At 37.1% G+C, this 115,343-nt stretch carries 104 protein-coding genes (1 of these 104 only partly in view); 54 read left to right on the top strand and 50 right to left on the bottom strand.

The window, feature by feature from the left end; translation table 11 throughout:
- Positions 1–224: 224 nt before the first annotated feature.
- The 6 genes from JN11_RS16010 to JN11_RS15985 all read left to right on the top strand — a co-directional run bounded on the left by JN11_RS16010 (position 225) and on the right by JN11_RS15985 (position 7,578).
- Positions 225–2,318, top strand: coding sequence for a HEPN domain-containing protein (locus JN11_RS16010; RefSeq protein WP_144914157.1), 2,094 nt, complete (start codon positions 225–227; stop codon positions 2,316–2,318).
- Entirely contained in the window at positions 2,315–3,106 is a 792-nt protein-coding gene (gene cobA, locus JN11_RS16005) for a uroporphyrinogen-III C-methyltransferase (RefSeq protein ID WP_144914156.1), read from the top strand. The genes JN11_RS16010 and cobA overlap by 4 nt, the downstream gene beginning before the upstream one ends.
- Positions 3,084–4,592, top strand: a complete 1,509-nt coding sequence (locus JN11_RS16000; RefSeq protein ID WP_144914154.1) for a TSUP family transporter — start codon at positions 3,084–3,086, stop codon at positions 4,590–4,592. The genes cobA and JN11_RS16000 overlap by 23 nt, the downstream gene beginning before the upstream one ends.
- Position 4,593: 1 nt before the next feature.
- Positions 4,594–5,304 carry a phosphoadenylyl-sulfate reductase gene (locus JN11_RS15995; protein ID WP_144914152.1) on the top strand — a complete coding sequence of 237 codons (711 nt, stop codon included), beginning with the start codon at positions 4,594–4,596 and terminating at the stop codon, positions 5,302–5,304.
- Between the two features lie 66 nt (positions 5,305–5,370).
- Positions 5,371–6,276, top strand: coding sequence for a sulfate adenylyltransferase subunit CysD (gene cysD / locus JN11_RS15990; protein ID WP_211360798.1), 906 nt, complete (start codon positions 5,371–5,373; stop codon positions 6,274–6,276).
- Between the two features lie 51 nt (positions 6,277–6,327).
- Complete coding sequence (locus tag JN11_RS15985) at positions 6,328–7,578, top strand: sulfate adenylyltransferase subunit 1 (protein WP_144914151.1); 1,251 nt, start codon at positions 6,328–6,330, stop codon at positions 7,576–7,578.
- A 93-nt stretch (positions 7,579–7,671) separates the two neighbouring features.
- Here the strand turns inward: JN11_RS15985 and msrA are convergent, their stop codons facing one another.
- Both msrA and JN11_RS15975 read right to left on the bottom strand, forming a co-directional pair.
- Entirely contained in the window at positions 7,672–8,319 is a 648-nt protein-coding gene (msrA, locus tag JN11_RS15980; protein ID WP_144914149.1) for a peptide-methionine (S)-S-oxide reductase MsrA, read from the bottom strand.
- 142 nt (positions 8,320–8,461) lie between these two features.
- A complete protein-coding gene (locus JN11_RS15975; RefSeq protein ID WP_262713287.1) occupies positions 8,462–8,695 on the bottom strand; it encodes a DUF3820 family protein in 234 nt (77 codons plus the stop codon).
- A 128-nt stretch (positions 8,696–8,823) separates the two neighbouring features.
- Here JN11_RS15975 and JN11_RS15970 point away from each other — a divergent pair, with 128 nt between their 5' ends.
- Together JN11_RS15970 and JN11_RS15965 are read left to right on the top strand one after the other, a co-directional pair.
- Positions 8,824–9,051 carry a hypothetical protein gene (locus tag JN11_RS15970; RefSeq protein WP_144914147.1) on the top strand — a complete coding sequence of 76 codons (228 nt, stop codon included), beginning with the start codon at positions 8,824–8,826 and terminating at the stop codon, positions 9,049–9,051.
- 12 nt (positions 9,052–9,063) lie between these two features.
- Positions 9,064–10,014 carry an aldo/keto reductase gene (locus JN11_RS15965; RefSeq protein WP_144914146.1) on the top strand — a complete coding sequence of 317 codons (951 nt, stop codon included), beginning with the start codon at positions 9,064–9,066 and terminating at the stop codon, positions 10,012–10,014.
- Between the two features lie 73 nt (positions 10,015–10,087).
- Here JN11_RS15965 and JN11_RS15960 read toward each other — a convergent pair whose 3' ends face one another.
- From JN11_RS15960 to JN11_RS15950, 3 genes are all read right to left on the bottom strand, one after another.
- Positions 10,088–10,783 carry a hypothetical protein gene (locus tag JN11_RS15960; RefSeq protein WP_144914144.1) on the bottom strand — a complete coding sequence of 232 codons (696 nt, stop codon included), beginning with the start codon at positions 10,781–10,783 and terminating at the stop codon, positions 10,088–10,090.
- 170 nt (positions 10,784–10,953) lie between these two features.
- Positions 10,954–11,550, bottom strand: a complete 597-nt coding sequence (locus JN11_RS15955; RefSeq protein ID WP_144914142.1) for an NAD(P)H-dependent oxidoreductase — start codon at positions 11,548–11,550, stop codon at positions 10,954–10,956.
- A gap of 175 nt (positions 11,551–11,725) precedes the next feature.
- On the bottom strand, positions 11,726–12,292 hold the full coding sequence (locus tag JN11_RS15950; RefSeq protein ID WP_246139026.1) for a Crp/Fnr family transcriptional regulator: 567 nt from the start codon (positions 12,290–12,292) through the stop codon (positions 11,726–11,728).
- Between the two features lie 122 nt (positions 12,293–12,414).
- Between JN11_RS15950 and JN11_RS15945 the strand changes: the two genes are divergently transcribed.
- Both JN11_RS15945 and JN11_RS15940 read left to right on the top strand, forming a co-directional pair.
- On the top strand, positions 12,415–13,671 hold the full coding sequence (locus tag JN11_RS15945; protein ID WP_246139025.1) for a PQQ-dependent sugar dehydrogenase: 1,257 nt from the start codon (positions 12,415–12,417) through the stop codon (positions 13,669–13,671).
- A 2-nt stretch (positions 13,672–13,673) separates the two neighbouring features.
- Positions 13,674–14,120 carry a c-type cytochrome gene (locus JN11_RS15940; protein ID WP_144914139.1) on the top strand — a complete coding sequence of 149 codons (447 nt, stop codon included), beginning with the start codon at positions 13,674–13,676 and terminating at the stop codon, positions 14,118–14,120.
- Between the two features lie 46 nt (positions 14,121–14,166).
- Here JN11_RS15940 and JN11_RS15935 read toward each other — a convergent pair whose 3' ends face one another.
- The 4 genes from JN11_RS15935 to JN11_RS15920 all read right to left on the bottom strand — a co-directional run bounded on the left by JN11_RS15935 (position 14,167) and on the right by JN11_RS15920 (position 17,527).
- Positions 14,167–14,688 (bottom strand): tetratricopeptide repeat protein, encoded by a 522-nt coding sequence (locus tag JN11_RS15935; protein WP_144914137.1) that lies wholly within the window; start codon positions 14,686–14,688, stop codon positions 14,167–14,169.
- Positions 14,689–14,932: 244 nt separating this feature from the next.
- Positions 14,933–15,682, bottom strand: a complete 750-nt coding sequence (locus tag JN11_RS15930; protein ID WP_144914136.1) for an ABC transporter ATP-binding protein — start codon at positions 15,680–15,682, stop codon at positions 14,933–14,935.
- A 2-nt stretch (positions 15,683–15,684) separates the two neighbouring features.
- Positions 15,685–16,551, bottom strand: a complete 867-nt coding sequence (locus tag JN11_RS15925; protein ID WP_144914134.1) for an ABC transporter permease — start codon at positions 16,549–16,551, stop codon at positions 15,685–15,687.
- Positions 16,552–16,555: 4 nt separating this feature from the next.
- Positions 16,556–17,527 (bottom strand): ABC transporter substrate-binding protein, encoded by a 972-nt coding sequence (locus JN11_RS15920; RefSeq protein ID WP_144914132.1) that lies wholly within the window; start codon positions 17,525–17,527, stop codon positions 16,556–16,558.
- Between the two features lie 199 nt (positions 17,528–17,726).
- Between JN11_RS15920 and JN11_RS15915 the strand changes: the two genes are divergently transcribed.
- The 4 genes from JN11_RS15915 (at position 17,727) to JN11_RS15900 (ending at position 23,939) form a co-directional block, all read left to right on the top strand.
- The gene (locus JN11_RS15915) at positions 17,727–18,872 is read left to right on the top strand and encodes a methionine aminotransferase (RefSeq protein WP_144914130.1); all 1,146 of its coding nucleotides are present in this window, start codon (positions 17,727–17,729) and stop codon (positions 18,870–18,872) included.
- A gap of 153 nt (positions 18,873–19,025) precedes the next feature.
- The gene (locus JN11_RS15910) at positions 19,026–19,802 is read left to right on the top strand and encodes an amidohydrolase (RefSeq protein ID WP_144914128.1); all 777 of its coding nucleotides are present in this window, start codon (positions 19,026–19,028) and stop codon (positions 19,800–19,802) included.
- 111 nt (positions 19,803–19,913) lie between these two features.
- Complete coding sequence (locus JN11_RS15905) at positions 19,914–22,934, top strand: GH92 family glycosyl hydrolase (RefSeq protein ID WP_144914127.1); 3,021 nt, start codon at positions 19,914–19,916, stop codon at positions 22,932–22,934.
- 57 nt (positions 22,935–22,991) lie between these two features.
- The gene (locus JN11_RS15900; RefSeq protein ID WP_144914125.1) at positions 22,992–23,939 is read left to right on the top strand and encodes an MBL fold metallo-hydrolase; all 948 of its coding nucleotides are present in this window, start codon (positions 22,992–22,994) and stop codon (positions 23,937–23,939) included.
- Positions 23,940–23,998: 59 nt separating this feature from the next.
- On the opposite strand, the gene JN11_RS15895 is transcribed toward JN11_RS15900, so the two are convergent.
- Together JN11_RS15895 and JN11_RS15890 are read right to left on the bottom strand one after the other, a co-directional pair.
- Positions 23,999–25,243 carry a vanadium-dependent haloperoxidase gene (locus tag JN11_RS15895; RefSeq protein WP_170227768.1) on the bottom strand — a complete coding sequence of 415 codons (1,245 nt, stop codon included), beginning with the start codon at positions 25,241–25,243 and terminating at the stop codon, positions 23,999–24,001.
- Positions 25,244–25,348: 105 nt separating this feature from the next.
- Entirely contained in the window at positions 25,349–26,227 is an 879-nt protein-coding gene (locus JN11_RS15890) for a polyphosphate kinase 2 family protein (RefSeq protein ID WP_144914122.1), read from the bottom strand.
- Between the two features lie 110 nt (positions 26,228–26,337).
- Between JN11_RS15890 and JN11_RS15885 the strand changes: the two genes are divergently transcribed.
- The 4 genes from JN11_RS15885 to msrB all read left to right on the top strand — a co-directional run bounded on the left by JN11_RS15885 (position 26,338) and on the right by msrB (position 33,292).
- The gene (locus tag JN11_RS15885) at positions 26,338–28,662 is read left to right on the top strand and encodes a transglycosylase domain-containing protein (protein ID WP_144914120.1); all 2,325 of its coding nucleotides are present in this window, start codon (positions 26,338–26,340) and stop codon (positions 28,660–28,662) included.
- A gap of 114 nt (positions 28,663–28,776) precedes the next feature.
- Positions 28,777–31,962 (top strand): DPP IV N-terminal domain-containing protein, encoded by a 3,186-nt coding sequence (locus tag JN11_RS15880; RefSeq protein WP_144914118.1) that lies wholly within the window; start codon positions 28,777–28,779, stop codon positions 31,960–31,962.
- A gap of 133 nt (positions 31,963–32,095) precedes the next feature.
- Positions 32,096–32,704 carry a fasciclin domain-containing protein gene (locus JN11_RS15875; protein WP_144914117.1) on the top strand — a complete coding sequence of 203 codons (609 nt, stop codon included), beginning with the start codon at positions 32,096–32,098 and terminating at the stop codon, positions 32,702–32,704.
- 96 nt (positions 32,705–32,800) lie between these two features.
- Positions 32,801–33,292: a peptide-methionine (R)-S-oxide reductase MsrB gene (gene msrB / locus JN11_RS15870; RefSeq protein ID WP_211360793.1), complete on the top strand. Its 492-nt coding sequence runs from the start codon at positions 32,801–32,803 to the stop codon at positions 33,290–33,292.
- Here msrB and JN11_RS15865 read toward each other — a convergent pair.
- Positions 33,282–33,638, bottom strand: coding sequence for a GIY-YIG nuclease family protein (locus JN11_RS15865; protein WP_144914115.1), 357 nt, complete (start codon positions 33,636–33,638; stop codon positions 33,282–33,284). The genes msrB and JN11_RS15865 overlap by 11 nt on opposite strands.
- 85 nt (positions 33,639–33,723) lie before the next feature.
- Here JN11_RS15865 and JN11_RS15860 point away from each other — a divergent pair, with 85 nt between their 5' ends.
- A complete protein-coding gene (locus tag JN11_RS15860) occupies positions 33,724–34,497 on the top strand; it encodes an XRE family transcriptional regulator (RefSeq protein ID WP_144914113.1) in 774 nt (257 codons plus the stop codon).
- Between the two features lie 31 nt (positions 34,498–34,528).
- Here the strand turns inward: JN11_RS15860 and JN11_RS15855 are convergent, their stop codons facing one another.
- Complete coding sequence (locus JN11_RS15855; protein WP_144914111.1) at positions 34,529–35,716, bottom strand: hypothetical protein; 1,188 nt, start codon at positions 35,714–35,716, stop codon at positions 34,529–34,531.
- Positions 35,717–35,917: 201 nt separating this feature from the next.
- Between JN11_RS15855 and JN11_RS15850 the strand changes: the two genes are divergently transcribed.
- The 5 genes from JN11_RS15850 (at position 35,918) to JN11_RS15830 (ending at position 39,362) form a co-directional block, all read left to right on the top strand.
- Entirely contained in the window at positions 35,918–36,283 is a 366-nt protein-coding gene (locus tag JN11_RS15850) for a hypothetical protein (protein WP_144914110.1), read from the top strand.
- 76 nt (positions 36,284–36,359) lie between these two features.
- Complete coding sequence (locus JN11_RS15845; protein ID WP_246139024.1) at positions 36,360–37,484, top strand: aminotransferase class I/II-fold pyridoxal phosphate-dependent enzyme; 1,125 nt, start codon at positions 36,360–36,362, stop codon at positions 37,482–37,484.
- Complete coding sequence (gene bioD / locus JN11_RS15840; RefSeq protein WP_144914108.1) at positions 37,477–38,097, top strand: dethiobiotin synthase; 621 nt, start codon at positions 37,477–37,479, stop codon at positions 38,095–38,097. The genes JN11_RS15845 and bioD overlap by 8 nt, the downstream gene beginning before the upstream one ends.
- Complete coding sequence (locus JN11_RS15835; protein WP_317131276.1) at positions 38,094–38,993, top strand: 3-hydroxybutyryl-CoA dehydrogenase; 900 nt, start codon at positions 38,094–38,096, stop codon at positions 38,991–38,993. The genes bioD and JN11_RS15835 overlap by 4 nt, the downstream gene beginning before the upstream one ends.
- A gap of 75 nt (positions 38,994–39,068) precedes the next feature.
- Positions 39,069–39,362: a YXWGXW repeat-containing protein gene (locus JN11_RS15830; protein WP_144914107.1), complete on the top strand. Its 294-nt coding sequence runs from the start codon at positions 39,069–39,071 to the stop codon at positions 39,360–39,362.
- 73 nt (positions 39,363–39,435) lie between these two features.
- Here the strand turns inward: JN11_RS15830 and argS are convergent, their stop codons facing one another.
- Positions 39,436–41,199 (bottom strand): arginine--tRNA ligase, encoded by a 1,764-nt coding sequence (gene argS, locus JN11_RS15825; RefSeq protein ID WP_144914105.1) that lies wholly within the window; start codon positions 41,197–41,199, stop codon positions 39,436–39,438.
- Between the two features lie 196 nt (positions 41,200–41,395).
- Here argS and JN11_RS15820 point away from each other — a divergent pair, with 196 nt between their 5' ends.
- The 3 genes from JN11_RS15820 to JN11_RS15810 all read left to right on the top strand — a co-directional run bounded on the left by JN11_RS15820 (position 41,396) and on the right by JN11_RS15810 (position 45,404).
- On the top strand, positions 41,396–42,841 hold the full coding sequence (locus JN11_RS15820) for an arginine deiminase family protein (protein WP_144914104.1): 1,446 nt from the start codon (positions 41,396–41,398) through the stop codon (positions 42,839–42,841).
- Positions 42,842–42,909: 68 nt separating this feature from the next.
- The gene (gene ctlX / locus JN11_RS15815) at positions 42,910–43,836 is read left to right on the top strand and encodes a citrulline utilization hydrolase CtlX (protein ID WP_246139023.1); all 927 of its coding nucleotides are present in this window, start codon (positions 42,910–42,912) and stop codon (positions 43,834–43,836) included.
- A gap of 173 nt (positions 43,837–44,009) precedes the next feature.
- Entirely contained in the window at positions 44,010–45,404 is a 1,395-nt protein-coding gene (locus tag JN11_RS15810; protein ID WP_144914102.1) for an arginine decarboxylase, read from the top strand.
- A gap of 140 nt (positions 45,405–45,544) precedes the next feature.
- Here the strand turns inward: JN11_RS15810 and JN11_RS15805 are convergent, their stop codons facing one another.
- Positions 45,545–46,264 (bottom strand): RluA family pseudouridine synthase, encoded by a 720-nt coding sequence (locus JN11_RS15805; RefSeq protein WP_144914101.1) that lies wholly within the window; start codon positions 46,262–46,264, stop codon positions 45,545–45,547.
- A 205-nt stretch (positions 46,265–46,469) separates the two neighbouring features.
- Here JN11_RS15805 and JN11_RS15800 point away from each other — a divergent pair, with 205 nt between their 5' ends.
- Entirely contained in the window at positions 46,470–46,835 is a 366-nt protein-coding gene (locus JN11_RS15800; RefSeq protein WP_144914099.1) for a hypothetical protein, read from the top strand.
- A 63-nt stretch (positions 46,836–46,898) separates the two neighbouring features.
- Here JN11_RS15800 and JN11_RS15795 read toward each other — a convergent pair whose 3' ends face one another.
- From JN11_RS15795 to alaS, 4 genes are all read right to left on the bottom strand, one after another.
- Positions 46,899–47,588 carry a response regulator transcription factor gene (locus JN11_RS15795; RefSeq protein WP_144914098.1) on the bottom strand — a complete coding sequence of 230 codons (690 nt, stop codon included), beginning with the start codon at positions 47,586–47,588 and terminating at the stop codon, positions 46,899–46,901.
- A 77-nt stretch (positions 47,589–47,665) separates the two neighbouring features.
- A complete protein-coding gene (locus tag JN11_RS15790) occupies positions 47,666–48,808 on the bottom strand; it encodes a TlpA disulfide reductase family protein (RefSeq protein WP_144914096.1) in 1,143 nt (380 codons plus the stop codon).
- Between the two features lie 120 nt (positions 48,809–48,928).
- The gene (gene gatB / locus JN11_RS15785) at positions 48,929–50,398 is read right to left on the bottom strand and encodes an Asp-tRNA(Asn)/Glu-tRNA(Gln) amidotransferase subunit GatB (RefSeq protein ID WP_144914094.1); all 1,470 of its coding nucleotides are present in this window, start codon (positions 50,396–50,398) and stop codon (positions 48,929–48,931) included.
- 218 nt (positions 50,399–50,616) lie between these two features.
- Positions 50,617–53,307 carry an alanine--tRNA ligase gene (gene alaS, locus JN11_RS15780; RefSeq protein WP_144914092.1) on the bottom strand — a complete coding sequence of 897 codons (2,691 nt, stop codon included), beginning with the start codon at positions 53,305–53,307 and terminating at the stop codon, positions 50,617–50,619.
- A gap of 137 nt (positions 53,308–53,444) precedes the next feature.
- Between alaS and JN11_RS15775 the strand changes: the two genes are divergently transcribed.
- The 4 genes from JN11_RS15775 (at position 53,445) to JN11_RS15760 (ending at position 56,635) form a co-directional block, all read left to right on the top strand.
- Positions 53,445–53,780, top strand: a complete 336-nt coding sequence (locus JN11_RS15775) for a MerR family transcriptional regulator (RefSeq protein WP_144914091.1) — start codon at positions 53,445–53,447, stop codon at positions 53,778–53,780.
- Positions 53,781–53,834: 54 nt separating this feature from the next.
- Positions 53,835–54,332: a DUF4131 domain-containing protein gene (locus JN11_RS15770; protein WP_144914089.1), complete on the top strand. Its 498-nt coding sequence runs from the start codon at positions 53,835–53,837 to the stop codon at positions 54,330–54,332.
- A 183-nt stretch (positions 54,333–54,515) separates the two neighbouring features.
- Positions 54,516–55,943 (top strand): ComEC/Rec2 family competence protein, encoded by a 1,428-nt coding sequence (locus tag JN11_RS15765; RefSeq protein WP_144914088.1) that lies wholly within the window; start codon positions 54,516–54,518, stop codon positions 55,941–55,943.
- A 56-nt stretch (positions 55,944–55,999) separates the two neighbouring features.
- Positions 56,000–56,635, top strand: a complete 636-nt coding sequence (locus JN11_RS15760) for a hypothetical protein (RefSeq protein WP_144914086.1) — start codon at positions 56,000–56,002, stop codon at positions 56,633–56,635.
- A gap of 79 nt (positions 56,636–56,714) precedes the next feature.
- On the opposite strand, the gene JN11_RS15755 is transcribed toward JN11_RS15760, so the two are convergent.
- From JN11_RS15755 to JN11_RS15740, 4 genes are all read right to left on the bottom strand, one after another.
- Positions 56,715–57,332 carry a hypothetical protein gene (locus tag JN11_RS15755; protein WP_211360791.1) on the bottom strand — a complete coding sequence of 206 codons (618 nt, stop codon included), beginning with the start codon at positions 57,330–57,332 and terminating at the stop codon, positions 56,715–56,717.
- 98 nt (positions 57,333–57,430) lie between these two features.
- Positions 57,431–58,696: an adenosylmethionine--8-amino-7-oxononanoate transaminase gene (gene bioA, locus JN11_RS15750; RefSeq protein ID WP_144914084.1), complete on the bottom strand. Its 1,266-nt coding sequence runs from the start codon at positions 58,694–58,696 to the stop codon at positions 57,431–57,433.
- A complete protein-coding gene (locus JN11_RS15745) occupies positions 58,693–59,133 on the bottom strand; it encodes an NUDIX domain-containing protein (RefSeq protein ID WP_144914082.1) in 441 nt (146 codons plus the stop codon). Before JN11_RS15745 ends, bioA begins: the two co-directional genes overlap by 4 nt.
- A complete protein-coding gene (locus tag JN11_RS15740; RefSeq protein ID WP_144914081.1) occupies positions 59,133–60,104 on the bottom strand; it encodes a cation diffusion facilitator family transporter in 972 nt (323 codons plus the stop codon). The genes JN11_RS15745 and JN11_RS15740 overlap by 1 nt, the downstream gene beginning before the upstream one ends.
- Before the next feature lie 159 nt (positions 60,105–60,263).
- Between JN11_RS15740 and JN11_RS15735 the strand changes: the two genes are divergently transcribed.
- Positions 60,264–61,457: a pyridoxal phosphate-dependent aminotransferase gene (locus JN11_RS15735; RefSeq protein ID WP_211360789.1), complete on the top strand. Its 1,194-nt coding sequence runs from the start codon at positions 60,264–60,266 to the stop codon at positions 61,455–61,457.
- Positions 61,458–61,545: 88 nt separating this feature from the next.
- Here the strand turns inward: JN11_RS15735 and JN11_RS15730 are convergent, their stop codons facing one another.
- From JN11_RS15730 to JN11_RS15715, 4 genes are all read right to left on the bottom strand, one after another.
- Positions 61,546–62,106: a hypothetical protein gene (locus JN11_RS15730; RefSeq protein WP_144914079.1), complete on the bottom strand. Its 561-nt coding sequence runs from the start codon at positions 62,104–62,106 to the stop codon at positions 61,546–61,548.
- A gap of 385 nt (positions 62,107–62,491) precedes the next feature.
- On the bottom strand, positions 62,492–65,674 hold the full coding sequence (locus JN11_RS15725; RefSeq protein WP_144914077.1) for an efflux RND transporter permease subunit: 3,183 nt from the start codon (positions 65,672–65,674) through the stop codon (positions 62,492–62,494).
- Positions 65,675–65,714: 40 nt separating this feature from the next.
- Complete coding sequence (locus tag JN11_RS15720; RefSeq protein ID WP_144914075.1) at positions 65,715–66,851, bottom strand: efflux RND transporter periplasmic adaptor subunit; 1,137 nt, start codon at positions 66,849–66,851, stop codon at positions 65,715–65,717.
- Positions 66,852–66,859: 8 nt separating this feature from the next.
- Positions 66,860–68,188, bottom strand: coding sequence for a TolC family protein (locus tag JN11_RS15715; protein WP_144914074.1), 1,329 nt, complete (start codon positions 68,186–68,188; stop codon positions 66,860–66,862).
- A gap of 345 nt (positions 68,189–68,533) precedes the next feature.
- Here JN11_RS15715 and spt point away from each other — a divergent pair, with 345 nt between their 5' ends.
- From spt to JN11_RS15655, 12 genes are all read left to right on the top strand, one after another.
- A complete protein-coding gene (gene spt, locus JN11_RS15710) occupies positions 68,534–69,751 on the top strand; it encodes a serine palmitoyltransferase (RefSeq protein ID WP_144914072.1) in 1,218 nt (405 codons plus the stop codon).
- Between the two features lie 112 nt (positions 69,752–69,863).
- Complete coding sequence (locus tag JN11_RS15705; RefSeq protein WP_144914070.1) at positions 69,864–70,982, top strand: GNAT family N-acetyltransferase; 1,119 nt, start codon at positions 69,864–69,866, stop codon at positions 70,980–70,982.
- Positions 70,979–71,968, top strand: coding sequence for an NAD-dependent epimerase/dehydratase family protein (locus tag JN11_RS15700; RefSeq protein WP_144914069.1), 990 nt, complete (start codon positions 70,979–70,981; stop codon positions 71,966–71,968). Before JN11_RS15705 ends, JN11_RS15700 begins: the two co-directional genes overlap by 4 nt.
- 36 nt (positions 71,969–72,004) lie before the next feature.
- Entirely contained in the window at positions 72,005–73,327 is a 1,323-nt protein-coding gene (locus tag JN11_RS15695) for an inositol-3-phosphate synthase (protein WP_144914067.1), read from the top strand.
- Positions 73,327–73,782, top strand: a complete 456-nt coding sequence (locus tag JN11_RS15690; protein WP_170227767.1) for a phosphatidylglycerophosphatase A family protein — start codon at positions 73,327–73,329, stop codon at positions 73,780–73,782. Before JN11_RS15695 ends, JN11_RS15690 begins: the two co-directional genes overlap by 1 nt.
- Before the next feature lie 252 nt (positions 73,783–74,034).
- The gene (locus tag JN11_RS15685; RefSeq protein WP_144914064.1) at positions 74,035–76,593 is read left to right on the top strand and encodes a DUF5686 and carboxypeptidase-like regulatory domain-containing protein; all 2,559 of its coding nucleotides are present in this window, start codon (positions 74,035–74,037) and stop codon (positions 76,591–76,593) included.
- A 14-nt stretch (positions 76,594–76,607) separates the two neighbouring features.
- Positions 76,608–77,324 (top strand): CDP-alcohol phosphatidyltransferase family protein, encoded by a 717-nt coding sequence (locus JN11_RS15680; RefSeq protein WP_144914062.1) that lies wholly within the window; start codon positions 76,608–76,610, stop codon positions 77,322–77,324.
- A 195-nt stretch (positions 77,325–77,519) separates the two neighbouring features.
- Positions 77,520–78,140: a sterol desaturase family protein gene (locus tag JN11_RS15675; RefSeq protein ID WP_144914060.1), complete on the top strand. Its 621-nt coding sequence runs from the start codon at positions 77,520–77,522 to the stop codon at positions 78,138–78,140.
- Between the two features lies 1 nt (position 78,141).
- Positions 78,142–79,080 carry a phosphatase PAP2 family protein gene (locus tag JN11_RS15670; RefSeq protein ID WP_144914058.1) on the top strand — a complete coding sequence of 313 codons (939 nt, stop codon included), beginning with the start codon at positions 78,142–78,144 and terminating at the stop codon, positions 79,078–79,080.
- Between the two features lie 232 nt (positions 79,081–79,312).
- Positions 79,313–80,404, top strand: coding sequence for a hypothetical protein (locus tag JN11_RS15665; protein ID WP_144914057.1), 1,092 nt, complete (start codon positions 79,313–79,315; stop codon positions 80,402–80,404).
- 142 nt (positions 80,405–80,546) lie between these two features.
- Complete coding sequence (locus tag JN11_RS15660) at positions 80,547–81,107, top strand: CAP domain-containing protein (protein ID WP_144914055.1); 561 nt, start codon at positions 80,547–80,549, stop codon at positions 81,105–81,107.
- A 190-nt stretch (positions 81,108–81,297) separates the two neighbouring features.
- Entirely contained in the window at positions 81,298–82,929 is a 1,632-nt protein-coding gene (locus JN11_RS15655; RefSeq protein ID WP_144914053.1) for a hypothetical protein, read from the top strand.
- A 7-nt stretch (positions 82,930–82,936) separates the two neighbouring features.
- Here the strand turns inward: JN11_RS15655 and JN11_RS15650 are convergent, their stop codons facing one another.
- From JN11_RS15650 to JN11_RS15640, 3 genes are all read right to left on the bottom strand, one after another.
- Positions 82,937–83,164, bottom strand: coding sequence for a DUF1456 family protein (locus JN11_RS15650; RefSeq protein WP_144914052.1), 228 nt, complete (start codon positions 83,162–83,164; stop codon positions 82,937–82,939).
- Between the two features lie 23 nt (positions 83,165–83,187).
- Entirely contained in the window at positions 83,188–84,489 is a 1,302-nt protein-coding gene (locus JN11_RS15645; protein ID WP_144914050.1) for a DEAD/DEAH box helicase, read from the bottom strand.
- 132 nt (positions 84,490–84,621) lie between these two features.
- Positions 84,622–85,170 (bottom strand): DUF4337 family protein, encoded by a 549-nt coding sequence (locus tag JN11_RS15640; RefSeq protein WP_144914048.1) that lies wholly within the window; start codon positions 85,168–85,170, stop codon positions 84,622–84,624.
- A 330-nt stretch (positions 85,171–85,500) separates the two neighbouring features.
- Between JN11_RS15640 and JN11_RS15635 the strand changes: the two genes are divergently transcribed.
- A complete protein-coding gene (locus JN11_RS15635) occupies positions 85,501–86,901 on the top strand; it encodes an MBL fold metallo-hydrolase RNA specificity domain-containing protein (protein ID WP_144914047.1) in 1,401 nt (466 codons plus the stop codon).
- Positions 86,902–86,992: 91 nt separating this feature from the next.
- On the opposite strand, the gene JN11_RS15630 is transcribed toward JN11_RS15635, so the two are convergent.
- From JN11_RS15630 to rpe, 3 genes are all read right to left on the bottom strand, one after another.
- Entirely contained in the window at positions 86,993–87,943 is a 951-nt protein-coding gene (locus JN11_RS15630) for a D-2-hydroxyacid dehydrogenase (protein WP_211360788.1), read from the bottom strand.
- A 63-nt stretch (positions 87,944–88,006) separates the two neighbouring features.
- Positions 88,007–89,077, bottom strand: a complete 1,071-nt coding sequence (gene serC, locus JN11_RS15625) for a 3-phosphoserine/phosphohydroxythreonine transaminase (protein WP_144914045.1) — start codon at positions 89,075–89,077, stop codon at positions 88,007–88,009.
- 274 nt (positions 89,078–89,351) lie between these two features.
- Complete coding sequence (gene rpe, locus JN11_RS15620) at positions 89,352–90,020, bottom strand: ribulose-phosphate 3-epimerase (protein ID WP_144914043.1); 669 nt, start codon at positions 90,018–90,020, stop codon at positions 89,352–89,354.
- A gap of 187 nt (positions 90,021–90,207) precedes the next feature.
- Here rpe and JN11_RS15615 point away from each other — a divergent pair, with 187 nt between their 5' ends.
- Entirely contained in the window at positions 90,208–90,438 is a 231-nt protein-coding gene (locus tag JN11_RS15615; protein WP_144914041.1) for a hypothetical protein, read from the top strand.
- Between the two features lie 78 nt (positions 90,439–90,516).
- Here JN11_RS15615 and JN11_RS15610 read toward each other — a convergent pair whose 3' ends face one another.
- The 4 genes from JN11_RS15610 to rpsO all read right to left on the bottom strand — a co-directional run bounded on the left by JN11_RS15610 (position 90,517) and on the right by rpsO (position 96,141).
- Entirely contained in the window at positions 90,517–92,934 is a 2,418-nt protein-coding gene (locus tag JN11_RS15610) for an ABC transporter permease (protein ID WP_144914039.1), read from the bottom strand.
- Between the two features lie 170 nt (positions 92,935–93,104).
- Positions 93,105–93,377 carry a hypothetical protein gene (locus JN11_RS15605; protein WP_144914038.1) on the bottom strand — a complete coding sequence of 91 codons (273 nt, stop codon included), beginning with the start codon at positions 93,375–93,377 and terminating at the stop codon, positions 93,105–93,107.
- A gap of 167 nt (positions 93,378–93,544) precedes the next feature.
- Positions 93,545–95,668, bottom strand: coding sequence for a polyribonucleotide nucleotidyltransferase (gene pnp, locus JN11_RS15600; protein WP_144914036.1), 2,124 nt, complete (start codon positions 95,666–95,668; stop codon positions 93,545–93,547).
- A gap of 194 nt (positions 95,669–95,862) precedes the next feature.
- On the bottom strand, positions 95,863–96,141 hold the full coding sequence (gene rpsO, locus JN11_RS15595) for a 30S ribosomal protein S15 (RefSeq protein WP_144914034.1): 279 nt from the start codon (positions 96,139–96,141) through the stop codon (positions 95,863–95,865).
- Between the two features lie 224 nt (positions 96,142–96,365).
- Between rpsO and JN11_RS15590 the strand changes: the two genes are divergently transcribed.
- A complete protein-coding gene (locus JN11_RS15590; protein WP_144914033.1) occupies positions 96,366–96,785 on the top strand; it encodes an acyl-CoA thioesterase in 420 nt (139 codons plus the stop codon).
- An 11-nt stretch (positions 96,786–96,796) separates the two neighbouring features.
- Here the strand turns inward: JN11_RS15590 and JN11_RS15585 are convergent, their stop codons facing one another.
- The 4 genes from JN11_RS15585 to JN11_RS15570 form a co-directional block, all read right to left on the bottom strand.
- Positions 96,797–97,288 (bottom strand): hypothetical protein, encoded by a 492-nt coding sequence (locus JN11_RS15585; protein ID WP_144914031.1) that lies wholly within the window; start codon positions 97,286–97,288, stop codon positions 96,797–96,799.
- A 94-nt stretch (positions 97,289–97,382) separates the two neighbouring features.
- On the bottom strand, positions 97,383–97,763 hold the full coding sequence (locus JN11_RS15580; protein WP_144914030.1) for a tautomerase family protein: 381 nt from the start codon (positions 97,761–97,763) through the stop codon (positions 97,383–97,385).
- 113 nt (positions 97,764–97,876) lie between these two features.
- Positions 97,877–98,401 (bottom strand): HdeD family acid-resistance protein, encoded by a 525-nt coding sequence (locus tag JN11_RS15575; protein ID WP_144914028.1) that lies wholly within the window; start codon positions 98,399–98,401, stop codon positions 97,877–97,879.
- A 136-nt stretch (positions 98,402–98,537) separates the two neighbouring features.
- Positions 98,538–100,517 carry a sialate O-acetylesterase gene (locus JN11_RS15570; protein ID WP_144914026.1) on the bottom strand — a complete coding sequence of 660 codons (1,980 nt, stop codon included), beginning with the start codon at positions 100,515–100,517 and terminating at the stop codon, positions 98,538–98,540.
- A 241-nt stretch (positions 100,518–100,758) separates the two neighbouring features.
- On the opposite strand from JN11_RS15570, the gene JN11_RS15565 reads away from it, so the two are divergent.
- Positions 100,759–102,144: a M16 family metallopeptidase gene (locus JN11_RS15565; protein ID WP_144914024.1), complete on the top strand. Its 1,386-nt coding sequence runs from the start codon at positions 100,759–100,761 to the stop codon at positions 102,142–102,144.
- Between the two features lie 12 nt (positions 102,145–102,156).
- The gene (locus tag JN11_RS15560) at positions 102,157–103,491 is read left to right on the top strand and encodes a M16 family metallopeptidase (protein ID WP_144914022.1); all 1,335 of its coding nucleotides are present in this window, start codon (positions 102,157–102,159) and stop codon (positions 103,489–103,491) included.
- A gap of 110 nt (positions 103,492–103,601) precedes the next feature.
- Here JN11_RS15560 and JN11_RS15555 read toward each other — a convergent pair whose 3' ends face one another.
- The 5 genes from JN11_RS15555 to proS form a co-directional block, all read right to left on the bottom strand.
- A complete protein-coding gene (locus JN11_RS15555; protein ID WP_144914020.1) occupies positions 103,602–104,588 on the bottom strand; it encodes a D-alanine--D-alanine ligase in 987 nt (328 codons plus the stop codon).
- Between the two features lie 73 nt (positions 104,589–104,661).
- Complete coding sequence (locus tag JN11_RS15550) at positions 104,662–105,444, bottom strand: TIGR02757 family protein (RefSeq protein ID WP_144914018.1); 783 nt, start codon at positions 105,442–105,444, stop codon at positions 104,662–104,664.
- Positions 105,445–105,527: 83 nt separating this feature from the next.
- A complete protein-coding gene (locus tag JN11_RS15545) occupies positions 105,528–106,673 on the bottom strand; it encodes a cystathionine gamma-synthase (protein ID WP_262713289.1) in 1,146 nt (381 codons plus the stop codon).
- 53 nt (positions 106,674–106,726) lie between these two features.
- Positions 106,727–107,038, bottom strand: a complete 312-nt coding sequence (locus JN11_RS15540; protein ID WP_262713288.1) for a four helix bundle protein — start codon at positions 107,036–107,038, stop codon at positions 106,727–106,729.
- Positions 107,039–107,204: 166 nt separating this feature from the next.
- A complete protein-coding gene (gene proS / locus JN11_RS15535; RefSeq protein ID WP_144914015.1) occupies positions 107,205–108,677 on the bottom strand; it encodes a proline--tRNA ligase in 1,473 nt (490 codons plus the stop codon).
- 159 nt (positions 108,678–108,836) lie between these two features.
- Between proS and JN11_RS15530 the strand changes: the two genes are divergently transcribed.
- From JN11_RS15530 to JN11_RS15520, 3 genes are read left to right on the top strand one after another with little or no spacing between them, the layout of a single operon-like run.
- Complete coding sequence (locus tag JN11_RS15530; protein WP_144914013.1) at positions 108,837–109,595, top strand: DUF4905 domain-containing protein; 759 nt, start codon at positions 108,837–108,839, stop codon at positions 109,593–109,595.
- 21 nt (positions 109,596–109,616) lie between these two features.
- Entirely contained in the window at positions 109,617–110,681 is a 1,065-nt protein-coding gene (locus tag JN11_RS15525; protein ID WP_144914011.1) for a DPBB and LysM peptidoglycan-binding domain-containing protein, read from the top strand.
- Positions 110,674–111,309 carry a uridine kinase family protein gene (locus JN11_RS15520; protein ID WP_144914010.1) on the top strand — a complete coding sequence of 212 codons (636 nt, stop codon included), beginning with the start codon at positions 110,674–110,676 and terminating at the stop codon, positions 111,307–111,309. Before JN11_RS15525 ends, JN11_RS15520 begins: the two co-directional genes overlap by 8 nt.
- Before the next feature lie 19 nt (positions 111,310–111,328).
- Here JN11_RS15520 and JN11_RS15515 read toward each other — a convergent pair whose 3' ends face one another.
- A complete protein-coding gene (locus JN11_RS15515) occupies positions 111,329–111,985 on the bottom strand; it encodes a 3-oxoacid CoA-transferase subunit B (RefSeq protein WP_144914008.1) in 657 nt (218 codons plus the stop codon).
- The gene (locus JN11_RS15510) at positions 111,975–112,676 is read right to left on the bottom strand and encodes a CoA transferase subunit A (protein ID WP_144914007.1); all 702 of its coding nucleotides are present in this window, start codon (positions 112,674–112,676) and stop codon (positions 111,975–111,977) included. Before JN11_RS15510 ends, JN11_RS15515 begins: the two co-directional genes overlap by 11 nt.
- Positions 112,677–112,833: 157 nt before the next feature.
- Between JN11_RS15510 and JN11_RS15505 the strand changes: the two genes are divergently transcribed.
- A complete protein-coding gene (locus JN11_RS15505) occupies positions 112,834–113,154 on the top strand; it encodes a hypothetical protein (RefSeq protein ID WP_144914005.1) in 321 nt (106 codons plus the stop codon).
- A 39-nt stretch (positions 113,155–113,193) separates the two neighbouring features.
- On the opposite strand, the gene JN11_RS15500 is transcribed toward JN11_RS15505, so the two are convergent.
- Positions 113,194–114,171 carry an SGNH/GDSL hydrolase family protein gene (locus tag JN11_RS15500; protein WP_211360785.1) on the bottom strand — a complete coding sequence of 326 codons (978 nt, stop codon included), beginning with the start codon at positions 114,169–114,171 and terminating at the stop codon, positions 113,194–113,196.
- Positions 114,172–114,293: 122 nt separating this feature from the next.
- Positions 114,294–115,343 carry the final stretch of an endonuclease MutS2 gene (locus JN11_RS15495; RefSeq protein WP_144914002.1) on the bottom strand. It continues 1,314 nt past the right edge of the window, so only the last 1,050 of its 2,364 coding nucleotides appear in the window; its start codon lies beyond the right edge, outside the window — the gene reads right to left on this strand; the stop codon is at positions 114,294–114,296.

Genomic DNA, 115,343 nt, shown 5'->3' with positions numbered 1-115,343 from the left:
GTAAAAAGCCGTTATTTTTAAAAATATACTACCATTTCCGTATACTATGTATATATTTGTGACATAATATGAGAGTTACTTATTTCGGGGATAATAAAGCTATGGTGTATTGCTGTATGTATGGCAGCATATGAGGGGCTTTATTTTACAAATATTTTAAAGTAATAAGCCTCTTTAGCCCCGGCCGGAGAGGTTTTTTTATATCACAAAACTAAATTAACATTATGCAAAGCTTCAGAACAGAACTGGAGAATCCGATAGTAGAAAAGGATATCATCGACCTTGAAAAAAAGATCAGGGCTTTCCGTGAAGGAAAGATTCATGATGAAAAATTCAGAAGTCTTCGCCTGGCCCGCGGTGTTTACGGACAGCGCCAACCAGGTGTGCAGATGGTTCGTATAAAGCTACCTTTTGGTAAAGTAACATTCAAACAATTACTGCGGATTGCCGATATTTCGGACAAATACGGAAGCAGTAACCTCCACTTAACTACCCGTCAGGATATCCAGATCCATTATGTAAGTCTTGACCGTACCCCACAATTATGGGCCGAGTTAGAGCAGGATGATATTACCTTACGCGAAGCTTGCGGTAATACCGTTAGAAACGTCACATCCTCTCCTGCTGCCGGTATTGACCCGGCTGAGCCATTTGATGTTTCTCCTTATGCACAGGCAGTATTTGAATACTTTTTGCGTAACCCGATATGCCAGGAAATGGGACGTAAGTTCAAAATCTCCTTTTCTTCGAGCAATGCGGATACCGCTTTTTCTTATATCCATGATATTGGTGCCATTCCTAAAATAAACGAAAATGGTGAGCGTGGCTTTAAAATAATGCTAGGTGGCGGTTTAGGTGCACAGCCTTTACTAGCCAGTATTGTAGAAGAGTTTTTGCCAGAAGATCAGTTGATTCCTTATATAGAAGCCATTATCAGGGTGTTCGACCGTCATGGTGAACGCAATAACCGGAACAAAGCCCGTTTGAAATACCTGATCCAAAAAATCGGATTGGAAGAAGTACTTTCCCTGGCTAAAGCGGAAAGACTGGCACTAAAAGTAAAAACCTATAAAATAAACAGAGACACAGTGCCCGCTCCTGCCATCCCGGAGTTAAGCGGTAATGTAGCTATTGAAATAGCTAATCCTTTCCGTTACGAGCAATGGTTGGCTACCAACGTGTTCGAGCAAAAGCAAAAAGACTTTTATGGGGTATATGTTAAAGTACCTGTTGGTGATATACATTCAGATGTTGCACGTAAACTGGTTGAAGCCATAAGACCATATGTAGCCGATGAAATCAGGATAACCCAAAACCAGGGCTTGTTATTGAAATACGTTCGCAAAGAAGCATTACCAGCTTTGTATGCAGGCTTAACCGCTTTGGATCTATCAGCTCCGGGTTTTGATAGCATGGCCGATGTTACTACTTGCCCCGGTACCGATACCTGTAACCTGGGAATCTCTAACAGCATGACTTTATCAAAAGTGTTGGAAGATTTAATCTATAACGAGTACGAAGAGCTTATTTATAACCGTGAAATCAAAATAAAGATTAGTGGCTGTATGAATTCCTGCGGTCAGCATGGTTTGGCGCATATTGGTTTTCATGGCAGCTCATTAAAAGCCGGTACAAAAGTATTGCCGTCAGTTCAGGTATTATTGGGTGGTGGCACCGTTGGTAATGGTGTTGGACGCGCTGCTGAAAAAATCATTAAAGTTCCGGCTAAAAGAGCAACGCACGTTTTAAGAGCTGTTTTGGATGATTATACGGCAAACGCTATACAGGATGAAACTTTCCATGCTTATTATGATAGAAAAGGTAAAGATTACTTCTACCAGTTATTAAAACCTTTGGCAGATTTAACAACCCTTACTGAAGAAGAATTTGTAGACTGGGGACACCAGGAAACTTTTGCAACAGCAATTGGCGTTGGCGAATGTGCTGGTGTGGTGATTGACCTGGTAGCTACTTTATTGTTTGAGGCTGATGAAAAGTTTGGCTGGTCAAAAGAAGCTTTTGCCGATGGCCGATGGGCAGATGCAATTTATCATGCCTATAATACTTTTATAAGTTCAGCTAAAGCATTATTGCTTGATAAAAACATCAACAGCAGTACACAAACAGGCATTATCCGCGAATTTGATACACATTATGTTAGTACAGGTGAAATAAAACTCAACGGTACTTTTAATGACCTGGTATTACAAATAAACAAAAACGAACCATCAGAAAGCTTTGCAATAACTTATATTAAAGAGGCTAATGATTTTTTAACAAACGTTAAAGCAAAAAGAGAGGAACTGGTACAACCATGATCGTTACATCAACAGAAAAAACAATAAAAGAACCACGTATTACGCTGGTTGGCGCAGGTCCCGGCGATCCGGATCTGATTACTTTAAAGGCGGTAAAAGCGTTGCAAACTGCTGATGTAGTTTTATACGATGCCCTGATTAATGAAGAATTACTTCATTATGCACCTGAACATGCTACTAAAGTTTATGTTGGTAAACGTTCAGGCGATCATACCTACTCTCAGGATGCGGTAAACAGGCTGATGGTTGATTATGCCATTAACTATGGCCACGTAGTACGCCTTAAAGGTGGGGATCCGTTTGTATTTGGTCGTGGTTTTGAAGAGTTGGATTTTGCAGCATCTTATAGTATCCCTGCACAGGTAATTCCTGGTATTTCCAGTTCAATTGGCGTACCGGGTTTACAAAATATCCCGGTAACACACCGCGGCTTAAGCGAAAGCTTTTGGGTGGTAACGGGTACTACTTCAAGTGGTAAAGTATCCAATGATGTTTATGAGGCTGCTCGTACAAAAGCTACCATTGTAGTATTAATGGGGATTCATAAATTGGCAGAAATTACCGAAATATTTAAAAAAGAAGGTAAAAATAAACTACCTGTAGCCGTAATTCAAAGCGGTACAACTGATAATGAAAAGGTAGCCATTGGCATTGTAGATACTATTGTTGAAGTAGTAGAAGAAAAGAAGATCACCTCACCAGCCCTTATTGTTTTTGGCGAAGTGGTATCTTTACATCCTCAATTTCAGCCTATCAAAGAATTTTATGACATTACTGCCGAAGGATAGCGGATTAAAAATCATTCAAAAGCAGAAAACAGAAGGTAATCCCTTATTCCCTGTTTTTTTGAAGCTGAATGAATTGCATACAGTACTGATTGGTGCAGGCAATGTTGGTTTAGAGAAACTGACTGCCATTTTAAACAACAGTGCTAATGCAAGAGTAACCGTTATTGCTTTAACTATTCTGCCCGAAGTGCACTTATTGGCAGCAGAATATAAAGGCGTAAAAATAATCCAGAAAACATTTACCGATGCTGATTTAGACGGTGCTAATGTTGTAATTGCCGCTACTAATGATAGCCGGTTGAATGAGTTTATCCGGCAGTCGGCCCATGATCGTAAACTGTTGATCAATGTGGCCGATAAACCTGAGCTTTGCGACTTCTACCTCGGTTCCATTGTGCAAAAAGGTGATCTTAAAATTGCTATATCAACCAATGGTAAATCGCCCACAGTAGCTAAACGCTTAAAAGAAGTTTTGAACGAAAGCTTACCCAATGAGTTGAATACCACCTTACAGCAAATGAGTGCATTACGCAATTCATTAAATGGTGATTTTGCCTATAAGGTTAAGAAATTAAACGAAGTAACTTCCGTATTGGTTGAACCCAAACAGCCTGTTAAAAAGAATTTCGTTTGGCTTATCTGGATAACCATTATATTATCAATCGCTATAGTACTTACTGTACTTTGGCTTAAACAGCCGGGCTTTAAACTTTATATAGAAGATATTAATCCATTATTCTATTACTTTTTAGGTGCCGGGTTTGTGTTTGCGTTGATTGATGGTGCTATCGGTATGTCATACGGCGTTACCTCAACTACTTTCTCTCTTTCAATGGGCATCCCTCCTGCTTCGGCAAGTATGGGTGTGCACCTGTCTGAAATTATGAGCAATGGTATTGCTGGCTGGATGCATTACCGTATGGGCAATATCAACTGGAAACTGTTTAAACTATTACTTGTTCCGGGAATTATAGGTGCGGTTACTGGAGCCTATCTGCTTTCATCCCTTGAACATTATAGCCAGTATACCAAGCCCTTTGTATCCTTTTATACATTGATATTAGGTTTGGTTATATTATCAAAAGCATTTAAAACCGGTGTGTTAAAATCATCCCAAAAAATAAAAAGAATCCCGCTGTTAGGTTTAGGCGGTGGTTTTATTGATGCGGTAGGTGGTGGTGGCTGGGGTTCGATAGTTTTATCAACCCTGATAGCCGGTGGCAGGCATCCACGTTTTTCGTTAGGTACTGTAAAGTTATCACGATTTTTTATCGCACTAATGAGCAGCATTACCTTTTTCACCATGCTTAATGCACATCATTGGGAAGCTGTTGCCGGCCTGGTAATTGGCAGTGCCATTGCTTCGCCTATAGCTGCAAAAATTTCAAACCGTATATCGGCTAAAGCTATTATGATAGCAGTTGCCGTAATTGTAATACTAATCAGCATAAAAAGTATTGCTGCATTTTTAATGAAGGTTATTTAAGATGAACGAATTAGCAGAACATATTAAAAAGGAAGCAGCCGGACTTGATCCCATAGAATCTTTAACGCTTTTGAGTGATATTTTTCACGGTGAGATTATTTTTTCAACCAGTTTTGGTTGGGAGGATCAGGTGATTACCCATATGATATTCACCAATAATTTGCCGATAAAAATTTTTACATTGGAAACCGGCAGATTATTTCCTGAAACCTATTATGTTTGGAACCGTACCATGGAAATATATGGAAAGCCTATTCACGCTTATTACCCGCAGCATGAGCTATTGGAACAAATGGTTAATGCAAAAGGTCCAAATAGTTTCTATGAATCGGTTGATAACAGAAAAGAGTGCTGCGGAATTCGTAAGATTGAACCTTTAAAACGGGCTTTGGCTGGTAATAAATGTTGGATAACCGGTATCCGTGCTGAACAGTCAGCCAACCGCCAGCATATGGAAAATGTGGAATGGGATGAACAAAATCAATTGGTAAAGTTCCACCCTATTTACAACTGGACTTTAGATGAAGTAAAAGAATACATTAAAAAATACAATATACCTTACAATACGCTACACGACAGAGGATTCCCAAGTATAGGCTGTGCGCCATGTACCAGGGCAGTACAATCTGGCGAAGATTTCAGAGCCGGAAGATGGTGGTGGGAAGATCAGTCGAAGAAAGAATGTGGATTGCATGAGGTAAAAGCAAGTTAATTCCGAATAGTGGAGATATGGAAGTATTCTATAGATCAATTATTCAATAATTTATAATAACAACAAATGAGTAAGCATCAGCTGGATTATTTAGATGAGTTGGAGGCAGAGGCCATTTATATTCTGCGCGAGGTAGCCGGACAGTTTGAAAAGCCTGCACTGCTTTTTTCGGGTGGAAAAGATTCTATCACATTGGTACGTTTGGCTGAAAAAGCTTTCAGACCGGGAAAATTCCCTTTCCCGCTGGTACATATTGATACCGGGCATAATTTTATCGAAACTATTGAATACCGCGATAACATGATTAAACGGATTGGCGAAAAGCTGATTGTTGGGCATGTGCAAGATTCTATTGACGAAGGTAAAGTGGTTGAACAAAAGGGGAAAAATGCCAGTCGGAATGCCTTACAAACAGTAACATTACTGGATACTATTGCTAAACATCAGTTTGATGCTTGTATTGGTGGTGCCCGTCGCGATGAGGAAAAAGCAAGGGCCAAAGAACGTATATTTTCTGTACGTGATGAATTTGGTCAGTGGGATCCCAAACGTCAACGACCTGAGCTATGGAATATCTTTAATGGTAAAATTCATAAAGGCGAAAATGTTAGGGTATTCCCTATCAGTAACTGGACAGAATTGGATGTTTGGAACTATATCCGCAGGGAAAAAATTGAATTGCCTTCTATTTATTTTGCACACGAAAGAGATTGTATCACCCGTAACGGACAATTAATGGCCGCTTCACCATTTTTAAATATGGATGAGGATGACATTATTACCAAACAAAATGTACGTTTCCGTACCGTTGGTGATATGACTTGTACTGCTGCTGTGGAATCATACGCATATCATATTGATGATATTATTGATGAAATCAGCGCATCTAAAATAAGCGAACGTGGTGCCCGTATGGACGACAAGGTTTCTGAAGCAGCCATGGAAGACCGTAAAAAAGGCGGATATTTTTAATTTATCAAAAGAAAATTCACAATCGAAAATTCGAATTCCGAAATAACAAAAATGGATATATTAAAATTTATTACTGCAGGCAGTGTTGATGATGGCAAAAGTACCTTGATTGGAAGGTTGCTGTATGATAGTGAATCAATCCTGGCGGATCAGTTAGAAGCCCTGCATCGCTCAAACCGTAAAAATGACGATGGTAGTATCGACCTGGCAATATTAACAGACGGACTTAAAGCCGAACGTGAGCAAGGGATTACTATTGACGTAGCCTATAAATATTTTCAAACAGAAAAACGCAAGTTTATTATTGCGGATACTCCGGGGCATATCCAATATACCCGTAACATGGTAACCGGAGCCTCAAATGCTAATCTGGCTATCATCCTGATTGATGCACGTAAAGGAGTTATTGAACAAACTATCCGCCACTCTTTCCTGGTATCTCTTTTAGGTTTACCGCAAGTTGTGGTTTGTATCAACAAAATGGATATGGTTGATTTTAGTGAAGAAGTTTATAACAATATTGTAGCTGACTATAAAGCTTTAGCTGAAAAAGTAGGTTTGAAAAATGTGACTTACATTCCTGTAAGTGCATTAAAGGGTGATAATATTGTGTATAAATCAGTAAATATTAACTGGTACAAAGGCGAAAGCTTATTACATTTATTAGAGACTGTTGAAATTAAGGTTGATGATGCTAAATCACATGCCCGTTTCCCGGTACAGTGGGTACTTCGTCCGCAAACAGAAGATCTGCATGATTACCGTGGCTATGCTGGCCGTGTTTCAAGCGGATCATTTAAAGTTAATGATAAGGTGACTGTACTCCCATCAGGCTTTAGTTCAACTATTGAAAAAATAGAGTTGCTTGATAAGGAACCAACTGAAGCCTTTGCCGGGATGTCTGTAACTATTCATTTAAAAGATGAGATTGATATCAGTCGCGGCGATATATTGGTAAACAGCCAGTATCAGCCCGAAGTTTCACAATTAATTGAGGCTGATCTTTGCTGGATGGATACCCGTGCATTGGATAGCTCCCATACTTATTTTATACAACACAACAGCAAAGTAACCCGCTGCCGCATACAGGAAATATTGTATAAAGTGAATATAAATACTTTAGAAAAAGAATATAACGAAGAATTTAAATTGAATGATATTGGCAGGATAGTGATTAAAACGGCAGAGCCTTTAGCGTTTGACTTATATCAAAATAATAAGGCTAATGGTGGTGCAATAATTATCGATAGCCGTACTAATGTTACTGTAGGAGCGTTAATGCTTAGAGCAACAGTTGAATAAGCTGTTATTCTGTTTTACGTTTTATAGTGTTTTAATTTTTTTTAAAAGGCGGGTAAGAGTTTTCTTCCCGCTTTTTAATTTTACCCCTAATCATTACTTCTGGAACTCTGGCTTCAATTCTGCTTTTTCAGCCTTTCTGAATTTCATTACTTTAGGCACCGATACAGTTTGAATATAAGGACTGTCGCCATTTAACCTGTAATATCCCTGGTGATATTTCTCTGCCGGATAAAATGCTTTAAAAGGAACAACCTGGGTAACTAATGGGTCAGGATAATGCTTTTCGGCATTGATCTTTTTAATTATGTCCAATAAAATGCTGTGCTCTTCTGGCGTACGATAAAAAGCTATTGATCGATAATCAGTACCTTCATCTGGACCCTGTTTGTTAAGCTCTGTTGGGTCGTGAGCAAAAAAGAAGGCATGTGCCAGTGTGGAAAAGTTTATAAGTTTAGGATCGTAGTAAATTTGTACACATTCAGCGTGTCCTGTATTACGTGAGCTAACCTCATCATAAGTTGGGTTTTTGGTGGTGCCCCCTGCATATCCGGATATTACTTTATTAACACCTTTCAATTCAGACATGGCTTCGCTCATGCTCCAAAAGCAACCTCCTCCAAATGTGGCAACGGCCTCTCCTGCTGCAGGCTTAGGCAGTACGGCAAAATCATTGCCTGATTGAGCCACGGCGCATCCAGCAAATAAAAGGATACAGGCAATATATAAAATGGATCTTTTCATAGCTGTTGTATATTTAAGTCTATAATCAAATATACGATGCTTATGCACTACCGGATGGTCATCAATAGGTAATATGTGGTAATGGCAGATGATCGGATGATTTGTTATTTTCTCAACAAATCAACTACTTATGTCCGGTCGCTTACCTTAGTGATTGTTTTACTTTGAATAAAATTTCGGTAAGTCCATTGGTCTTTATTTCAAAAGCAGTGCCTAGCAGCATACCTAATTTACCAGGAGGTAAACCTTTACTGTGCAGCCATTCGAGGTAGTAAACAGGTAAATCACTTATTAAAGTGCCTTTGTATTTTCCATAAGGCATTTTAGTTTGTACCAGTTCAATTAATATATTGGCATTGGGTTTTACATTTTCCACTGTGTAAAGGTAAGTTGAATTAAAGCTTTTTAATGAAAAGTGTTGTGAAAACTTTACATTGACAAGATGATTCTACATCAAACACAAAAACGGTTTTTGCGTTATATCCTTACTTTTATAAATCCAATATGAAACAACAATTTGACGCCGTATTAACTGGATCTGATACCCCCATTTATGGTATCACAACCAGAGTAAGTTTTGATGGTTATGATAATGCTTATGAATTTAAATCGATAGACAATAGTCTGCACCTGGTTATTGCTAAAGATGATAATGACCAATGGCAACGTATTGCCGGGACAGAACCCTTTTTGCCAGTTTGGATTAATGAACTGGTTAAACAAATAGTATAAAACATAAACTTTATGAATAAACGCGAAATAGGAACATCAGGAATAAAAGTAGTGCCATTGTCGTTTGGTGGCAATGTTTTTGGCTGGACAATTAACGAACAGCAATCATTTACCATATTGGATGCTTTTGTAGATGCAGGATTAGATTTTATTGATACTGCTGATGTTTACTCTTATTGGGTGCCCGGAAACAAAGGAGGCGAATCTGAAATTATTATTGGTGACTGGTTGAAAAAATCAGGCAAACGCGATAACGTGATTATTGCCACGAAAGTGGGCAAACCAATGGGCGAAGGAAAAAAAGGATTATCCCGCAAATATATCACCGAAGCTGTTGAGGCGTCATTAAAACGTTTGCAAACAGATTATATTGATTTGTATCAATCGCATGATGATGATAAGGATACGCCTTTTCTGGAAACTTTAGAGACCTATACCGATTTAATTAAACAGGGAAAAGTACGGGCAATTGGTGCTTCTAACTATGATGGTATCCGTTTAAAAGAAGCTTTGCAGGTAAGTAAGGACAATAACCTTGCTGCCTACCAATGCCTGCAGCCCGAATATAATTTATATGAAAGGGAGTACTACGAAAAAGAACTGGAACCTGTATGTCGTGAAAGAAATGTTGGGGTAATTACCTATTTTTCATTGGCAAGCGGATTTTTAACAGGGAAGTACCGTTCAGAAGATGACCTTTCGAAAAGTAACCGTGGTCAGGGAGTTAAAAAGTATCTTAATCCACGTGGGTATAAAATATTAGCTGCGCTGGATAAAGTTTCTGCCGAATATAATACAACCCCGGCAACGGTAGCCATTGCATGGGTTATAGCCCGTCCGGGTATCACTGCACCGATAGCCAGTGCAACAAGCATAAAACAATTAGATTCACTGATTAAAGCCACCGAACTTAAATTAAACAGCGATGCCATTGATTTATTGAACAGTGCGAGCAGTTATTAATAATAATTATAAAATGAAAAGGGCCACCCTCGCGGTGGCCTCTTCATTTATATAATTAATTGACAATCCAAACTTAAAATCTTGACATTCTGTGTTCAGAGCCCTCGCCTCTTTGGTTTTGTGCAAAATGTTCATTGTTTCCACCTCTGTTACCCCACTCACGTCCATTATTTTGATTGGAAGGCTGGCCTTGTCCATGGTTATCAAAATGTTGGTCGTTTCCCCATTGGCCACGGTTGTTTTGCATTTGTTCGCGATTGTTATCCTGGCCCCTGTTATCAAAATGCTGACGATTTTCCCATTGGCCATGGTTATCAAAATGCTCATCTCTACCGCGGTTATAGTTATTGTTTACAAACATACCGGCTTCACGCCCATTAAACCTTGATCTGTAAATATTATCATGTAAATATGGTCTTGGGGCTCTCACTTCAAATCTTCGTGCACTTCTCCAGTCATAGTTACGGTATTCGCCTGGTAAATAAGCTGCTGAAACCCAGTCAGCACCGTCGTTATAATAATAACATTGTGCGTTTACATCATAATAAGCATCAACATCGGGTAAATAGTAATAATCATCGTTATTGTTATCATAAACCTGATCTGGCTGATTATAAACCGGAACCTGCTCTACTACTACAGGTGATGGTGCATAAACTACTCTTCTTGGAGCAAACCTAAAACCAAAACTTAGCCTTACTTGTGCATTTGCAGTATTATAAAATAAACCACTCATTGCTATTGCTGATACTATGATTAACTTTTTCATGATATTCAAATTTTATATAGCTATGACTACCTGAAAAGTTAATAGTTTAATTATATGCTGTTGAATTATTATATTGTAGATTTATATTCTTTATTTTGTTATTTATTTGAAATTTTATTCTGTTTTATTGTCATCTGAATATAACGTACAATATATTATATGTTATATTGTTATTGAAGCTTTTCAAATCTCTTTTCCAACTGATGCAGCCATTTAGTCCTTTTCTGATCGTCAACAAATTTCACCATATTAAAACTAATCCATTTGCGATTTTTAAAGCCCAGTTTCCAAAAGGTGCCATTAAAAATAGCTTTCTTAATGGCATTGCCAAATGCTAAGCGGTACACAAATGAAGGTGTATTCATGGTAGTAATTACAGTGACACTATTCAGTCCCTTCCATCTTTTTATCATTTTAGGATAACGGCTGTTGGGGGCATAGTCATAAGCAACTCCCGGAAAGATCACCTTATCAATAAATCCTTTCGTCATAGCAGGCATTAGCTCCCACCATATCGGAAATATCATAATCAGGTGTTTAGCTTCGTCAAGGCGTTCACGGTATTCCAAAACTTTAGGATCGCACGGGACGCCTTCTTTAAAACCTTTCAGATCATTTGCTGTCATTACCGGGTTAAACCTGTCATTATCCAGGTGGATCAAATCAATTTCATGTCCTGCTTTTTGCAGACCGGTTGTTGCTGCTTTTAGTAGAGCAGTACAATAACTTCCTTCATAAGGATGATTAAAAACAATCGCTACTTTCATTATGCTAAATATTTAGCACAAATGTCCATGCCGTAAAATGGATAGACGATAACAATTGTTAATAAATGATTTGCCCCCTCTAAATCTCCCCCGGTTGTGGAGACTTTAGCTTCGGTCGCGTTTGTTTTTAAGTCCTCCCTACCGGGGAGGATTTAGGTGGGGCTATTATTGTTTTTCACACTCTATTTCTTATCCTGCTTAAAGAAACAGAAGTAATACCTAAGTAGGAAGCTATATAATGCTGCGGCACCCGTTTAATAATATGTGGACTGTTTTTTAAAAGTTCCCTGTATCGTTCTTCCGGAGTGTTTTTTATGTACGACATGAATAACCTGGAGTAATGAGAAAGACGTTTATAAATGGTTTCCTGTACAAAAGCATTGTAAACAGGATTCTCCATGAAAATCTTATCGAAGTTATTTTTGCTGATCACATAAATGGTTGATGGCTCAATAGTTTCTATACTAAACAAACTTGGTTCTCCATTTTTAAAGCTTTCAATCGATGATACTCCTTCGTTTTCAAAGAAAAACTGGAAGGTCACATCTTTTCCTTTATTATTGAACCAAAGCCTGATGCAGCCTTCTTTAATAAAATAGCCATGTCTGGAAACCTCACCTTCATTCAAAAGAATAGTTTTGGCCGGAACAGTTTTTATTTTAAACAGATGGCCATATCTTTCCCAATCAATTACCATGTCTGATGATTTATTTAAAGAGGGTGATATTTGATTGGCCATCATTCAGTATTTCTCTTAAAGCTGATTTAAAAATAAACCTTGTAAATATTTTACTACAAAACATAGTGTCTAATTTACGCTTGTTTCCATTAACTTTGGTAGTCAAACACATTTAACTTATGAAAATGAAGAAAGTACTTATCCTTTTGCTGCCCGTTTTCGCAGTAATAGGACTAATCGTATTTAATGCCTGTAAAAGCGCTGACAGAGATGCAGTTGATACCGCTAATGCAGGCTTAACCCTTCCCGATGGTTTTAGCGCTATAGCTGTTGCTGATAATTTAGGCAGTGCCAGGCATTTGGTAGTAACTCCGGAGCATGATATTTATGTACACATAGCCTCTGCAAAAAATAGTAAAGGCATATTGGTTTTGCATGAAGAAGGTAATAAAACAACATTAAAAACAAGCTTTGCCAACTATGGAGGTACAGGCATTGCTATTAAGGATGGTTACTTATATGCCTCAAATAATACGGAGGTGTACCGATATAAATTGAATGATAAGGAAGAAGTAATCAATCCGGACGAGCCCGAAAAAATTGTTACAGGCTTACTTAGTAAAAGAATGCATCAGCCTAAAGCGATAGCCTTGGATAATAATGGCAACCTTTATGTAAATATCGGGGCTTACTCTAATGCTTGCAGTGATTTTGATCCCGATAAAAAAGGATGCCCAATTCTGGATTCTGCCGCAGGTATCTGGCAATTTAAATCTGATAAGCCGAACCAGCATTATGGCGATGGTATCCGCTACGCAGGTGGATTAAGAAATGTGGTGGGCCTTGCCTGGAATCAACAAGATAACCAGCTTTTTGTAATGCAGCATGGCCGTGATGCCCTGCATGATCTTTATCCAAACCTCTACACCGTTCACCAATCAGCTGAATTACCTGCAGAGTGCATGTTTGCGTTAAAACAGGGTGATAATGCTGGTTGGCCATATGTATATTATGATTGGATGCAGAATAAAAACCTATTAGGTCCCGAATATGGTGGCGATGGCAAGAAACCTGCTGATCCCAAATTTATCAACCCGGTAGCAGCCTATCCTGGCCACTATGCGCCTGATGGATTGTTATTTTACACCGGCGATCAATTCCCCGAAAAATATAAAAATGGTGCGTTTATCGCGTTTCATGGTTCATGGAACCGTGCACCGGAACCACAGGCTGGCTATTGCGTAGTTTTCCAACCATTTAAAGATGGTAAACCTGATGGTAAGTGGGAAGTTTTTGCTGATGGTTTTGCCGGAACGCCTGAACAAAAAGCCTCAGGACGTGCTGTTCATCGTCCTTGCGGTTTGGCACAAGGGCCGGATGGCTCCCTTTATGTAACTGATGATAATAAAGGAACTATTTATAAAATCTCGTATAAAAAATAATAATGAATATTAAAAAGTATGGTCTGTTGTTGATGTTGTTCTGTTTCTTTTATTCGGGACTACATGCTCAGACAAAAAAGAACACCACACATTCCGGTTCGGCAGCATCTATTGCACGTGGTAAAATTGTTTATGCTAATATCTGCTTAGCTTGTCATATGGCAGATGGTGGCGGCGTACAGAACATGAATCCTCCGCTAACACAAACTACTTATGTTTTAGGGAATAAAACCGCCCTTATAAAGATTGTATTAAATGGGTTTAAAGAAGACGTTGAAATCAACGGGCAAACCTATTCCAACAATATGACTCCGCATAGTGATTTAAAAGATCAGCAAATTGCTGATGTATTAACTTATGTGCGTAAAAGCTTTGGCAATAAAGCAGGCGCAATATCTATGGTCGAAGTGAAAAAAGTAAGGGCTGCAAATGTTGCACCCGCTAAGTAAAAGAAAAGCATACACCGGCTTTTAAAGACTGGTGTATGCTTTTTAATTAGCCACTGAGATGATATTGATAAGTTATCCCTTTATTTATCTTTTCATTTACGCGTGATAGGCTCTCTTCAATTTGCCCCTTTAAATCTTTACCGGTAACATCCATTAATGCTTTTTGGTAGGAGTTTAATGCTTTATTCCATAGCTTGTTTTTTTCAAAAAATAACCCCAAAAGGTCATAAATTGAAGCTGCATTTACTCCGGGAGTATTTAAAGCTTTCTGTGAAATAATATTTACCTGTTTTTCCATGTTCAGGAAAACTACCAGTCTCAAATAATGAAAATAATTATCAGGAAATAAGGGCTCCAGTTCCATACAGGTTTTAAAATGATACCCCGCAGTCTGATAATCCTTTATTTCATAATAATATATTTTAGCCAGTTGAAAATGCGCCCTCGCATATAATGGATCATTATTAATGATCTCATTTAGCAATTGTAAACCTTTTGGTGTTTCGCCATAGGATACTTCTTCAACAGCTTGTAAGTACTTCTCTTCAATAGTATAATATGTTTCCATAAAATATTAAATAATAATGTTAAGCCCTATTTTAAAACAGGACTTGAATTCAATAAAATGATTTTGTTGTTTTGCCGGTAAATTAAATCCGACTAGGAGAAGCGTACAGCAAGTGCATTACCCTTCCGCTCAACGACCATGGGCCGTTTAGAGTTATGTTGGCAGAAGAGATTAAGATGTAGCATTGTAGTGTTATCTTTGCGAAGATAAGCACTATTATGAAAAATGTCAAACAAGATTTATATTATCCAAACCAATCGTATAAATCGGTTTGTTTTAAAGTGGATTTCTGTTGGGCATCCAGGTCTTTTACAATTTTCCCCTCTCCCATTAAAATGATACGATTGCCATAATTAAACGCATCTTTCAAATTATGTGTAATTAATATAGAGGTAAGCCGATAATCTTTTATAAGTTCTTCAGCTGTACGCATTACAATATCGGCCGAACGTGGATCAAGTGCTGCTGTTGGTTCATCTAATAATAAAACCTTACAACTATCCATTACGCTCATTAGTAGTGTAAGCGCTTGCCTTTGGCCACCGGATAAGGTACCCATGGGTTGTTCAATTTTGTTTTCCAGACCCATTCCAAGCGTTGATATCTTTTCCTTAACCTGGTTTTTAAAAGTATCATTTATACCGATAGATAAACCCTTTTTTCGTGTTCGGATAGACGCCAGCCGGAAATTATCCAGAATACTCAAATCTGATGCAGTACCGCTCAATGGATTTTGAAATACACGGGCAATCCACTTGCTTCTGTCGTAATCGGGTAGTTTAGTCACATCTTGACCATCAATACTTATGGTACCTGAATTTGGGAAAACGCTGCCGGCAACCATATCAAGTAAAGTAGTTTTACCAGAACCATTTGCACCTACAATAACTAAGAACTCTTCTGTTTTAATATTCAGATCAATGCCACTAACGGCATTTACCTGGTTTGGCTTATCTTGATTGAATATTTTATGAACTTTTTTTATATCAATCATACTTAGCCCTTTTTAAATGATAATCTGGGTAAACTAACTATCAATAATACAAATGCAGCAGTTACGACCTTTAACAAATTGGGATTAACGCCAATATCCAGCGTTACGGCCAATACTATCTGAAAAATAACAGCCCCGGTAAGCACCAATACCAGGCTTAACCAAATGGAAGTAATTTTAAACCAATTGATTAAAGTTTCGGCAATAATTACGGAACCTAATCCAATAATAACAACACCTATGCCCATACTGATATCCGTAAAGCCCTGAAACTGGCTGATAAGGTAGCCACTTACCGCAGTTAATGCATTTGCCAGTGCCAAACCGATAATTTTCATCCTGTCTGTATTTACGCCTAATGACCTGATCATGGATTCACTATTGCCGGTTGCCCTCATAGCTACACCAAAATCTGTTTTTAACAAAAAACCTATGATAATAGTTATTATAATTACGAAAAGGGATAAGATCCAAAAAGTATTATGGTTTAAGTCAGCCGATATATTAACGAGCGTAAATAAAGTTGGTAAATTAATAAGCGGTAAATTTGAAGTTCCCATTAGGGAGATATTCACTGAGTAAAGTGCTGTCATTACCAATATACCAGCCAACAATGCATTAATTTTTAATTTGGTGTGAATAATTCCGGTTAGGGCTCCGGCCAGGGCTCCTGCCACCATTACCGAGATCAAAGTGAGGTATGTTGGCTCATTTTGTTTAATTAAAACTGCTGTAACCACCGCACCTAAAGTATAACTGCCATCAGTAGTGATATCTGGAATATTAAAAATCTTCATGGAAATATAAATACCCAGTGCCAGTGCCGAGAAGCATAATCCCTGTAGTAAGGCGGTAAGGTAAAAATCCATCTGGTTATTTTACAGGTTCAAAATTTGCAGGTACCGTAATGTTGTATTTTTTTGCCGAGGCCGCATTATAAACCCGTTTCCTCACTTTTACCATTTCGGGTTGAAGTCCTTGAGTACTATGCGTTTTTAGGAATTTTGCGGCTTGCTCACCTGCCTGATATCCCCATTGATAAATATCAGCACCAAAAGCAGCAACTGCTCCTCTTTGAACCAAACCTGCTTCGCTGGTAAATATGGGTACGTTTTTTTGATCGCAATTTTTTAAAATTGTTTCAAATGAAGCAAAAACCGAATTGTCGGGATTGGCAAAAAAAGCATTGATATTTTTGCTCAATAATGATTGCGTTACCAATTGCGCATCAGATGATGAATTAAGTGGCAGGGCAACCAGTGTAATATTTAATTTGTTAGCTAATTCCTGTATCCTTTGTTTTGCACTAACCGATTGTGGTTCTGATTGATTATAAATCATCCCTACAACCAATTTACCTGATTTTGGCTTTAAAAACTTAGGTATATTTGAAAATGAGGTATCAATATAATTCAGATCTTCTACCGCGCCGAATAAATTACCAGGCCCTTTACCTCCATTGTCCTGTAAATTCATGAGCTTAACGGTTGGTGATACCATCATAAAAATAGGTATGGTTTTGGTTTTTTGTGCTGCAGTGATAGATGATAAAGTTGTACAGGTAGCCAATAAGTCAACTTTTTCCGACACAAAGTAATTTACAATTTGTGTTAATGTTGGGATGCTCCCCTCTGCATTGCGGTATTCAATTTTTACATTTTTTTGACCCTCACTAAAGCCATTGTTCTTCAAAGCATCAATAAAACCTGTTCTTGCAGGCGCAATGCTGGCATCTTCAAAAGCACCAACAAAGCCAATTACCGGTATTGTTTTCTTGCTGGCAGTATTGCATGAGCAAATTATAGCTAATAAACAAAATATAGGAAGGCATTTTAATATCTTCATGCCACTAAGTTATATAATTGCACCGAAAGGAAAAACACTTTTGAGTTTAAGGAATAGCAGCTAAATTAATAATGACAGTGGAATTTTAAGTTTATTTAAAAAAAGAGCCTTTAATTTTTCAAATAATCTTAAAAACCTATCGTCTTTTTGCCTATAATTTTGGTAGTGTTTTATTGTTTTTGCTTATTTTAGCACCTGAATGACTTCTATCATATCCAAATTACCCCAAACAGGTACCACCATCTTCACAACAATGTCGGCTTTGGCAAATGAGGTTGGTGCTATTAACCTTTCGCAAGGTTTTCCAGACTTTGAAACTTCGCCCGAACTGATTAAACTTGCCAATACAGCACTGAAAAAAGGGCACAATCAATATGCGCCTATGGCAGGTGTCTTAGCATTGCGTGAGCAAATAGCAAAAAAGACTGAAAAGCTTTACGGCACCATTTATAATCCCGATACAGAAATAACCATAACTGCCGGAGGTACACAAGCAATTTTTACCGCCATTACGGCAATGATCCATCCCATGGATGAGGTTATAATTTTTGAACCTGCATATGATTCTTATGCCCCTGCTATAAAGTTAATGGGAGGTATTGTGAAATCATTAGAGTTGGAACCGCCTGACTATCGTATTTCATGGAATATGGTTAAAAGGCTCATCAACCATAAAACAAAAATGATAATCCTTAATTCACCACATAATCCTACTGCTACCATATTGCACAAGGAAGATATTGAGGAATTAAGTAACCTAGTGAAAACCCAGGATATATGGATATTGAGCGATGAAGTTTATGAGCATTTAATTTATGATGGCGAAACGCATCATAGTATGGCAATGTATCCAGAATTACAACAACGCAGTTTTATTGTAGCATCCTTCGGAAAACCCTTTCATGCAACCGGCTGGAAAGTTGGATATTGTATGGCACCAGCTTTATTGATGAGTGAATTTAGAAAAGTACATCAATTTTTAGTATTCAGTGTTAATACACCTATTCAATATGCGATAGCTGAGTATCTGAAAAATGAAAACCATTATCTCGATCTCCCGGCATTTTTTCAGCAGAAGCGCGATTATTTCAGAAAAGGGCTTGAACAAAGCAAGTTTAAATTATTGCCTTGCTCCGGATCATATTTTCAATCTGTTACGTATAAAGATATAACCGACGAGAAAGATAGTGATTTTGCATTACGCTTAACAAGGGAATTTGGAGTAGCCTCAATACCAGTTTCAGGTTTCTACAGTAAAGGGACAGACCACCATGTTTTAAGGTTTTGTTTCGCCAAAAGGCAAGAAACATTGGATAAAGCCGTTGATAGATTATTGAAAATTTAGTTATTGGTTAATTTAATATGGTTCATATTGCGAAATATTACAGCAATAATTAATGAAACTATTTAAATAATCAGTGGTGCATTTTCAAATAACAAATAATAGTTAGGGCCAAACCCCTAAACTAGACATCTATTAACTATGAACTAAAAACACATGGATAATCTTAAAATTACGCTTTTCCAGGGATATTTATTTTGGGAGAATATTGATAAAAATCTGCAGAATATCACCTTGCGTTTGTCAAGCATACGCGAAAAAACCAACCTGATTGTTTTGCCTGAAATGTTTAATACAGGTTTCTCCATGAATGCTGCTGAACTTGCAGAACCAATGGGCGGGAAAACCATGAATTGGATGCACCAAATAACTCAAGATTATAATTGTGTTATTACTGGCAGTTTAATTATTAAAGAGGGCGACAAATATTATAACCGTTTAATTTGGATGCGACCAGATGGTAGTTATGAATATTATGACAAACGCCACTTGTTTGCTCTTGGAAAAGAACATCAAACCTACACAGCCGGTACAAAAAAACTAATTGTTGATTTAAACGGCTGGAAGATTTGCCCAATGATATGCTATGATCTCCGTTTTCCAGTGTGGTTGCGTAATGTTGGTGGCGAATATGATTTACTTTTAATTGTTGCGAACTGGCCCGAGCGCCGGGCACTGCACTGGCGCACGCTTATACCTGCACGTGCTGTTGAAAATCAAGCATATGTAATTGGCCTTAATCGCATTGGGCATGATGGAAATGAGGTTTACCATTCGGGCGACTCAACCTGTATTGACCCTAATGGAAATGTGGTTTATTACAAACGAGATGAAGAAGATGTGTATACTTTTTCTGTCATTGCTGATGAGGTTAAGAAAACACGACGTGCTTTGCCCTTTTTAAAGGATGCAGATGAATTTAATATCATCTGAGTTTGGTTTGAATATAAATTTGAAATTAAATATGTGTAATTAACGCATCTGTTTAATTTGTGTTCAAACAAATAACTTATTTTTACCCGCATTAAATATCTAATTATTTAAATGAAACACCCATTACGTAGTATACTCTCGTTTTGTTTTATTCTAATTTTTACGCTATCATCCTTCGCACAAAGAAAAAAAGATTATACTACGCTTGTTAACCCCTTTATCGGTACAGGAGGTCATGGACATACTTACCCGGGAGCTGTAGTTCCTTTTGGTATGGTGCAATTGAGTCCTGATACACGATTAACAGGTTGGGATGGCTGTTCTGGCTATTATTATACAGATACTGTTGTTTACGGTTTTTCACATACGCATTTAAGTGGTACTGGGATAGCCGATTATTGTGATGTGCTTTTTATGCCTACAATTGGTGAACCTCAATTTAAAAACACCAACTATCTTTCGGGATTTAAAAAGAAAAACGAAATTGCCTCACCTGGATACTATAAAACTCACCTGGATAAATATAATATTGATGTGGAGTTAACTGCCAATACCCGCGTTGGTGTTCACCGTTATAGTTTCCCAAGTACTCAGCAGGCAAATATTATTATAGACCTTCAACATCGTGATGAAGTATTAGATTCGTGGATTGAGGTGGTAAACGATCATGAAATTCGTGGCTTCCGTCGCTCCAGATCTTGGGCTAATGATCAGTCGGTTTATTTTTATGCAAAGTTCTCTAAGCCTTTTAAGACCTATGGCATTGCCAGTAATGACGAATTGCAGACCGGGCAAAATAAATTGCAAGGAAAGAACATAAAGATGTTCATCCAGTTCAGTAACCCCGGTGAAGTAATTGCGAAAGTTGGTATTTCATCAGTAAGTACTGAAGGCGCTTTAAAAAACCTAGATACGGAAGTTCCTGATTTCGACTTTAAAAGGGTTCAGAAAGATGCAAGGACTTTATGGATCAATGAACTATCAAAAATTGAAGTTGAAGGTGGTGCACCAAGCGCATCGGCAATGCAGTCTTCACAACGTGTACGTCCTGATACACAGATTGGTTCACATAAAAAGAAAGAGGTTGATTATGCTAAAATCAAACAAATTACTTTTTATACAGCACTTTACCACGCAATGCTGGCACCAAATGTTTACAGCGATGTGGATGGTCAGTACCGAGGGATGGATCAGAAATTGCACACTGCTAAAGGCTTTAATTATTATACTGTATTTTCTTTGTGGGATACTTATCGGGCAGAAGATCCATTACTTAACCTGATAGACCGTAAACGAACCACTGATTTTGTAAAGTCGTTTTTAGCGATGTATGAGCAAGGTGGGCTATTACCTATCTGGCCGCTTGCATCAAATGAAACGTATTGTATGGTTGGTAATCATTCCATTCCAGTAATTGTTGATGCTTATGCTAAGGGCATCCGCGATTTTGATGCAGAAGAAGCCTTAACCGCAATGAAAGCTGCTGTAAACCGCACCCAGTTTGGTTTGGATTCTTACCGTAAAAATGGTGTGGTATTATCTGACGATGAACCTGAATCGGTATCAAAAACATTAGAATATGCTTTTGATGACTGGTGCATTGCCCAAATGGCTAAAATGCTTAATAAGCCCACTGATTATAAAGAATTTATACACCGTGCACAATATTGGAAAAATAGTTTCAATAACCAAAATGGCTTTATGCAGGCTCGGGCTAATGGTGGCTGGTATACTCCATTTGAACCCACAGAAATTAATAATAACTATACAGAAGGAAACTCATGGCAATATTCGTTTTTGGCGCCTCAGGATATTGAGGGCCTGATGAAAAGTATGGGTGGTAAAACTGCCTTTGAAGCTAAGTTGGATGAATTGTTTACTACTGACTCCAAATTAACAGGTAAGCAGGTAGATGATGTTTCGGGATTAATAGGCCAATATGCGCATGGCAATGAACCAAGCCACCACATGGCTTATCTGTATAATTTTACTGATTCGCCGGACAAAACTCAGTTTTATATTAATAAAATACTCAGGGAAGAGTATAGTGATAATCCAGATGGCTTATCTGGTAATGAAGATTGCGGTCAAATGTCGGCATGGTATGTAATAAGCTCATTAGGGATTTATAATATTGCACCAGGCCAGCAACAATTTCAGGTAGGTGTGCCACAATTTAGTAAAGCAATTATCAATCTGGAAAATGGTAAAAAGTTTACTATTCTTAATTCCGGAACAAACGTTAGCCGCAATAACATTTACTTGCAAGGTATAAACCTGAATAAAAAGTCATACAACAAGCTTTATCTTAATTATGATGATATTGCCAACGGTGGTGAATTTGAAGTTTTTACCGGCAGGTTGCCTAATAAATTATTTGTACAGGATTTAGAAAAGCCAACATCAAAAATCACAGACAATCTTATTGTACCTGATCCTTACATACAAGCTCCATCAAAAACATTTAAGCGCCCTATCAGCATTGAAATAAAAGATGCGGATACCGCGGCTAAGATTTATTATACATTGGATGGCTCCGCTCCTACCTTAAGCTCAACTTTGTATAGCTCACCAATAAATATTTTGTCCAACACAACTGTAAAAGCCATTGCTATTGATGGGGATAAAGCCAGTTTTATTGATGAAGGTAATTTCAATAAGATACGAGATGATATTAAGATAACCATTGTTAACAAATACCTGCCCAACTATGCAGACCAGGGTAATAATACACTGATTAATGGTATACGTGGTAAAGTTAACTGGCGGTTGGGTAATTGGCAGGGTTACCAGGGTAATGACCTGGTAGCAATAATTGATATGGGAAAAGTTACGCCATTAAAGCAAGTAAGTTTAGGTACTTTACAGGATACCCGGTCATGGATAGTTTTTCCAAAACAAGTAGAATATTGGGTATCTGATGACGGTATTGATTATAAGCTAGTAACAACAGTTAATACCAAAATCGACATAAAAGAACTTGACGCTCAAACACAGGATTTTGTAGGGCCTTTAAATATTAATGCAAGATATATTAAAGTGGTAGCCAAACAATATGGCCCATTGCCCGAATGGCATGAAGGGAAAGGAGATCCCTCCTATATTTTTGCTGATGAAATTATTATTGAGTGATTAGCGCTAAAATTGGTGGAGTTATATAATATAAGGTTTAAAATTTAACAGATTATTATGCATTCAAAACTATTACGTTTAATTCTTTTTTGTTTACTTCTGTTACCTGTTTTGGGTTTTTCACAAAGCTTTAGGATTGTGCCTCTTGGTGTTAAAGGTGGTATTGATGAAAGTAATTTATCAGCCTACATGCTTGCTGCAAGTGGCACTAATAACTATATATGTTTGGATGCAGGGACTTTGTACTATGGTATTCAGAAAGCCATTGATGAGAAAGTATTTTCCATATCGGCAGACCAGGTACTTAGACGATATATTAAAGGCTATTTTATTTCCCATGCACATTTGGATCATTTGTCTGGGTTAATCATCTGTTCACCTGATGATACAGTAAAAAGCATCTACGGATTAAAAAGTACATTTGAAACAATTAAAACCCATTACTTTACCTGGGATAGCTGGGCCAATTTTGCAGATGAGGGAGAAAGACCAACATTGAAAAAGTATAGCTACCGGGTTTTAACGCCAGGTATCCCCATGCATGTAAAAGATACCTGGATGCAGGTAGATGCTTTTCCTTTGAGCCATTTCAATTTAACCAGTACCGCTTTTTTAGTTAAAAGTAACGACGCTTATATTTTGTACCTGGGCGATACCGGAGCTGATCAGGTTGAGCAAAGCCACAATCTCCATAATCTGTGGCAATTAATTGCACCATTGATAAAAAATAAAAAGTTAAAAGCAATAATGATTGAAACATCTTTTCCCAATGAGCAACCAAACAAAAGCCTTTTTGGGCATCTTACGCCGCATTTGTTAATGACAGAAATGAGCAATTTAGCTACTTTAACCGGGCAAAATGAATTAAAGGGGTTTAATGTTATTATTACACATGTTAAACCTCCACAGGATAATATTGAAAAGATTAAAGAACAATTGAAGGCTGAAAACCCATTGCATTTAAATATCATATTTCCTGAACAGGGAAAAGCAATAGACCTTTAAAAAGAAAGGGACGCAAAACTTTGCATCCCTTTCTTTTTAAAATCTTAAAATTGAAGAAATTAGTTCTTCTTAGGGCCATTAGCTAAAACATAAGCAGCTATTTTGCGGCCAACATTTTGAGCAGCAGTGTTTTCAAAAGGATAATGGATTCCCCCGTAAACTCTGCTATAGCCGTTTTCCCACTCTAATATACTTAATGAGGCAACTATGCGGTTTGGTTCACCGGGTGTTGTGGTATGTAACTCTAACCTGTTTTTATCACCAAAAAACTTTTTAAGTATTTCATATCCTGCAGTAATCGTTGCACTATGCCCGCTGGGATAGCTTGGATGAGGAGGTGTGTTGATTAAAGGTGTCCATTTAGTATAATCTTTTACTGAGCCATCTTCAGATGCATTTAAAGCGGTAACAGGCCGCCAGAAAAGATATCCATATTTTCCACCCCATATTTCAATCCTTGCATCAGCTTCAGCAATATCAACCAAGGCAAATATCAGAGCATTTTCTTCTAATGAAGTTTTGTGGATAGTTGCCAATTCGCGCAAACCTTCATTTACGGTAAGTTCTGCATCCTGTTTGTAAAATTGCGCTATATGTGTTTGGTCTTCTGTCCTTTTGGTGCTTTTAATTTCTCCTATTTCAGCAACTTCTGCCAAAGCTTTTTTATATTCATCACTACCAATAGCTGGCGGAGGTTCAGGAAGAAATTGTTTAGCGTCTTTTAATAGAAAAGGTTTTACATTACCCCATTCCACATCAATGCCTGGTGCAAATTTCCCCGGAGTTGGCCTGTACACACCAACACCTGGGTTTGCAGGCCCGGCATAGGTGGTCAGTGGGCTCGATCCATCATTAGCCCGAAGTGCAATAATGTCAGCAGCTGCAGCTGCACCAATTTTTTGTCCGTTTTCAATAGGACCATCAGTAATATTTTGCAAGCTACTATTTAAAGCAGAATCAATAAATTCTTTCTGATTTGGGAAATAATTTACAAGCACATCATGTGCAGCCTGAACAACTGCTGCTTGTGCTGACGCTGCCCCTGTTGGAGCAACAAAATAATGATAAGGAGTACCAAAGTGTTTTATTGAATTTACAGCGTCATATACCGCAATGGCTTCAATCGCCGCTGTGCGACTGGCGAGGTTACTATTCTGATTGGCTTTCTTTGCAACTTTTAAAGTAAGAAGATTCCATTGTATAACCAAATTGCCTGGTTCTATTGCTTTATTTGAAGCGGACAGATTCTTAAAGCTTAAAATACTTAATGCAAGAATTGATAAAAAAATAAAGGTATGTTTCATGATAAAGTTAATATGTAACATACAAATTTAATAAATAATATATAATCTATAGATATAGTAGTTAAATTTAATATAAACTTAACACGTATCTTTATTGCTTTTGATTTAGCTGTTTATAAGTAGTTTTTTTGCTTCTTCCAACTTTTCTTTTTCTTCTTTAGGCAGAACCGGATACTTCAAATTCAGTTCCTTTAGCGTATCCAGAATGATATGGGAAATTGCAGTGCGTGTAACCCACTTTTTATCAGCCGGTATTACATACCACGGACATTTTTCAGTTGCCGTTTGTTTTATTGCTTCTTCGTAAGCATTCATGTAATCATTCCAAAAACCACGCTCATAGATATCCGCAGCAGAAAATTTCCAATTTTTCTCCTTATCATCTATCCGCTCTAAGAAACGTTCCTTTTGCTCATCCTTTGAAACATGAAGAAAAAATTTGATAATAATAGTTCCATTTTCCGCCAGATGCTTTTCAAAATGACGGATACTTTCGTACCGATGCTCCCAAAACTTCTTTTTGACATCTTTTACTGAATTAATTCCGGGAAGTTTTTCCTTGAGTAATAATTCCGGATGAACTTTTGTTATGAGCACATTTTCGTAATGCGAGCGATTGTGTACGCCTATTCTTCCAAATTCGGGTAAGGCTTTATAATGTCGCCATAAAAAATCATGATCCAGTTCTTCTGTACTGGGTTGTTTAAAGCTATATACTTCACAACCTTGTGGATTTAAGCCAGATAAGGTATGGTCTATAGCGCTGTCTTTCCCCCCTGCATCCATCGCCTGAAATAATATTAATAAGGCATAACGGTTATCGGCATACAGAGCTGATTGAAGCGCGGCTGTTTTTTTTATTAATTCCTTTAATTCAGCTTCTGTTTCTTCTTTTTTTAGGTTGACAGTATCAGCAGTATCATAATCTTTAAGTGAAAATTTTTCACCGTTTGTTACTTTAAATTTATTAATTATGCTTTTCATACAACAAAATCGTTTATGCTAAGTTAACTTAAAATTTATCTGCTAAAATTGCGTTGTTAATTTTTGTTACTTGGCTATGATTTAGAGCCATAATTTTACATCTTTACCCAATGTTCAGACGCATAAAAAACCGATTCTTAAGATATTTCGTCATCTTTATTTATTTCGTTATCCTGTTTTTCTGTTCAATTGAATTAAATTTCCTTTGGCTTTTTGGATATTCTCCTGATATGCAGGATATTAAAACACCTACATTATCTTTGGCCTCTGAAGTTTATTATGCCGATGGTACATTGATTGGCAGGTATTATAAAGAGAATCGCTCACCTGTTGAATTTAAAAGTATATCGCCTAATATTATTAATGCACTGGTTGCGACAGAAGATGTAAGGTTTTACAAGCATAACGGTGTTGATTTTTACTCCTTTTTTACTAGTATACTTTCAACAGCCAAAGGCGATAAACGTGGTGGAAGTACCATTACCCAACAGTTAGCCAAAAATCTTTTCGAAACCCGTAAGAAGAAATCACAGGGTATATTAAAGCATGTACCGGTAATAAAAACCATTGTTTATAAATGTAAAGAATGGCTAACGGCATTTAAAATTGAGCATGTTTACACCAAACAGCAAATCCTTACTCTATACCTGAATACCGTGCCTTTCGGGAACAATACTTTTGGTATTAAAACTGCATCTCTTAAAATTTTCAATAAGGCACCTGATGCCCTTGATCCTGCCCAAGCAGCTACCTTGGTGGGTATGTTAAAGGCAACGTCAACCTACAATCCCATTAATAACCCGGAGCGCTCTTTAGAACGCAGAAATGTGGTTTTAGGGCAAATGCTTAAATACAATTTCATTAATAAAGCCGATTATGACACCAATATAAAAAAGCCTATTACGCTTGATTTAAGTTATGTTGATAATGAAGGCCAGGGTGATTCTTATTTACGCCAGGCTGTTGAAAGATGGCTTAAAAAATGGTGTCATGATAATGATTATGACCTTTATCAGGATGGCTTAAAGATTTATACTACTATTGATCCGCGTTTACAGAAATATGCTGAAGAAGCCGTTGCTGAGAAAATGAAAATGCTTCAAAGGCGCTTTGATGACCTTTGGGGCAAAAAAAATCCGTGGAGAGACTTAAATGGTAATGAAATAACTGATTTTGTATTAAAGGCCGAAGAGCATTTACCTATTTATCAGCTCCTTCAAAAAAAATACAATAATAATATAGCCCTAATCAATGCCTATTTTGGGAAGCCTAAACGGATGACTGTATTTACCTGGAATGGTGAAAAAGATACAACTTTCTCTAGTGTTGACTCCATTAAATACTATACCCGTATTTTAAATACCGGCATGATGACCATTGAGCCAACAACCGGTAAAATAAAAGTATGGGTTGGTGGAATTGATCATAAATATTTTAATTATGACCACGTCAATCAATCGCACAGGCAGGCCGGTTCTACCTTTAAGCCTTTTGCTTATTTAACAGCAATTGATAACGGCTATAGCCCTTGTGATGTGTTTACTGATCAGCCTGTATCTATTAAATACAAGGACGAGGGCAAAGACCAGGTTTGGGAACCTAAAAATGCCGACTTTAAATTTTCATATCAGCAAATGTCATTGCGTTGGGCGATGGGTAAATCCGTTAATTCAATTACAGCACAGGTAACCGAAAAAGTTGGCTGGGATAAAGTGGTTGAATACGCTCATAAATGTGGTATCGAAAGCCCGTTAAAATCAGTTCCTTCGGTTTCTTTGGGTTCAAATGATGTTTCCGTTTTTGAAATGGTGCGCGCTTATAGTACTTTCTTAAATAAAGGTGTAAAAATTGACCCTTTACTGATTACCAAAATTACCGACGGACAAGGTAATGTACTGGACGAGTTTAACTTAAAATCTGAAAAAGTTTTGAGTGAAGAAACAGCGTGGTTAATGTTATACATGTTCAGAGGTGGCATGGAAGAACCCGGAGGTACGTCACAGGCACTGTGGGAATACCCTGGCTTATGGAAGAAAGATAACCAGATTGGTGGTAAAACGGGAACTTCAACAGGATATGTTGATGGCTGGTACATGGGAATTACAAAAGATCTGGTAACAGGTGTATGGGTTGGTGCCGATGATAGAAGTGTGCATTTCACTACCTCAGAATCTGGCGAAGGTTCACATACTGCGCTTCCTATTTTTGGTGCATTTATGCAAAAGGTTTATGCTGATCCAAAATCAGGCTATACCTATGGATTGTTTCCAAAACCATGGACTAAGATCACCAAAAAATATGATTGCCCTTCACCACATCTAAAGGTTGATTCGGCAGATACCGATAGTTTATTCAGGCCACTGGATACTACTAAAACCGATCAGCCGAAAACCGATCAGGAACCTGCGCCTGATAATAATCAGCAAAATCGTTAACTCACAAAGGGTTGATCAGGTTAATAAGTTCAAATAAATGAAAATATTAACTTGATCAGCTTGATTTGATGTTACTAACTTTTGTCTAAATTTACAGTCATCTATTATCACTGTATGAATAAACGTGTCCTCTGGTTAATTAAAATTAAAAAGTTTTTTTTTATTTTAATTTATAGTATTGGCGCTATGCTGATCAGCATGCAAGCAAAAGCACAATACTTTGGTCAAAACAAGGTGCGCTATAAAAAGCTTGATTTCAAAGTTTACAAAACACCTCATTTTGAGATCTATTATTATTTACAGAATGATAGTATGATTAAACGCTTTGCACAGGAAAGCGAACTCTGGTACACCCTTCACCAACAGGTTTTCAGGGATACTTTTAAAAAGCCCAACCCAATCATATTGTATGCTAATCATCCGGACTTTCAACAGACTACTGCCATTGACGGTGAAATTGATATTGGTACAGGTGGTATAACAGAGGGACTTAAAAACAGGGTGGTAATGCCCATAATGGAAACCAACCAGATGACCAGGCATGTTATTGGGCATGAATTGGTACACGCTTTTCAATACCATCTTTTACTTGGCAGTGATTCTTCCAGTTTCGAGAATATCAACAATTTACCTTTGTGGATGATAGAAGGTATGGCAGAATATCTTTCATTGGGGAAAAAAGATACTTATACTGCTATGTGGATGCGGGATGCCTATCTGAATCATGATATTCCAACAGTGAAAGATTTAACGGAGAGTAATAAGTATTTCCCCTACCGTTATGGTGAAGCTTTTTGGTCATTTATAGGTTCAACTTATGGCGATACTGTAATTGTACCATTCTTTAAAAATGCAGCCCGCTTTGGTTTGGGCTATGGTATAAAACGCACCTTTGGGTATGACGATAAAACACTGTCGAGCTTATGGAAGAATGCGATAGAGGCTACTTATAAACCATATTTGAAAGATACGGCCCAAGTTCCGGTTGGGCACAGGCTAATTGATGAACATAATTCAGGGAAAATGAACGTAGCCCCTTCCATTAGTCCTGATGGTAAATATTTAGCATTTTTATCTGAAAAGAATTTATTTACAATTGATCTTTTTTTAGCAGATGCTAAAACAGGGAATATCATCAGGAAACTCACCAGCAAAATCTCTAATACGCATATAGACGAGTTTAACTTTATTGAGTCGGCAGGTACATGGTCTCCGGATAGTAAACGCTTTGCGTTTAGTGTGTTCAATAAAGGCCGCAACCGCATGCTGGTAGTTGATGTAGCTTCAGGATCAATAGTTGATGATGTTTCAATGGGTAAAGCTGAGCAGTTTAGTAACCTCTCCTGGTCTCCTGATGGAAAAAGTGTTGTTTTTCAGGGATTAGCTGAAGGTCAAAGTGACTTGTATCTGTATAGTTTTGACACGAAACAAGTTAAACAGTTGACCAATGATAAGTATTCAGATTATCAGCCTAGTTTTTCTCGGGATGGCAAAAAAGTTGTATTCTCAAGCGACAGAACAACCTATGATCAATCCTTGTCACAGGATATCACTTTTAACCTGGAAGAATTTGACCTCGCTACTGGTAAAGTAACTGATATTAAATTATTTAATGGGGCAAATAATTTAAATCCTCAATATTCATCAGACGGAACCCAGCTTTACTTTTTATCAAATAAAGACGGATTCAGAAACCTGTACAGGTACACTCCCACAAGCGGTAAGGTTGAACAAATGACAGATTTATTTACCGGCATTTGTGGAATTACGGAATACTCCCCCGCTTTGAGTATTTCAAATAATAATGATATTGTTTACTCCTATTATCGTGCCCAGAAATACGCACTTTACAATGCAAAGGCTACTGATTTTAAAGGTAAGGTTATTGACGGGCAGGAAACTAATTTTAATGCAGGGATGTTGCCTCCTTCACGTTCTGTTGGGGTCGACCTGATCAATTCGAATTTGAACAACTACCTTGCTTATCCCAAAATATCGACAGATTCGATAAAATCAGTGCCTTACAAACCAATGTTTAAAATGGATTATCTGGCCAGTAGTGGTGTTGGTGCTACCGTTAGCCAGTTTGGTACGGGTTTATCAAGTGGAGTACAGGGAGTTTTTAGTGATATTTTAGGCAGAAATCAATTATATGCCGGCATAGCTATTAATGGCGAAATTTATGATTTCGGTGGTCAGTTCACTTATATTAATCAGCAGGGGCGCTGGAATTTTGGCGCTAGTATCTCGCACATACCGTTTCAAACCGCAAATTATAGTACAGTTTCAACAACTTTCAATAATGCGCCTGCAACTAATGTGAATTTTGATTTGATACGCGTTTTTCAGGATCAGCTATCATTATTTACCTCATACCCTATTACAAAGAAAACACGTGTAGAATTTGGTACGGGGCTTGCACATTACTATTACCGGGTTGACAGATACACTACTACCTATGATACATTGGGCAATGAAGTTGGCTACACCCATAACCATATACCTAATTCTACCTATAATGCAGAGACTACCAACAATGGAGTAATTTTAACACCATTTACACTTTTCAATGTAAATACCGCATTAGTAGGTGATAATTCCTTTTTTGGTGTTACGGCACCATTAAGTGGTTACCGTTATCGTATACAGGCCGAATATGATTTCGGTACTTACCAATTTTTTGCTCCGACAATTGACCTCCGCGAATATGTTCGTGTTGAACCATTTACTCTGGCCGCACGTTTATACGGATATGGAAGGTTTGGTAATACAGGCAATCTTTACCAGGAATATGTTGGTTATCCATTTTTAATTCGTGGATACGAGGCACAAACTTTTTATAGTAGTAATGGTAAAATATCCACTAACGGATTTACTGTTGATCAGTTGTCAGGTAATCGCATAGCCGTTGCCAATTTTGAAGTACGTTTACCCCTTACGGGGCCTGAACGTCTTTCTCAATTTAAATCGAAATTTTTATTTACTGATCTGAACTTATTTTTTGATGCAGGTTTAGCCTGGAATGCCGGAGACCAAATCAAATTTCAATCGGGACCTGATGTAATAGGATATGCACCTGTATTTGACTCAACTGGTAAACCAGTATTAGGTTCAAATGGTAAGCAGCTTGTTGGGCCGGTGTATAATCCCAATCAGCGTGTACCGGCAACCAGCGCAGGGATGTCTATACGTGTCAACTTTTTTGGTGCATTTGTGTTAGAACCTTATCTTGCGTTTCCGTTTAACCGTACTGATGTTACTAAACCTGTATTTGGTTTAGGGTTTACGCCTGGCTGGTAATTGATTTATAATTAAGGAATGGTATTTGACAATGATGCTTTGTTACATGAAAGTGACCAAATATTTACTATTCAAATACTTTGTTTTGTAACTGATAATTAAGTTTTACGCGTTTTTATACTAGATTTGCGGCATGAAAAAATGGTTTGTGTGTTTTTACCTTGTTTTAAGTGGTACCATTTTATTGGCGCAACAAACAACAGTTACTACCCCGGTAAATGATTCGGTAAAAGCAAAGTGGGGAAAGGTTAAGACGGTGGATGGAGCTACCATGATATCATCTAACGATGTGATTGAAAATATAGCACAGTCAAAAGAATATACGGTACTGGTAAATGCAATTGAAAATGCAGGATTAACAGATACTTTTAAAAGCAAAGGGCCAATAACTATATTTGCCCCTACCAATGATGCATTTGAAAAGCTTCCTCCAGGCGAGTTGGATACATTGCTAAAACCAGCTCATAAACTGGATTTAAGTTATCTGCTTACTTATCACGCTATAGCTGGAAGATTAAGTGCTAAAGATATTCAGCGGAAAATAAATTCAAATAATGGGCAAGCCATTTTTACTACCATAGCAGGTAGTAAACTTATTGCTAAAATTGATAGTAACCGTAATATTGTGCTTATTGACGAGAATGGTGGAGAAAGTATTATGAGCAAGTTTGATGTTCAGCAAAGTAATGGTATACTCCATGTAGTAAATGCGGTATTGATACCTAAAGTTAAGCCAATATAAAAGATCAGTCGGGACAACCCTCCTCTAAAAATTTACGTAAGTAACACTATACAACTACTTATGTGTTGGATTTTTAATTACCTAAAAGTTTACCCGATGAAAAAAACTGTTTTAGTAATATTGCTACTAAGTGTTATGATAACATTTGGTTGCCGGCAAGGAAACGCCCAGCAAATAAAAAAGTATGATCCTAAGCGTAAAATGAGTAAAACGCCTGCGGAGTGGAAAAAAATACTTACCCCCAATCAGTATTACATTATGGTTGAAAGCGGAACTGAGCCCCCATATCATAATGCATATGATGAAAATCATCAAAAAGGGGTTTATGTAAGCGCCGCTACGGGCGAAGTTTTATTCAGCTCGGATGATAAATTTGATAGCGGTACAGGATGGCCAAGCTTTGTAAAGCCTGTAGACCTCAAAAAAATTGAAATAGTAAGTGACAATAGCGATGGAATGGAACGCGATGAGGTTATTGAACGCAGTACCGGGCTGCATTTGGGCCACGTGTTTGATGACGGACCTGCTGATCGCGGTGGGAAAAGATATTGCATGAATTCTGGTGCGTTAAAGTTTATTAAAAAGTAACAGCTCTTCTTTGAGAATTAATTGATGGGCGTAGTTGAGGCCTTACTCTTACTCCACTTTCAAAGTTTAATCCAATGGTCAGATCTACCCAATCAGGGTTTACAGGTCTGATCATTTTTTCTTTTTGTGGCCTTGTATATGTGCTCACTGTTTTAAACCTTTCCATTGCCTGCTCTTCGGTATTGATCTCTTCAAAATAAACTAAACGGTTAAGTTGTTTAGAGTTATCAAAAAATAAAGTAGGCATCTGACGGTAAAACTCAAGTGTTTTTAAAAGATCAGAACATAGGCCAACGTGTAAGTTATTGCGGTTCCTGTCGGTGATGATATAAATAAAGCGTTTCATTTGATAATAAAATTTGCTGGGTTAAAAAATAATTACTAATTTTATGAGCATAAAAATACTAATAATTTTAGCAATTCCAAATTTTATGTCAAATATTCCTTCAAATATTAAATTCCTCCGTAAAAAGAAAGGCCTTACACAACAGCAATTTGCTGATGAAATAGGAATAAAGCGGTCACTAGTAGGGGCTTATGAAGAGGAACGAGCCGATCCAAAATATGATTTACTAAAAAAAATAGCATTGTTTTTTGATATATCTATTGATGACTTTATAAATGAAAGCATTGATGAAAAGTGGGCACCAAAACCTAAAGGTAACCCCGCTAACCTGCGTGTTTTAAGTATATCTGTTGATAAGGACGATAATGAGAACATTGAACTGGTGCCTTTAAAGGCCAGCGCTGGTTATTTAAATGGTTATGCCGATCCGGAATATGTAGCACAATTGCCTAAATTTTATTTGCCCATGTTTAAACAAGGTACTTATCGTGCATTTGAAATAAAAGGTGATTCCATGTTACCCCTAATATCGGGTACCATTATAATAGGCGAATATGTAGAGAACTGGGCAGATGTAAAATCTGCAGAAACATATGTAGTAATATCAAAAAGTGACGGAGTAGTTTATAAACGTATCGGTAATAAGTTTAAAGACAATAAAAAGCTGAAGTTAATGTCGGATAACCCTGTATATGAACCTTATGAAATTAATGGCGAGGATATTTTAGAGATATGGAAAGCAAAGGCATATATCTCTACTCATTTACCAATGCCTACTCCTGAACCAACTCTTGAAAGCTTAACTACAATGATGGCGCAGATGCAGCGTTCTATCTCAAACTTACAAAGCAATAATTAAGGACTGATAATTATAAAGGAAACTTTTAAAACTAAGAGTTTCCTTTGTACTTTAAATTCATTAATGAATTTGGCTTTAAGTATAAATAGTCGTTTTTAAAATCAAGTATTATATTAAATCGTTTTAAAAGATCATTACCCAAGTAATTAATCTCAAAACCCAATGGATTCTTGCCACTTAAAATAAGTGTGGGGATATCAGTAAGTTGAAAATTATCAATCTTAAACAAGGGCGACAATACTGTTTTGGTTTCGTACTTCACCCCTCTTGGGTCCCTAAGCACGGTTAATTTAATCAGTTTTAAGCTTTTTGAAAAGTTTTGTTGACTTACCCACGTGCTATCTAAAATAATGGCTTGATCAGAACCAGTGTCCATTATGAAATTACCGGTGTACTTTTTACTGTTGATATAAAAAGTACCTTTTATGTAACCAAACGATCGAATAAATTCCATTTTAGATTTAACATAAGCCTTTGAAATCTTCAGTAATTTTGAATGTACAATCATAACACTATGATCGTAATCAATTTCAACCTGTTTCCCTTCAAATATATTGTAACCAAATCTTCCATCCATATCATGCGCAGTTACAGAAGTAGGGAAAATGTCGGGGTTATTAAAGGTTAAAGTCCCAATTTGTAATTTAAATACTTTGTTTAAATGGTTATAATCAGGATTTGCTTTACCAGATAAAGCATCAGCTTGGTTGGATAGCAACTTTGTCTTTTTTAGTAGGGCTGCTTTTGTTAAACGAAAATCAAAGGAGCTGGCATCAAAATGGAGGTTTAAAGTGTCTGTATCATTAATAACAGCTTTCACTTGTATCGCGTTAAACGAAGTAAGGCTAAACGGGATAGTATCATGTGTTTCTTCTGTGTTTTTTGATTTGCTTTGCGGCATTATTGCACTTACAATTTGGGTATAGCAAGACTCTTTTCCATTGAGTAGTATTATAAAGTTATATTTTGTTCCGGGTTTTACTTTAACCCTTATAGAATCAATATCAGTATAAAAGGTAACCCATTTAGTCCTTCTTGCTCTATCTGCGGTAAAGATATCAGGTTTAACTTTCGGAGAGAGCCGCCATGAATCTTTACTAAAATAACCGCCATCGTTAATGGATACATTTGTGGAACTTGCTTTAATTACCAGCAGTTTTGACTGCGCTGAAGCTGCCTGGATTATTATAAGGAGTATAAACAGGTAAAGATATTTCATTGGTTTTTATTTTTGTTATTCATGGCTGTCCTTAATGTGCATAGCGTTATATTATTAAAAATAAGATAATTTACTTATATTATTGAATGCAGTATTTGCCTCATCTTAACCTCATATTTAATAAAGGCAACAATTAAGTTACATCTCTGTTATTAAACTATTAGGTTCTATATTTATCAAACGATAAAAAAACTGAAAAAAATGAGAAAAATTTTGTTGGTATGCTGTTTCCTTTTGGGAGTTACAGCAATTTGCCGTGCACAAGGTGGCGGTAGAAGAAGCCCTGCGGATCAGGCGAAAGCATTACAAACGCAATTGAGTTTGAATGACGACCAGACAGCGAAGATAACTACAATTTTAACTAGCCAGGCAGCTAAAAGGGATAGTATCAGAACAGCTTCAAATGGCGATAGACAAGCAATGATGCAGGCAATGACGCCTTTAATGCAGGATACTAATGCAAAAATCAAAGCTATTTTAACCCCAGATCAGGCAGCTGCATATGATAAATTAATGCAGGAAAGAATGGACCGCATGAAACAAGGTGGTGGCGGTGGTGGTAATTAATCATCATTGCTGAAAACAAAAATAAAAAAGCACCCTTTAAACGGGGTGCTTTTTTATTTTTGTAGAAATTATTACGGTGAGCGCAATCGAAAAATCTATTGAAAGTAAATTAGAGGAAAGGGAAAACTCTGGTAATTATAGGATACTTAAACCCGAGAATGGGCTCATTGATTTTTGCTCAAATGATTATTTGGGTTTTGCCCAATCATCTATCTTAAAAGCAAGCATTGATGGTGAGATAAATTCTATATCTATCATTTTAAACGGATCTACCGGGTCGAGATTATTAACAGGCAATTCTGCCTATATAGAAGAATTGGAAAAGCAGATTGCTGCAATTCATCATTGCGAAGCTGGCCTCATATTTAACTCAGGATATGATGCTAATTTGGGTTTATTCTCCTCATTACCCCAACGTGGGGACACCATTATAACAGATGAATTGATTCATGCTTCAATTATTGATGGTGGCAGGTTGAGCTATGCCAACAAGTATACTTTCAAGCATAATGATTTGAATAGTTTGGAAGATAAATTAAAGCAGGCCAGGGGAAATTGCTATGTAGTAGTTGAAAGCATTTACTCTATGGATGGCGATGCTTCTCCCCTTGCTGATATTTTAAATATAACAGAAAAATATAAAGCTGCATTAATTGTAGATGAGGCTCATGCTGTTGGAGTATATAAATACGGATTAATTGATCAAACATTAAATAATAGAATCTTTGCCCGGATAGTTACTTTCGGCAAAGCGATGGGATGCCATGGTGCAATTGTTCTAGGGAGCGATTTACTACGGAATTATCTGATAAACTTTGCCCGCTCCTTTATTTATACCACAGCCCCACCCATGCATCATTTTGCTTCTATAAAAATGGCTTATAAACACCTAGCGGATGCAGATAAGGAGATTCTAGCACTAAGAAATAAAATTAGCCTCTTTAAACGAAAAGTTGTGTCTAACAGTGAACATCCTTTAATAAGCAGTGATAGCGCAATACAATGCATTGTATTAAAAAGCAATGGTAAGGCTAAAGCACTTGCCTTAAACTTGCAAAGCAGCGGGTTCGATGTAAGACCAATACTTAGTCCAACGGTACCCACAGGAAGTGAAAGGGTCAGAATTTGCCTGCATTCATTTAATACAGAAAATGATATTATATTACTTACTGAAAATATTAATAAATTTATAAATGCCTGATAAACCAATATTTATAACAGGAATTGGAACTGGAATAGGAAAGACGATAGTGTCTGCGGCTATTGTTGAAAAACTTAAAGCCGATTACTGGAAACCGGTGCAATCCGGCGATCTGGATACAAGCGATACCCTAACGGTAAAAAAACTGATAAGCAACAAAGACTCTGTCTTTTACCCTGAAACTTACCGCTTATCTCAGCCATTTTCGCCGCATAAATCGGCTGCCATTGATGGCGTTATGATTGATCCCGATAAATTTATCCTCCCTAAAACGAAGAACACGCTTATTATTGAAGGAGCAGGAGGTTTGATGGTGCCTTTAAATAATAACTTTTTAATAATTGACCTTATAAAACAATTAGATGCTGAGGTTATTTTGGTTTCAAGAAATTATTTGGGCAGTATAAATCATACCTTACTTTCCATATATGCATTGCAGCAACAAAATATACCTATAAAAGGTATCATTTTTAATGGTTTAAAAGACATCTATTCAAAAGAATTCATCATTAACTTTACTGGAATTGAAGTTTTGGGCCATTTACCGGAATATGATACTATTGATAAGAAAGCTATTATTGATGCAGGAGATTATATAGATTTAGTAAAATGATAGAAAATATTACAGTTATTGGCTCAGGCACTATGGGCAATGGAATAGCACATACATTTGCTCAGTATGGTTTTAATGTTGCATTGGTAGATATTAATCAGGATGCCTTAGACCGTGCCATTCAAACCATTACCAGCAATCTGGACAGACAGGTAAACAAAGGTACTATTGATGAGGCTTTAAAAGCTGAAACATTAAATCAGATCATCACTTTTACTGATCTTAGATTAGCTGTGGGCAAGGCCGATTTGGTTATTGAAGCCGCAACAGAAAATTCTGAAATAAAGCTGAATCTGTTTAAACAGTTGAGTGAGTTTTGTGGTGATAATGTGATACTGGCCTCTAACACCTCGTCCATATCGATCACAAAAATAGCATCAGTAACCAAAAATCCCGGAAATGTTATTGGAATGCACTTTATGAATCCAGTTCCTTTAATGAAGCTGGTTGAGGTAATTCGAGGCTATGCAACAAGCAATGAAGTTACAAACGCCATAATGGATCTTTCTGGAAAGCTAAATAAAGTTCCAGTGGAGGTTAATGATTATCCTGGTTTTGTAGCTAACCGTATTTTAATGCCGATGATAAATGAGGCTATTTATAGTCTTTATGAAGGTGTTGCCGGAGTAGAAGAAATAGATATCGTAATGAAATTAGGTATGGCGCATCCAATGGGGCCTTTGCAGCTTGCTGATTTTATTGGACTTGATGTATGCCTTGCAATACTTAATGTACTGTACAATGGTTTCGGAAATCAAAAATATGCACCATGTCCGTTATTGGTGAATATGGTTACTGCAGGCTATATAGGTGTAAAATCTGGTATTGGATTCTATCAATATACTAAAGGAAGTAAGGAGTTAGTTGTTGCTGCTAATTTTCAGAAAAGCAGGTAATAGACCTGGATAAGGGGATAAAAATCAAACTTTTTTTTAATTCATTTGTCGTTATTGTTAAAAAATGCATTGCAAATGAAAACACTATCAAAATTAGGGATGATGCTAACCCTTGCAACATCCTTATTTCTGGCTTCGTGTGCCGGAAGTTACTATGTTTCGGATCAACCGGTTGAACCTGTTTATGCTCGTCCAGCTCCTCCATATGACGGAGCAATCTGGATTGATGGTGAATGGGGCTGGAGCGGTGGCCGTTACCAATACATGCGAGGGCATTGGGACAGAGCACGCCCTGGACATACTTACATTCGCGGTTCTTGGGAACATGGAAACCGCGGTTACAGATGGCATAAGGGTCGCTGGAACTAATATGAAATATTGATTTAGCAGTTTTCGGTAAACCATAGGGTTAGTATACAGAAAACTGCTAATGATAAAATATCTACATTCGTTCAGGAACGTCAATACCTAATAGCTTCATCCCTTTATTGATCACTTTACCTGATGCTGCAGATAAACGTAATCTAAATTGTTTAGAAGCTTCATCTTCTGCCTGTAAAATTGATTTTTCGTGATAGAATTTATTGTAAGTCTTAGCCAATTCATATACATAATTGGCAATTAATGCCGGGCTATAAGCTTCTGCGGCACTTTTTATAATTTCGGGGAACTGCGTTAAGGTAACTATCAAATCACGCTCTTCAGGTGATATGTCAGTATATGTATTTGGTGAATCGATAATTGGGGCCCTGTTTAAAACAGATCGGATACGAGCATGGGTGTATTGTATAAACGGTCCGGTATGTCCCTGGAAATCTACCGACTCGTTAGGATCAAACAATAACCGTTTTTTAGGATCTACTTTAAGCAGGAAGTATTTTAAGGCGCCCATACCAATAGTATGATATAGAGCCAGCCTTTCATTTTCAGTAAAACCATCAACTTTACCCATTGCCTCGGTTTGCTCTTTAGCTGTTTGCTCCATTTCACTCATTAAATCATCAGCATCAACAACAGTGCCCTCACGCGATTTCATTTTGCCCGATGGTAAATCAACCATACCATATGACAAATGGAATAAACCATCAGCACCATCTTTACCCAGTTTTTTAAGAATGGTAAATAATACCTTAAAATGGTAATCCTGCTCATTACCTACCACGTATATGGATTTATCCATGTGATAGTCATTATATTTCAGTTGGGCAGTACCCATATCCTGAGTCATGTAAACAGAGGTGCCATCAGAACGCAGAACCAATTTCTCGTCAAGCCCATCAGCTGTAAGATCAATCCAAACAGAGTTGTCATCTTTTCTGAAAAATACTCCTTTTCCAAGACCCTCTTCAATAATATCTTTTCCTAATAAATAGGTTTCAGATTCGTAATAGAACTTATCAAAGCTTACACCTAGTTTTTTGTAGGTATCAGCAAAACCAGTGTAAACCCATCCATTCATGGTTTTCCAAAGGTTGATTACCTGTTCATCTCCTGCCTCCCATTTTTGCAACATTTTCTGGGCCTGTTTAATTAATGGAGCATTTTTTTTGGCCTCATCTTCAGTTTGACCTATAGACTTTAATTCTTCGATCTGTTTTTTGTACTCTTTGTCAAAAATTACATAGTATTTACCCACTAAATGATCGCCTTTTAAACCGGATGATTGCGGCGTTTCACCCTCGCCAAACTTTTGCCAGGCCAGCATGGACTTACAGATATGGATGCCCCGGTCATTAACCAGATTGGTTTTTATAACATCGTACCCTGCTGCCGCTAAAATTTCTGATACCGAAAATCCTAATAAATTATTACGAACATGCCCCAAATGCAATGGTTTATTGGTGTTGGGAGACGAATATTCAACCATTACCTTTTTGCCATTAGGTTCAATAACAGCAAAATCATCAGGCAAAATTTCATTGTATAATTGATTTATCCAATACTCGTCAGATAAAGAAATATTCAAAAACCCTTTAATAACGTTAAATCCTGAAACTTCATTAAGTTCATTTTGTAAAAAAGTACCTATTTCGCTCCCGGTTTGCTCGGGCGATTTTTTTGAAAATTTGGTAAAAGGGAAAGTAACTATGGTAATCTGCCCCTCAAATTCTTTACGGGTTTCCTGCAGGTTTACATCTGCCGCAGAAATATCTATATTATATAATTGCTTAACTGCTTTAAGGGTAGCTTCAATAATAAAATTCATCTTGCAAAAATAATCATTTAAGTCCAAAAATTTGGAAGATCAGTAAGACCAGAAGATTAAAAGATATGAGATTTATTCATTTTACCTGATTAACTTTTTTTAAATCGGTTCAACTTCATTGACTTTCTGACTTTCCTTACAACCCATCAATCACTAATCACTAATTCATTATATTTGCTACTTCTACAACCCATTTATGATACTTAGCAATAGCGATTTTAAATTAGATGTAACATCCGAAATTGGTAACCTTCGTGCTTTATTGATCCATAGTCCGGATAACGGATTGGGTAAAGTTGTGCCTTCAAAAGCCCAGGATTGGCTTTTTGAAGATATTGTTCACCTGGAAACCATGCGCAAAAATGAATATGATTACTACGTTAAACTGTTAATGTATTTTCTTGATCCTGATAAAATAAAAGGTAAACTGGATAGTATTGACGCAGATGAAAATAAACGCTCATTTTTTAAGCCTGATGATGAAAATTTCCATGCGTCCACCAAAGTAATTGAGATCCAAACGCTACTGGAAGATGTTTTGCAGGAAGCAGATATCCGTAAAAAACTTGTAGCATCAGTTTGTGCTATTGAAAGCTGTAATTACCGGTTGCAATTAAAATTGATTGATACCCCACCTGTTGAACTTGCTAAAATCATTATCTCCGGATCATTAAATGAAAATGAAATGATCTTTGCGCCTATTCCTAACCTGATATTTTCCAGGGATATTGGTATTGCCATTAACGATTTTATGTTGCTGAATAAACCGGCAAAAAAGGCCAGGGCCAGGGAAACTTTGCTGGTCAGATATATTTTCTTTAATCATCCCTTATTTGCAGCATACCGAAACAATATATTAGAGATCCCAGAAACTGTACAGCATTTTTTAAGACCTGGTGAAGATAACGAAGAAAAAACAACGCTTGAAGGCGGCGATGTGATGATGGTGAGTCCTGAACATTTAATAATAGGCTGTAGTGAGCGGACATCTGTAAGTGGTGCCAATGAAGCCATTAAATTATTATTTGCCAATAATGTGGTTAAAAAGGTAAGTATCGTGAAAATTCCACATAAGCGCGACTACATGCATATTGATACCGTTTTTACACAGGTAAAAAGAAATATGTGGGTGTTGCTAAGGTCATTAGCTATTACGGAAGATCATGTAAATGATGAAGAGCCTGCTGCATGGTTTGCCGAGAAGAAAAACAAAGACAAGCCCGAAATAGTTCAATTTAAAAAAGGCGAAAAACCTAAAACCTTTGAATGTATTGAAGACTTGTTAAGCGATATAAGTGAGAACGATTTGAAAAGTAAATCAAAAACGGAGTTTATTTATTCAGGCAACAATACTTTCCCTTTCGACGCCCGCGAGCAATGGACAGACTCCTGCAATTTACTGGCCATTAAAGAAGGTGTAGTTTTAGGATATGACCGTAATGACAAAACCGTAGAGGCCTTTAAACAAAAAGGGTTCTCTGTTATAAAAGTGAGTGATTTACTGCAAAAGTTTGAAAAAGATGAACTGGATCCTCAAAGCATGAAGGATACGCTGATATTAATGCCATCATCAGAGCTATCAAGGGCCCGCGGTGGTTTCCACTGCATGAGTATGCCGCTTTTAAGGGATAAAGTTTTATAGTCATTTTTCAATGGGTTATTAAGTCATTAGTAATCTATTGAAAAATGGTACAATGACCAAATGACACAATGAATAACAACCAGTCCACCTCCCATATATTAATGATACGCCCGGTTAACTTCGGGTTTAATGAAGAAACAGCCGGAAGTAATGCTTTCCAGAATAGAAATGCCATCAAAAATGACGTAAATGAAAAAGCACAGATTGAATTTGACCATATGGTGGGTAAACTCCGTGAAAATGGTGTTGATGTTACTGTTATTGATGATACTGAAGAACCACATACGCCCGATTCTATATTCCCTAATAATTGGGTTTCTTTTCATGCAGATGGTAATATTTTCTTATATCCTATGCAAGCCGAAAATCGCAGATTAGAGCGCCGGGAAGATATCATTACCCAATTGGAAGATGAATTTGCTGTTAAGCATATAATTGACCTGAGCCGTTTTGAGAATGAAGATAAATTCCTAGAGGGTACAGGTAGTATGGTGCTTGATCGTCCCAATAAAATAGCTTATGCTTGTATTTCGCCAAGAACAGACAGGGACGTTTTAAACTTATTCTGCGAACAAGCCGGCTACCAATCTGTAAGTTTTGATGCAGTTGATCAGCATGGTAAAGCTATTTACCACACTAATGTATTGATGTGTATGGGAAGTAATTTCGCGGTTATTTGTATGGATAGTATTCCTAATCCTCACGAAAAGGTAATGGTTAAAGAGTCTCTACTATCTACCCACAAAGAAATTATCGATATATCTTTTGAGCAGATGAACCAGTTTGCCGGCAATATGCTGGAGGTTAAAAACAAAAACGGAGAAACTTTGATTGTTATGTCGCAGAATGCATACAATGCTTTAAACGTATCTCAAAAAGCTGCACTTCAGCAATTTGGTAAGTTAATTTATGCCGATATAAACACTATTGAAAATATTGGTGGCGGTAGCGCAAGGTGTATGATGGCAGAAGTACATTTACCGGTTGAAAAATAGCAGATAAATTACACTTTATGGTTTTAAAATAAGTAATTGATAAACAGGTTATTATAATCAAATAATCTTTGAATATTTGCCAGTAAAAATAAATTACTTTTCAACTATAAAAATTGTATCATATTAGCACATTATTTGATTTAAAAATTACATTTTTGCCAAAATTTTAAAGGATGCAGAGTTACGAAGAATTTCTTGACCTAAGTGTAGGTTTCCCGCAAGAAGGTTTTGAGATCATTGAGGATGAATTATACTTTCATGACCTCAATTTAATGGAGATGATAGAAACGTACGGCACTCCCCTGCGCTTTACTTATCTGCCAATTATTTCAAAAAAAATACAGCAGGCAAAATTGCTGTTTCAGCAGGCGATTATAAAAAATAACTATCGCGGCAGCTATAAATATTGTTATTGTACCAAGAGCTCGCATTTTAAGCACATTGTTGAAGAAGCGCTTAAAAATGAGATTCACCTGGAAACTTCATCAGCATTTGATATGCCGATGATTGATGCCCTGGAGAAAAAAGGTGCCGTAACAAAAGATGTAACTGTAATTTGCAATGGCTTTAAAACTTTCCAGTACAAACAGTATATTATTGATATGCTACACGATGGTTTCAAAAACATCATCCCAGTACTTGACAATAAAGAAGAGTTTAACCTTTACGATGATGAGATTGAAATGGATACTCCATGTAATCTCGGTATCCGTATAGCGGCAGAAGAGCAGCCTGATTCGCAATTCTATACCTCCCGTTTAGGTGTAAGGTTAGAAGATATCATCGATTTTTATTATAACAAGATTGAAAGCAACCCTAACTTCAGGGTAAAGTTGTTGCATTTCTTTATTAACTCTGGCATTTCGGACACTCCGTACTATTGGAATGAGTTAGAGAAATATGTAACGCTGTATTGCAAATTCAAAAAGATAAATCCGCACCTGGATACATTGGATATTGGTGGTGGCATGCCTTTTAAAGACTCACTGGTGTTTGATTTTGATTATGAGTACATGATCAACGAAATTGTGAGCCGTATTAAAGAGATTTGCGCTGACAATGATACTGAAGAGCCAGATATCATTACCGAATTTGGTAAATATACCGTAGCTGAAGCATCAGGTATCTTATACAAAGTATTGGGCCGTAAACAGCAAAATGACCGTGAAAGATGGTTGATGCTGGATGGTTCATTTATTACTAACCTGCCTGATGTTTGGGCGCTGAACCAAAAATATATCTTGTTGCCGATAAATAACTGGGATTCAGAATATGAACGTGTTAATCTTGGAGGAATCACCTGCGACGGACAAGATTATTATAACCAGGAAGCCCACATGAACAGTGTGTTTATGCCAAAAACGCGTAAGGTGCAATATCTGGGTTTCTTTAACACAGGTGCATACCAGGAAGTATTGAGCGGTTATGGTGGTATTCACCATTGTTTGCTACCTTCTCCGAAGCATGTTATCATCCGCAGAAACAGGGATGAGACGTTTAACTTTGAGGTGTTTGGCGAAGAGCAAAACAGTAAACAAGTATTAAAAATTCTGGGTTATACTACCTAATAATTATAGTGTTCAAAAATGACAAGTGAACGCTTTAAATACTTAAGGTGATCTATATTATATACTGAAAATGACCAAATTATAAACTTGGTCATTTTTTGTTTTACATAGAAAAATGAGGTTGATGCCAATCAGGATTGTTAACTGTCAAACTTCTCCAACAATTTCAACAGCGTTTCAAAATCCTTTGGATAAGGTGCGTGAATAGTTGCAGGTTCGCCATTTACAAGCTTAAAGCTTACTTCAAAGGCATGCAGGGCAAAACGTTTCATAATAGGTTGTTCTTCCTGGTCTTTACCCAAAACGTATTTGCGTTTTATTTTAGATAAAAATACAGGCTGACCTTTATACATTTCATCCCCGGCAATAGAAGCACGTTGGGTAGCTAAATGAATACGAATCTGGTGCATACGACCGGTTACCGGGCGGCATTCGACCAAAGTATAATGTTTAAAGTATTTTAACGATTGGAACCAGGTTTCGGCCCTTTTACCCTCCTGTCGGCTAATAGTTACATTGCCTTTACCAACATTCAGTATAGGTAAATCAATTAACAGATTTTCAAAAACGTGGGTGCCGTCAATAATGGCATGGTAAACTTTTTTTACCTGGCGCTTCTCAAACTGCATAGATACTGTGCGGTAAGCTTCTGGATTTTTGGCTATAATTAACGCCCCTGAGGTCTCTTTATCTAGGCGGTGGCATATCTGCGCATCTTCCGAATATCCTTTCGCTAAACGCAGCATATTGATCTCACCGCCTTCGCGTTCATCCAGCGAACTGATAAATGGTGGTTTATTAACCACTATAATATCATTATCCTCAAACAAAATCAGGTCGGCAAACTTTGGAACTTTCATAAAACAACAATAGCCGGCAAAAATACGGTTATTAATACAGATAAAAGATACCGCAAAAGTAAAAGCTTACAAATAGCCTCATTTTGTATTTGCCTGTTTTAATATACACATTTTTGGCAATTTGTAAACTGATTTATAGGGTAATTTACTATGGAACACTATTTGTAAACTGGTTTATATAAAATATCTAACTATCAAAAATATCATGAGTACAAAATCAACCCAGCCTGAAGAAAAGGGATTTTTCGAAAAGGTAAAAGAAACGATTGAAGAATTTTGGGACGGAACCAAAGATAAAGCCGAAGACCTTAAAGAAGCTGCCGAAGATAAATATGACGATTTAAAAGAAAAGGTAACCGCTAAAAAGCCCGCTGCCAAAAAGAAAGTTACAACAGCTAAACACGCAGTTGCCGATAAAGCCCACGCAGTAGCCACTAAAACAAAAACCGCAGCTGCAAATGTAAAAGCCAAAACTGAAACAAAAGCGAAAGCTGTTACTCCGAAAGCTAAGGAAGAGACAGCTGTTAATAAAAAAACTACTGCCCCAAAGAAAGCTTCAGTATCACATTAAATTAAACATAAAAAAAGCGCCGTAAGTAAACTCCGGCGCTTTTAATATTATATCACAATTAGTTTATGCTTCAAATTTGTAGCCTACACCTTTTACAGTTGCAACACAGTCATCACCTAGTTTTTCACGCAGTTTCCGAATGTGTACGTCAATAGTACGGTTAGTTACCACAACCGAGTCTTCCCAAATGTTTTTCAGGATCACCTCACGGGTGTAAACCTTTCCCGGTTTCGATGCCAGCAAGTAAAGCAGTTCAAACTCTTTTTTAGCCAAAACCACCTTTACGCCACGTTGATAAACCAAATAAGCTTCGCGGTCAATAACCAGGTCGCCAATTTCCAGTTTATTGTCTACAACATCTTCTGCAGGGGCATTACGGCGCAGTATGGCATTTATACGGCTAACCAAAGCGCGCGGCTTTATCGGTTTGGCAATATAATCATCAGCACCAACGTTGAACCCGGCAATTTCTGAGTATTCCTCACTTCTTGCAGTTAAAAATACCATAAAAGTATTTTTAAACTCTGGCATGGTACGCATAATACGGCAAGCTTCAATACCGTCCATTTTCGGCATCATAATGTCTAGTACAATCAGATCAGGTAATGATCTTTTTGCTTCAGCTACCGCCTCTTGTCCATTACGTGCTAAAAATACCTGATAGCCTTCCTTTTTCAGATTATATTCAATAAGCTCTAAAATATCCGGCTCATCATCAACAATAAGAATTTTCTGTTTGTTAGAGTTACTCATCAAGGTTGAATTTTTGCGTAAAAGTATGCGCAAAAATGAACAAAATGATTAAGTATATATTAACAAATTGTTAAATGTTACTTTATTTTAACGATTTGTTGAGACTTATTAAATGTTTTGTTTAAAAATTCTTCAAGATCAGCTCCTGTTACGTTTTTGGCAATGATAACACCTTGTGGATCAATAATAAAGTTTGATGGGATAGCCTCTATATGGTATAGTTTTTCTGTGGGGCCTTCAAAATTCTTCAAATCTGAGCCGTGTTTCCAAGTTAGTTTATCCGCATTTACAGCTTCCTGCCATTTGGCTTTGTCCTGATCTAATGAAATACCTAAAATATTAAGTCCCAATTTATTATAAATAGCATACTGTTTTACCACATTTGGATTTTCAGCACGGCATGGTGCGCACCATGACGCCCAAAAATCAAGCATCACATATTTGCCTTTATAGTCAGATAATTTAATAGTGCTGCCATCAATACCATCAATGCTGAAATCCGGCGCCTGGTGACCAATAGAAACAGGCCTTATCACATTCATTTGTTTGGTAAAACGTTGTGCGGCTGGGTTATCTTTAAAATCGTCTTTTATAGCATCCGCATAAGCAATCATTTGTTGCTCATATTTTGCCGGATCTAATGAGGTCATGGCATAAAAACCGGCAAGTGAATGTTTATTTTGATCAACAAACTTCATAACAGCGGCACTATAATCACTCATGATATTCATAAACAATGGTTTATAAATACTAATTAATGAGTCCGATTCCTTTCCAATAGCTTTTGCTTTGTTCTGGTATTCCTCGCTTATCTTACCGCTTTTTTCGGCATAAAAGTTATTAATCTTATTAAATTCTTTAATTTTATCAGATTCTGCTGAACCTGTAATTTGATAGGCACTCGTTTTATCAGTTAAACTGGTCGAAAAATCAATATCATCACCATTTTTAGCTATAAAGTCAAAAATAGTTCCACCTAATCTTAGTTTAAATAAATTGGCATAAGGAGCAGCATGTTTAAACTGAAATTTGCCCTGTTCGCTTAAATTAGCAGAGTCAATAACCGATATTTGCGTACTATCCGCTTCTAGCAAATATATTTTTTTCAAACTTCCAGGATTAGTTATGGTACCCGAAATTTTAAAAGCACTATTGTCCTTACACGAAAAAACAAATACGGATAACAGGATAACACTGTATAAAATTAAATTCCTTTTCATTTAGATTTATATTTTTTTATATTAAATTCAGATCAGACTTTGAGGCGATAAAAATGAGCAATATATAATTATCGATTATCACCACATTCTCATATCTTAATTCTAATGTTTAGTCGTTTTTTATTTAGCTTCTAATTCTTTTATCAATAGCTGGTTGGTTTTCTGCGGATCGATTTTTCCTTTTGAGCTTTTCATTATCTCTCCCATAAATAAACCTAAAACGCCTTTTTTTCCCTTTTGATATTCAATTACTTTGTCCGGAAACTTAGCTAATGCTGCCTGGATATACAGTTCAACATCATTTTTATCAGTATTAATAAAGAGGTTCAATTCAGTAGCCAATTCTTCTGCGCTTTTAGCACTGTTTTTAACCATGGCAGGGAACAGTTTTTGTGTAGCAGATGAATTATTAATCTTACCGCTATCTATCAGGCTTATTATTGATGCTAAACCCGCAGGTTTTAAAGTAAAATTATTGATGCTTATTCCCGATTCATTTAAATAAGACTTAACCGGGCCCATTAACAGGTGAGCTGCTGATTTATAGTTTTTTGTATGTTTAATCAGTTCCTGAAAATACAAAGCAAAATCTCGGTCTGAAGTAATTATAGTAGCATCATAATCAGATAGTTCCAGCTCAGTAGTATACCTGTTATATAGCTCATTGGGTAATTCGGGCAGGCTTTTACGTATTTGCGCTACATATTCTTCGTTAAGTACCAATGGGGTAAGATCAGGCTCAGGGAAATAGCGATAATCATTAGCCATTTCTTTTGAACGTAATACAGAAGTTTCGCCGGTATCTGCATTAAAATTCAAGGTGTTTTGGTCGATGTGACCGCCAGCTTCAATAACGCTGATCTGCCTTAAAAACTCATGCTCTATTGCTCTTTGTACATTACGGATAGAGTTTAAATTTTTCACCTCACAGCGGTTCCCGTATTTTGATGCACCTTTCAACCTCACCGAAATGTTTGCATCACAACGTAAACTGCCTTCTTCCATATTGCCATCGCAAATATCAAGATAACGTACCAGCTTGCGTATCTCAGTTAAAAACTGCCCCGCCTCTTCACTGCTTCTGATGTCAGGTTGTGTTACTATTTCAATTAAAGGTACTCCTGCCCTGTTCAGGTCTATCAATGAATCTTCATGATGCTGGTCATGCATACTTTTACCGGCATCATCTTCCATGTGAATATGATGGATAGCTATATTTTTTGAGGTACCATCAGCCAGTCTTACCAATACACTTCCACCTATGCAAATAGGTTCATGATCCTGCGTGGTTTGGTAACCCTTAGGTAAATCAGCATAAAAATAGTTTTTACGTGCAAAATGATTGCGCATGTTAATGGTGCAATTACAAGCTATGCCCATTTTTACTGCATACTCCACCATCTTTTTATTGATGCGTGGCAAAGTACCTGGATGCCCTAATGAAATCGGACTCACATGCTGGTTTGGACCCGCACCAAAAGCAGCCGAATCTGAAGAAAAAGATTTACTTAATGTGGATAGCTGCGCATGAACCTCTAACCCTACAACCAACTCATACTGGTCACTTATCCCTGGTGTAACACTTGTCATAAAATAAAATTAGGCCACGGTTTATAGCCCTTAATGCAAGCCAAATATAAAGTTATTACTTATTAATGATAATATAAATTTTATTCGGGCATCAAATTTGAAATTAAACACAAAACGGATAATCAATCTGATAAACAATTAAAGCAGATATTACAATAATCTTAAAATCAGGTAAAAGTTTGCTTGTTTAAACTTTTACCCGAATAAAATAGAAAATACTACCCAACAAACGTCTTCGCTTTCTCCAATGCTTTCTCCAACCCACTCACATCACTCCCACCGGCAGTAGCAAAAAACGGCTGACCGCCTCCACCACCTTTAATTTCTTTGGCTAGTTCGCGCACAATAGTACCAGCATTCAGGTTTTTATCTTTAACTACGTTTTCGGCAATCATTACGGTTAGTGATGGTTTACCATCAATGTCAGCTGCCAGTACCAGGAATAAATCCGAAACGATGTCTTTTACCTGGTAAGCCAGGTTTTTAATGGCATCAGCATTCGGCAATTGGACCTTTTGGGCGATGAAGTTGATACCATTGATTAACTCAGCTTTTTGCGCCAATTCATTTTTTAATCCTGATGATTTTTCGAGGATCGATTTTTCGATCTCCTTTTTCAGGCGATTATTTTCATCCAGCAAACTTTCAACACTTTTTGAAAGGTCTTTTGGATTTTTGAGCAGTTCTTTTAACTGTTGTACCAGTTTGCTTTGCTCGTTGATGTAGTTTTCAGCAGCAATACCCGTAATGGCCTCAATACGACGAACACCGGCAGCAACAGCGCTTTCTGATACTATTTTAAAGAAACCGATTTGCCCGGTAGCTTTAACATGCGTACCTCCGCAAAGCTCTTTGGAGAACTCATCATCAAAAGTAATTACGCGTACATATTCACCATATTTTTCACCAAATAGTGCTGTTACCCCGCTGGTAATAGCAGTTTGATAAGCTACGCCGCGCTCTTCTTTCAGCGGAATATTTTCGCGTACCTTTTCGTTAACAATAGCTTCTATCTGAGCAATTTCCTCATCGGTTACCTTGGCAAAGTGCGAAAAATCGAACCTTAAATACTCAGCGTTCACTAACGACCCTTTTTGGTTCACATGGTTGCCAAGTACTTGTTTCATAGCTGCATGCAGCAAGTGCGTGGCACTGTGGTTGCTTTCAGTACTTTGACGTTGTGTTGGTTCAACGATGGCTGTTAAGGCATCTTCTACATCGTCAGGAATCTTATCCACATAATGAATAATTAACCCGTTTTCCTTTTTGGTGTCAGTAACTTCAATCACCTCACCATCCGGGAACACCAATTCGCCTTTATCACCTACCTGGCCACCACTTTCTGCATAAAATGGTGTTTTATCCAGCACTATCTGGTATTGCTCTTTACCTTTTGCTGTAACCTTGCGATATTTTACCACATGGGCAATACTTTCGGTTTCATCATAACCGGTAAATTCAACCGTGTCATCATCTCTTACAATAACCCAATCACCAGTATCAATGGCTGTTGCGGCACGTGAGCGGGATTTTTGTTGCTGTAAGGCTGCTTCATAACCTTCCATATCCACAGTGAATCCTTTTTCCCTTGCCATTAATTCGGTCAAGTCGATAGGGAAACCATAAGTGTCTGACAATTCAAAGGCATTGCTTCCACGAATTTTTTTACCATAAGTTATATCTGTGATTGTTCCTGCAGGATGTTCAACACTTGTAATTGCTGCGAAATCGGATGTTAACTCGTTAAATCGTTTAATTCCTGATGATAGAGTCCTCAAAAAAGAAACCTCCTCTTCCAAAACAACCTTCTGCACAAAGTCTTTTTGAGTATACAACTCATCAAATACCCCTTTAAATTGATCGGCTAACAAAGACACCAATTGGTTTAAGAAAGGTTCCTTAAACTCTAAATATTGATATGAATACCTGACTGCCCTGCGTAAAATACGACGGATCACATAACCTGCTTTATTATTTGACGGCAATTGCCCGTCAGCAATAGCAAAGCTGATGGCTCGGATATGGTCGGCCATTACACGCATGGCTACGGCATCGTTCCAGCCCTCTTCGTTTGGTTTTGCTTCGCTTTTATAAGTCTTACCGCTTTTCTCCGCAATAAACTGTATCAATGGTTGAAAAACGTCTGTATCGTAATTTGATGTCTTTCCCTGTAATACTCTCACCAATCTTTCAAATCCCATTCCTGTATCAACATGTTTAGCAGGTAAAGGTTGTAGTGAGCTATCTTTCAGTCTGTTAAACTGCATAAATACATTATTCCAGATCTCAATAACCTGGTCGTGATCTGCATTCACCAATACTGCACCGCTAACCTCAGCGCGCTCGTTATCCGGCCTGCTATCATAATGAATTTCTGAACACGGTCCGCAGGGGCCAGTTTCGCCCATCTCCCAAAAGTTATCTTTTTTGTTACCGGGCAATATGCGGGCCTCATCAACATATTGTTTCCATAGATTGTAGGTTTCAGTATCTTTTTCGAGACCTTCTTTTTCATCACCCTCAAAATAGGTCACGTAAAGCCTGTCTTTAGGCAGTTTATAAACTTCAGTAAGCAGTTCCCAGCTCCAGGCAATAGCTTCTTTTTTAAAGTAATCGCCAAAGCTCCAGTTACCCAGCATCTCGAACATGGTATGGTGATAGGTATCAATACCCACTTCTTCCAAATCGTTATGCTTGCCCGATACTCTTAAACAGCGCTGTGTATCCACCGCACGTGGAAATTTCGCCGCTTCTTCACCCAAAAATATCGACTTAAACTGGTTCATCCCCGCGTTGGTAAACATCAGCGTAGGATCGTTTTTAATCACAATAGGTGCCGATGGAACGATAACATGTCCCTTAGAAGCAAAAAAATCCAAAAAAGTCTGGCGTATCTGTGTAGCTGTCATAGTTTGCAAAGGTAATTATTAGTAGGAAAGAGCGAAAGTCCGAAAGAATATGTTTACATTTTTATAATGCCACTACCTTTATAACTTTTCTGGCCTCCTGTTTTTTTAACTTTCAAAATTAAAGTATAACTTTGCATATGCCTTATAAAGAACGAGAAATCAGTAAGATGTATTACACCATGGGTGAGGTTGCCATCCTATTTGATGTAAACCAATCGTTGATAAGGTTTTACGAAAAGGAGTTCGATGTTCTACAGCCCAAGAAGAATAAAAAAGGCAACCGCTATTTTACTCCGGAAGATATTGACAACTTGAAGATCATCTTTCACCTTATTCGCGATAAGGGATATACTCTTAGTGGTGCCAAGGAGTATCTGAAAAATAACATGTCCGAAAGCATGGATAATTATAAAGTAATTAGTTCGCTCGAAAATCTTAAAAAATTCCTAATTGAAGTGCGCGATCAGTTGTAATTATTGATCTAAAGGCTATCTTTATTTTCTGAATAAGATACCCTTACCTTGTCTATGATTGCAAATCACAAAGGTGAAATCCCCATAGTTGTTTTACTCCTACCTTTTTTGTTGGGAATTGGTTTCGGTATCCATCTACTGTCTGCTGCTGATACACGCTGGCTAACATTGGTATTTGTATGTTTAATTGCAGCCTTTATCCTGCTAAATTTCAATTACAATCGCTTTAAACTGTATAAAAAACGTTGGCTAGGTGGGATATTGATTACAACCATCCTTTTCGTATTTGGCTGGCTTTTGGTTATTAATTATAAAGAGTTAAACAACAAAGATCATTTCAGTAAAGCCCCATCACAATACCTGCTGATAAAAATTAATAACGAACCTATTTTAAAAAATGGATTGCTTCGTTTAACTGCAGATGTGGAAGAAAGTATCAATAAAGGAAAAAAGGCACTGGTAAGCGGTACTTTACTGATCGCTATAAAAGATACAGCTGCTAAAAACCTCTATTACGGTGATGAATTGCTTATCCCGGCAAAATATAATTAGGTTGAACCTCCATTTATTCCGGCTGAATTTAATTACAAAAAGTACCTGTCCAATCAAAATATATTTTACCAGGCATTCTTTTATCCTAAGCAATTTGTACTAATCCGGTCAAATACAGGTAATCCCTTAATTGCTTACTCTTTGCGCCTGCGGCAGCGGCTAGTTGAAAAATTGAAACTCAACATGTGCGATACTAATGCTATCGCCGTAGCGTCAACCTTAATTTTAGGATACAAAGCCGATTTAAGTAATGATGTTTTACAGGCATATTCCAAAACAGGTACGGTTCATGTGTTATCAGTTTCAGGTGCGCATGTGGCTATTATTTATGCAATGTTGGCTGTAATGCTTGGCTTTTTGGATAAGTATAAGCGTGGTAAGCTGATCAAAGCATTCATTATCATCTTGTTAATCTGGTACTATTCCATGCTCTCTGGTTTTTCTCCGGCAGTTTGCCGTGCCGCAGTGATGATCAGTATGGTAATTATCGGAAAAACCTTTAGTCGATACATTAATACACTAAATATACTGGCTATTTCTGCTTTTGTATTACTAATTTATGATCCGTTTTTTATAACTGATGTTGGTTTCCAGCTCTCCTACCTAGCTGTATTTGGCCTCATTGTGTTTCAACCGCTAGTATATAAATGGTTTACGGTTAAAAATAGATGGCTTGATAAATTATGGGCCTTATGTTCGGTATCTATAGCAGCACAAGTTATTACATTTCCCCTAAGTGCCTTTTATTTCCACCAGTTCCCGGTTTATTTTTTAATCAGTAACCTTTTTATTGTTATTCCCTCAACCATTATAATGTACTCAGGTATTCTGTATTTGTTACTGCCCAAAATCCCTGTCATATCGGTATCGATAGCCCTTATTCTCGAAAAAACAATTATTTTAATGAACAAAGGTTTAGCTATTGTTGAGCATACTCCCTACGCAAGTATTAATAAAATATGGATTACCGTATCAGAATATTTGTTATTGTATATTATCATCATCACTTTGTTTTCTTTCCTTTATTATAAAAAAAACCGGCTGCTCAAATCTTCTTTAATGGCAGCTTTGCTCTTTTCTCTCATTTTTAACATAAATTATATTATGTTAATCAGAAAAGAAAATATAACCTGGCTAAACCTCAAAAAGCATAAAGGAATTATCTTTAAATATGGTAATGCTGCAATTGTCTTGTCCGATCTTAAACCTGTTGATAAGGTATATCAATACTCCATTCAGCCATACCTTGATAGTTGTAGGGTTAATAATACCAGAGTAATTCAAATGAATGAGGATATGCATATTGCCTGGTTTCGGAAAAAGTATAACTACATCCAATTTTTTAATAAAAAGATATTTATTGCAGACAGGCCACTCCACAATCAAAAACAAACAAATAAATTATTGGTTGATTATGTTTATCTTTCAGATTATCAAAAAAATACACTAAATGATTTGAATAGAAATTTTAAATATGATTTACTACTGGTTGATGCCGGTTTCACAGATAGAAAGCTAAATACCATTAAACATCAGAGCGATAGTATGAATATTGATTATAAAATATTAAAACGTAACAATTCGATTATTTCTGTATCTAAAGGAGAGTAATTAAAATTTGTATCTTTAACTAAGAAAAACTAAATTGTACTAACAAATCTAAATTTATGAATATTAAATTTTTTAACGTTGCACTTGGCATTTCGCTTACAGCAACTATCTTTAGTGCCAGTGCACAAAAAATCTATAAACAAGGGGTTATTTCTTACAGTACCGAAATGCGCGGTCAGCCTGCAGATGTAAAACAATACTTTAGTGCTGATTCATCTGCAACGGTTGTTACTGTAGGTCCAGCCAATGTGAAAATTTTAACCGATGCCAAGCATGATTATTTAGCAGTTTTAATTGATGTGCCTGTTGCATCTATTAAAAAAGCTGGTATTGCAACTCCTGCCGAACTTGAAGAAGGAATGGCTGCTTTACCAACCTTTACCTATACCCCTACTACTGAAGCCAAACAGATTTCGGGCTTTAATTGCAAAAAAGTAGTAGCTAAAGATAATAAAAGCGGCAAAACCTACGATATCTGGATCACTAATGATATCAGCGTTCCAACCACTGCAATACCTTTCTATTATACAGCAATTGGTGGTTTCCCTGTACAATACACTGCTTTTCAGCAAGGCCAGGAAACTAGCATAACCATTTCAAAAGTCACTGATGATTCTGCACCTGCCGGAACTTATGGAATTTCTAAAGATTATGAAAAAGGCTCATTGGCTGATCTTAATCCAGGAGGATAAATAATAAAAAGATCGGCTTTTTAATTGAAAAGCCACTTGAAACTTCTTCAAGTGGCTTTTTGTTGAATTGTAATATGTATTAAGCGTAAGTGTTTACCTCTGTACTTAAAGCCTGTACCCATTTGTTAAATAAAGTGCTTTCAAACCTAACCGCTTTTTCTGCATGTAATTCCCAATCAGGCGAAAATTGCTTTAATTGGTTGATCATCTCTTCCAGATGTCCCTCCTCTTCCAGAATAATTGATTTTACATTTACCTTACTCCCTGCATTGTCCAAAGCATCCTGATAAACCGGATAAAGTTCATCTGCACGAACTTCAATGGCATAGGTTACCAATAAATAAGCTGCAAAGCGTAATTCCTTGCCAGTAAGGCCTAGCTCGGTTTTTAAATAACGACAAATATCAATGTCCAGTTGATTTAAATAATACTTGCTGTACCCCGGTGCCATTAAATATTCAGCAGCATAGGTAGGGCAAAGACCAACTCCAGTTTTCTCCAATTGTTTTTTAAGATAGAAAGCATGGCGGTGTTCCTCTGCAGCATGTTTTAATATAATGTAAGTAACCGTTAACGGGTCTTCACTTGCAGATATCTTTCTGGCTCCCGTGTTTTCCATTAATGAAAGCGTATTTAGCCATTTTGCATGAAGTTCATTATCGGCAATAATTGTTGAAAGTATTTTATTCAATTCCATAGTATCATTTTATTGATTTCACTGATTTTGGAGAATGATTACACTGATTAATTCGATGATAAATCAGTGTAGTAATTCTGTCATCGGTGAAATCATATTTAAATTTCATTCAGTGCCTGCTCAATTTTGCTGTAAATGTAAGCTAGTTCAGCATCTGTAATGCAATATGGGGGTAAAATGTAAATAATATTTCCTAAAGGGCGCAGTATAATTCCGGCATCAATAAAGTAATTATATAAAGTATCTCTCAGCGAACTAAAGTATGATGTGTTATTACCTGTCTCCCACTCCATTGCTATGATGGTTCCGGTTTGTCTTATCGCTTTTATTTTAGGGTGACTTTTAATTTTAGCAGCAAATTGCACATGTGAAGCTTCTATTCTTTTTATGCTAATAGCTGTCTGTTCATCCGTAAACAAATCCAAACTAGCTAATGCAGCCGAACAAGCTACAGGATTAGCAGTAAATGAATGCCCATGAAATAGGGTTTTAAGCCGGTCATCACTCAAAAAAGCATCATAAATAGCCTGTGTACATGTGGTTAATCCTAATGCCATAGTGCCTCCGGTTAAACCTTTTGAAAAACACATAATATCGGGCAGTTCATTTACATGGTTACACGCAAAGGGTTTACCTGTGCGGCCAAAGCCTGTAAAGACCTCGTCAGCTATCATTAAAACGTCTTCTTTGCGACAATGAGCCATCAATTGGTCAAGCTGTTCAGCCTTATACATCAACATTCCGGCAGTACCCTGTATTAATGGTTCAAAAATAAAACAGGCCGTTTCGTCTTTGATTTTAGAGATTTGAGATTTGAGAGCTTTGATGTTTGAAGCATCAGGTAAATCAATAAATTCAACCTCAAATAAAAGCGAGTCAAATGGCGCCGTAAAAGCGCTGCGGCCACTTACGGCCATGGCACCAAATGTATCCCCATGATAAGCATTCTTAAAGGCTATAATTTTGTTCCGGCCCTGGCCTTTATTATGCCAGTATTGCAGGCACATCTTTATAGCAACCTCAATAGCCGTTGAACCATTATCTGAATAAAAAGCTTTTTTTTGATTGATTGGCAGTAGGTTAAGCAGTCTTTCAGCAAGCTCAATTGCTCCTTCATGCGTAAAGCCTGCAAATATAACATGCTCCAATTTTTGGAGTTGCTCTGCTACTTTTTTGGCGATGTATGGATGTGCGTGCCCATGAATATTCACCCACCACGAAGATATCGCATCGATATACTTTTTACCATTCTCATCAAAAAGACAAGTTCCTTCGCCCCTAACAATAGGTATAGGCGGCTGGGCCGTTTTCATCTGCGTATAGGGATGCCATATGACTTTTAAATCCCTCTCAACTAAACTCATATATTATTTAATAAAAGTTTTACAACTTGCTGGTCTGTCGGAAACAGAAAGTCATCCAACTTAAGTTCTTCCAGTTTTACCCATCTAAAAGCCTGCAACACATCTCCTTCGCCATCAAAATCAAAAACTTTGGTTTTAATAATTAAGTTAACGGGCTCCATATTTTTAACCTTATAATAAACACTAATTATCTGCGAATCGTTAAATGCTGATTTCACAAAGAAATCAGTTGTATAAAAATGGTTGGTTATTTCCACTTTCAAATTACATTCTTCCATAAACTCACGCTTTAACCCATCAACCAGGCCTTCGCCAGCTTCCAAACCGCCTCCGGGGAATTTGGTAAAACGAATACCATACTCTTGTTCATCGCTGATTAATACTTCATTATGTTCATTTACAAGCAACCCGTAAACACGTACATTAAATGGATACATTATTCAAAGTGTTTTTTATTCCGGATGATCTTATCCATTGTCCAGCTAATGTTTTCTGTTTTAGCCTCAGACCGTATCGGACAGTTAGGCATACTGCAATAATGGCAACATTCCGGTAAACAAGGATCGGTATGGATAAATAATTCTGTTTGGGTTACTTCTTTGTTTATCAGCTTGTCAACCTGTTTTACTTCATTATGTACCTGAACAAGGTTGAAGTAATTGGGTAAAGTTAAATGACAATCAATATGCAGTTCGTGTCCATACTTTTGTGCCCTGAAATTGTGAATATCAATCCATTCATCCCTCCGTTGCTCATTTAATACCTTTACAACTTCTGTTACAATAGCAAAATCAGTTTCATCCATTAAACCGGAAACCGATCTGCGGATAAGTCTATAACCACTGTATAAAATATAGCCTGCTACCAGGATAGATAAAGCACTATCCAGCCATATTATTTTAGTGAAATTAATCAATAACAAGCTGACAACCAAACCAACGCTGGTAACCATATCCGTAAGCAGGTGTCTGCCATCTGCTTCAATGGTGATGGATTTAAGCAGTTTACCCCTGCTAATCATATAATAACCCAAAGCACCATTAATAGCCCCAGTAATGCCAATAATAATGGCACCCGTTAGTAAATCATGAATAATGGTTGGGTAAAATATACTATAAACCGACTTAATGATGATAATTACGCCTGCAATACCAATCAGCGAGCCTTCAATAAAAACCGAAAAATATTCAACTTTGCCGTGACCATATGGATGGTTTTCATCCCGTGGTTGTGAAGCCAGGTAAATACTGAAAAAGGCGAAAGCACTGGCTAAAACATTTACAATACTTTCGGCAGCATCAGTAAGCACAAAATTTGATGCCGTTAAAAGATATGCCCCGAATTTGGCAAGCATCAGAACTATACCGGTTATTAAAGAAATAAGTATAATTCTTTTGTGCTCTTTCAAGATGATTTGATTTGTGGGCAAAAATAGGAATAACAGCGGTATTTTAAGACTGAAACTGCTAGTGTAATAGCATAATAATAAAAAAAAGTAAATAAATGATTAATAACTAAGGACTAAGACTTTTGACTTTTCTATATTTGCCGCAATAACAGAAAATATATGACTGCATTAAGTAACAGGATCAATAACCTGTCAGAATCCGCAACAATTAAGATGGCCAAATTAGGCCGCGAACTTGCCGCTAAAGGCGTTGATGTGATCAGCCTTAGCTTTGGCGAACCTGATTTTCATACACCTGAGCATATAAAGGAAGCTGCAAAGCAGGCTATGGATAAGAACTTTACTTACTATACGCCCGTAGCAGGTTACCCTGACCTGAGAAAAGCAGTTACTGTAAAGCTTAAAACAGAAAACAACTTGGATTACGACGCAAGTCAGATCGTTGTTTCTACCGGAGCTAAACAAGCTATTGCTAATGTTGTATTGTGTTTGGTTAACCCCGGTGAAGAGGTAATTATTCCTACTCCTTACTGGGTTTCATACTCAGAAGTGGTAAAATTAGCCGAGGGCGTAAGTGTATTTATTGATGCACCTGTTGAACAGGATTTTAAAATTACTCCGGCTCAGTTAGAAGCTGCTATTACACCTAAAACAAAGCTATTTATGTTTTCATCTCCTTGTAACCCTACAGGAAGTGTTTACAGTAAAAGTGAGTTAGAAGGTTTAGCTAAAGTATTTGAAAAGCATCCGCATGTTTACATTATGTCTGACGAGATTTATGAGCACATCAACTTTGTTGATAAGCATGAATCTATCGCTCAGTTCGATTCAATAAAAGACCGAGTGATTATTATAAATGGCTTTTCAAAGGCTTTTGCCATGACCGGCTGGAGAATTGGCTATACCGCATCAAACAAAGAAATTGCTGCAGCTTGCGATAAAATTCAAGGTCAAATTACTTCAGGTACTTGCTCTATTACTCAAAAGGCAGGGGTCGCCGCTTTAGAAGGTGGTTTAGAAAGCGTATTGCAAATGCGTGGTGAGTTTAAAAAACGTCGCGATATTGTTTATAAACTTTTAAAAGAAATTGATGGGGTAAAAGTTAATCTTCCTGAAGGTGCATTTTACTTTTTCCCAGATGTGACTTCTTTCTTCGGCAAAAACTACAATGGTAGAACTATTAATGACGCTGATGAATTGAGCATTTATTTACTGGAAGAAGCTCATGTTGCTACAGTGGGTGGCGATTCTTTTGGTGATAAAAAATCAATCCGTATTTCTTATGCCGCAGCAGAAGATACGTTAATTGAAGCTGTAAGGCGTATTAAAGAAGCTCTGGGGAAGTTGAAATAATAATTATCACTTATTAATAAATATCAAAAAGCCCGCTGTTAAATAACAACGGGCTTTTTATTTAATATGCTTTTAGGTTGATTATAGTTTATAACCCAAAACCATAAGCTAAACGTAATGCAACAAGGCCGTAATTATTACTTTGGCCTGAATAATTTTCATAACGTACGCCTACATCCCAATGCTTGGTAGCGTAACCTAATGCAGGAGATAAGATAAGCTTCGTGTCTTTATTTGCAAAGTTCTCATCTACACCTTGTGGTAAAAAAGTTTTGGTTTCAATACCAGCACCCACCTCGGCACCTAAATACAAATTAGAGGTATAGAAGTATTTTATACCTGCTTTAATAGGAACCATACCTAATGATTGGTATTTAAGATTAGTACCAGGTTCATTTTTACCAAAGAAATTATAATAACCGGATGTTAAGGTTATAGCTAAGTTATTCGAAACTCCGTATTGCAACCTTCCTGTACCACCTAATTCGGCATTAGAAAAGTCGTGAGCACTCCCGGTTACCAAACCACCTTCAACACCTATTCCAAATCTTAGCTTATTAGGGGTTATTGTTTGAGCTTTTACATCAGTGGCAAAAAATATAGCTGCAGCAGTTGCTACTGAAGCTAATAGTTTGATTGTCTTTTTCATCGTTGCGTTTTTCATAAAGTGAATAATAGATAGTATTAAACACTGTCCACTTTACAAATACTTTGCCAGTAGTGCCATTTTTTAATGCATTCAATACCATAGGACTGATTTAAAACCCCAGAAAGAAAAAGTTTATTAACAATTGTTAATAGCTTAACTGTTGATTATCAGTTGATTTTTAACAATACTGAAGATTGGAAGAAGAGTGATTTGAAAATGTCACAAAATTCGAAAAAAATTATTCAATTGATTAACTTTTGTAATGATTACAAAAAAAATTTGACTGCAAAACAGGGCAAATTCTTTATTTCAAAGAATGCGCCAACGCGAAAGCGAATATAAAAATGGATATTTAACAAAAAAGCTCCCAAACGGGAGCTTTTTTCTATTCTTTAGGATCACCATGTGCCGGATCTGGTTTATAATTTTTATGTAACTCAGCCAGTTTTTCTTTTCCATAAGCAAACCGGGTAATTACATAAAATAATACAGGCACAATAAATATAGCCAATGATGTTGCTGCAAGCATTCCTCCAAAAACTGTCCAACCAATGGTTTGCCGCGCTTGTGCACCTGCACCGGAAGCAAATACCAGTGGTAATACACCAAATATAAATGCCAGCGAAGTCATTAAAATAGGCCTTAAACGTAATCTCACCGCTTCCAGCACAGCAGTTTCCAGCTCCATTCCCCGGTCAACACGCTCTTTGGCAAATTCAACAATCAAAATTGCATTCTTGGCTGCTAGTCCTATGAGGGTTATCAAACCAATTTGGGCATAAATATTATCAGCTATATTTTTTTGGAAGGTTAAAAACAATATCGCTCCAAAAGCGCCCAAAGGAACAGCTAAAAGAACAGAGAAAGGAACCGACCAGCTTTCATATAATGCCGCCAGGAATAAAAATACAAAACCAATCGAAAGCATAAATATGTATACCGTACTTGAACCGGATAGCAATTCCTCACGGCTCAATCCCGAAAATTCATATCCAAATCCCTGTGGCAGGGTTTTATCAGCTACATCCTTTAAAGCCGTTAAAGCATCACCACTACTATAGCCAGGCGCTGCACCCCCATCAATTTCGGCTGACCGGAATAAATTATAGTGAGATATCAGTGGCGCATTCTCAATTACTTTGTACGAAGTTAAGGTGCTTAGCGGAACCATTGTACCTGATTGATTACGCACAAAATATTGCCCTATATTTTGGATGTTCGTTCGATAGTTGGTGTCGGCCTGTGCCAAAACGTGAAACGTTCGTCCATATAAGGTTAAATCGTTGACATAGGTACTACCCATATAAGTTTGGAGAGCAGCATTAACATCAGAAATGGATACGCCCAATTTCTTTGCTTTTTCCCTATCAATAGTTAATTGGTAAGCTGGCGTGCTGGCAGTGAAGAAAGTAAAGGCTCTTGATATTTCTGGTCGTTTATTAATCTCCCCTACAAAGTTTTTTAATGTTTTTTCAAATGTTTTAATGTCACCACCGGCTTCCTTTTCTTCCAGTATAAAGGAGAATCCACCCGTGCTGCCCAAACCAGGTATTGCTGGTGGTTGAATAACCACCACACTGGCCTCTTTAAATCGCGACAATTTCTTTTGCAGATTGGCAATTATAGCGGTTATCTGATCTTTTTTATCCTCACGCTGATCCCATGGTTTTAATTGCACAAATATGGTGGCGCTGTTAGATTTACTTGCAAAGCTTACTGCATTTAAACCACCCAATGCTGCATAATGGAGTATTTGAGGGATACTATCCAGCGTCTTCATCATTTCATGCAAAACACCAACTGTTCTTTGAGTTGATGAAGCCTCCGGCAAATCATAGGTAATATAAATACGTCCGTCATCTTCCAACGGAATAAAGCCTGTAGGTTTGTTTTTAAACAGCATAACCGTCCCTGCTATGATACATACCAAGATGATGATAATAAATTTGGAATTCTTTATACTCTTATCAACACCATTACGATATCTGTGGGTCACCCGGTCAAACCATTGATTGAATTTAAAAAACAGTTTGTCGAGTCCTTTTGATTTTTCATCAAGTTTACGCGGCTTTAAAAGTAATGTACAAAGTGCTGGGGTTAGTGAAAGTGCTACAAAAGCCGATATCAAAACAGATATAGCGATTGTTATAGCAAATTGCTGATAGAGCCTGCCCACAATACCGGGAATGAACCCAACAGGGACAAACACGGCCGCCAAAATAAGGGCTATTGCAATAACCGGTGCAGATATATCGGCCATTGCATGCGTTGTCGCTTCTTTCGGCGACATACCCTCTTCATCCATGTAATGCTGTACAGCTTCAACCACCACAATGGCATCATCAACCACTATACCAATGGCCAAAACAAAGCCAAACAGCGTAAGCGTATTAATGGTAAAGTGAAGTGGTATGAAAAATATGAATGTACCAATAATCGATACAGGTATAGCCAATACCGGGATTAATGTTGTACGCCAGCTTTGTAGAAACAAAAATACTACTACAATAACCAAAACCAATGCTATAATCAACGTTTCAATAACCTCACTAACTGAAACCTTTACCACGGTTATTGATTCAAATGGTACTACGTAATCAACATCAGTCGGGAATGATTTTTTAAGCTGCTCCATGGTAGCATAAACGTTATCTGCAGTTTCCAACGCATTGCTGTTTGGTGCCTGGTAAACCAATAGGTAAGAAGCCCGGCGGCCATCAACAAATGAATTACCTGAATAGTTGAATTTTCCTAATTCAACACGTGCAATATCTTTTAAATGAACCACTGCACCATTGCCAGGTGTAGTTTTTACAATAATGTTTGAAAATTCTTCTGGCTTTGAAAGTCGTCCCTGTACCAATACGGTATATTCAAATGGCTGGGCTTTTTCTTGTGGCGGTACCCCTACTACACCGGCTGCAACTTGTGCATTTTGCTCATTTAAGGCAGCAACAACATCGGCTGCCGTCATGCTCAGTGCAGCAAGCTTATCTGGTTTAAGCCATATACGCATACTAAAGTCATCGGCACGTGTAAATACATCACCCACTCCTTTGGTGCGGGTTAAGGCATCTTTAACAAAAATATTGGTATAATTATCCATGAAGGTGACATCATGCGTGCCTTTTGGTGCAAACATCGCTACCAGCATCAATATACTCGGATTTCGTTTACGTGTAATTAATCCCAAACGCTGAACATCCTGTGGTAATGATGGTGTTGCAATACCAACCCTGTTTTGAACATCCAGCGCAGCAATATTTATATCTGTACCTACTTCAAAGTTGGCAGTCATGGTCATTTGACCGTTACTGGTACTGTTACTTTGCAGATAGGTCATGCCCGGTGTACCGTTAACCTGAACTTCAATAGGCGTAGCCACGGTTTGTTCAACAGTTACGGCATCGGCGCCGTTATAAGTACCTGTAATTTGAACAGTTGGCGGTGTTATTTCCGGATATTGGCCAATAGGTAAGCTCATTATTGATAAAATACCCACAACCACAATTACTATTGAGATAACAATTGCTGTAACCGGCCTTCTTATAAAAGTATCTGCGATCATCTTTTTGTTTTTAGAAAAAAATTGTGTTGCCTTTATTTTACTATTTTGCGCTTTTGCCGCCGGCTTGCCCTGGTGTTTGTACAGCAGGAATACCAAGTGTTATTTTTCCACCATCACGTAGGCGCTGAAATCCTTCGGTGATCACTTTATCTCCGTTTTGAATGCCTGATAGTACAACTACGTCATTACCAATCCGTGGGCCTAATTTTACTTTATGCTGCTTGGCAATAGTATCTTGTGATACAAAAACAAAAAACTCTCCCATCTGCTCGGTAACCGCTTTATACGGAATTTGTACCCTGTTGCCCGATGCACTGTTCAATACATTTAAAACACAGCTCATGCCATCTTTTAATACGTCATCATCATTCGGGAACTGGATTCTTACTTTAATAGTACCAGTACCACTGGCCACTCCCCTGTCAATGGCTAAAACCTGGCCTGGTTTATTATAACTGCTTCCGTCAGACAAAGTAAGTTTGAAGGTTGAGTCAGTCCCTCTTTTTTTAAGGTCATAAAAACGACTGATATCCTGTTCATTTATAACCACATCCACACCAATGGGATGCTCGCTTGATATGGTATTTAATAAAGTAGTCCCGGGTGAAACCTGTGCACCCAATTTTACTTGTGATATACCTATTCGGCCTGTAAATGGGGCTGAAATGATGGAGTAAGATAAATCTGTTTTAGCTGATAATATTCCTGCTTTGGCAACAGCAACCTCGCTTTTACTGGTTTCATAAGCTGCCTGGGCCTGATCAACAGTTTGACGGGCAACCGCATCATTTTTCAGTAGCATGGTATAACGATCAATGTCCTTTTGCGCTTTTATCAGATTGGCATTTGCGCTTAGTAGATTAGCTTCTGCCTGTTGGTAAGCTGCTTCATATTTACGGCGGTCTATCTCATATAATTCTTTTCCTTTTGCAACTATGTCACCCTCTTTAAAAAATATACCGGTAATAAAACCAGAAACTTCACTTCTCAATTCCACATAGTTTAACGCTACTACAGTACCCTGATACTGGTCATAATAAACTGCTTCAGCTGTTTTTGCAGCTGCAACATTTACCGGAGTAGGCGGTAATGCTGCATTAGGTTTTGCTTTTTTCTGGCACGATGTCCATAATAACAGTGCAAGTGATCCTGATAGAAGTATATTTTTTGTTTTCATATTCAACATTATTGTACATTAAGGATACCGAGTGATTTTTCGAGGTCTATTTTACTTGATAAAAGCTGGAATAGGGCATTATAATAATTTAATTCAGCTGTTTGAAGATCAGATTGGGCAACAATAACATCCAGATAGGTTTTAATACCTTCGCGGTATTGCAGGCTTACCACTTTATAAACATCTTTTGCCAAATCAACATTTTGTTTAATCAGTATCCAATTGGTGTAATTGCTTTTATAGCTTGCCAAGGCCTGTACATATTCAGTATTGATGGTGTTTTTGGTATTTTCAATATCAAGATCAGTGCGGTCAACTTCTAAACGTGCCTTACTTAAGTTTTGAAGCCTTTTAGTTCCGGTAAAAATGGGCAGGTTTAAGGTAAGTCCGGCAAATAAACTTGGGGTTGAATTATTGTATAAGGTTGAAAACCTATTGCTAAAATAATAAAGGTCATATTCACCATTGGCTGATAAAGAAGGCAGAAAGCCCCATTTATAATAACTCACATTTACATTTTCCAGATTCTTTTGAGTTTGTAATAAACGATATTCTATCCGGTTACTAACGTCAAGTTGCTGATTAGTATCAATACTTGCTTCCTGTTCATAACGAGTGGAGTCATAAGCAAGCTTAATATTATGGTCACGGGATATGCCCATAATCTGCTTTAAATAAGCTAATTTACTATTAATGGCTTCAGCCGTTTGTTTGCGCGTTGCCAATGAGTTATTTAGTGAAATAGTAGCCTGTTTATAATCAGTTTTATCAACCAAGCCAGCCTGATACCGGTTATACGCATCTTTTAAACTGCGTTGCAGCCGAATAATATCTTCATTTAAAATATCAAGGTCTTTTTGCGAAAGCAATACATCAAAAAAAGCCTTACTTACATCAGAAACAACATTTATCTGACTGCTTACTGTATTTTGTTTATAATACAATCTCGAATATTTAGCTGCTTTTGCAGCTTGTAAAACATCGTTATTATATATAACCTGACTTGCTTGTAAGCTCAATGCAGAATATTCGTTTATATTTGTACCGGATGCGGCGAGCGCAGGATCGGAGGCAACTGCAGCAGGTTCACCTTTAAAATAATGCTGGTAAAGACCATTTGTACTTACCTGGGGGAGCCAGGCAGAAAGCCCGATACGGATATCTTTTTCATTGATTTCCTGATCAATTGATGCTTGTCTTACAGCAGGCTGATTTTTCAGGGCAAAATCAATGCATTGTTTTATGGAAAAAACAGTATCTGCTTTTTCCTGTGCAAAAAGAACAAATGGTAAAGTTAGTGTTAAGATAAAAAACAAAGAGCAGTAGGTTTTTTTCATATGCTGTTGTGATTATGATCTATATAAACATAACTGATAAGCAAAAAAGGCATCATTTTTTTTTTAATTTATGTAGATATACTAATATGGCACTTTAAAACCGTTATTATTTATCAACAATTAAATTTTTACTGTTTAATGTCAAAAAAAACATCAATCAGACTGTTTTTCAGGTCATTTACAAAAAAATGAAAAAATGTGTCATTAAATAAATAAAAAATTTAATTAATTTGCCGGATGGGAACACGATTGCAATTAAGGTTGTTCAAAAAAAATTACATACTAAATAATAAGTTATAACCTAATTCATGGTATTTTTACAAAAAATTTAAGCTGGGTTAATACATGGTTAAAAAATTACATGAGAAAATTGCTCAATTCCAGGATGCGAATATCATCCGGGAGGCTGGGCTATATCCTTATTTCAGACCAATAGAGTCTGGGCAGGATACGGAAGTCATTATCGATCACAAGCGTGTATTAATGTTTGGTTCTAATTCGTATTTGGGATTAACGAATCATCCTAAAATTAAGGAAGCGTCTAAAAAAGCAATAGATAAATACGGAACAGGTTGTGCCGGATCAAGATTTTTGAATGGAACTCTTGATATACACATCGAACTGGAAAATAGGCTTGCCAAATATGTTGGTAAAGAAGCTGCAGTATTATTTAGTACCGGTTTTCAGGTTAATCTGGGGGTGCTTTCAAGCATAACCGGGCGTAACGATTATTTAATACTTGATGAGTATGATCATGCTTCATTAATAGATGGTAGCCGTTTATCATTTTCAAAGGTTATTAAATACGCCCATAATGATATGGAAGATCTTCAGCGTAAGCTGAGTATCTTGCCTGAAGAAGCTGTTAAATTAATTGCTGTTGACGGGATATTCAGTATGGAAGGTGATATTGTTAAATTACCTGAAATTGTACAGATAGCTGATCAATTTGGGGCTAATATTATGGTTGATGATGCTCATAGTTTGGGTGTAATTGGCCATAAAGGTGCTGGTACAGCATCACACTTTAATCTTACTGATGATGTTGACCTGATAATGGGTACTTTCAGTAAATCATTGGCTTCATTGGGTGGGTTTATTGCTGCTGACGCAGAAACTATTGATTATTTAAAACACCGTGCACGTGCATTAATGTTTAGTGCCAGTATGACTCCAGGTTCAGTTGCCAGTGTAATTGCAGCGCTAGATATTATTGAATCAGAGCCGGAACGTATCGCTAAGCTTTGGGATAATACCAATTATGCAATGAAACTGCTTTTAGAAGAAGGCTTTGACCTTGGCCCTACTGAAAGTCCTATTCTACCAATTTACGTTCGCGATAATCATAAAACGTTCCTTGTTACCAAATACCTTCAAAATCAGGGGATATTTGTGAACCCGGTAGTATCACCGGCTGTTCCTTCTGATTCTTCTTTATTACGTTTCTCATTAATGGCTACCCATTCTTTCGATCAGATTGATGAAGCCGTTGAGAAAATTGCAAAAGCGTTTAAAGAAGTAGGTGTAACTTCTATAAAAGAAAAGGAAAAAGAAAAAATATAAACCTTTTGCTTTTAACCAGGCAAAATTTAATAAACAAAAAACAATGACAGACATTACGGCTGTCATTGTTTTTTCTGCTATAATCAGACCAATATAAATTCTAATCATTTAAATGAAAAAAATAGTACAGGTTAATTCAAAAAAAGAACTTGCTACATTTATTGATTTTCCGCACGAGCTTTACAAAAACGATCCCTATTACGTACCGGAGTTGTTTATTGCCCAAAAAGATTTACTAACCACCCACCCTTTTCACAAACATTCATCACTTCAATGCTTTTTAGCATATGATGGTGATAAAGTGATAGGTCGTATAGCATCTATTTTAAACAACAATCATAATGCTTATAATCATCGTAATGATGGTTTTTGGGGCTTTTTTGATTGCATTGATGACCAGGAGACGGCCAATCTGCTATTTGAAGCCGCAGCTAAGTGGATAAAGGATAAAGGCGTTGATCAAAAATTTATAGGTCCCGTTAATTTTTCAACCAATGAAGCTTGTGGCTTGTTAGTTCAGGGGTTTGACAGTTCACCGTTTTTATTGCAGACGTATAATTATCCTTATTATGCAGGTTTAATTGAAAAGGCTGGTTTTGAGAAACAGGTAGACCTGATAGCATGGCATTGGGAAGGTAGTAACTATGACGATAAATCAGTTAGGTTATTAAATGCACTGCAGGAACGTTTAAAACGGAATAATATAATTATCAGAAAAGTCAATCTGAAAAATTTCAAAAAAGAGACCGCCAAATTAAGAGAGGTATATAATTCTGCATGGGATCAAAACACCGGATTTGTGCCTTTGACCGATGAAGAGTTTGATTACCTGGCAAAAGACCTTAAGCTTATACTTGACCCTGATTTTGCGTTAGTTGCCGAGCAAAATGGTAAAATTGTTGCTTTTGGCCTGGCTTTACCAAACTTTAATGAGGTTTTGAAAAAAGTTAAAAGAGGCCGTTTATTACCAACCGGTATTTTTACCATCTTATTAAACAAAAGTAAAGTTAAAAGCCTGCGCATTTATGCACTTGGGGTAGTTGATGGCTATCGTAAAATGGGTATTGAAGCCTGCCTTTATGGTACTATTATAAAAGAATATAAACAAAAAGGCTACAAGCATGCTGAAGCAGGCTGGACTTTAGAAAACAATACATTGATCAATGAGGCTATCATAGCTATTAAAGGAGATCCGTACAAAAAGTATAGGATTTACGAAAAAGCGATATGAAAGAACGGGTTTTAATAACCGGTGCCAGCGGATTTGTAGGCTATCATTTAATACAGGAAGCACTTAAAGATGATCTTGAAGTTTACGTTGCTGTAAGAAAAAGCAGTAAAATTGATCATTTAAAAAATTTGGATATTAAATATACCTATCCAGATTTTGATAATATAGATGCTTTGGTAACTGAATTTAATGAAAAAAAATATGATTATATTATTCATGCCGCAGGCATTACAAAAGCCAGGTCAGTAGCTGAATATAATCATATAAATGCAGATTATACCAATAACATCGCATCTGCAATTGTTAAAAACGCCCACCCAGTAAAAAAAATGGTGCTCATCAGCAGCCTTGCCGCAGTGGGTCCGTTAAATACCCTTGAAGGTATTATAACGGAGGATACTTTAGCTAATCCGGTAACAGCTTATGGAAAAAGTAAGTTACTGGCTGAAGAAAATTTAAAAACATTTTCGTCGTTAAATTATAGTATTTTGAGGCCAACCGGAGTGTACGGGCCACGTGATCGTGATATTTTTATTTTTTTTAAGCAGGTAGCAAAAGGTATTGAACCATATATTGGTAACATGCAGCAAAAATTCAGTTTTATTTATGTTACCGATGTTGCCAAAGCCGCTGTTTTAGCATTATACGCGAAAGACAATCAAAAAACTTATAACCTATCAGACGGACAGTATTATGATCGTTACGAATTAGGAAAACTTATAAAAGAAACATTAAATTTGAAAACGGTAAAGTTTCATTTACCTGTAATTTTTGTAAAATTTATTGCTTTGCTATCAGAAAAATATAGTTCTTTGAGGAATGAAGCCGCTGTTTTGAATATTGAAAAATTAAATGAGCTAATGGCTGTTAACTGGTACTGCGATATTAAACAAGCCAGATCTGGTATAGATTTCTCCCCCGAACATGATCTTAGAGCCGGAGTTACCAAAACATTAAAGTGGTATAAAGCAAATAAATGGCTGTAAGCTATAATAATTATATAACGTTTATAATATAAAACAATGAAAACTAATATCAAACCTGCCGATGGCAAACTCGGTATTTTAATTCCGGGACTTGGTGCCGTGGCAACTACACTTATTGCCGGTGTTGAAGCTGTGAAAAAAGGCATATCACAACCTATTGGTTCACTTACACAAATGGGAAACATCCGTTTAGGTAAAAGAACTGAAAACCGTAATCCTAAAGTTAAAGATTTTGTTCCTCTGGCTAATTTGAACGATATAGTTTTTGGTGGATGGGATGTATACTCTGACAACGTTTATGAAGCAGCAACGAAAGCAAAAGTGCTTGAGCCTGGTTTATTAAATGCTGTTAAATCCGAATTGGAAGTGGTTGTGCCTATGAAAGCAGCTTTTGACAGTAACTACGCTAAAAATCTTACTGCTACCCACGTTAAAACCGGTACAAGATATGAGCTTGCACAAGAAGTGATGAATGACATCAAAAACTTCAAGGAAAAAAATGGTTGCAGCCGTATAGTTTTAATCTGGTGCGGATCAACTGAAATTTACTACGAAGCAACTGACATTCACAGTAGCCTTGCTAAGTTTGAACAAGCTTTGCTTGATGATGACAAACGTATATCGCCTAGTATGATATATGCTTACGCAGCATTAAAGTTAGGTATCCCTTTTTCAAATGGTGCGCCAAACTTAACTGTTGACATCCCGGCTTTGATTGAGCTAGCTAAATTAACAGAAACTCCAATTGCCGGAAAAGACTTTAAAACTGGTCAAACTTTAATGAAAACTATATTGGCACCAGGTCTTGCTGCACGTTCATTAGGTGTAAGCGGCTGGTTCTCAACCAATATTTTAGGTAACCGTGATGGTTTAGTATTGGATGATCCGGATAACTTTAAAACTAAAGAAGTTTCAAAACTAGGCGTACTGGAAGATATTTTAAAACCAGAAACCAACCCTGAACTATACGGAGATCTGTACCACAAAATCCGTATTGACTATTACCCTCCACACGGAGATAATAAAGAAAGCTGGGATAACATTGACATTTTTGGCTGGTTAGGCTACAAAATGCAAATTAAAATCAATTTCCTTTGCCGCGATTCAATTTTAGCAGCTCCAATAGCTTTGGATTTGGCTTTATTTAGTGATTTAGCTAAAAGGGCTAATTTGAGTGGCATACAGGAATGGTTATCATTTTACCTAAAGTCTCCTCAAACAGCAGAAGGCTTGCCACCAGAAAATGATATTTTCAAACAGTTAATTAAATTGCAAAATACTTTACGCCACTTAATGGGCGAAGACCTGATCACTCACCTTGGGTTAGATTATTACCAGGAATTGGTTGATTCTTTATAATGCTATTTCATAAACTATCATCCACCAGCCTGGGTATAGGCTATATTGGCAAAGGGGCGGGTACTGTTGCTGCAGTAGCTTGTTGTATTTGCTGGTACTTTGCCTGGGCTGGTGATTATCCCCCACTCATTCTCGCCGTTTCAATTACCATTGCAATTACCCTGTTAGGTGTATGGTCATCATCCATCGTTGAAAAAATATGGGGAAAAGATCCTGCTCGTGTGGTTATTGACGAAGTAGCTGGAATGTGTATTGGCTTGCTATTTGTACCTGTAAGTGTTAAATATGTAATACTTGCTCTTATATTATTTCGCTTTTTTGATATAGTTAAACCCCTTTTTATCCGTAAGATGGAAGAGTTACCCTCAGGATGGGGTATAATGATGGACGATGTATTAGCAGGCATCTATACTAATATCATAGTGAATACCGTTGTATGGTTTAAGATATTTTAAAAATGATTTCTTAAAAAATATAAATGACCATATCACAAATTAACATATTTGACTTTTTGACCACAAAAGTCCGTTTGTATTTTTTTTACCTTCGCAGTTCTTTAGCATTTTACCCCGAGTGCTCATTGGCAGTGAAATTTTCAAAACAAAATGGTAATAAGAATAGCAAAACAAATACCGTTAATAAATAGAATCACTGATGAATCAAATTTCGTACGTTAATAAAAACAGAATTGTATTTTCATAAACTACATGGATTTAAAATATTTTCACAAGAAGTTATATTATATAATACTTTTTTTATTTTCTACTACTACCCTCTTCGCACAAACTACTGTTGTTTCAGGTACCGTAATTGATGCCTCAAATAGAAAACCATTACCTTTTGTTGCCGTTTCATTTCCTGGTACAACCATCGGTGTAAATACAGACAATCAGGGGAAATACAGCATTCAGACAGATAAACCTGTAACCAAAATAAAAGCATCGTTTTTAGGATATAAGGATGCCGTAACCACTGTTACTGTAGGTAAAGAACAGGAAATAAATTTAAGAATGTTGCCGCTGGCTTCACAATTGGACGAGGTTGTAGTAAAATCAGGTAAGAAACCCAGATATCGCAACAAAGATAACCCAGCTGTGGAGTTGATCCGTAAGGTTATTGAAAACAAGGAGAAAAACAGGCCTACCAGCTATGATTATGTTGAGTACAAAGAATACGATAAAATGCAGTTTTCTTTGAGCAATGTATCAAAAGACGCCTCCCAGAAAAAAGGCTTGAAAAAATATGCGTTTGTTTTAGATAACAGAGATAGTACAACCGTACCCGGAAAGTCACTATTACCCGTATTTTTAGATGAAAAGTTATCTCAATACTATTATCGTAAAAATCCGGAGAGAGAAAAAACGATAACCCTGGGGCAAAAGACAGTAAACTTTGGCGGAGCAATTGATAATGAAGGCTTAACCGTGTACTTTAAGCACATGTATTATAAGGTTGATATTTACTCAAATGTAGTATTCCTTATGACTACTAACTTTTTAAGTCCTATTGCCAATTCCGCCCCTACTTTTTACAAGTTTTTTATTACCGATACTGTTGTGGTAAATAATCAAAAACTGGTTGAACTAAGTTTTACTCCTAGAAATACCACTGATGTTTTATTTGTAGGTAAAATTTACATCACCCTTGATGGTAATTATGCTGTGCAAAAGGCGGATTTAACCATTAACAAAAACATCAATCTAAACTTTGTGAACACAATGTCGGTTAACCTGGAGTTTGAACAGAATCCCGATGGTCGTTATCATTTAAGTAAAAGCACAACTCTTGCCGACTTTGGGTTTAACCGAAGTAAAAACGGAGCCCTGTTTGGAATCAGGGAAATTGTCTATAAAAATTACATCGTAAATAATCCTCGCGCGGATACAACCTATAAAAATCAGGAAGATGCTGTTCCGGAGGCAGCAAAAAACAGAAGTGACCAGTTTTGGGCACAAAACCGCCTGGATACATTAACTACTGCTGAATCAAAAGTTTATAAAAATACGGATAGTTTAAGGAACATGCCATCTTTCAGGCGAACCCTTGATATAGCTACACTATTATTAGCCGGGTATAAAGATGAGGGATGGTATGAAATTGGCCCCGCAAATACCTTTTATAGCTTTAACCCCATTGAAGGTTTGAAACTACGTTTTGGCGGCCGCACTACTCCCGAACTAAGCAAACGGTATTATTTTGAAACATATGCATCTTATGGTTTTAAGGATGAAAAGTGGAAGGGTTTTTTAAGTGCTACGTACTCCTTAAATGATAAATCCATTTACAAATTCCCTCAAAATTACATAAGGGCGAGCGTACAATATGACACGCATATCCCCGGAGAAAACCTACAGTTTGTTCAGGAAGATAACTTCTTACTTTCGTTTAAACGTGGTAATAATGATAAATATCTATATGACCTTGCTTACAGGCTGGATTATGTCCATGAGTTTGAAAACCATTTTTCATACAGTTTTGGCTTAAGCAGCCTTAATCAGTCACCGGCTGGATCTTTATACTTTATAAATCTTGACAATAATGGTTTACCTCAGAATATCCATAATTTAATCACTACCGACTTCACAATTGGTTTGCGATATGCACCAAATGAGCAGTTTTATCAGGGTAAAATTTACAGAATCCCAGTGCCCAGTAAAAATCCGGTTTTTTCATTGGATTATGATGCCGGCATAAAAGATGTAGTAGGCGGTCAGTATAGTTATCAAAAGCTGCATGCCCGTATTGATAAACGTTTTTATCTGTCGCAATTAGGTTGGGCCGATGTAACAGTTGAAGGTGGGAAAATATTTGGACAAGTGCCTTATCCACTGCTTAATATTTTCCGTGCAAATCAAACTTATGCTTATGATATTTACTCTTACAACTTAATGAATTTTTTGGAGTTTGTAGGTGATCATTATGAAAGTATAGATATTGACCAGCACTTTAACGGATTCTTTTTTAATAAAATTCCATTGCTGAAAAAATTGAAGTGGAGAGAAACAGCTTCCTTTAAAGCTATTTATGGTGGTGTATCCAGTACCAATGATCCATCGTTACATCCTTCATTATATCAGTATCCTGTTACAGGAACAGGGCAACCAATTACTTATGCGTTAGGAAAAACACCTTATGTTGAAGGTAGTGTTGGTATTGAAAACATTTTTAAATTTGTACGTATTGATTTGGTTAAACGATTTACCTATCTGGATCATCCGGATATTGCTAAATGGGGTATACGTACTTTAGTTCAATTCAACTTCTAATTTTGCAAACAGTTATGGAACAACAAACATCCCTTCGTACAAACCTGCAGTTGGGCATTTATAAAGTAATTGACCCTGTAGTTAAAGTTTTTATTAAGCTGGGACTTACTCCAAATGCTGTTACTTCTATAGGTTTTGCATTAAATGTCGGCGTTGCAGTAATATTTATTTTGGGCGCTGAAGAAGGCAACCGTGGTGATTTAAGCTATGTAGGCTGGGCAGGTGGTTTAATTTTATTTGCAGGTTTATTTGATATGCTTGATGGCCAGGTAGCAAGATTAGGTAACATGAAATCAGTATTTGGAGCACTCTACGATTCAGTACTTGATCGCTATAGTGAACTAATTATGTTTTTAGGGATATGCTATTATCTGGTTGGTCATCATTACTTTTTAAGTTCCATATTCGCATTTATTGCGCTTATCGGCTCCATGATGGTGAGTTATGTAAGGGCACGTGCAGAGGGTCTGGGTATTGAATGTAAAGGTGGCCTAATGCAACGCCCAGAACGTGTGGTTACCATTGGTTTATGCGCCGTTTTATGCGGAATAACATCCTTATACATAGGTGGGGATTACAAAGTGTACTTACCGGGCACCAAGTTTCAGATTTTTGAAACGATGACAATATTTACCATTCCTATTGCCATATTAGCAGTGTTAACTAATGTTACCGCGTTTAACAGGTTAATGGATGCCAAAAAGAGTTTAATGGAACAAGAGCACGAATAATGTGATGCTTTGTTAACAAAAAACGGTCGCTAAAAGCAGTAAATATCATATCTTCGCAACAATTTCATAATATCTTTTTTGTTAAATAATTCTTTATTAAAATTGGGTGTTCATTTTGAATAGTTATATTTAAAATAACATTTAAAAAATCGTTTACAGGCAGAGAAATTATAAAATTTTAACACCTGAAAGGCTATGAAAAAAAAATACGTTTCAAATTCACAGGAATCAGTAAGGATGTTTAAAAGTGACTTGCTGGAAAGCTTATCAAAAGTTCATTTTACTGTACCTCTTTTCATATTTATACCGGTTATTGCTTTTAGCATTTATGAGTCGTTTGAACTTTCAATAGGTATATTAACCTTTTTTGAGTTATTTGCTTTGGGCCTTTTTGTATGGACGTTTGTAGAATACATAATGCACCGCTTTGTATTTCATTACGTGCCTGAGGGTAAAGACTGGGCCATGAGGCTTCACTTTATTTTCCATGGTGTTCATCATGATTATCCAAGTGACGCCAAGCGTTTGGTATTGCCTCCATCAGTAAGCATTCCTTTGGCAACCGGTTTTTTCTTTTTGTTTAAAGCGATATTACCTGCTGACAATATTTGGGGATTTTTCCCTGGATTTATATTGGGGTACCTTTTTTATGATATATCCCATTATGCAATCCACCACTTTAACTTTAAGGGCAACATTTGGAAAAAAATAAAACAACACCACATGTTGCACCATTACCAGGATCCTGATAAGGGTTATGGTGTCAGCTCTCCTCTTTGGGATAAGATTTTCCGTTCAGACTTTTTAAAGAAATAGCATGGTAAATGCTGTGACTGATGGTGCAAAGATAACTTTGCGTTCTGTTTTTGTTGTTTTTGCAATATCAATACTTTACTTATTGCTTTCGTGGAAACTGGTTGGTTTTAAATCAGACCAATTGGTATTGATAGGCATATTTTGTCTGCTTTATTTCTTTACTGCAATTACACGTAAATTTATTTTAGGCTTTTCCATTTTTATAGTTTATTGGATCATATTCGATTATATGAAAGCCTTTCCGAACTATAACTACAATACCGTTCATATTGCCGATTTATATAACCTGGAAAAAAGAATCTTCGGGATTAACATCAATGGGAAACTGCTAACTCCAAATGAATATTGGCGCGTAAACGGAACTGCCTTTTTAGATATCGTTACCGGTATATTTTACTTATGCTGGGTTCCTGTTCCCTTGGCATTTGCAGGATTTTTGTTTTTCAAAAACAGAAAGCAATTCCTTTATTTTTCAATGACGTTTGTTTTAATAAACTTAATTGGGTTTGTTATTTATTACCTATATCCTGCCGCACCACCATGGTATGTAGAATATCATGGTTTTGTTTTTCATGCACATACTCCAGGTAATACTGCCGGGCTGGCCAAGTTTGATCAATATTTTCACGCAAATATTTTTAAGTCAATTTATTCTAAAGGATCTAATGTTTTTGCTGCAATGCCATCATTGCATTCCTCCTATCCTGTTGTAGTTTTGTATTACGGCATTAAAAACAGGTTGGGTATTGTGAATGTACTTTTTGCCATTGTGATGCTGGGTATTTGGTTTACTGCAGTTTATGCAAGTCATCATTATATTTTGGATGTGCTTGCCGGGATTACCTGTGCTTGTACAGGCATAGCGCTTTTTAATCTCATCTTAAAGAAGAGTAAAACCTTTGATTCTTTTATCCAGAAGTACGAACAAGCTATCCGCTAGTAGGCTCCTATCCAAATTAGCAGAATTACTGTACTAATTATTGTAATATTCAGCCACTTTTATATTCTAGATAAGTCTATTGTTGAAGTTATTAGTTGAAAAATGTGCTGCAAATGCAATAATTGTCCCATTTTTCACATAAATAAGATCCCATTATTATGTTTACAGGTAAAAGGCATGCTATTTGAATATAGTTAATTATATTTATGTCCCTGTTTTCTGCTGATAAATTATGAAAATTGCTGCTACTCTATTTATAATGCTATTTGCCTGTTTTAAATTATCAGCCAGTACTTGTTCTGATACTTCAAAAACCGTTTCATCTAAAAATAAGACGGATAGTTTAAGAGCATTCACCGACTTTAAGGCGAATCAAACATATCAGTTAGCTCGAACCGAAAACCACGTCTACAGCGTTAGGTTACTGGCATTCAATAATCTTCCGGACAGTTTGAAATTCACCGGTAATAAGAAATTATTCGCAATGACAGATAACACCGAAAGCCTCAGGGCATTATTGATTTTGAGTCATGCCGATAGCCTAAAATTAAAGCAAGCTGATAGCTTAAGAATTGTTGAAGCTGTACATGTTGACAGCGTGAAGAAAAATATAAAAGTAATGGGGATTGATGAGCTTAAGCAACAGCTAAAAGCAAATAAGTACGAATTACTAAAGGGCCCTTTGTATACCGAAATATCTTTACGCTACTTAAATTACGATACGTTGAGTAATAAAAAGCAAAAATCACTGTATCAAAATGAAGCTATTAGCTATACCATGCTAGCATTGCACCAATATTCTATATATGATGATACTTTAGGTTTAAGATTGTGTTTTGACAACCTGACCAAAGTATATTTCGCTCAAAAAAAGTATACCCAGGCTAAATGGTTTATACTGCAATCAAATAACCTTTCGCGTTTAAAAAATGATGTACCTAATATTATTGCTTCCCTGATCACATTATCAGCTATTAAAAGTGACATAGAAGATTATACACTTGCCATGAGCGATCTAAATGAAGCTTTGCAACTCTCCATCACACACCATTATCCCAAAATAGAATCAGAAGTATTGAAAAATTATGCAATGCTTTATAATCGCGTTAAAAACTATCCAAAGGAAGCAATGATGTTAAAGAAGCGCGATTCACTAAATGAAAGCATCCGCAGAGATGAACGGGCTAAGTTGATTGCCAGTATGAATGCGCAAGCTTTCATCCAAAAGAGAAAGTTGGACTCATTGCAGAAAAAAAAAGTTTATACCTACAATATTCGGAAGTCTTACAAAAACAGCTCCGCCAAAAAAATAACCTCGTTATAATATTATTAGTTATCATCATGATGGTGATTGTTGCGGTTTTTATAATTAACAGACGCAAAAAAGACAGTATCTATTAACAACAAAAAAGCGTATAAGGTTCAGTACTTATTAAACCACCAAGCTCATAGATTGTCTTATTAATATGAAAATATTATTGAAAGGATTATTTACGATTATAATGCTAACCGGTTGTTTTAGTGCTTACAGTCAACGCTATATAAGTAAACAGGATTTTAAACGCGAATTTCTGGAAGATATCAATCATATTCGTCAAAGAGGATGTAACTGTGGGGTTAATTATATGCCTCCTGCCCCACCTATTGTTTGGAACGATAATTTGGAACTAGCAGCCAAAGGACACGCAAAGGACATGGCAGATAAAGACTATTTTAGCCATACCAGTAAAGACGGACGCAACCTGGAAGATCGCGTTGTAGTTGCTGGGTATTATTTCAAAGGCTATAGAAGTTTTGCAATTGGTGAAAATATTGCAATGGGACAGCAAAGTATTGCAGAAGTTATGCAAGGTTGGATTAAAAGTGAAGGTCATTGCAAAAACTTAATGAACCCTGCTTTTAAAGAAGTGGGTATTGCTTTATACCATAACTATTGGGTACAGGATTTTGGAGGCAGGCAACCATTTACAGCACAGGAACAAAAGATGCTTAAAAGCGGACAATACAAGGTTATTGAAAACAAGTAGTGGTTTTATCTATGGTTATTTTTAATGCTTAAATGAAGAAATAATGAAGTTGAAATTACCGGACGCATCTAAAAGCATTAAATTCCTTTACTTTAAGTTTTATATATAACAGATTATAAAAAGGTTTGATTTTTGCTAATCATTCCATATCAGCTTAATTTATTGAGCTGTAAACTATAAACAAACATCTATGTTAACCCAATCTGCTCTATCAACCCAACAAAAATCAATACCTCTGTCCTTTACCCTAACTTCAAAAAAAAGCTTTATTACCTCCGCGGCTACCTTGTTTTTTCTGCTTTTTAGTTTAGTTTCTTTCAAAGTAAGTGCCGAAAGCTTTAAGTTTAAGATCAAGAACACTACCAAAAATGTAGTGACCGTGTTTTACAAGATCAATAAAAAATCAGGCGATTTTAAAGTCAGGTCGTTGGTAAAACTGGCACCCGGCGACGAAAGGGAAAAGGAGGTTTCTATAGGTAAAAATGATACTGTTTCCTTTTATGGCCAAAATGGTGAAGATGAAACTTCTGCTATTGTAAGGAAGGATTATGAAACCCTTAATAAAGATAAAAATGAGGTTTACTACATTCCAATTGTAATCCCTGAAAAGGAAAATACCAGTTTTGAATCGGTTGAAAATTTAGGTTTACAACTGGAACATAACAAGGTGCTTAGTTTTTTATTGAGAATGGATTCCACTTCAATGACAAGTATGTCAATGCTGGAGAATAATTTTCAGAATATTTATCCTCTGGGCACCTTCGTCTTTGTAGATACAAAGACCAACCGTTTATTGGTACCGCCTTTGGAACCTTCATATTGGAACAATAGCGAAAACTATTTTACCATACAGGATAGTCTGTATGCATTGGTTAACAATAACCATGCTTTGCAAGCAGGTGTGCAAGTATCATTTATTGCAAAGCTGTTTGATTCTTTAAGGGTTAATAATGCCGAAGAACTTGAATTTAAAGGTAAATTATCTTTATTTAGATGGAAACCAAGTCCTAATGCCAATATTTATCAAATATTGAATGATAAGGCCATACAAGATTTTTTGCAGATCTGTTATGACCAGATCAATGATCCCGATTCAGAATATCAACATTACAGACTTTACTTTTTATCTTCATATGAAAGAATAGATGACCTTGAGATTTATGGGAAGCAATTTTATTCTTTCGGTAATGAAGCAGATATTTCATTAATGAGCAGCGGGAACCCTAACTTTCAGCTATTAAGTACCAATTTAGGAATGCTTTATACCAAAAGTAAAACATTGAGTAATTATTATTCAGTCCAAAATGCAGTTCTAAGGACAAGGGCCTATGATTTTACTTCCTTGTTATTTAACGGCTTTAAAAACAATATTAAAACCAAATTAATTGAGGATGCATATCGTACCCAGCACCAGTTGGTTTCGAATATTTTAAGTGAGTATTCGGGTCTGGTTGATTACAATCCTGATCCTTCAAAATTAACCTTGGTTAAATTAAACGAAAAGGATACTACCTCTTCCCTTACACCTGTATTAACTACAGTAGGTAATTTACAGCCTTACATTGTTGGGGTAGCGGATACATCCAAAGAAGCTAGTGCAATTGCCAAAAATAATCAGCTTGATGGTTACAATAACCGTGTGAAAATATTTAACTCGCACCTGAGCAAAATCAATAGCCTTATAAAGCAGCTCAATCAAACCAATTCTGATATCGTAAAAATGTCTCAATCAGATGAGAAGCAATACAAAATGGACCCTAAGAATTCGGCAGGTCTGCTTAAAGAAATTGTAGTAAATAATAGCATTGTACGAAAGGAATGAGCAAGGCTTAGTCCTGTTTTTTCGGTCCGCGTTTGTAAATAATCAGACCATTTAAAAAGTTGCGTAATATCTGATCGCCACAAGGCTTAAAATTGGGATGGTCTTCTTTACGGAAGATTGCTCCCAGTTCTGTTTTGGTGATACGAAAATCAGCCAGTTTTAAAACTTCAATAATGTCATCATCCGTAAACTGAAGTGCTACACGGAGTTTTTTCATGATATCGTTATTACTCATGCCAGGTTGTTATAATTATCGGGCTATATTGAAATTTCAATTTTCACCTTCTTGTTTTTTATTTTTTCGTTTTTGATCAGCTTTAGAGTATGATCTACTTTATTGCGTTTTACTGCAGCATATGAGGTATGATCCAATACCTCAATTAAACCCAGATCATCTTTAGCTAATTCTCCTTTTTGCAGCAGCAACCCTACAATATCAACTTTGTTTATTTTATCTTTTTTGCCTGCGGCGATGTATAAAGTTATCCATTGTGATGGTTTGGGGATAACCACTTTTTCAGGTAATATCTCAATTTCTGGATTTTGCTTAACATAAGCCAGTTTTTCGTCCTCCGTTAATATTAAATAGGACGTTCCTTTTGCATGCATCCTTGCAGTACGCCCGTTACGGTGTAAAAAAGCCTCTTCGGTATGTGGTAACTGATAATGGATCACATTCTCAATTTCAGGAATATCTAATCCTCTTGAAGCCAAATCTGTGGTAATGAGCAAACGGTGACTTCCATTTCTGAATTTCAATAGCGCCCGTTCCCTGTCTTCCTGTTCCATTCCACCATGAAAAATATCATGTGCTAAACCCATGTCCCATAATAAATCACTTATCCGGTCAACCGCTTCACGATGGTTACAGAAAACTAATGAAGCCTTGTCTCCTATTTTGCAAATCAATGCAAATAGCGTATCTAATTTATCTGCAGCCGGGGATATCACGGCTTTTAGTTTTAGATCGGGTGTATTTATCTCGCTTTTAAGAAAATCAACACCAGTTGGATTGCGAATGCCTGTAAATGCTGGTATTTCCTGCATTTGGGTTGCTGAAGTTAAAATCCGCTTTTTTAAATTGGGTAGTTGTTTTATGATAAATGACATATCTTCCTGAAACCCAAATTCAAGTGATTTATCAAACTCATCCAATATTAATGTCTGGATAGCATTTGTACTAAAGCTGTTACGTCTTAAGTGATGGGATATTCGTCCCGGCGTACCAATTAGTAATGCCGGTGGCTGTGAAAGGTTATTACGCTCAATTTTTACAGGATGGCCGCCATAACAGCAATTTACTTTAAAGCCAGTCTTCATGTCTTTAAAAACCTGTTCAATTTGCAGGGCCAATTCACGGGATGGTACAAGAATAAGTGCCTGCACCTGTGTTTCTGAAGGGTTTAAAAGACTTAAAAGTGGTAATAAAAAACCGAGTGTTTTACCCGAACCGGTTGGAGAAAGCAACACCACATCGCCTTTTTTAGCAGCATTTATTGCGGCATACTGCATATCATTCAATGCTGCTATATTTAAGTTCTCCAGTACTTCTTTTATCATTACTTGTTTGGGTAAGCTACAAAGATACGGTAAAAGAGTGAGGCGGGGGACTTCTAAAATTTATAGTGAAAGGTTGATACAAATTACGATGGGTTTTAAACCCATCGTAATTAAATAAATATTGACGTTTGTTTAGAATAACGTTCCCTGCAGTAAAAAGAAAATACCAACAGCAGCAAAGCCTACACTTGCAATCCACAAATTGCGGCGTTTGGTTATTATTGAAATAGCACCAATAGCTATAGCCACCTGAAATAAGGTTACGGCTCGGGCCAATATTTTATGTTTGGCAACATGCTCATCCGATTCTTTTTGAGCATCTTTTGCTTCCTGCATAATTTGTGCCTGCTCTTTTTTATTCTCTTTAATCTTTAAAGTATCAGCAGCAGGAGGTATTTTACCTAATGCCAGTAACACTTTATTGTTTGATGCAATTACGTCATTCTTAATACCTTTGGCCTGGTAAAAAGCCCATTGATCAGATGATCGCATCTGTGATAACATAGCTTCATCTGCATGGTCGCCCGCTATTAATCCGGCTATTGCTGCCAGTACTGCGATTACAGCTGTAGTAAGCGCCACATACAATACCCATTTTTCTTTCCCTTCAGAAAGTATATGATGCGCATGCTCATTACTTTGCTCATGTATTTTTTCCGAAAAATTTTCTATTTCTTCCATTGGTGTAATTATTGTTTAAATCTGTTCGTTATTACGTGGTTAAATTATTTTTCGGTTTAATTATATGATACTCCATACGGATAATCGCATGACAAATAACAATCAAAAATATACTTATTTTACTTTTGGCAATATAGGTATTTACTAATGTTCAAAAAAAATAGTCATATCTGCAAATCAGTCTCCATTCTTTACAACAATAATAATAAGTTTGCAGCAAGTTCATTAATTAACTTATTTATTAGTTAAGCATTGGTTTTATTGATTTTTTTTAATATATTAAGACAATACTGACAGGCTGATAACTCAATGAACTGCTGAATAAAAAAGATGAAATTAACTATACATGGGGCGGCCCGGCAAGTAACCGGGAGTATGCATTTGCTGGAGGTAGGCCAATATAAAATTTTAATTGATTGCGGACTTGATTACGAAAAAGACCGTAATATTCAAATGAATGAGGATTTTGTGTTTAATCCGGCAGAAATTAACGTAGTCGTTTTGACCCATGCACATATTGATCATTCAGGGAATTTACCAACGCTTGTCCGTTTAGGTTTTAAAGGCCAAATTCTTTGTACCAGCCCTACAGCTGATCTTACTGAACTGCTTTTGCTTGATTCTGTGAGTATATTTATGAGGAAGGCACACAAGGGAAATAAACATAACAGGAAAGGTAAATTTAATTCAGGTGCACAACCCTTATATCTGCAAAAACATGTAATGGACACTGTGGATCGGTTTGTTACCATAGGTTTTAACAGACCATTTCAGGTTAGCAGCAACATCGAACTCACTTTTATACCTGTTGGCCATTTATTAGGAGCTGCTGCTGCTGTTTTTAAAGTTACCGAAGATAATGGTATTGAAAAAACAATAGCCTTTACGGGTGATGTGGGCCGCAAAAACTATCCCGTATTGGACGACCCTCAATCACTACCAGATATTGATTATTTAGTTACCGAATCAACCTATGGTGGCAGGTATCATACAACAGGCAAATCCGTTGAAGAAACACTCATTGAAGTTATTGAAAAGGCTTGTATAAAAGAACAAGGACGTTTAATTATCCCTGCATTTAGTATTGGTCGCACCCAATCACTGGTATATTCTTTAAATAAAATATTCAGTAACGGGTTATTACCGGCAGTTAAGGTTTTTGTTGATAGTCCGCTAGCGGTTCGTTCAACTGAAGTGTTTCGCAAATATCATTATCTGGTAAATCAGGAAGCGCAAGAATTTTACCAAAAACAAGGGGATGAGTTTGAGTTTGACAACCTCACTTATGTGGAGAATTTGAAAGATAGCCGTCAGGTGTCTAATTATTTTGAACCTTGTATTATCATATCGTCCGCAGGAATGCTTGATGGCGGACGTATACAGGATCACCTTTATCATAATATACAGAACTACTATTGTACTATTCTGTTTATTGGCTATTGCGCCAAAGGTACGCTGGGTTTCCGTTTATTAAGGGGCGATCCTATTGTTCATATTAAAGACCGCGAACTTTCAGTGTACGCCACCATTAAACAAACCGATGTATTGAGTGCTCACGGTGATCATGCTGATCTGATGGATACCGTAAAACAGATAGATAAAGTGAAGCTAAAAACTGTATTTCTGGTACACGGAGAAACAAACAGTATGCAGGCTTTTGCCGATGCTTTGACAGAAGAAGGATATAATGCTATTATCCCGGAAAAAGGAGTCGCGTACGATTTGAATTAAACAATAATTCACTAAGCCCTTAAAACTAATTACACGAATCGTATTCATCATACAATTCGTGTAATTAGTTAAATCAGAGAAATAGGTATGCTTATTTTTTGAAGTGGCCGATAATCAAATTAGCCAGCTCCAACCCTATTCTTTCCTGTGCTTCATTGGTTGATGCACCAATGTGCGGGGTTAATGAAATTTTAGGGTGTGTTAATATATCTACGCGTGGTGTAGGCTCATTATCAAAAACGTCCAATGCTGCAAAAGCTATCTTACCACTGTCTAAAGCAGTGATTAATGCATCTTCGTCAATTAAACCACCACGTGAGCAGTTTACTACACCTGCACCTTTTTTCATTTTCTCAAACTCTGTTGAACCAATAATTGGTTTATCAACAAAAGGCGTATGGATGGTGATAAAATCTGCTTGTTTGATGATTTCTTCCTGGGTAGCAGTTTTTACTGTTACTTTAACTGTGGTGCCTCCACCTAAAACAATTTCCAGTTCAGGGTTAAATGGGAACAAATCATAGGCTAATACATCCATACCTACCCCTATGGCAATTTTAGCCACTTCGCGGCCGATACGGCCGAAGCCTAAAATACCTATGGTTTTTCCACGTAATTCAATCCCTTTAGCATATGCCTTTTTTAGGTCGTTGAATTTGGTGCTGCCTTCAACCGGCATTTTGCGGTTGCTATCCTGTAAAAAGCGTACGCCGGTAAACAAATGTGCAAATACCAGTTCGGCAACTGATAGTGATGATGATGCAGGTGTGTTGTAAACACCTATACCCTTTTCTTTAGCGTATTCAACATCAATATTGTCAACACCTACTCCGCCCCTGCCAATCAATTTAAGATTTGGACATGCGTCAATAAGCGCTTTGCGAACTTTAGTAGCACTACGTACTGTAATACCATCATAGTTTTGCAATTTGGTTGGCAATTCATCCTGAGGTATGTTATTGGTATCAATTATGAAACCGGCTTCCTCTAAAAGTTGCTTTCCGGCCGGGTCAATCCCGTCATTAGCTAATATTTTGATCATTTTAAGTTGATTTAGTTGGCTTGAGTTGATTAAATTAAAGATTCACTTAATCAACAATTCATACTATTGTTTATTTTTTTCTGCAAATTCTTGCATCGCGTCAATCAGTACATAAACGCTGGTAATAGGCAATGCATTATAAATTGAAGCTCTGAAACCGCCTACGCTTCTATGGCCTTTAATACCTACAATTTCCTTGTCATCGCAAAGTTTCAGGAATGCTTTTTCCAATGCTGGATCTTCCATTACAAAGCAAACGTTCATATGTGAACGGTCTTCAACTGCGCAAACGCCTTTAAAGAATGGATTACGGTCAATTTCTTCATATAATACTCTTGCTTTGGCAATGTTTTCCTGTTCAATAGCAGCAATACCACCTTTTGATTTTAACCAATTTAAGGTAAGCATGGATACATAAATAGCAAAAACAGGAGGCGTATTGTACATTGAACCACCTTCAATTTGTGTTTGATAGTTAAACATTGCAGGTATTTTACGTCCTGTTTTACCTAGAATATCATCTTTAACAATTACTAATGTTGTTCCGGCAGGTCCCATATTTTTTTGAGCACCAGCATAAATCAAACCGAAATCAGCAATATTAATTTTACGGCTGAAAATATCCGAAGACATATCACAAACAACCGGAATAGGTGATTTTGGAAAGCTTTGTGATTGTGTACCGTAAATAGTATTATTTGATGTAATATGGAAATAGGCTGCGTCAGCAGGTATATTATAATCCTTTGGAATATAGGTAAAATTGCTTTCTTTTGAAGAAGCTACAATTTGTACATCACCAAAGAATTTGGCTTCTTTAAGTGCTTTATTAGCCCAAACTCCTGTTTCCAGGTAAGCAGCTTTACCACCTTCTGGTAATAAATTATAAGGGGCCAAAGCAAATTGAGTACTCGCGCCTCCTTGTAAAAACAATACTGAATATCCTTCGGGAACTTCAAGAAGTTCTTTTACCAGTTTTACCGCTTCATCCAAAACAGATTCAAACTCCGGCGAACGATGCGAAATTTCAAGAATTGAAAGCCCGATTCCATTCATATCAACTACAGATGCAGCTGCCTGTTTTAAAACTTCGTGTGGTAAAATGCCGGGTCCGGCGCCAAAATTATGTTTCATTTTATTTAATTGTTTCTAATTGAATGAATCCATTAATGACCTGATGGTTTTATCCGTTTATCGTCGGATTAAATGGCTTCAAATTTGATTTATTAATTGGTTTCACATACTTCAGTCATTAACAACTTCGTATTTAGATGGGCCGAAGTTAATTAATCTGACAAAGTTTATAGAGATTATTTGCATTTTTTTTAAAATTATACAAATTACAGACAAACTATGCCAATAATTAAAAATATTAAAAAAAATGGGGGCTTTTATTATCAGGCTTACATCACGATCGTGATACAACACCAGCATGTTTTAGGCTTGATATGGCAACAATAGGATCTGGAGCGGAGAAAACCGAGCTGCCAGCCACAAATACGTTAGCACCTTCAATAACGAGTTTTGGGGCATTCTCTGTATCAATCCCACCGTCAACCTCAATAAATAAATCTGTATTATGCTTAAAACTTAGTTCTTTGATGTCAAACACTTTTTTGTAGGTGTTTTCGATAAATTTTTGACCACCAAAGCCCGGGTTAACAGACATAATCAGCACCATATCCAAATCTCTTATAATGTCTTTTAATAGAGCTACAGGTGTAGCAGGATTTAAAGCAACGCCGGCCCGACAACCTAGTTCCTTAATATATTGTATAGTGCGGTGAAGATGCGGACATGCTTCATAATGAACGGTAATACCTGATGCACCAGCATCTTTAAAATTTTTAAGGTAACGATCCGGATCAACAATCATTAAGTGCACATCAAGAGGCTTGGTAGCATGTTTATTAACTGCACTCACTACAGGAAAGCCAAAAGAAATATTAGGAACAAACATCCCGTCCATAATATCAACATGGATCCAGTCAGCCTCGCTGTTATTAATCATTTCAATGTCGCGCTGTAAATTAGCGAAATCGGCTGCTAAAATTGATGGTGCTACCAGATGGTTCATAGTTTCAAAGATAGCGATTAGTGATTACAGGTTAACCTTTGCAGATAGTTTTTTACGCGAAAATTATGAAGTTTTCCAATCCTTGAGTTTTACCAATATTAATTAATAATCTCTAAGTGAAATATTTTACTTTTAATAATCAATAGTTTATATATTTATTAAAAGTTAATTAACCAAAACCAACAGTATGAAAAATTTCCAAAAATTCACCCCAAATGTATTAAGCCGTGCCGAACTTAAACAAATAAAAGGGAGCCAGGCTTTAGACGCCTGTTCAAATGCATGGACTGCCTGTCATCCCAGTTGTGGGCATTTCACTACCGCTTACGGAACATTTGTAACATGTATAAACAACTATCATATAACCGGCTGCTCTCCTTTGGAAGGATGGGATGTTGTTTGCGGTAATTATAATTGATAATAGAGGTTAGAGATTGGTGGTTGGCGATTGGTTAGAAAATTAATATTGACGAGTCCCAGCCTCCAATTACTGACCTTATTCCGTTTTTAAACTACTCACAGGATTCATTAACGCTGCTTTTATGGCACGGAAACTCACTGTGGTAATCGTTATTATTACAGCCAATAATGCGGCAGTAGCAAATATCCACCAGCTAATAGTAGTGCGGTAAGCAAAATCCTGAAGCCACCTATTCATTGCATACCATGCGATTGGAAAAGCTATAACAGCAGCTATACCTACCAGCTTTAAAAAATCGCCTGAGAGCATTCGCACTATGTTAGTCACACTGGCTCCCAATACTTTTCTGATGCCTATCTCTTTAGTGCGCTGTTCGGCAGCATAAGTAACCAGGCCAAATAAACCCAGGCACGCTATCAGGATGGCAAAGAGAGCAAAGGACACAAATATTTTACCCGTGTTTTGTTCCGATTGATAAAGGTGATTAAAATCATCATCCATAAACGAATAGGTAAAAGGCTGACCAGCCATATTAGCATCAGCGGAATGGTATAATGTTTGTATTTGTGATATAAGGACAGGAATGTTTTGTGTTTGAATACGGAATGCCATACCGCCTCGCTGCTCACTCAATCTTAAAACAAGTGGTTCAATTTTATTATGTAAAGAGCCTGAATTAAAATCTTTTACTATGCCGATAATGTTTATCGGAACACCATTGCCTTTGAATATTTTTTTATTAAGAGGATCATTATTATAGCCCAACATTTGGGCAGCAGTTTCGTTAATAATAGCCGATGACGAATCTGTTAGTGTGCCTTTTGTAAAGTTTCTTCCTGCAGCCATGTCCATTCCTAACGTAGGTATATAATCTTCATCAATATACCATGTTGCCAAAGCTGTTGATTGTCCAGCACTCAAAGCAGCATCTTTGCCATAAACTTCCGTATTGCCATTTTGCGATGTAGGTAAATAAGGCGTCATTGTTCCCGATTTTACACCAGCTAATTTTAGTACATCCTGCTTAAATGATCTGGCATGATTGAAAAGCGAATAAGTATTTTGCAAAACCAAAACCTGCTCCCGGTTATAGCCCAGTTTTTTGTTGCGGATATAATTTAATTGACTATAAATTACCAATGTACCAACAATAAGTACAATCACTGTTGAAAACTGAAATACCACCAAGCTGTTACGCAGCCAACTACCCTTAAAACCCGAAGCCAACTTACCTTTTAAAACCTCAATAGGCTGAAAAGCCGACATGAAAAATGCAGGATAAACACCTGCTAAAATGCCAATAATTAATGTGCTGATTAATAAATAAGGTAATAGCCATATATTTAATACCAGGTTCAATGATATTTCTTTGCCGGATAACTGGTTAAAATATGGTATTATCAATTCAGCTAAACCCAGCGCAATAATTAGCGCCAAGAAGCTGGTAAGGATTGATTCTGTTAAGAACTGGTAAATTAAAGTGCTCCGGCTAGAACCCAATACTTTACGTACGCCAACCTCTTTTGAGCGGCCTGCAGACCTTGCTGTTGACAGATTCATAAAGTTAACGCAAGCAATAAGCAGTATAAATACAGCTATAACAATAAAAATATAAACGTATTGTATATTTCCTGATGGTTCCTGTTCATTGATTAAAGTTGAATAGGAATGAATTTTGGTTAAAGGGATAGTTACAAATTTAAAATGGTCACCTTTATTCTCCAGATCTGCAATAGAAGTGTGGATATAGTTTTTTAATAATGGCTCAGCATATTTTTTAGTAGCTTCCTTTAAATAACCATCCAGATCCTGTTGGCTTATACCCTTACGGACTAAAACATAGGTTAGATAATTTACATTGATCCAATTGGTATTATAACTATCGGCCCTACCCGACATCGCACTAATTAAGTTAAAGTGTATGTGTGACTGTGCGGGCATATTTGTTATTACCCCTGTAATTTTATAGTCATCTGTATTATTTAATCTTAGTGTTTTACCAATTACATCTGTGCTGTTGAAGTATTTTCGTGCTATGTATTCTGATATTACTATTGAATGGGGCTCTTTTAGCGCATTTTTTTTGTTGCCCGCAATCATTTGCACCGTAAAAACATCAAATAGGTTGGCGTCACCAAAAAACCAATTAGGTTCAAACAAAGCCTGATCTCCTTTTTTTACCAAAACTTTACCATTATCCTTCAGCCGGGTTGCCTGCTCTATCTGCGGATAATCTTTCATTAATGTGCCAGCCATTGCAGCAGGAGATTCGCGGTCGTTAAAAACGCTACCATTGACTTTAAAATCAGAATTTACACGATATACCCGGTCAGCATTTGAGTTGTATTTATCATAACCTAATTCATCAGAAACAAACAAGGTAATGAGCAAGCAAACAGCCAATCCTAAAGCTAAACCCAAAATATTTATGGCAGAAAATGCTTTGTTACGCCAAAGGTTTCTGAATGCTATTTTAAAGTAGTTTTTAAACATAATAATGGTAACGGTAATATATGAATAAATTTATCCAACACAATGCCATTATCATAAATAGCAGAATATAAACAACTTAAATAAATAATTCTTTTTACCACCGTACGGTTTTGATGCAGTTGCTGTTCGCCTTTGAACGCATGGAGACAAAAATTAGATTAGGAGTTCAATTAGTCACAATTAAGCAGCAGATCATAATATTTCTGCATCAGAATGGTATCGTAATTTACGAGAGAGTTATAGGCCTCTGAAACCAGCTCATTTAATATAGAAGATCCAAGCTGTCCCGCGCCATTGGGAATAGAGTCGTAATATTTAATCAAATCCTTAACCCTGATAATTTCATATAGCAGCAACTGAACCAAATCAGCTTGCGAACCTGTTTGAATACCGGCCGAATTATTATTGATAAAATCTAAGGGGTCGTTATTGGTAGAAGTCATTTTTTCAATAGGTCGGTCATAAAGGCCATTAGCTGCTAACTCTAAACCTTTATGAAGCTAAAAACGTGTTTTTTGTTTTAAATTTTAGAAAAAAAAACGAAAAAAAATAATATAAAACAATAAAACCCTCAAAAAGAGGGCTTTATTTGCTTTAAACGTTATAAATTTTAGCTCTTAGTGCTTTCAGGGCGCGGTAATAAAACTTTTCTTGAAAGTTTTAATTTACCTTGCTTATCAATATCAAGCAATTTTACACGGACTTCATCGCCAATTTCAAAAATACCATCCATAGTTTCAATTCTGCGGTGGTCAATTTCAGAAATGTGCAACAATCCGTCTTTACCCGGCATAATTTCAACAAATGCACCGAAAGGCATAATTGATTTTACTTTTCCTTCGTAAATTTCACCAACTTCAGGTTTTGAAGCGATGGCTTTAATACGGGATACTGCTTTATCAATTGACTCTTTATTATCAGCAAATATTTGAACTATACCCTGGTTGCCAACTTCTTCTATTGATATAGTAGCGCCTGTTTCACGTTGCATTTCCTGGATAATTTTACCGCCGGGCCCAATAACTGCACCAATAAATTCTTTATCAATTTTAATGGTGATGATACGCGGAGCATGTGGTTTGTAATCTTCACGGGGTTGCTCAATGGTTTTCTTCATTTCGCCAAGAATGTGCAAACGACCTTCTTTAGCCTGATGTAAGGCTTTACCTAATACTTCGTATGATAAACCATTGATTTTTAAATCCATCTGACAAGCAACAATACCATTTACAGTACCGGTTACTTTAAAGTCCATATCGCCTAAGTGATCTTCATCACCCAAAATATCAGAAAGGATAGCATATTTGGTACCCATCTCATTGGTGATTAAACCCATTGCAATACCAGATACAGGTGATTTAATTTTAATACCTGCATCCATCAAAGCTAATGTACCAGCACAAACTGTAGCCATTGATGATGAACCATTTGATTCTAAAATGTCAGAAACCACACGTATAGTGTACGGGTTTTCATCATCAGCAGGTAATACTTGTTTTAACGAACGCATAGCCAGGTTACCATGACCAATTTCACGACGGCCAGCTCCCCTGTTCGGGCGAACTTCACCAGTTGAAAAACCTGGGAAATTGTAATGTAAAAGGAATTTTTGGTAGCCATTGATAAACGCACCATCAATCATTTGCTCATCATCCTTAGCACCTAAAGTAACAGTAGTTAATGATTGTGTTTCACCACGGGTGAATACAGCTGAACCATGTGCAGATGGCAAATAACCAACCTCGCTCCATATCGGGCGAATCTGGGTAGTAGTACGACCATCTAAACGTTTTCCTTCATCTAATACCAGGTTACGGATAGCGTCATACTCCACATCGTGGTAGTATTTTTTAGCAAGAAATTTAGTAACATCATCAATTTCACCAAGTGTTTCGATGTAGGCATCTCTTACTTCTTTAAACTTAGCGGCACGCTCTTCTTTTGCAGAAGCAGCGGCAGCTATCGCATAAACCTGATCGTAGGTTGCAGCATAGATAGCTTTTTTAAGTTCTTCATTGCTATTTTCGTGGCTATAAACGCGTTTTTCAGTTTTACCAACAGCAATAGTTAATTCTTTCTGAATAAAACACTGGTGTTTAATAGCGGTGTGTGCAAATTTAATTGCTTCAACCAGTTCATCTTCCTGAATCTCTTTTGATTCACCTTCAACCATGTTGATGTCGTGCTCAGAACCAGCTACGATGAACTCTAAAGTGGCATGCTCCAATTGGCTCAGAGTTGGGTTTATTATTAATTGACCATCAACTTTAGCAACACGTACTTCTGATATTGGGCCATTAAAAGGAATATCTGATACTGACAGGGCAGCTGAAGCAGCTAAACCTGCAAGGCAATCAGGCATAATGTCTTTATCGGCAGAAATTAAAGAAATCATTACTTGTGTATCAGCATGATAATCTTCAGGGAACATTGGGCGTAAAGCACGATCAACCAGACGTGAAATTAATACTTCATAGTCTGATAAACGCGCTTCACGGCGTAAAAATCCTCCGGGGATACGGCCAGTAGCCGCATATTTTTCCTGATAGTCAACAGAAAGCGGTAAAAAATCAACGCCTTCTTTTGCTTCAGGTGAAGAAACAACGGTAGCAAGTAACATGGTGTCGCCCATTTTAATTACTACAGATCCATCAGCTTGTTTGGCCAGTTTTCCGGTTTCGATCTCGATGGTGCGGCCGTCGCCTAAATCGATCACTTTTTTAATTACATTCATTTTTTTTTCGTTGTGATGCGCTTTCATCTTTAGGGCGCATCGGTTTTTTATTTGTGTGTATATTGTTTTTCAATAGGTATTTGCCTTTATGAGGCTAACTGTCACAAGCTGTTTATTACCGGTAACTTATGATGGTTAAAAGTAAAAAAGCCATCCCCTAATTTGAGATGGCTTTTAAAAAAAATGCGAAAGAATTACTTAATGATATCTCTTAGCTGTAAAGCTTTGATGATAGCACGATATCTTTCAATATCTTTTTTGTAGAGGTAAGCCAGCAATGCACGGCGTTTACCTACTAGTTTTTGCAATGATAATTGGGTTGAAAAATCGTGTTTGTTCTTTTTCAGGTGCCCTGTTAAATGCGCGATACGGGTGGTAAATAATGCAACCTGACCTTCAGCTGAACCAGTGTCAGTAGCACTTTTACCATGTTTTGCAAAAATCTCTGTTTTTGCTTCTTTACTTAAATACATTACTTGAATAATACTAAAGCGTAAATAATTTGATTAATTGAGGTGCAAAGGTAAGTTATTTTGTATAAAAAACAAGCGTTTATTTGGTTATTGTTGGGATGAATTACTGGGCTGATTATTTAAACCGGGTAATATTCCAACAGCGTTTAAAACATTATCAGGTATCCGTTGCAATCCCTAACGAAACTATGGTGACTTAATCAACTCAAATGTATCTTTGCGGTATGGAAACTCCTGTTTACGCTACTTTTGAGACTGAATTTCGTGTAAGACCTGATGATATTGATATGTTTCATCATGTGCATAACAGTAAATACTTTGATTATGTGCTTGCAGCCCGGTATGACCAGATGGAGCGGTGCTATGGCATGGCTATAGAAAAGTTTATGGAACGCGGATATGGCTGGGTAGTACGCACTGCCCATGTTGACTATAAACGTGCATTAACAATGGGTGATTACTTTACAGTAAAAACAGGCATTGAAAGTATCGATGAAAAAGGTTGCCGGGTAAGTTTTGTAATCACCAATAAAGCCACACGTAAGGTTTGCTGCGATGGCTGGTTTGACTATGTGATGATAGATATGCAAACCGGCCGGGGAGCTAAGATCCCGGCCGATATTGTTGAGCATTATATGATATAAAGTATTTTTTATTAACGCTGAGGATTGGCTGGATATACAAAACCTTCCACGCCTTTAAACTGGTATCCATCAAATCCGCCACGCCCAAGTTCATGCCTGTCAATGGTATAAAAGTGATCGCCTGTATATGGGTTAAAGTATTTTAATAAAGGTACTGATCCGGGTGCCTGGTACATATTGATATAACAAGCAGGGCCTTCCAGGTAATAACCGTTTCCTCCCCTGCCATATTCCTCATAACGAAGCGTATAATAATGATCGCCGGTTTGTTTGTTAAAATAACGGAATAACGGCACTATACTTCTGCCCCTGTCTTCGGCAGTATAAACGGTGCAAGCCGGCCCTTCTAGTACCCAGCCATTTTTGCCATTGCCATATTCATTAAAATCGGTAGTGTAAAAGTGTTTCCTTTGCTTGCCATTATAATAGCGAAGCAGTGTTTGTTGCGAAAAGCAATAATAGGATGAAAAAAGAAGAAGTGTTAAAGTGATTAGCTTTTTCATGTAATGGATATTTGTAAAACAATTGTCTGACTCTTTGCCAATAAATAAGTTTAAGGCAGTTTAATAATAAAATTAGGACTCAGCTATTTTTAGCTTAAATATGAATTTGGGTACCATTGGCAAATGCCCAATTTTCCCAGGCTGTTTCTTTAAAACACACCATTACATCATTGGGTGATATTTGCTTGTTCTTCAGGTTTTCCATCAAATCAGCCAGAATTTTACGCTTTATTTTTACGCTTCGTCCCACAGAAAGCAAAATTTCTATCATTACAAATTTGTCTGTACGGGCAACCTCCAAGTCGGGATAATTGGCGTTATAAATAAAGTTTTCAGGTTCAAGCTCTATGATGCGTTGAAAACGATCGGCAGCTGGCACCCCGTTGTTAACTAAAGCGGCATGTACAGCATCGCAAATATTTCTTTTTTCAGTAGCATCCCTTCCTTTTAAAAGGGTTAATGTTATCAATGGCATAATGTGAAATTTAATAAGCCAAAAATACATTCCTTTAATTCAGTTTGGCTTTTATTTTCAAATATTATAGTCTGTTTTAATTGAACTTTCACTCTAAATAAGCTGGTTTTTCATCATCCTCTTCTCATCATTAAACCTATTGCAATGTTAAAAAATCCGGTAACAATAAATGCAATAGCTGTCCATATAATGATGGTTAGATCGCCAAAAGTTGGGTTAAATAAGATGAGCAGGCCAAAAATAAAGGTTAGAGCTGCCCCTGCTATCAGCAACCATGAACTGCCGGTGCGTCGTAAAAACATAAATAAAGATACACCTCTGAACAGAAACCACAGGCCCAATACAATACGTAATATAGCCATACTGGCCGTTACATGGCTCATGAGTACAGCACCTAAAATCAAGTCGATAATACCCAGCATTAAATGCCAACTGCGGCCTGTTTGCGTACGGTCCTGCACTACGTGAAACAGTTCGGATACCCCTGCAACAAAAATGATAAGGCCAAATAAAAACCCTAAGGTGATAAAACTAGCCACAGGTGAGGCTATCATATAAATTCCTACCAGTACAAACAATATCCCTCTGATTAAAAACACCCACCAGTGGCGAATGCTACGGTCAATTCCTAAATCCATAATTTCTTTTTTACAGTAACTTACTGGTGAGGGAAAAGTTTTAAGAACGAAGAATTATTTTATAAGGCATTAAAATTCTGTTTCGTGGATTATAAATCCACAACATGTTGGTCAAAGATAATATCCCAAACAACAACTATTCAAACTTTTTGCCTTCTGTTATTCCTTTCCAGCTATCAGAACGAAACGCACTAACCGGGATGCCATCCTTTGTAAACAGGTTGGCATCAATGGGAGCATCTGTCCAGGCATAACGTACAGCTACCGGTTGAGGTACCTGGCTGCACCAAACTTTTACTTTATTATCTGCAGTAATAACAGCCTGAGCATAGTAGAATTTATGATCGGCGCCAGCCAATTCAAAGCCACGTACGTAGCCATATTTATCTTTTACTATTAATCCGTTTTCGGCATGGCTAAAATTGACCAGTGCATAGCCATCTTTAAATTCAGATGAGCTATAAAGCGGACTTTCGGTAAAACCTGTTAAATGATAGGTTATGGTTAATGCTTTGTTAGCCAATCTAATGCCTACATCAGCTTTATCTTTTGGATGAATATTAAAAGCATCGCCAATATCCGTTGTAACAGCCATACCTGTGTTTGGTAATTGCAGGGTTAGCGTTTGGGCTTCCCGCAGTTCGGCCCAGCCGCTGCCTATATTGCTGTTCTGAAAGCCCCCGAATGATGAAAGCTGCACAAACAGGAAGGGAAGATCACTTTTCCACTGGCTTCGCCAATCCGCTATAAGCAGTGGAAAGCTGGTACGGTATTGGCAAGACCTGTCGGCATTTGATTCCCCCTGATACCAGATTACTCCGGCTATAGCATAAGGGATAAGCGGTTTGATCATGGAATTATAGAGCATTGAGGCTGTATTATTAGGCAAAAAGTCAAAATGATACGGTTTGCTTAAATCCGGCATGGTCTTCCAGTATCCGTCAGCCATATTGACCGTTGTATCCGCAAACTGGATATTGATATCGTTACCAATACCGTTTATCCCCATACCAAACCAAGTTTCCTTTTTCTGTTTGGACAATAGCTGAATCAGTAAACTGTTATCACCGCCTTTCCAGGCACCGGCAGGTAAATCAAGCTGATAGCCGGGAGCAAGTGAACCGTTTTTGATGAGTTTTCCGTTAATGTACAATGCCATGTCGGCATCAGTGGTACCTAAATGAAGTACGGATTTGGCTTTGGAATAAGAACTATCTAGTTTAATGGTACGCTGCATAAAGCCTTCGCCCCTATATGAATATAACTTGCCCATCCATTCCCATGAACCGGGAGCATTCCCATTTTGCCAGGTGCTGAAAAAAGAAGCAGGTTCACCTGCTAAGCCATCAATAGTATAGTTTACAACCGGTTGATTGCGATAGGCGTATTGTTTTAACTGTTTATCAATTCTTATTTTTAAATCATCCCAATTAGTAGGTAATGATTTGGCAACTTCATTCAGTCCAGGAGATGCAAGCATAGCATCTTTACTTATCCAATCTTCCACCTGTGTACCGCCCCAATTGCTGCTGATTAGTCCAACAGTAACATGCAGATTTTGCGCAAGCTTTTTCGCGAAAAAATAACCTACTGCCGTAAAGTCACCAACGGTATTTGTGTCAGCCTTAACCCATTCGCCACCACTTAGCTTTTGCTCGGGTTGGAGGCTTATTTTATCGGGCACATGAAATTGCCTAATGGGCATTTGCGCAGCATTCTTTTGCTCTTGTTTAAAACCATATGCATTTTTTAGCTGAAACTCCATGTTTGACTGACCAGAACAGATCCATACCTCTCCCATCATTATATCTGTATAATCCAGTTGTTCATTTCCTGAAGAAATTTTCATTTCATAGGGACCGCCAGCTTCCATTGGTTTTAATAAAACTTTCCAATTTCCTTTTGCATCTGCTTTAGCACTTACCTGCTGCCCGTTAAAGCTTACCATTATTTTGGCGTTTTTGGTACTCCATCCCCAAATGGTTACCGGTTGATTGCGTTGTAAAACCATGTGGCTGCCAAAAAGCTTAGCTGTAGTAAGTTGTGCACTGGCCTGTAAAAACAAACCGATTATTAACAGTGCTGTAAAAAGGGGCCTCATTATTGTTTGATTCATAATAACTGCTATAAAACTGAGGGTTAAGCAAAACCCTCATCACGACGTAAAATTGCCGGTTTTTAAATATAAAGACTAATGTTCCTTTTACAATAGCTAATTTATTTTTTACAACAAGGCTGCTTTGTTTTTTATGATTATTATAAAATGTGTTAAATTTTTGATTTTGCAACTGATTTTTTAGTGATAAAAATAGCTATATCATTATATTTAAGGTCTGTAACCTTAACGTACAAATTATATGGCATCAACTTTTATTAAACGCTTACTATTATGCTTGCCGGGTCTGCTGTTTTCATTAGGCTCTTATGCACAACTTTCCTTACCACAGGGCTATTATTGGAAACAATTGCCTAACGGATTGCAGGTGCTTGTTATTGAAAATGCCAAAGTTCCGCTGGCTACAGTTGAAATTGCTGTAAAAAACGGGTCATTCACAGAAGATTCGGTTTACAACGGCCTTTCGCATTTATTTGAGCACATGTTTTTTAAAGCGAATAAGGATTATCCGACCCAGGAGAAATTACTGAAGCGTATTCAGGAGCTTGGTGCAATCTTTAATGGAACTACCAGCACAGAACGCGTTAATTACTTTTTTACTTTTGACAGAGATAGTCTTAACGCCGGGCTTAAATTTTTAAATGCAGCTATTAGATTTCCTATTTACCGTGAAGAAGATATGAAAAAAGAACGGGTAGTGGTTGATGGCGAGTTTCAGCGGGCAGAAAGCAGTCCGGGCTTTCAGTTAGAAAATGAAGTTGATAAACTTTTATGGGGCGATTTGTATACACGTAAAAATCCTATTGGAATACATAACATAATTAATACGGCCACACCCGAAAAAATGATGATCATTAAAAATAAGTATTATTTCCCCAATAATAGTTTGTTGACCATTTGCGGCGACGTAAAACATGAAGAAGCTTTTAAAATGGCCGAAGCTATTTTTGGCGACTGGGCAAGCAGCGGGTTTGATCCTATCCAGAAATACCCTATTCCAGACTTTAAGCCTCTTGCAAAAACTAATTACTTTGTAAAAGAAAGTACTATAGCTCGCACGCCCTATATTGAGTTTGCGTGGCAGGGCCCATCCTTCCTTACAGATTCGGCATCGACAGTAGCTGCTGACGTTTTTTCGACCATGTTGGGTTTAAATTCTTCAAAATTTCAACAGGCATTAGTTGATAAAGGACTGGCAAGTTATGCGTCTATAAGTTATCAAACCAGCAAATATGTGGGCCCAATAACCATATTTGTGGTGCCAAATCCTAATAAAATAAAAGAATGTTATGACGAAGTTATAAATCAGCTTACACAATTTACGAATCCTGATTATTATTCAGATGAACAAATGAAAGACGCGAAAGCTATTTTATTCCGGGATAATATACGCAGTAAGGAAAAACCATCATCATTGCCAAGCCAGGTAAGTTATAACTGGTGCAGTACCTCATTAAATTTTTATACGAATATTACTGACGATTATCAGAAAGTAACCAAAGCAGATATTTTAAAATACCTGAGCAACTATCTTTCAGGCAAACCATTTGTAGCCGGAATGATCATCAGTCCGGATTTGAATAAACAGGTAAATGCAAATTCGTTTTTTACAGCAAAAGCAAACTAAAATCTTATCAAAATGAAAAAAAATAAGCTCATGCTGTTGTTTATAGCAGCAATCTCCATCATAAAGCCGGCATTTGCACAAAATAAAGCTTACGAAACAACCGTAGATGGTGTAAAAGTTATAGTGCAACCAAGCGGTAATGACATAGTTGAAATACAAACAGTTATAAAAGGCGGCTTGCAAAACTACCCAGCTGATAAAATGGGGATAGAATCACTGGCTATGACTGCGCTTACTGAATGTGGCACTGTAAATCATGCCAAAAATAGTTTTAAAGATGCGCTGGATAAAGTGAGTGCCGAACTATCAGGCAGTACCAATAAAGATTATGCTGTTATAAGGATGAATTGTATAAAAACAGATTTTGATGCTGTCTGGAAACTTTATACTGAAGCCATAACACAACCCCGTTTTGATACCGTTGAATTTAAAAGAATTAAACAGGATGCTATCAACTCATTAAAAGAAACTGAGGGTGAACCTGATGCAGCAATTGATAAATTTGCCAATAAAGTTGCTTTTGCTGGCAGAGATTACGCCAAAGATCCACAGGGAACTCAGGCAATCATTGAGAAATTGACCGCAAAAGAAACAAAAACTTATTACCAATCCATTTTAACACGCTCAAGAATGGTAATTGTTGTTGTTGCAGATCTTGATAAGGCGGTTATTGAAAGCAAGGTAAAAGAAATGCTTTCGGTCATAAAACCAGGAACTCCTTATACTTTAAAGAAATCATTTTTCAGAATCTATAATAATACTTTCTCGTCAGAGTCGCGTGACCTGGCTACTAATTATGTAGAGGGTGTAACCAGTGGCCCTCAATTGGATGCGCCGGATTTTTATTCGTTTATGGTAGCGATGCGTATTTTTGCAAACAGGCATTTTTTAGATGTAAGAACAAAAAATGGTTTATCATATGCGCCTCAGGCCTGGTTTAGTACAGGTACAACATCGGTTGCTAAATTTGCGGTATCCACTACCCAACCTGATAAATATATAGCTGTTTTTGATAAGCTGGTTGATAGTACCAAGAACCATGGTTTTACAGCTGCAGAATTGGCCGATATGAAGGTTACCTTCCTTACCGGTTTCTATTATAAAAATGAAACCAACTTTGCACAGGCATCATCAATTGCTGCAAATGAGGTATTGCATGATGACTGGAAACGTTCATTAACGCTTATAGATAACATTAAGAAAATAACGATTGAAGATGCCAACACCGCTTTCCGCAATTATATTGGTAATACGGTTTGGGTTTACCAGGGAGATACCAAAAAAGTAAATCCAGTTCTGTTTACTAACGGAACCATTAAAAGGGCTGATAACCCGGTTGGGCAATAAGTACTTACCTATTTATATAAAAAAGGCACAAAATTTTAATTTTGTGCCTTTTTTATGGAGTACTGACATTATCGTGTCGGCGTTCATGCCTTAAAAATGAACACTTGGTGTTATTTGTTGGCACCGTCAATTAAGTCACCATAAAATGCCATTAAATCCATTCCTGCAGCTCTAACCTGCTGTGGTATGAGGCTGGCAGATGATTGGCCCGGCGTAGTATTCACTTCAATAAAGTAAAAATCGTTAGTTTGTTCTAGCAAGATAAAATCTATTCGTACCATTCCTTTGCAATTTAGTCGCAAGTAAACTTCTGTAACAATCTCTGCTATTTGCTCCATTTTTGCAGCTGGAATATCAGCAGGTGTAATTTCTTGGGTGGTGCTGTCGGTATATTTTGCATCATAGTCAAAAAAGTCTTTTGTTGTAATGATTTCTGAAGCTGGCAGAACAGTTATTTTACCGTGTAAACGGGCAATACCGATACTGAATTCACGTCCTTTTATAAACTCTTCAACCAAAATCTGGCTATCTTCATTAAAAGCTTTCTTTAATGCATCCGGTAAACCGGCAACATTGTAAACCTTGCTCATGCCCACACTGCTCCCACCATTATTCGGTTTTATAAACAGCGGAAATTTAAGTGATGCAGCAATGTTAGGTACATCATGCATATCTCTTTCAAACAAGCGTAAACTACGTGCGGTATGCAAGCCATGGATTCCTTCCACAATAGCCTTGGTATAAGCCTTGTTCATGGTAATTGCTGATGTGGTAGCATCGCAGGTGTTGTAGGGAATACTTAGCATATCCAGGTAACCCTGTATTTTGCCATCCTCTCCAGGAGTACCATGAATGGTAATAAAGGCAAAATCGAATTTTATCGTTTCGCCCTTAAACGGTAAGCTGAAGTTGTTTTTGTTAATACTAAAAGATTCCCCATCCAGCTCATAAAACCAGTTATCGCGGTGAACGATGATAGTATAAACCTTATACTTATCCGGGTTTAAATTGGCGGCAATATTTTTAGCACTTTTTAACGAAACTTCATACTCGCCGGTAAAACCACCGGCCAAAAGGGCAATGTTCTTAGCTGTCATACAGGTCAAAGATAGTTTTTTGATTATTGATTTTAAGGGGAAATTATTTTTATTGATAAAGAAACCTGATCGGTTAAAGCAGTTGAAATTTCTCTTCTACGCCTAATCCGAATAGAGCAAAATCATATTTTACCGGGTCGAGAGGATCAAACTCACGTAAGCGATCAGTAAGCTCAATAGCTGTTTGCCAGTCGGTTTGTTTACGGGTAATAAGGTTCAGTTTGCGGGCCACGCGATCTACATGTAAATCGCAGGGGCAAATCAGATCAGATGGTTTGATCTGGTTCCAGATGCCAAAATCTACACCATGATTATCCTTACGTACCATCCAGCGTAAAAACATATTCAGCCGTTTGCAGGTTGATTTTTGAGATGGTGATGAAATATGTTTTTTCGTTCGGTGCGGATAATCTGGCAGGGAAAAGAAATAAGAACGAAAATAATTTAAAGACTGTTCTACAACGTTTTCGCCGGTAATATTCCCCGCTGGGATAAAAGCTGCCTCCAATGAAGAATGATTTTGATAGTGATATTTAAAAAAGCTAATGAAATACAGTGTATCCACATCATTAAAGGTGCGATGCTTAAATTTTAACAGCTTTTTAAGATCAGTTTCCTCATGATTCATAATGAAATCATAGGGAGTGCCGTCCATCAACTTAATCAACTCATGACATTTATTGATGATGGTAACCCGTTGCCCCCAGGCAAGCACCGAAGCCCATAAACCCATAATTTCAATATCCTCCTTTTGAGTAAACAAATGCGGAATAGATACTGGGTCATTCGGGATAAAATTGGGGTGGTTGTATTGGATAACTTTACTATCCAGGAAAGCTTTTATATTTTCAATCATACTTAAGTATAAAATAAAAAAGTCAGGAACAAAGACAGAGGTATAACTCGTCTTGATTCCTGACTCTTATTTCCTTATTAGGATTAAGCCAGGGCTTGTTTCAAATCTTCCAGCAAGTCTTCAATATCTTCAACACCCACACTCAGTCGCAACAGATTATCAACAACACCGACTTTTTCACGTTCAGCTTTTGGAATAGAACCGTGCGTCATACTAACCGGGTGATTGATCAGTGATTCTACTCCACCCAATGACTCAGCCAAAGCAAATACTTTGAATGATGATGCTATGCGATAGGTTTCCTGCAAATCAGCACCTTTTAGCACAATAGAAATCATCCCGCCAAAATCAAGCATTTGTTTTTTGGCGATTTCGTGATTAGGATGATCAGTAAAGCCAGGCCAATAAATTTTCTCTACTTTGGGATGCGTTTTCAGGTATTCTGCAATCTTGCGACCGTTTTCACAATGTGCTTTCATACGCAGGTGCAAGGTTTTTATACCGCGTAATACCAGGAAACTATCCTGCGGACCCGGCGTAGCACCGCAAGCGTTATAAATAAACCAAAGACGTTTATACAAACCTTCGTCATTCAGCATCAAGGCACCCATTACCACATCACTGTGGCCGCCAATATATTTGGTTACGGAATGCATTACAATATCGGCACCCAAATCAATCGGATTTTGCAGGTAAGGCGAAGCAAAAGTGTTATCAACAGCCAGAAGAATATTTTTCTCTTTGCTGATCTTAGCTACAGCCTCAATATCCACTATCTGCATAGTAGGATTGGTCGGCGTTTCAATCCAGATCAGTTTGGTATGCTCGTTGGTGTATTCCCGGATAATTTCAGGGTCAGACAAATTCAAAAAATGGAACTTAATCCCATAATTAGCAAATATCTTGGTGAAGATGCGATATGAACCGCCGTATAAATCGTTACCGGTAATTACTTCATCGCCAGGTTGTAAAAGCTTCATTACAGCATCCGTTGCACCCATGCCACTTGAAAAAGCCAATCCAAATTTGGCATTTTCCAATGCTGCCAAACAATTTTCCAAAGCCTTGCGGGTTGGATTGGTTCCGCGTGAATATTCATACCCCTTATTATCACCGGGCGATTTTTGCCAGTAGGTAGATGTCTGATAAATTGGTGTCATCACCGCCCCGGTGGTTGGATCGGGCTCCTGCCCTGCATGTATAGCTTTTGTTGCGAATTTCATAGATATTTGTTGATTGGGTTTATTAGGTTGATTAGGTGAATAGTTAATTTCTACTATTATCAATCAACCGTTTTCTTGCCTTTAAGATATTGAATATAACCATTTAATAATTTCAAACAGCTTTCATATTCTGTTTGAAATGAAAGTAAAACATCTTCATCTATAATTTTCTCATCTAATGCAATTATCAAATGATCTAAAGTTTCAGACAGAGAACCACGCGCCATTATACAAAAACGAATATTGTCCTGATAATGAAATCTGCCATGACCTTCGGATATATTATTTCCTACAGAACGTGATGAGCGAATAATTTGATCGGTCAATCTGTATTTTTTTTCAACAGGAAATGTTTTAACTAAGTCAGAAATCTAAACTCTGATTTTTCTTGCTTGTTTCCAAACTTCTAAATCTGTAAATAAAGTCATTTATTAATTACCTATTGATTTGGTTGATTAAACAATTGAATTATTAAAATTATTACTTGATGATAACTAAACTATTTACTTAATCAACCCAATAAACTACTCACCAAACTTAATAAGCCCTCGCGAAAATCACTCTTTGTTTTGACGGTTTGCCGGTTAAAATACATTTACCTTCTTCCTGTTTGTTATTTAAAGGAATGCAACGTATTGTAGCCTTGGTTTCGTCTTTTATTTGCTGCTCGGTTTCTGATGTGCCATCCCAATGGGCTGACAAAAAGCCTGGCTGTTCATCCAGCATACGTTTAAACTCGTCGTAGCTATCAACCTCGGTAGTATTTGCTGTTTTAAAGTTTAAAGCCTTTTGGTAAATGTTGGTTTGTATTTCTTCTAAAAGCTGTTCAATTTTATCAGCCAAACCCTCCTGGTTAACAGTTTCCTTGGTCTTGGTATCTCGACGGGCCAGTTCAACTGTACCATTTTGCATGTCGCGGCTACCGATGGCAACACGCAGAGGTACGCCTTTTAACTCGTACTCAGCAAATTTAGCCCCCGGACGGTGGGTATCACGCTTATCGAACTTAACAGAGATCCCTTTAGCCTTTAGTTCTTTTGATAAAGAAGCCACAAATCCACTGATATTTTCCAGTTCTTCATCGTGTTTATAAATAGGCACAACAACAACCTGTATTGGAGCCAGTTTTGGAGGTAGTACTAATCCGGCATCATCTGAATGAGCCATGATCAATGCTCCAATTAAACGGGTTGAAACGCCCCATGAAGTAGCCCAAACATAATCAAGCTTATTTTCTTTGTTAGTGAACTTTACATCAAATGCTTTTGCAAAGTTCTGTCCTAAAAAGTGAGATGTACCGGCTTGTAATGCTTTACCATCCTGCATTAAGGCTTCAATACAATAAGTATCCAAAGCTCCTGCAAAACGCTCATTTGCTGTTTTTTTACCTCGGATAACCGGCAAGGCTAACCAATTCTCTACAAAATCAGCATATACGTTCAGCATTTGTTCGGTTTCGGCAATGGCTTCTTCGGCAGTGGCGTGAGCGGTGTGCCCCTCTTGCCATAAAAACTCGGTTGTACGTAAAAACAAACGGGTACGCATTTCCCAACGCACCACGTTGGCCCACTGGTTAACCAGGATAGGTAAATCGCGGTATGACTGGATCCAGCCTTTATAGGTATTCCATATAATAGTTTCTGAAGTAGGACGAACAATCAGTTCTTCTTCCAGTTTAGCATCTTCATCAACTACAATATTTCCGTTACCATCATTTTTTAAACGGTAATGGGTAACTACTGCGCATTCTTTAGCAAAGCCATCAACGTGACTAGCTTCTTTTGAAAAGAAAGATTTGGGTATAAACAGCGGAAAATAAGCATTAACGTGACCAGTTTCCTTAAACATAACGTCCAGTACGCTTTGCATTTTCTCCCATATGGAATAACCATATGGCTTAATGATCATACATCCTTTTACAGGTGAATACTCGGCCATATCAGCCTTGATTACCAGATCATTATACCACTGCGAATAATCTTCTTCTTTACTTACAACCCCTTTGCTCATATTTATTTAATAATTGTACTAAGCTTTATTAGCTGCCAAATTTATAAATTATAATGTTAGTCCCCTCTATATACTTAAGCGGATAAGTCTAATTTTTAATTTTATTTCACACTGTCCGAATTCTGAAATCCAAAATACATCTACATCTTTGCATTTGTTATGATTATAAAGCCCATTATCAGTAAGGAATTTAACGGCGTAATTTGGCGAATGGAGATTGACGAGATTACCGATACCTTATTTGTTGAAGTAAGAAATAATGAAGATAAAAATGTTTCTTTTGGGGCGATAAATCTCCATACTGCCGAATTAAACTTTGAAGGACTAACTGCTCCAGAAAGATGGCTTACCGGTATAGAAACTGCTCATAATGGCGTATTATTATTACATTATTACCAATCAGAAACAGGACCTACTCATAAGGGCCTATTAGCCATTGATGCCATTACGGGGAAAACATTATGGAGCAATTACAATTTCGCCTTTGACCATTTGTCAGATAATGGCCCTGTAATTTATGATATCCGGATTCAACCCCGAAAATTATTTTTAGCAGATATTAATACAGGTGCAACAACCCGCATTTACCAACCGTCTGTTAACAAAGAGTTAATTAATAATATTATATTGCCGCAATTGATAAGTACTGATGAGCTTTCGGGGAAATTAATGGCCATGCATCCTTTTGGAAATATGGTACATTATCTTGAGCACAATAATTTCAGAATTGTATCTTTGCACGCGTTAAAAAAAGGCATGTTAACACAATCACTTTTTATATTTGACGGTGATAACATGGTTTATGATGATTTATTAAATTACGACATACAAAAAATTCAGCCGGAGGCGTTTATGTTATACAAGAACTATTTATTGTATATCAAAAACAAATCTGAACTAAAGGTTATACCCCTTTAATTTATTGATTTATAATTAATTATGAAATTTAAGATTTTATTAGCTGCATTATTGTTATTCCTGGTTTCCTTATCAGGATTTGCGAAACCGGTAATTGATTCGGTTGGAGTAAAGAACAATGATGGTAAAAAAATGATCCAGTTTAAGGTTAAACCCAAAGATACTTATTACTCAATCGGCAGGCGTTATAACGTTAAACCCGAAGTGCTGATGAAATTTAACGGAAGTAAAAAAGCAATTTTAACAATTGGTTCTGTTATTAATATCCCAACAGATCAGCCTTATAAAAAAACAACCAAAGAAATAGCCCAAAAAGAGACTGCGAAAGAGAAAAAGACAAGGCTTGCAAAAGAGGCTGAAGAAGCCAGGGCTGAGAAAAAACACCAACAAAAAGAAGTTGTAGCAGATCAGCCTGCTGAACAAGCACCCGAACGTTTACAACAACCAGTTACACAGCCTGTAGTTCAGCAACCTGTTCAAGATAATACGCCTCCTACTGAATACAAAGTCTCAGCTGGTGAAACCTTATATAGTATAAGTAAACGTTTTAATAGTACGGTTGATGCCATAACCAAACTAAATAATTTATCATCAACAACACTTATCCCGGGCCAAATACTTTTAGTTCCTGCAGGCGTTGCTTCAGCAACTTCCACTACTACTAATAATACGCCACCCGTGGTGCCTCCGGTTGTAAGTGTAGAAAATCATACCGCTCAAAATGATTCACCTGCTGTGGCATCTAACAATAAAGACAGTAGTAATTCTGCCGAACATCATTTAAATACAAACCGTTACGGATTGTATGAAAAAAATGAAAAAGGCGTTGCTACCTGGATTGATGATGCAAGTCTTGATCCAAATAAGAAATTTGTACTTCACCGCACAGCTCCAATTGGTACAGTTATAAAAATCACTAATCCCATGACTAACCGTACCACGTTTGCCAAAGTGGTTGGTAGTTTTACCGATAGCGAATCAACCAAAGATGTTATTATAGTTATGACTAAAAGTGTAGCCGATTCATTAGGAGCTTTGGATAAACGTTTTCGTGTAGATATTAGCTATGGTAGTCCAAATGAATAAACCGTTTATTATAGGTATTGCCGGTGGAAGTGGCTCCGGTAAAACATTTTTTCTGAAGTGTTTCCTTGAACATTTTACCGAAGCTGAAGTTTGTTTGGTTTCGCAGGATGATTATTATATTCCTGTGGCCCATAACATGACCAAAGAAGAAAATAGACTTTATAATTTTGATCTGCCTGCAACTATAGATCATGCTCATTTTGAAGATGATATTGAAAAGCTGATTAATGGTGAAGTTATTCTGAAAAAAGAATACACTTTTAATAACCCGGAAGCTATCCCTAAAATACTGGAAATAAAACCTGCACCCATTATGATAGTGGAAGGTTTATTTATTCTTCACTTTAAAAAAATAGCTGCATCACTTGATCTGAAGATTTTTATTGAGGCAGATGATGATATTGCTCTGCAACGCCGTTTAAAAAGAGATTTGATTGAACGCGGTTACTCACACGATGACGTAATGTACAAATGGATAAATCATGTTGTGCCAGCGTACCAGGAATATTTATTGCCCTACAAAGATGAGTGCGATCAGGTAATTACCAATAATAGTCATGTAGCTGATGATATTATTTGCATTACAGAAAGCATATCAAAACAATTAAGAGAGAAGGTTTTGAGTTAGTTTATATGGTAACTATTAACTAGATAATCATTTCGGGGATATCTCCTTCAATAATTAATTTTCCTGCTGTTGCATTTTTAATTTCATCCACGCTTATTCCGGGTGCGCGTTCCAGTAATTTAAAACCACCATCAGGTAATACATCTAATACCGCTAATTCGGTTACTATTTTTTTTACGCAGTTAACACCTGTTAATGGTAATGTACATTTGGGAAGCAGTTTGGATTCGCCTGCTTTGTTTACATGCTGCATAGCTACAATGATATTTTCTGCAGATGCAACCAGATCCATTGCGCCTCCCATACCTTTAACCATTTTCCCCGGGATTTTCCAATTGGCTATATCGCCATTTTCAGATACTTCCATTGCTCCTAATATAGTTAGGTTTACCTTTTTTGCGCGGATCATCCCAAAACTCATGGCTGAATCAAAAATCGCTGAACCGGGTAACATGGTAATGGTTTGCTTACCGGCGTTAATTACATCGGCATCCTCTTCACCTTCAAATGGAAAAGGCCCCATACCCAACAAACCATTTTCTGATTGTAATACCACATCAATATTAGCCGGTATATAATTGGCTACCAACGTAGGGATACCTATACCCAAGTTGACGTAGTAACCATCCTTTATTTCCTTTGCTATTCTTTTAGCAATACCTTCTTTATCTAACATTTTTCCTTACGGTTCTTTGTTCTATTCTTTTTTCATAATTAACACCCTGAAAAATCCGGTGTATATAAATCCCTGGCGTATGAATATGATCAGGATCTAATTCACCCGGTTCAACCAGTTCTTCCACTTCGGCAATGGTAATTTTTCCGGCCATGGCCATAACAGCGTTAAAATTCCTGGCTGTTGCTTTGTAAACTAAATTGCCCATAGTGTCCCCCTTCCATGCTTTCACAATGGCAAAATCGGCATCAAAAGCCAGCTCCATTAAATAGTCTTTACCGTTAAAGTTGCGGACTTCTTTGCCGATAGCTACTTCTGTTCCTATGCCCGCCGGAGTAAAAATTGCAGGCATACCATATCCAGCCGCCATACAACGTGTGGCCAGTGTCCCTTGTGGTATCAGTTCAACATCAAGTTCGCCGCTAAGCAGCTGGCGTTCAAATTCAGCATTTTCACCCACATATGATGAAATCATCTTTTTTACTTGTCGCTGTTTTAGCATTAATCCGATCCCAAAATCATCAACCCCAGCATTGTTTGATATACAGGTAAGCTCTTTTGTGCCTTTTTTCACCAGCGCAGCTATGCAATTTTCCGGTAATCCGCATAAACCAAAGCCCCCGAGCATTAAGGTCATACCGTCCTCAATATCGCGGATAGCTTCATCAGCGTCACTAACTACTTTGTTCATTTATAATAATTGGTTGGGGTAAAGTTATATATTTTATATTGATGCATAATAGTTTTAATTCTCATCCACTGCCAATATAATAGCATAAACAACCTCAACAAAATCAAAACAATTACAAAGCAGAAAGCTTATAAATAATATACCAATAATTAAACCAATGGAACTTAACAATGAAGTGCTTTGGAAAGACAAGGATCAATCCAAACAGGAAAACGATAACTTCAGGCAAAAAGACCAGGACGTTTCATCGGATCACAACGCTTTCCAACCACAAATCAATATGGAAAATGAAGAGCCTAAGCCTGAAAAAGTTGAACGGGGGAATGGTGAAAACGATCGCCCGCATAAAGGAGGATCACAACAAGGTGAAGATGATGACGCACCCAATATTCCAGGACCCAATGAGCTACCTGATCAACAAAAGGTAGGCGAAGATATTGATGAAGAAACTTATCAAAGGGATCATATTGAAACATAGTTTTTAATAATCCCCTCCTGGTAAATTAGTTTATCTTATTTACCACGTGATTGTTTTATTCATAAACGCAATCAGGTCATCGGCCATTGCCTGTTGTTCTTTAACACTTGGATGCCCATTGGTGTTTTTGTAAGGGATAAAATGCGTATAAATGTTTTTATCATTTAATGATGCAACAGCCTTTTCTATATATCCCGGCCATGGTGAACCTTGTTTGGTAGCGTCCATGCTTCCTAAAATGCAAATAATTTGTGCCTTGGGATATTTACCCCTTATAGTCTTTATAAAATTACTGTATGCGTTAACAATAAATTGTGGTGTTGGCGCGGTTGTCCCAAATTTAGCCTTAAATTGATCATTGTTAGGTAAATTAACCAACCAGCTGTCATTTTGAAAAAGGTTAATCACCACCAAATCAGGTGTATATTTTGTAAAATCCCACTTACTGTTTGGATCGTTCGCATCCAAACGGTCGTACATATCAGGCATGGTGAATGGGAACCAGCTAACCATTATACCTATGCCACTTTTAGATGTATTATTAAATTCGGCATCAAAATGCTTTGCCGTTAAGGTGGCATAACTTAAATAACCGTTTTCATAGGGACTGGTGCCTCTATCTTGCCCGGTAGAATCTTCATCTGCATATCCGCATGTAATGGAATCACCAAAAAACTCAATTTTTCGTTTACGGGCCGGATCAGCAGGTAAAAACCTGCCACCTTTATTTAGTTCGAAGCTGTAAAACCTTGTTTTGCCCATTGCCCATTCGCTTCTTTTAAATAATTCAAGGGTGTGTTTACCACCTAATAAATTGCTTGCCAGCTTGTATTCCTTTTTTATTGGATCCGGACGAAGAACACTAATTACCTTATTATCTACAATAACATTATAAGTATTATCCCCTCGTTCATCTTTCAAAACAGCACTTATCCCTGATCCTGTAAAGTTGATTTTTATAGAACTGCCAGACCATGAAAGTTCTGAAACCGTATCGGTTTGAGCAATTCTGCCCATATAGCGAATGTGCTTGTCGTTGTTTTTTACAGTTATAAGCTGGGCTGAACAGTTTAAGCCTATTAAAAAACAAATACAAAAAACAAGATATTTACTATTCATTATCATTTGGTTTTATCAGTTTATTTCAAATATACATAAGTAATACCATCTCCTCCTCTGTCGGCATGCTCATCTTCCATTCGGTCAACTTGTTCATACTTTTTAAGATATTGCCTTATCATTTTACGCAATATGCCATCACCCTTACCATGAATGATTTTTAAATTGCCATAACCCATCATTAATGCACGGTCGAATAATCGTTCAATATTGCTCAAGGCATCTTCGGTACGCATTCCCCGCACATCAATCTCCGGGCTAAAACTAGCCACATCACCAGTATGCGAACTAAAGCTTTTCCGCATTTCTTTTGGCACCGATGATCGCGACACTTTAACCACCCGTTTCCGCTTGGCCACAGTACGTAAATCACCAATGGCAATTACCACATTGTCCTTTATCAGCTCAATCACCTGCCCAGTTGTTTCGCTATCGATTAGTTTTACCCAATCACCTGGTTTTAGCTCTTCATCATCTGCAGGAAGTGGCTTAGGTGCAACCGGTTTAACTGTATTTTTTTGTAGTTCGATATTTAAATTCTCACGAAGTGTACGGGTTTTCTCCTTATCGGCATTACTGCTTTTAATTTCTGATATAGTATTCTCAACCAGTTTATTAGCATTTAAAATAATATTTTTAGCCTGGTCTTTAGCATCTTTAATAAGGGCTTTTTTATTTTCTTCCAGGTAACTTTTTAGTTTTTCGTTTTCAGCCAAAAGTGTGTTCACTTGCCTTTGCTGTTTGTCGAGTTTAAGTTTAGTATCAAAAATTTCCTTTTTCTCACGCTCTAAATCAACAAGCAAAGTATCTACCTTTTTCTGACCTTCGCTAATTTTGTTTTTTGCCAGGTTGAGCACATTTTGTGGCAAGCCAATTTTTTGTGCAATTTCAAAAGCATATGAACTTCCCGGCTTACCAACTTCAAGTATGTAAAGCGGCTTCATTTCCATATTATTAAATAACATGGATGCATTTTCAAGCCCTTCGGTATGGCTGGCAAAGATCTTCAAATTTGAATAGTGAGTGGTTACCATTCCTTTAACCTTTTTATGATTTAATGATTCCAGCAC

The organism is Mucilaginibacter frigoritolerans, from assembly GCF_007830615.1.
Classification (GTDB): domain Bacteria; phylum Bacteroidota; class Bacteroidia; order Sphingobacteriales; family Sphingobacteriaceae; genus Mucilaginibacter; species Mucilaginibacter frigoritolerans.
This window is presented reverse-complemented; position numbering and strand designations above follow the sequence as displayed.

Coding starts and splice junctions, on each gene's coding strand:
- JN11_RS16010 (WP_144914157.1), top strand. CDS start 225: ATGCAAAGCTTCAGAACAGAACTGGAGAATCCGATAGTAGAAAAGGAT.
- cobA (WP_144914156.1), top strand. CDS start 2,315: ATGATCGTTACATCAACAGAAAAAACAATAAAAGAACCACGTATTACG.
- JN11_RS16000 (WP_144914154.1), top strand. CDS start 3,084: ATGACATTACTGCCGAAGGATAGCGGATTAAAAATCATTCAAAAGCAG.
- JN11_RS15995 (WP_144914152.1), top strand. CDS start 4,594: ATGAACGAATTAGCAGAACATATTAAAAAGGAAGCAGCCGGACTTGAT.
- cysD (WP_211360798.1), top strand. CDS start 5,371: ATGAGTAAGCATCAGCTGGATTATTTAGATGAGTTGGAGGCAGAGGCC.
- JN11_RS15985 (WP_144914151.1), top strand. CDS start 6,328: ATGGATATATTAAAATTTATTACTGCAGGCAGTGTTGATGATGGCAAA.
- msrA (WP_144914149.1), bottom strand. CDS start 8,319: ATGAAAAGATCCATTTTATATATTGCCTGTATCCTTTTATTTGCTGGA.
- JN11_RS15970 (WP_144914147.1), top strand. CDS start 8,824: ATGAAACAACAATTTGACGCCGTATTAACTGGATCTGATACCCCCATT.
- JN11_RS15965 (WP_144914146.1), top strand. CDS start 9,064: ATGAATAAACGCGAAATAGGAACATCAGGAATAAAAGTAGTGCCATTG.
- JN11_RS15960 (WP_144914144.1), bottom strand. CDS start 10,783: ATGAAAAAGTTAATCATAGTATCAGCAATAGCAATGAGTGGTTTATTT.
- JN11_RS15955 (WP_144914142.1), bottom strand. CDS start 11,550: ATGAAAGTAGCGATTGTTTTTAATCATCCTTATGAAGGAAGTTATTGT.
- JN11_RS15950 (WP_246139026.1), bottom strand. CDS start 12,292: ATGATGGCCAATCAAATATCACCCTCTTTAAATAAATCATCAGACATG.
- JN11_RS15945 (WP_246139025.1), top strand. CDS start 12,415: ATGAAGAAAGTACTTATCCTTTTGCTGCCCGTTTTCGCAGTAATAGGA.
- JN11_RS15940 (WP_144914139.1), top strand. CDS start 13,674: ATGAATATTAAAAAGTATGGTCTGTTGTTGATGTTGTTCTGTTTCTTT.
- JN11_RS15935 (WP_144914137.1), bottom strand. CDS start 14,688: ATGGAAACATATTATACTATTGAAGAGAAGTACTTACAAGCTGTTGAA.
- JN11_RS15930 (WP_144914136.1), bottom strand. CDS start 15,682: ATGATTGATATAAAAAAAGTTCATAAAATATTCAATCAAGATAAGCCA.
- JN11_RS15925 (WP_144914134.1), bottom strand. CDS start 16,551: ATGGATTTTTACCTTACCGCCTTACTACAGGGATTATGCTTCTCGGCA.
- JN11_RS15920 (WP_144914132.1), bottom strand. CDS start 17,527: ATGAAGATATTAAAATGCCTTCCTATATTTTGTTTATTAGCTATAATT.
- JN11_RS15915 (WP_144914130.1), top strand. CDS start 17,727: ATGACTTCTATCATATCCAAATTACCCCAAACAGGTACCACCATCTTC.
- JN11_RS15910 (WP_144914128.1), top strand. CDS start 19,026: ATGGATAATCTTAAAATTACGCTTTTCCAGGGATATTTATTTTGGGAG.
- JN11_RS15905 (WP_144914127.1), top strand. CDS start 19,914: ATGAAACACCCATTACGTAGTATACTCTCGTTTTGTTTTATTCTAATT.
- JN11_RS15900 (WP_144914125.1), top strand. CDS start 22,992: ATGCATTCAAAACTATTACGTTTAATTCTTTTTTGTTTACTTCTGTTA.
- JN11_RS15895 (WP_170227768.1), bottom strand. CDS start 25,243: ATGAAACATACCTTTATTTTTTTATCAATTCTTGCATTAAGTATTTTA.
- JN11_RS15890 (WP_144914122.1), bottom strand. CDS start 26,227: ATGAAAAGCATAATTAATAAATTTAAAGTAACAAACGGTGAAAAATTT.
- JN11_RS15885 (WP_144914120.1), top strand. CDS start 26,338: ATGTTCAGACGCATAAAAAACCGATTCTTAAGATATTTCGTCATCTTT.
- JN11_RS15880 (WP_144914118.1), top strand. CDS start 28,777: ATGAATAAACGTGTCCTCTGGTTAATTAAAATTAAAAAGTTTTTTTTT.
- JN11_RS15875 (WP_144914117.1), top strand. CDS start 32,096: ATGAAAAAATGGTTTGTGTGTTTTTACCTTGTTTTAAGTGGTACCATT.
- msrB (WP_211360793.1), top strand. CDS start 32,801: ATGAAAAAAACTGTTTTAGTAATATTGCTACTAAGTGTTATGATAACA.
- JN11_RS15865 (WP_144914115.1), bottom strand. CDS start 33,638: ATGAAACGCTTTATTTATATCATCACCGACAGGAACCGCAATAACTTA.
- JN11_RS15860 (WP_144914113.1), top strand. CDS start 33,724: ATGTCAAATATTCCTTCAAATATTAAATTCCTCCGTAAAAAGAAAGGC.
- JN11_RS15855 (WP_144914111.1), bottom strand. CDS start 35,716: ATGAAATATCTTTACCTGTTTATACTCCTTATAATAATCCAGGCAGCT.
- JN11_RS15850 (WP_144914110.1), top strand. CDS start 35,918: ATGAGAAAAATTTTGTTGGTATGCTGTTTCCTTTTGGGAGTTACAGCA.
- bioD (WP_144914108.1), top strand. CDS start 37,477: ATGCCTGATAAACCAATATTTATAACAGGAATTGGAACTGGAATAGGA.
- JN11_RS15835 (WP_317131276.1), top strand. CDS start 38,094: ATGATAGAAAATATTACAGTTATTGGCTCAGGCACTATGGGCAATGGA.
- JN11_RS15830 (WP_144914107.1), top strand. CDS start 39,069: ATGAAAACACTATCAAAATTAGGGATGATGCTAACCCTTGCAACATCC.
- argS (WP_144914105.1), bottom strand. CDS start 41,199: ATGAATTTTATTATTGAAGCTACCCTTAAAGCAGTTAAGCAATTATAT.
- JN11_RS15820 (WP_144914104.1), top strand. CDS start 41,396: ATGATACTTAGCAATAGCGATTTTAAATTAGATGTAACATCCGAAATT.
- ctlX (WP_246139023.1), top strand. CDS start 42,910: ATGAATAACAACCAGTCCACCTCCCATATATTAATGATACGCCCGGTT.
- JN11_RS15810 (WP_144914102.1), top strand. CDS start 44,010: ATGCAGAGTTACGAAGAATTTCTTGACCTAAGTGTAGGTTTCCCGCAA.
- JN11_RS15805 (WP_144914101.1), bottom strand. CDS start 46,264: ATGAAAGTTCCAAAGTTTGCCGACCTGATTTTGTTTGAGGATAATGAT.
- JN11_RS15800 (WP_144914099.1), top strand. CDS start 46,470: ATGAGTACAAAATCAACCCAGCCTGAAGAAAAGGGATTTTTCGAAAAG.
- JN11_RS15795 (WP_144914098.1), bottom strand. CDS start 47,588: ATGAGTAACTCTAACAAACAGAAAATTCTTATTGTTGATGATGAGCCG.
- JN11_RS15790 (WP_144914096.1), bottom strand. CDS start 48,808: ATGAAAAGGAATTTAATTTTATACAGTGTTATCCTGTTATCCGTATTT.
- gatB (WP_144914094.1), bottom strand. CDS start 50,398: ATGACAAGTGTTACACCAGGGATAAGTGACCAGTATGAGTTGGTTGTA.
- alaS (WP_144914092.1), bottom strand. CDS start 53,307: ATGACAGCTACACAGATACGCCAGACTTTTTTGGATTTTTTTGCTTCT.
- JN11_RS15775 (WP_144914091.1), top strand. CDS start 53,445: ATGCCTTATAAAGAACGAGAAATCAGTAAGATGTATTACACCATGGGT.
- JN11_RS15770 (WP_144914089.1), top strand. CDS start 53,835: ATGATTGCAAATCACAAAGGTGAAATCCCCATAGTTGTTTTACTCCTA.
- JN11_RS15765 (WP_144914088.1), top strand. CDS start 54,516: ATGTGCGATACTAATGCTATCGCCGTAGCGTCAACCTTAATTTTAGGA.
- JN11_RS15760 (WP_144914086.1), top strand. CDS start 56,000: ATGAATATTAAATTTTTTAACGTTGCACTTGGCATTTCGCTTACAGCA.
- JN11_RS15755 (WP_211360791.1), bottom strand. CDS start 57,332: ATGGAATTGAATAAAATACTTTCAACAATTATTGCCGATAATGAACTT.
- bioA (WP_144914084.1), bottom strand. CDS start 58,696: ATGAGTTTAGTTGAGAGGGATTTAAAAGTCATATGGCATCCCTATACG.
- JN11_RS15745 (WP_144914082.1), bottom strand. CDS start 59,133: ATGTATCCATTTAATGTACGTGTTTACGGGTTGCTTGTAAATGAACAT.
- JN11_RS15735 (WP_211360789.1), top strand. CDS start 60,264: ATGACTGCATTAAGTAACAGGATCAATAACCTGTCAGAATCCGCAACA.
- JN11_RS15730 (WP_144914079.1), bottom strand. CDS start 62,106: ATGAAAAAGACAATCAAACTATTAGCTTCAGTAGCAACTGCTGCAGCT.
- JN11_RS15725 (WP_144914077.1), bottom strand. CDS start 65,674: ATGATCGCAGATACTTTTATAAGAAGGCCGGTTACAGCAATTGTTATC.
- JN11_RS15720 (WP_144914075.1), bottom strand. CDS start 66,851: ATGAAAACAAAAAATATACTTCTATCAGGATCACTTGCACTGTTATTA.
- JN11_RS15715 (WP_144914074.1), bottom strand. CDS start 68,188: ATGAAAAAAACCTACTGCTCTTTGTTTTTTATCTTAACACTAACTTTA.
- spt (WP_144914072.1), top strand. CDS start 68,534: ATGGTTAAAAAATTACATGAGAAAATTGCTCAATTCCAGGATGCGAAT.
- JN11_RS15705 (WP_144914070.1), top strand. CDS start 69,864: ATGAAAAAAATAGTACAGGTTAATTCAAAAAAAGAACTTGCTACATTT.
- JN11_RS15700 (WP_144914069.1), top strand. CDS start 70,979: ATGAAAGAACGGGTTTTAATAACCGGTGCCAGCGGATTTGTAGGCTAT.
- JN11_RS15695 (WP_144914067.1), top strand. CDS start 72,005: ATGAAAACTAATATCAAACCTGCCGATGGCAAACTCGGTATTTTAATT.
- JN11_RS15690 (WP_170227767.1), top strand. CDS start 73,327: ATGCTATTTCATAAACTATCATCCACCAGCCTGGGTATAGGCTATATT.
- JN11_RS15685 (WP_144914064.1), top strand. CDS start 74,035: ATGGATTTAAAATATTTTCACAAGAAGTTATATTATATAATACTTTTT.
- JN11_RS15680 (WP_144914062.1), top strand. CDS start 76,608: ATGGAACAACAAACATCCCTTCGTACAAACCTGCAGTTGGGCATTTAT.
- JN11_RS15675 (WP_144914060.1), top strand. CDS start 77,520: ATGAAAAAAAAATACGTTTCAAATTCACAGGAATCAGTAAGGATGTTT.
- JN11_RS15670 (WP_144914058.1), top strand. CDS start 78,142: ATGGTAAATGCTGTGACTGATGGTGCAAAGATAACTTTGCGTTCTGTT.
- JN11_RS15665 (WP_144914057.1), top strand. CDS start 79,313: ATGAAAATTGCTGCTACTCTATTTATAATGCTATTTGCCTGTTTTAAA.
- JN11_RS15660 (WP_144914055.1), top strand. CDS start 80,547: ATGAAAATATTATTGAAAGGATTATTTACGATTATAATGCTAACCGGT.
- JN11_RS15655 (WP_144914053.1), top strand. CDS start 81,298: ATGTTAACCCAATCTGCTCTATCAACCCAACAAAAATCAATACCTCTG.
- JN11_RS15650 (WP_144914052.1), bottom strand. CDS start 83,164: ATGAGTAATAACGATATCATGAAAAAACTCCGTGTAGCACTTCAGTTT.
- JN11_RS15645 (WP_144914050.1), bottom strand. CDS start 84,489: ATGATAAAAGAAGTACTGGAGAACTTAAATATAGCAGCATTGAATGAT.
- JN11_RS15640 (WP_144914048.1), bottom strand. CDS start 85,170: ATGGAAGAAATAGAAAATTTTTCGGAAAAAATACATGAGCAAAGTAAT.
- JN11_RS15635 (WP_144914047.1), top strand. CDS start 85,501: ATGAAATTAACTATACATGGGGCGGCCCGGCAAGTAACCGGGAGTATG.
- JN11_RS15630 (WP_211360788.1), bottom strand. CDS start 87,943: ATGATCAAAATATTAGCTAATGACGGGATTGACCCGGCCGGAAAGCAA.
- serC (WP_144914045.1), bottom strand. CDS start 89,077: ATGAAACATAATTTTGGCGCCGGACCCGGCATTTTACCACACGAAGTT.
- rpe (WP_144914043.1), bottom strand. CDS start 90,020: ATGAACCATCTGGTAGCACCATCAATTTTAGCAGCCGATTTCGCTAAT.
- JN11_RS15615 (WP_144914041.1), top strand. CDS start 90,208: ATGAAAAATTTCCAAAAATTCACCCCAAATGTATTAAGCCGTGCCGAA.
- JN11_RS15610 (WP_144914039.1), bottom strand. CDS start 92,934: ATGTTTAAAAACTACTTTAAAATAGCATTCAGAAACCTTTGGCGTAAC.
- JN11_RS15605 (WP_144914038.1), bottom strand. CDS start 93,377: ATGACTTCTACCAATAACGACCCCTTAGATTTTATCAATAATAATTCG.
- pnp (WP_144914036.1), bottom strand. CDS start 95,668: ATGAATGTAATTAAAAAAGTGATCGATTTAGGCGACGGCCGCACCATC.
- rpsO (WP_144914034.1), bottom strand. CDS start 96,141: ATGTATTTAAGTAAAGAAGCAAAAACAGAGATTTTTGCAAAACATGGT.
- JN11_RS15590 (WP_144914033.1), top strand. CDS start 96,366: ATGGAAACTCCTGTTTACGCTACTTTTGAGACTGAATTTCGTGTAAGA.
- JN11_RS15585 (WP_144914031.1), bottom strand. CDS start 97,288: ATGAAAAAGCTAATCACTTTAACACTTCTTCTTTTTTCATCCTATTAT.
- JN11_RS15580 (WP_144914030.1), bottom strand. CDS start 97,763: ATGCCATTGATAACATTAACCCTTTTAAAAGGAAGGGATGCTACTGAA.
- JN11_RS15575 (WP_144914028.1), bottom strand. CDS start 98,401: ATGGATTTAGGAATTGACCGTAGCATTCGCCACTGGTGGGTGTTTTTA.
- JN11_RS15570 (WP_144914026.1), bottom strand. CDS start 100,517: ATGAATCAAACAATAATGAGGCCCCTTTTTACAGCACTGTTAATAATC.
- JN11_RS15565 (WP_144914024.1), top strand. CDS start 100,759: ATGGCATCAACTTTTATTAAACGCTTACTATTATGCTTGCCGGGTCTG.
- JN11_RS15560 (WP_144914022.1), top strand. CDS start 102,157: ATGAAAAAAAATAAGCTCATGCTGTTGTTTATAGCAGCAATCTCCATC.
- JN11_RS15555 (WP_144914020.1), bottom strand. CDS start 104,588: ATGACAGCTAAGAACATTGCCCTTTTGGCCGGTGGTTTTACCGGCGAG.
- JN11_RS15550 (WP_144914018.1), bottom strand. CDS start 105,444: ATGATTGAAAATATAAAAGCTTTCCTGGATAGTAAAGTTATCCAATAC.
- proS (WP_144914015.1), bottom strand. CDS start 108,677: ATGAGCAAAGGGGTTGTAAGTAAAGAAGAAGATTATTCGCAGTGGTAT.
- JN11_RS15530 (WP_144914013.1), top strand. CDS start 108,837: ATGATTATAAAGCCCATTATCAGTAAGGAATTTAACGGCGTAATTTGG.
- JN11_RS15525 (WP_144914011.1), top strand. CDS start 109,617: ATGAAATTTAAGATTTTATTAGCTGCATTATTGTTATTCCTGGTTTCC.
- JN11_RS15520 (WP_144914010.1), top strand. CDS start 110,674: ATGAATAAACCGTTTATTATAGGTATTGCCGGTGGAAGTGGCTCCGGT.
- JN11_RS15515 (WP_144914008.1), bottom strand. CDS start 111,985: ATGTTAGATAAAGAAGGTATTGCTAAAAGAATAGCAAAGGAAATAAAG.
- JN11_RS15510 (WP_144914007.1), bottom strand. CDS start 112,676: ATGAACAAAGTAGTTAGTGACGCTGATGAAGCTATCCGCGATATTGAG.
- JN11_RS15505 (WP_144914005.1), top strand. CDS start 112,834: ATGGAACTTAACAATGAAGTGCTTTGGAAAGACAAGGATCAATCCAAA.
- JN11_RS15500 (WP_211360785.1), bottom strand. CDS start 114,171: ATGGGCAGAATTGCTCAAACCGATACGGTTTCAGAACTTTCATGGTCT.